Annotated in this window: 111 protein-coding genes, 1 pseudogene and 1 riboswitch (1 of these 113 running past the window's edge); of the genes and pseudogenes, 6 read left to right on the plus strand and 106 right to left on the minus strand. The window is 46.0% G+C overall.

Annotated features, from left to right (window positions below):
- Nucleotides 1-106: 106 nt before the first annotated feature.
- The 11 genes from RWS24_RS00005 to RWS24_RS00055 all read right to left on the minus strand — a co-directional run bounded on the left by RWS24_RS00005 (nucleotide 107) and on the right by RWS24_RS00055 (nucleotide 13884).
- On the minus strand, nucleotides 107-1027 hold the full coding sequence (locus RWS24_RS00005; RefSeq protein WP_314364378.1) for a DMT family transporter: 921 nt from the start codon (nucleotides 1025-1027) through the stop codon (nucleotides 107-109).
- A 97-nt stretch (nucleotides 1028-1124) separates the two neighbouring features.
- On the minus strand, nucleotides 1125-2171 hold the full coding sequence (locus tag RWS24_RS00010; RefSeq protein WP_295504167.1) for a 2,3-butanediol dehydrogenase: 1047 nt from the start codon (nucleotides 2169-2171) through the stop codon (nucleotides 1125-1127).
- 121 nt (nucleotides 2172-2292) lie between these two features.
- Entirely contained in the window at nucleotides 2293-2649 is a 357-nt protein-coding gene (locus tag RWS24_RS00015) for a hypothetical protein (protein ID WP_314364382.1), read from the minus strand.
- 93 nt (nucleotides 2650-2742) lie between these two features.
- A complete protein-coding gene (gene gatB, locus RWS24_RS00020) occupies nucleotides 2743-4176 on the minus strand; it encodes an Asp-tRNA(Asn)/Glu-tRNA(Gln) amidotransferase subunit GatB (RefSeq protein WP_125445293.1) in 1434 nt (477 codons plus the stop codon).
- Nucleotides 4176-5642, minus strand: a complete 1467-nt coding sequence (gene gatA / locus RWS24_RS00025) for an Asp-tRNA(Asn)/Glu-tRNA(Gln) amidotransferase subunit GatA (protein WP_125336476.1) — start codon at nucleotides 5640-5642, stop codon at nucleotides 4176-4178. The genes gatB and gatA overlap by 1 nt, the downstream gene beginning before the upstream one ends.
- A complete protein-coding gene (gene gatC, locus RWS24_RS00030; protein WP_002896305.1) occupies nucleotides 5642-5944 on the minus strand; it encodes an Asp-tRNA(Asn)/Glu-tRNA(Gln) amidotransferase subunit GatC in 303 nt (100 codons plus the stop codon). Before gatC ends, gatA begins: the two co-directional genes overlap by 1 nt.
- Nucleotides 5945-6147: 203 nt before the next feature.
- A complete protein-coding gene (gene aspS / locus RWS24_RS00035; protein WP_002907118.1) occupies nucleotides 6148-7884 on the minus strand; it encodes an aspartate--tRNA ligase in 1737 nt (578 codons plus the stop codon).
- A gap of 316 nt (nucleotides 7885-8200) precedes the next feature.
- A complete protein-coding gene (locus RWS24_RS00040; RefSeq protein ID WP_314364391.1) occupies nucleotides 8201-8758 on the minus strand; it encodes an isochorismatase family cysteine hydrolase in 558 nt (185 codons plus the stop codon).
- A complete protein-coding gene (gene codY, locus RWS24_RS00045; RefSeq protein WP_295344988.1) occupies nucleotides 8758-9546 on the minus strand; it encodes a GTP-sensing pleiotropic transcriptional regulator CodY in 789 nt (262 codons plus the stop codon). Before codY ends, RWS24_RS00040 begins: the two co-directional genes overlap by 1 nt.
- Nucleotides 9547-9747: 201 nt before the next feature.
- The gene (locus RWS24_RS00050) at nucleotides 9748-12348 is read right to left on the minus strand and encodes an SEC10/PgrA surface exclusion domain-containing protein (protein ID WP_399553762.1); all 2601 of its coding nucleotides are present in this window, start codon (nucleotides 12346-12348) and stop codon (nucleotides 9748-9750) included.
- 321 nt (nucleotides 12349-12669) lie between these two features.
- Entirely contained in the window at nucleotides 12670-13884 is a 1215-nt protein-coding gene (locus RWS24_RS00055) for a pyridoxal phosphate-dependent aminotransferase (protein ID WP_072073522.1), read from the minus strand.
- A 344-nt stretch (nucleotides 13885-14228) separates the two neighbouring features.
- Here RWS24_RS00055 and RWS24_RS00060 point away from each other — a divergent pair, with 344 nt between their 5' ends.
- Nucleotides 14229-14681 carry a universal stress protein gene (locus RWS24_RS00060; RefSeq protein ID WP_125340481.1) on the plus strand — a complete coding sequence of 151 codons (453 nt, stop codon included), beginning with the start codon at nucleotides 14229-14231 and terminating at the stop codon, nucleotides 14679-14681.
- Between the two features lie 25 nt (nucleotides 14682-14706).
- On the opposite strand, the gene RWS24_RS00065 is transcribed toward RWS24_RS00060, so the two are convergent.
- On the minus strand, nucleotides 14707-16098 hold the full coding sequence (locus RWS24_RS00065; protein WP_314364622.1) for a Cof-type HAD-IIB family hydrolase: 1392 nt from the start codon (nucleotides 16096-16098) through the stop codon (nucleotides 14707-14709).
- 180 nt (nucleotides 16099-16278) lie between these two features.
- On the opposite strand from RWS24_RS00065, the gene RWS24_RS00070 reads away from it, so the two are divergent.
- Complete coding sequence (locus RWS24_RS00070; protein ID WP_314364400.1) at nucleotides 16279-17241, plus strand: asparaginase; 963 nt, start codon at nucleotides 16279-16281, stop codon at nucleotides 17239-17241.
- A gap of 714 nt (nucleotides 17242-17955) precedes the next feature.
- Here RWS24_RS00070 and recG read toward each other — a convergent pair.
- From recG to RWS24_RS00275, 41 genes and pseudogenes are all read right to left on the minus strand, one after another.
- Entirely contained in the window at nucleotides 17956-19971 is a 2016-nt protein-coding gene (gene recG, locus RWS24_RS00075; RefSeq protein ID WP_314364401.1) for an ATP-dependent DNA helicase RecG, read from the minus strand.
- A gap of 105 nt (nucleotides 19972-20076) precedes the next feature.
- Nucleotides 20077-21183, minus strand: coding sequence for an alanine racemase (alr, locus tag RWS24_RS00080; RefSeq protein ID WP_314364625.1), 1107 nt, complete (start codon nucleotides 21181-21183; stop codon nucleotides 20077-20079).
- Nucleotides 21173-21535 carry a holo-ACP synthase gene (gene acpS / locus RWS24_RS00085; RefSeq protein ID WP_314364403.1) on the minus strand — a complete coding sequence of 121 codons (363 nt, stop codon included), beginning with the start codon at nucleotides 21533-21535 and terminating at the stop codon, nucleotides 21173-21175. Before acpS ends, alr begins: the two co-directional genes overlap by 11 nt.
- A gap of 107 nt (nucleotides 21536-21642) precedes the next feature.
- On the minus strand, nucleotides 21643-22674 hold the full coding sequence (locus RWS24_RS00090) for a 3-deoxy-7-phosphoheptulonate synthase (protein ID WP_125330369.1): 1032 nt from the start codon (nucleotides 22672-22674) through the stop codon (nucleotides 21643-21645).
- Nucleotide 22675: 1 nt separating this feature from the next.
- Nucleotides 22676-23707 (minus strand): 3-deoxy-7-phosphoheptulonate synthase, encoded by a 1032-nt coding sequence (locus RWS24_RS00095; protein WP_314364406.1) that lies wholly within the window; start codon nucleotides 23705-23707, stop codon nucleotides 22676-22678.
- A 20-nt stretch (nucleotides 23708-23727) separates the two neighbouring features.
- Nucleotides 23728-26247: a preprotein translocase subunit SecA gene (gene secA / locus RWS24_RS00100; protein ID WP_314364409.1), complete on the minus strand. Its 2520-nt coding sequence runs from the start codon at nucleotides 26245-26247 to the stop codon at nucleotides 23728-23730.
- 275 nt (nucleotides 26248-26522) lie between these two features.
- On the minus strand, nucleotides 26523-27722 hold the full coding sequence (locus RWS24_RS00105) for an acetate kinase (RefSeq protein WP_314364411.1): 1200 nt from the start codon (nucleotides 27720-27722) through the stop codon (nucleotides 26523-26525).
- Between the two features lie 134 nt (nucleotides 27723-27856).
- Nucleotides 27857-28570 carry an MIP/aquaporin family protein gene (locus RWS24_RS00110; RefSeq protein WP_002898181.1) on the minus strand — a complete coding sequence of 238 codons (714 nt, stop codon included), beginning with the start codon at nucleotides 28568-28570 and terminating at the stop codon, nucleotides 27857-27859.
- A gap of 184 nt (nucleotides 28571-28754) precedes the next feature.
- Nucleotides 28755-29288 carry a heme-binding protein gene (locus RWS24_RS00115; RefSeq protein ID WP_314364412.1) on the minus strand — a complete coding sequence of 178 codons (534 nt, stop codon included), beginning with the start codon at nucleotides 29286-29288 and terminating at the stop codon, nucleotides 28755-28757.
- 58 nt (nucleotides 29289-29346) lie between these two features.
- Nucleotides 29347-29727, minus strand: a complete 381-nt coding sequence (locus RWS24_RS00120; RefSeq protein ID WP_314364415.1) for a glycerol dehydratase reactivase beta/small subunit family protein — start codon at nucleotides 29725-29727, stop codon at nucleotides 29347-29349.
- Nucleotides 29708-31564, minus strand: a complete 1857-nt coding sequence (locus tag RWS24_RS00125; RefSeq protein WP_314364416.1) for a diol dehydratase reactivase subunit alpha — start codon at nucleotides 31562-31564, stop codon at nucleotides 29708-29710. Before RWS24_RS00125 ends, RWS24_RS00120 begins: the two co-directional genes overlap by 20 nt.
- A 98-nt stretch (nucleotides 31565-31662) precedes the next feature.
- The gene (locus tag RWS24_RS00130; RefSeq protein ID WP_314364418.1) at nucleotides 31663-32178 is read right to left on the minus strand and encodes a diol dehydratase small subunit; all 516 of its coding nucleotides are present in this window, start codon (nucleotides 32176-32178) and stop codon (nucleotides 31663-31665) included.
- A 30-nt stretch (nucleotides 32179-32208) separates the two neighbouring features.
- On the minus strand, nucleotides 32209-32877 hold the full coding sequence (locus RWS24_RS00135) for a propanediol/glycerol family dehydratase medium subunit (protein WP_004188079.1): 669 nt from the start codon (nucleotides 32875-32877) through the stop codon (nucleotides 32209-32211).
- 11 nt (nucleotides 32878-32888) lie between these two features.
- Nucleotides 32889-34550: a propanediol/glycerol family dehydratase large subunit gene (locus tag RWS24_RS00140; RefSeq protein ID WP_125352178.1), complete on the minus strand. Its 1662-nt coding sequence runs from the start codon at nucleotides 34548-34550 to the stop codon at nucleotides 32889-32891.
- Between the two features lie 21 nt (nucleotides 34551-34571).
- Nucleotides 34572-35303 carry a propanediol utilization microcompartment protein PduB gene (gene pduB, locus RWS24_RS00145; protein WP_260425614.1) on the minus strand — a complete coding sequence of 244 codons (732 nt, stop codon included), beginning with the start codon at nucleotides 35301-35303 and terminating at the stop codon, nucleotides 34572-34574.
- Nucleotides 35304-35717: 414 nt separating this feature from the next.
- The gene (locus RWS24_RS00150) at nucleotides 35718-36167 is read right to left on the minus strand and encodes a cupin domain-containing protein (RefSeq protein WP_002896350.1); all 450 of its coding nucleotides are present in this window, start codon (nucleotides 36165-36167) and stop codon (nucleotides 35718-35720) included.
- A gap of 17 nt (nucleotides 36168-36184) precedes the next feature.
- Complete coding sequence (locus RWS24_RS00155; protein WP_002896353.1) at nucleotides 36185-37279, minus strand: ethanolamine utilization protein EutH; 1095 nt, start codon at nucleotides 37277-37279, stop codon at nucleotides 36185-36187.
- Nucleotides 37280-37295: 16 nt separating this feature from the next.
- On the minus strand, nucleotides 37296-37577 hold the full coding sequence (locus tag RWS24_RS00160; RefSeq protein WP_002896356.1) for a EutN/CcmL family microcompartment protein: 282 nt from the start codon (nucleotides 37575-37577) through the stop codon (nucleotides 37296-37298).
- 14 nt (nucleotides 37578-37591) lie between these two features.
- Nucleotides 37592-38239 (minus strand): hypothetical protein, encoded by a 648-nt coding sequence (locus RWS24_RS00165; protein WP_002919539.1) that lies wholly within the window; start codon nucleotides 38237-38239, stop codon nucleotides 37592-37594.
- A gap of 31 nt (nucleotides 38240-38270) precedes the next feature.
- Nucleotides 38271-38897, minus strand: coding sequence for an ethanolamine utilization phosphate acetyltransferase EutD (gene eutD / locus RWS24_RS00170; protein WP_002896361.1), 627 nt, complete (start codon nucleotides 38895-38897; stop codon nucleotides 38271-38273).
- A gap of 23 nt (nucleotides 38898-38920) precedes the next feature.
- Nucleotides 38921-39562, minus strand: a complete 642-nt coding sequence (locus tag RWS24_RS00175) for a hypothetical protein (RefSeq protein ID WP_314364425.1) — start codon at nucleotides 39560-39562, stop codon at nucleotides 38921-38923.
- 196 nt (nucleotides 39563-39758) lie between these two features.
- Entirely contained in the window at nucleotides 39759-40034 is a 276-nt protein-coding gene (gene pduA / locus RWS24_RS00180) for a propanediol utilization microcompartment protein PduA (protein WP_002896373.1), read from the minus strand.
- Between the two features lie 55 nt (nucleotides 40035-40089).
- Nucleotides 40090-40371 carry a propanediol utilization microcompartment protein PduA gene (gene pduA / locus RWS24_RS00185; protein WP_002898203.1) on the minus strand — a complete coding sequence of 94 codons (282 nt, stop codon included), beginning with the start codon at nucleotides 40369-40371 and terminating at the stop codon, nucleotides 40090-40092.
- A 34-nt stretch (nucleotides 40372-40405) separates the two neighbouring features.
- On the minus strand, nucleotides 40406-41884 hold the full coding sequence (locus tag RWS24_RS00190) for an acetaldehyde dehydrogenase (acetylating) (protein WP_002901059.1): 1479 nt from the start codon (nucleotides 41882-41884) through the stop codon (nucleotides 40406-40408).
- 6 nt (nucleotides 41885-41890) lie between these two features.
- Nucleotides 41891-42454, minus strand: a complete 564-nt coding sequence (locus tag RWS24_RS00195; RefSeq protein ID WP_002901060.1) for a BMC domain-containing protein — start codon at nucleotides 42452-42454, stop codon at nucleotides 41891-41893.
- A gap of 15 nt (nucleotides 42455-42469) precedes the next feature.
- Nucleotides 42470-43123 carry an ethanolamine utilization microcompartment protein EutL gene (eutL, locus tag RWS24_RS00200; protein WP_009659835.1) on the minus strand — a complete coding sequence of 218 codons (654 nt, stop codon included), beginning with the start codon at nucleotides 43121-43123 and terminating at the stop codon, nucleotides 42470-42472.
- Nucleotides 43124-43138: 15 nt separating this feature from the next.
- Entirely contained in the window at nucleotides 43139-44059 is a 921-nt protein-coding gene (gene eutC / locus RWS24_RS00205; protein WP_124764564.1) for an ethanolamine ammonia-lyase subunit EutC, read from the minus strand.
- Between the two features lie 16 nt (nucleotides 44060-44075).
- Nucleotides 44076-45446 carry an ethanolamine ammonia-lyase subunit EutB gene (locus tag RWS24_RS00210; RefSeq protein ID WP_002903902.1) on the minus strand — a complete coding sequence of 457 codons (1371 nt, stop codon included), beginning with the start codon at nucleotides 45444-45446 and terminating at the stop codon, nucleotides 44076-44078.
- Between the two features lie 31 nt (nucleotides 45447-45477).
- Nucleotides 45478-46911 carry an ethanolamine ammonia-lyase reactivating factor EutA gene (eutA, locus tag RWS24_RS00215; RefSeq protein ID WP_002896385.1) on the minus strand — a complete coding sequence of 478 codons (1434 nt, stop codon included), beginning with the start codon at nucleotides 46909-46911 and terminating at the stop codon, nucleotides 45478-45480.
- A 113-nt stretch (nucleotides 46912-47024) separates the two neighbouring features.
- The gene (locus RWS24_RS00220; protein ID WP_314364437.1) at nucleotides 47025-48461 is read right to left on the minus strand and encodes a histidine kinase N-terminal domain-containing protein; all 1437 of its coding nucleotides are present in this window, start codon (nucleotides 48459-48461) and stop codon (nucleotides 47025-47027) included.
- The gene (locus RWS24_RS00225; RefSeq protein WP_004188108.1) at nucleotides 48461-49036 is read right to left on the minus strand and encodes an ANTAR domain-containing response regulator; all 576 of its coding nucleotides are present in this window, start codon (nucleotides 49034-49036) and stop codon (nucleotides 48461-48463) included. The genes RWS24_RS00220 and RWS24_RS00225 overlap by 1 nt, the downstream gene beginning before the upstream one ends.
- 24 nt (nucleotides 49037-49060) lie before the next feature.
- Complete coding sequence (locus tag RWS24_RS00230; protein ID WP_002898216.1) at nucleotides 49061-49405, minus strand: BMC domain-containing protein; 345 nt, start codon at nucleotides 49403-49405, stop codon at nucleotides 49061-49063.
- Nucleotides 49406-49501: 96 nt separating this feature from the next.
- The gene (locus tag RWS24_RS00235; protein ID WP_314364440.1) at nucleotides 49502-50644 is read right to left on the minus strand and encodes a 1-propanol dehydrogenase PduQ; all 1143 of its coding nucleotides are present in this window, start codon (nucleotides 50642-50644) and stop codon (nucleotides 49502-49504) included.
- Nucleotides 50645-50954: 310 nt separating this feature from the next.
- Nucleotides 50955-51103, plus strand: a riboswitch (adenosylcobalamin (AdoCbl) riboswitch).
- Between the two features lie 261 nt (nucleotides 51104-51364).
- Entirely contained in the window at nucleotides 51365-51964 is a 600-nt protein-coding gene (locus tag RWS24_RS00240) for a cob(I)yrinic acid a,c-diamide adenosyltransferase (RefSeq protein WP_314364441.1), read from the minus strand.
- A 12-nt stretch (nucleotides 51965-51976) separates the two neighbouring features.
- Nucleotides 51977-53044, minus strand: coding sequence for a nicotinate-nucleotide--dimethylbenzimidazole phosphoribosyltransferase (gene cobT / locus RWS24_RS00245; protein WP_314364443.1), 1068 nt, complete (start codon nucleotides 53042-53044; stop codon nucleotides 51977-51979).
- A gap of 1 nt (nucleotide 53045) precedes the next feature.
- Nucleotides 53046-53912, minus strand: coding sequence for a kinase (locus RWS24_RS00250; protein WP_314364445.1), 867 nt, complete (start codon nucleotides 53910-53912; stop codon nucleotides 53046-53048).
- A complete protein-coding gene (cobD, locus tag RWS24_RS00255; RefSeq protein WP_314364447.1) occupies nucleotides 53905-54999 on the minus strand; it encodes a threonine-phosphate decarboxylase CobD in 1095 nt (364 codons plus the stop codon). Before cobD ends, RWS24_RS00250 begins: the two co-directional genes overlap by 8 nt.
- Nucleotides 55000-55063: 64 nt before the next feature.
- On the minus strand, nucleotides 55064-55498 hold the full coding sequence (locus RWS24_RS00260; RefSeq protein ID WP_080555648.1) for a EutP/PduV family microcompartment system protein: 435 nt from the start codon (nucleotides 55496-55498) through the stop codon (nucleotides 55064-55066).
- A 39-nt stretch (nucleotides 55499-55537) separates the two neighbouring features.
- Nucleotides 55538-56854: a haloacid dehalogenase-like hydrolase gene (locus RWS24_RS00265; protein WP_314364449.1), complete on the minus strand. Its 1317-nt coding sequence runs from the start codon at nucleotides 56852-56854 to the stop codon at nucleotides 55538-55540.
- A gap of 306 nt (nucleotides 56855-57160) precedes the next feature.
- Nucleotides 57161-57884 (minus strand): annotated as a pseudogene (locus tag RWS24_RS00270) (hypothetical protein).
- 303 nt (nucleotides 57885-58187) lie between these two features.
- Nucleotides 58188-58844 (minus strand): lantibiotic ABC transporter permease, encoded by a 657-nt coding sequence (locus RWS24_RS00275; RefSeq protein WP_314364450.1) that lies wholly within the window; start codon nucleotides 58842-58844, stop codon nucleotides 58188-58190.
- 183 nt (nucleotides 58845-59027) lie between these two features.
- Between RWS24_RS00275 and queG the strand changes: the two genes are divergently transcribed.
- Nucleotides 59028-60170, plus strand: coding sequence for a tRNA epoxyqueuosine(34) reductase QueG (queG, locus tag RWS24_RS00280; RefSeq protein ID WP_314364452.1), 1143 nt, complete (start codon nucleotides 59028-59030; stop codon nucleotides 60168-60170).
- Between the two features lie 33 nt (nucleotides 60171-60203).
- On the opposite strand, the gene RWS24_RS00285 is transcribed toward queG, so the two are convergent.
- The 48 genes from RWS24_RS00285 to RWS24_RS00520 all read right to left on the minus strand — a co-directional run bounded on the left by RWS24_RS00285 (nucleotide 60204) and on the right by RWS24_RS00520 (nucleotide 105583).
- Nucleotides 60204-60779, minus strand: a complete 576-nt coding sequence (locus RWS24_RS00285; RefSeq protein ID WP_002915845.1) for a flavin reductase family protein — start codon at nucleotides 60777-60779, stop codon at nucleotides 60204-60206.
- A 52-nt stretch (nucleotides 60780-60831) separates the two neighbouring features.
- Complete coding sequence (locus tag RWS24_RS00290) at nucleotides 60832-61542, minus strand: ATP-binding cassette domain-containing protein (protein ID WP_314364454.1); 711 nt, start codon at nucleotides 61540-61542, stop codon at nucleotides 60832-60834.
- Nucleotides 61529-62320 (minus strand): ABC transporter ATP-binding protein, encoded by a 792-nt coding sequence (locus RWS24_RS00295; protein ID WP_314364456.1) that lies wholly within the window; start codon nucleotides 62318-62320, stop codon nucleotides 61529-61531. The genes RWS24_RS00290 and RWS24_RS00295 overlap by 14 nt, the downstream gene beginning before the upstream one ends.
- Complete coding sequence (locus tag RWS24_RS00300; RefSeq protein WP_314364458.1) at nucleotides 62308-63114, minus strand: ABC transporter permease; 807 nt, start codon at nucleotides 63112-63114, stop codon at nucleotides 62308-62310. The genes RWS24_RS00295 and RWS24_RS00300 overlap by 13 nt, the downstream gene beginning before the upstream one ends.
- On the minus strand, nucleotides 63107-64048 hold the full coding sequence (locus tag RWS24_RS00305; RefSeq protein WP_032908233.1) for an ABC transporter permease: 942 nt from the start codon (nucleotides 64046-64048) through the stop codon (nucleotides 63107-63109). Before RWS24_RS00305 ends, RWS24_RS00300 begins: the two co-directional genes overlap by 8 nt.
- Before the next feature lie 91 nt (nucleotides 64049-64139).
- Nucleotides 64140-65747 carry a nickel ABC transporter substrate-binding protein gene (gene nikA, locus RWS24_RS00310; RefSeq protein ID WP_314364464.1) on the minus strand — a complete coding sequence of 536 codons (1608 nt, stop codon included), beginning with the start codon at nucleotides 65745-65747 and terminating at the stop codon, nucleotides 64140-64142.
- 85 nt (nucleotides 65748-65832) lie between these two features.
- On the minus strand, nucleotides 65833-66642 hold the full coding sequence (locus RWS24_RS00315) for an ABC transporter permease (protein WP_314364466.1): 810 nt from the start codon (nucleotides 66640-66642) through the stop codon (nucleotides 65833-65835).
- A complete protein-coding gene (locus RWS24_RS00320) occupies nucleotides 66635-67630 on the minus strand; it encodes an ABC transporter permease (RefSeq protein WP_314364468.1) in 996 nt (331 codons plus the stop codon). Before RWS24_RS00320 ends, RWS24_RS00315 begins: the two co-directional genes overlap by 8 nt.
- Nucleotides 67623-68606 (minus strand): M14 family metallopeptidase, encoded by a 984-nt coding sequence (locus tag RWS24_RS00325; RefSeq protein ID WP_314364471.1) that lies wholly within the window; start codon nucleotides 68604-68606, stop codon nucleotides 67623-67625. Before RWS24_RS00325 ends, RWS24_RS00320 begins: the two co-directional genes overlap by 8 nt.
- Nucleotides 68596-69366 (minus strand): dipeptide/oligopeptide/nickel ABC transporter ATP-binding protein, encoded by a 771-nt coding sequence (locus RWS24_RS00330; protein ID WP_314364472.1) that lies wholly within the window; start codon nucleotides 69364-69366, stop codon nucleotides 68596-68598. Before RWS24_RS00330 ends, RWS24_RS00325 begins: the two co-directional genes overlap by 11 nt.
- Nucleotides 69363-70145: an ABC transporter ATP-binding protein gene (locus RWS24_RS00335; protein WP_314364475.1), complete on the minus strand. Its 783-nt coding sequence runs from the start codon at nucleotides 70143-70145 to the stop codon at nucleotides 69363-69365. Before RWS24_RS00335 ends, RWS24_RS00330 begins: the two co-directional genes overlap by 4 nt.
- A 3-nt stretch (nucleotides 70146-70148) precedes the next feature.
- Nucleotides 70149-71744, minus strand: a complete 1596-nt coding sequence (locus RWS24_RS00340; RefSeq protein WP_314364477.1) for an ABC transporter substrate-binding protein — start codon at nucleotides 71742-71744, stop codon at nucleotides 70149-70151.
- Between the two features lie 116 nt (nucleotides 71745-71860).
- On the minus strand, nucleotides 71861-72964 hold the full coding sequence (locus tag RWS24_RS00345; protein WP_314364479.1) for an NADH-dependent flavin oxidoreductase: 1104 nt from the start codon (nucleotides 72962-72964) through the stop codon (nucleotides 71861-71863).
- A 55-nt stretch (nucleotides 72965-73019) separates the two neighbouring features.
- Nucleotides 73020-73592 carry a histidine phosphatase family protein gene (locus RWS24_RS00350; RefSeq protein WP_314364480.1) on the minus strand — a complete coding sequence of 191 codons (573 nt, stop codon included), beginning with the start codon at nucleotides 73590-73592 and terminating at the stop codon, nucleotides 73020-73022.
- Entirely contained in the window at nucleotides 73589-74317 is a 729-nt protein-coding gene (gene cobS, locus RWS24_RS00355) for an adenosylcobinamide-GDP ribazoletransferase (RefSeq protein WP_314364482.1), read from the minus strand. Before cobS ends, RWS24_RS00350 begins: the two co-directional genes overlap by 4 nt.
- Nucleotides 74314-74898, minus strand: coding sequence for a bifunctional adenosylcobinamide kinase/adenosylcobinamide-phosphate guanylyltransferase (gene cobU / locus RWS24_RS00360; RefSeq protein ID WP_314364484.1), 585 nt, complete (start codon nucleotides 74896-74898; stop codon nucleotides 74314-74316). Before cobU ends, cobS begins: the two co-directional genes overlap by 4 nt.
- Nucleotides 74891-76189 (minus strand): glutamate-1-semialdehyde 2,1-aminomutase, encoded by a 1299-nt coding sequence (hemL, locus tag RWS24_RS00365; RefSeq protein WP_314364486.1) that lies wholly within the window; start codon nucleotides 76187-76189, stop codon nucleotides 74891-74893. Before hemL ends, cobU begins: the two co-directional genes overlap by 8 nt.
- A 43-nt stretch (nucleotides 76190-76232) precedes the next feature.
- A complete protein-coding gene (gene hemB / locus RWS24_RS00370) occupies nucleotides 76233-77204 on the minus strand; it encodes a porphobilinogen synthase (RefSeq protein WP_314364488.1) in 972 nt (323 codons plus the stop codon).
- Nucleotides 77191-77916 (minus strand): uroporphyrinogen-III synthase, encoded by a 726-nt coding sequence (locus RWS24_RS00375; protein WP_314364491.1) that lies wholly within the window; start codon nucleotides 77914-77916, stop codon nucleotides 77191-77193. The genes hemB and RWS24_RS00375 overlap by 14 nt, the downstream gene beginning before the upstream one ends.
- On the minus strand, nucleotides 77901-78821 hold the full coding sequence (gene hemC, locus RWS24_RS00380; RefSeq protein ID WP_314364493.1) for a hydroxymethylbilane synthase: 921 nt from the start codon (nucleotides 78819-78821) through the stop codon (nucleotides 77901-77903). Before hemC ends, RWS24_RS00375 begins: the two co-directional genes overlap by 16 nt.
- On the minus strand, nucleotides 78808-80061 hold the full coding sequence (gene hemA / locus RWS24_RS00385; RefSeq protein ID WP_314364494.1) for a glutamyl-tRNA reductase: 1254 nt from the start codon (nucleotides 80059-80061) through the stop codon (nucleotides 78808-78810). Before hemA ends, hemC begins: the two co-directional genes overlap by 14 nt.
- Nucleotides 80062-80076: 15 nt before the next feature.
- Nucleotides 80077-80508 carry a bifunctional precorrin-2 dehydrogenase/sirohydrochlorin ferrochelatase gene (locus RWS24_RS00390; protein WP_002896443.1) on the minus strand — a complete coding sequence of 144 codons (432 nt, stop codon included), beginning with the start codon at nucleotides 80506-80508 and terminating at the stop codon, nucleotides 80077-80079.
- 11 nt (nucleotides 80509-80519) lie between these two features.
- A complete protein-coding gene (locus RWS24_RS00395) occupies nucleotides 80520-81095 on the minus strand; it encodes a cob(I)yrinic acid a,c-diamide adenosyltransferase (RefSeq protein ID WP_314364496.1) in 576 nt (191 codons plus the stop codon).
- On the minus strand, nucleotides 81092-82591 hold the full coding sequence (locus tag RWS24_RS00400; RefSeq protein ID WP_314364497.1) for a cobyric acid synthase: 1500 nt from the start codon (nucleotides 82589-82591) through the stop codon (nucleotides 81092-81094). The genes RWS24_RS00395 and RWS24_RS00400 overlap by 4 nt, the downstream gene beginning before the upstream one ends.
- Nucleotides 82576-83391 carry an ATP-binding cassette domain-containing protein gene (locus RWS24_RS00405; RefSeq protein WP_314364499.1) on the minus strand — a complete coding sequence of 272 codons (816 nt, stop codon included), beginning with the start codon at nucleotides 83389-83391 and terminating at the stop codon, nucleotides 82576-82578. Before RWS24_RS00405 ends, RWS24_RS00400 begins: the two co-directional genes overlap by 16 nt.
- A 62-nt stretch (nucleotides 83392-83453) precedes the next feature.
- Nucleotides 83454-84128, minus strand: coding sequence for a CbiQ family ECF transporter T component (locus RWS24_RS00410; protein WP_125377371.1), 675 nt, complete (start codon nucleotides 84126-84128; stop codon nucleotides 83454-83456).
- Nucleotides 84129-84243: 115 nt separating this feature from the next.
- Nucleotides 84244-84549, minus strand: coding sequence for an energy-coupling factor ABC transporter substrate-binding protein (locus tag RWS24_RS00415; RefSeq protein ID WP_002901129.1), 306 nt, complete (start codon nucleotides 84547-84549; stop codon nucleotides 84244-84246).
- Complete coding sequence (locus RWS24_RS00420; RefSeq protein WP_185760026.1) at nucleotides 84546-85280, minus strand: energy-coupling factor ABC transporter permease; 735 nt, start codon at nucleotides 85278-85280, stop codon at nucleotides 84546-84548. Before RWS24_RS00420 ends, RWS24_RS00415 begins: the two co-directional genes overlap by 4 nt.
- A 69-nt stretch (nucleotides 85281-85349) precedes the next feature.
- A complete protein-coding gene (locus RWS24_RS00425) occupies nucleotides 85350-86051 on the minus strand; it encodes a cobalt-factor II C(20)-methyltransferase (RefSeq protein ID WP_002929341.1) in 702 nt (233 codons plus the stop codon).
- 9 nt (nucleotides 86052-86060) lie between these two features.
- Nucleotides 86061-86828 (minus strand): sirohydrochlorin cobaltochelatase, encoded by a 768-nt coding sequence (locus RWS24_RS00430; RefSeq protein ID WP_314364504.1) that lies wholly within the window; start codon nucleotides 86826-86828, stop codon nucleotides 86061-86063.
- A gap of 13 nt (nucleotides 86829-86841) precedes the next feature.
- Nucleotides 86842-88281: a uroporphyrinogen-III C-methyltransferase gene (gene cobA, locus RWS24_RS00435; RefSeq protein ID WP_314364506.1), complete on the minus strand. Its 1440-nt coding sequence runs from the start codon at nucleotides 88279-88281 to the stop codon at nucleotides 86842-86844.
- An 18-nt stretch (nucleotides 88282-88299) separates the two neighbouring features.
- Nucleotides 88300-89049 carry a precorrin-6A reductase gene (gene cobK / locus RWS24_RS00440; protein ID WP_314364508.1) on the minus strand — a complete coding sequence of 250 codons (750 nt, stop codon included), beginning with the start codon at nucleotides 89047-89049 and terminating at the stop codon, nucleotides 88300-88302.
- The gene (gene cobJ / locus RWS24_RS00445) at nucleotides 89046-89771 is read right to left on the minus strand and encodes a precorrin-3B C(17)-methyltransferase (protein ID WP_314364510.1); all 726 of its coding nucleotides are present in this window, start codon (nucleotides 89769-89771) and stop codon (nucleotides 89046-89048) included. The genes cobK and cobJ overlap by 4 nt, the downstream gene beginning before the upstream one ends.
- A 76-nt stretch (nucleotides 89772-89847) precedes the next feature.
- The gene (gene cbiG / locus RWS24_RS00450) at nucleotides 89848-90909 is read right to left on the minus strand and encodes a cobalt-precorrin 5A hydrolase (protein WP_176693529.1); all 1062 of its coding nucleotides are present in this window, start codon (nucleotides 90907-90909) and stop codon (nucleotides 89848-89850) included.
- Nucleotides 90899-91672 (minus strand): cobalt-precorrin-4 methyltransferase, encoded by a 774-nt coding sequence (locus RWS24_RS00455; RefSeq protein ID WP_002919595.1) that lies wholly within the window; start codon nucleotides 91670-91672, stop codon nucleotides 90899-90901. The genes cbiG and RWS24_RS00455 overlap by 11 nt, the downstream gene beginning before the upstream one ends.
- On the minus strand, nucleotides 91672-92241 hold the full coding sequence (locus RWS24_RS00460) for a decarboxylating cobalt-precorrin-6B (C(15))-methyltransferase (protein WP_072073459.1): 570 nt from the start codon (nucleotides 92239-92241) through the stop codon (nucleotides 91672-91674). The genes RWS24_RS00455 and RWS24_RS00460 overlap by 1 nt, the downstream gene beginning before the upstream one ends.
- Entirely contained in the window at nucleotides 92213-92845 is a 633-nt protein-coding gene (locus RWS24_RS00465; RefSeq protein WP_002919597.1) for a cobalt-precorrin-7 (C(5))-methyltransferase, read from the minus strand. Before RWS24_RS00465 ends, RWS24_RS00460 begins: the two co-directional genes overlap by 29 nt.
- The gene (gene cbiD, locus RWS24_RS00470) at nucleotides 92836-93963 is read right to left on the minus strand and encodes a cobalt-precorrin-5B (C(1))-methyltransferase CbiD (RefSeq protein WP_072073458.1); all 1128 of its coding nucleotides are present in this window, start codon (nucleotides 93961-93963) and stop codon (nucleotides 92836-92838) included. The genes RWS24_RS00465 and cbiD overlap by 10 nt, the downstream gene beginning before the upstream one ends.
- Nucleotides 93963-94667: a cobalt-precorrin-8 methylmutase gene (locus RWS24_RS00475; protein WP_314364515.1), complete on the minus strand. Its 705-nt coding sequence runs from the start codon at nucleotides 94665-94667 to the stop codon at nucleotides 93963-93965. Before RWS24_RS00475 ends, cbiD begins: the two co-directional genes overlap by 1 nt.
- Complete coding sequence (locus RWS24_RS00480) at nucleotides 94668-95366, minus strand: cobalt-precorrin-8 methylmutase (protein WP_314364516.1); 699 nt, start codon at nucleotides 95364-95366, stop codon at nucleotides 94668-94670.
- 9 nt (nucleotides 95367-95375) lie between these two features.
- On the minus strand, nucleotides 95376-96326 hold the full coding sequence (cbiB, locus tag RWS24_RS00485) for an adenosylcobinamide-phosphate synthase CbiB (RefSeq protein ID WP_314364517.1): 951 nt from the start codon (nucleotides 96324-96326) through the stop codon (nucleotides 95376-95378).
- 1 nt (nucleotide 96327) lies between these two features.
- On the minus strand, nucleotides 96328-97686 hold the full coding sequence (locus RWS24_RS00490; protein ID WP_314364518.1) for a cobyrinate a,c-diamide synthase: 1359 nt from the start codon (nucleotides 97684-97686) through the stop codon (nucleotides 96328-96330).
- A gap of 298 nt (nucleotides 97687-97984) precedes the next feature.
- Nucleotides 97985-99742 (minus strand): ABC transporter ATP-binding protein, encoded by a 1758-nt coding sequence (locus RWS24_RS00495; RefSeq protein ID WP_314364520.1) that lies wholly within the window; start codon nucleotides 99740-99742, stop codon nucleotides 97985-97987.
- A complete protein-coding gene (locus tag RWS24_RS00500) occupies nucleotides 99732-101498 on the minus strand; it encodes an ABC transporter ATP-binding protein (RefSeq protein WP_032908920.1) in 1767 nt (588 codons plus the stop codon). The genes RWS24_RS00495 and RWS24_RS00500 overlap by 11 nt, the downstream gene beginning before the upstream one ends.
- Nucleotides 101491-101949, minus strand: coding sequence for a MarR family winged helix-turn-helix transcriptional regulator (locus RWS24_RS00505; protein WP_314364523.1), 459 nt, complete (start codon nucleotides 101947-101949; stop codon nucleotides 101491-101493). Before RWS24_RS00505 ends, RWS24_RS00500 begins: the two co-directional genes overlap by 8 nt.
- Before the next feature lie 153 nt (nucleotides 101950-102102).
- A complete protein-coding gene (locus RWS24_RS00510; protein ID WP_314364524.1) occupies nucleotides 102103-102513 on the minus strand; it encodes a peptide deformylase in 411 nt (136 codons plus the stop codon).
- Nucleotides 102514-102559: 46 nt separating this feature from the next.
- Nucleotides 102560-103459 carry a fructokinase ScrK gene (scrK, locus tag RWS24_RS00515; protein ID WP_002925822.1) on the minus strand — a complete coding sequence of 300 codons (900 nt, stop codon included), beginning with the start codon at nucleotides 103457-103459 and terminating at the stop codon, nucleotides 102560-102562.
- A 159-nt stretch (nucleotides 103460-103618) separates the two neighbouring features.
- Nucleotides 103619-105583, minus strand: coding sequence for a sucrose-specific PTS transporter subunit IIBC (locus RWS24_RS00520; RefSeq protein ID WP_111676414.1), 1965 nt, complete (start codon nucleotides 105581-105583; stop codon nucleotides 103619-103621).
- Between the two features lie 195 nt (nucleotides 105584-105778).
- Here RWS24_RS00520 and RWS24_RS00525 point away from each other — a divergent pair, with 195 nt between their 5' ends.
- Together RWS24_RS00525 and RWS24_RS00530 are read left to right on the plus strand one after the other, a co-directional pair.
- Nucleotides 105779-107233, plus strand: a complete 1455-nt coding sequence (locus tag RWS24_RS00525) for a sucrose-6-phosphate hydrolase (protein WP_314364527.1) — start codon at nucleotides 105779-105781, stop codon at nucleotides 107231-107233.
- On the plus strand, nucleotides 107214-108179 hold the full coding sequence (locus RWS24_RS00530) for a LacI family DNA-binding transcriptional regulator (protein ID WP_004188223.1): 966 nt from the start codon (nucleotides 107214-107216) through the stop codon (nucleotides 108177-108179). The genes RWS24_RS00525 and RWS24_RS00530 overlap by 20 nt, the downstream gene beginning before the upstream one ends.
- Before the next feature lie 174 nt (nucleotides 108180-108353).
- Here RWS24_RS00530 and RWS24_RS00535 read toward each other — a convergent pair whose 3' ends face one another.
- From RWS24_RS00535 to RWS24_RS00555, 5 genes are read right to left on the minus strand one after another with little or no spacing between them, the layout of a single operon-like run.
- Nucleotides 108354-109745 carry an ABC transporter ATP-binding protein gene (locus tag RWS24_RS00535; RefSeq protein ID WP_314364530.1) on the minus strand — a complete coding sequence of 464 codons (1392 nt, stop codon included), beginning with the start codon at nucleotides 109743-109745 and terminating at the stop codon, nucleotides 108354-108356.
- Nucleotides 109738-110436 carry an energy-coupling factor transporter transmembrane component T gene (locus RWS24_RS00540; RefSeq protein WP_314364532.1) on the minus strand — a complete coding sequence of 233 codons (699 nt, stop codon included), beginning with the start codon at nucleotides 110434-110436 and terminating at the stop codon, nucleotides 109738-109740. The genes RWS24_RS00535 and RWS24_RS00540 overlap by 8 nt, the downstream gene beginning before the upstream one ends.
- A gap of 9 nt (nucleotides 110437-110445) precedes the next feature.
- Nucleotides 110446-111033, minus strand: a complete 588-nt coding sequence (locus tag RWS24_RS00545) for an MptD family putative ECF transporter S component (protein ID WP_072073443.1) — start codon at nucleotides 111031-111033, stop codon at nucleotides 110446-110448.
- A gap of 21 nt (nucleotides 111034-111054) precedes the next feature.
- The gene (locus tag RWS24_RS00550) at nucleotides 111055-112788 is read right to left on the minus strand and encodes an ABC transporter ATP-binding protein (RefSeq protein ID WP_399553763.1); all 1734 of its coding nucleotides are present in this window, start codon (nucleotides 112786-112788) and stop codon (nucleotides 111055-111057) included.
- A complete protein-coding gene (locus RWS24_RS00555; protein WP_314364535.1) occupies nucleotides 112785-114527 on the minus strand; it encodes an ABC transporter ATP-binding protein in 1743 nt (580 codons plus the stop codon). The genes RWS24_RS00550 and RWS24_RS00555 overlap by 4 nt, the downstream gene beginning before the upstream one ends.
- A 154-nt stretch (nucleotides 114528-114681) precedes the next feature.
- Between RWS24_RS00555 and RWS24_RS00560 the strand changes: the two genes are divergently transcribed.
- On the plus strand, nucleotides 114682-115343 hold the 5' portion of the coding sequence (locus RWS24_RS00560; RefSeq protein WP_314364536.1) for an AraC family transcriptional regulator. Its footprint extends 349 nt past the window's final position; the window shows 662 of its 1011 coding nt (coding positions 1-662); the start codon lies at nucleotides 114682-114684; the stop codon falls past the right edge of the window.

Consider the following 115343-nt stretch of genomic DNA (forward strand, 5'->3'; position numbering starts at 1 on the left):
TACAGAACTAAATCCTTTCAATAATTAATTGTCTAACTTTTTGGGGTCAGTACAACTCAACTCCTTTTTTATTTATCCTTTTTGTCTCCCATATATAATGCTTCAACTAAGAGAGGTTGCAAGACTTTTTCTTCTTTTGCAGCCATAAGTCTTTAAGAGAAATGAGCGAAACAGCTATTAAAATCATAGCAATCCCTACCAGATCAAGGACATAAAAACGCTCATTCATCAGAAAAAAGGCAAAGAAGACCGCTGAAATAGGCTCAATGGAAGCTAGAAGACTGGATTTGACAGGACCTATCAGGGAAGTCCCCTTTAAAAAGACCGTGTAGGAAAAGACGGTCCCAACTACTACGATTCCCACCAAGGCTAACAGAATATTAGGACTGAGATCCCACTGGTGCTGAGCTAGACCGCTAATGGGAAGCAAGAAAAGCCCAGCCATGGTCATCCCGATGCCAATGACCAATATACTGCCCCATTTCTTAATCAAGTCAATAGAGAGCAAGATGTAAAGCCCATGTGTAAAAGCTGAAAAGAGACCGACCAGCAAGCCTTTGGGAGTAATGGCTAACTGATTCAGCTGACCGTGGGTCGCTATCAAAAAGGTCCCTCCAATCGCTAACAGCATAGAACAAAGCTCCGATACTGTCGGCGCAACCCGATCCTTGATACAGGCATAGGCCAAAATCCCTATCGGACAGAGGTATTGCAAGACCGTCGCTGTACCTGCATTGGTTTCTCGAATGGCCTCCAAGTAGGCAAATTGGTTGAGAAACATAGCAAAGAGGGCAAAAATAAAAATAGAAAACAAGGAAGACTTGTCTTTTAAGAGCTTCAGAAAATGGTCCCGATTTGCCAGATAGGCGACACCCATCAAGGCAAGGCCTGAAAGCAGCAAGCGGAGATTGGTCAGCGCTAACGCAGAAAAACCATGCCCCAGCAGATATTGGCCGCTAGTACCAGAAAGCCCCCAAGCAATTCCAGCCGCTAACGTATAAATAGTCCCTTTCAAAACTTTTGACATCCTAAACCTCTTTCTATATCTTTGCTTATTATAGCACAAACCACAAAGAAAAATCAGCCAGTTTTGACTGATTTTCATCTCATGATTAAGCAAGGATTTATTCCGGCGATACCAAAATCTTGATCTGCGCCTTGTCCTGAGTCAGCTCGATAAAGCCTTCTTGCACAATATCCTCCAGCTTAATCTTCTTGGTCACAAGCTTGTCTGCAGAGAAATAACCCTGCTCCATCAGTTCCAGCACCTTAGGGAAAATATGCCGATAGGCGATAATACCCTTGAGCGTTTTTTCTTGAATGGCAAATTCATTAGGGTTGACGCTGGCTTCTCGCTCCCAGATAGAAACCACCATACATTCTCCGGCCTTGTGAACAGCAGCCAAAGCCTGTCCCAGCACAACCGGCACTCCAGTTACTTCATAAGATACATCTGCCCCGCCACCAGTTAAACGATGGATAGCAGCTACCACATCTTCGCCTTCTTCTGGCCGGACAATAATGGCCCCAAGCTCCTCTGCCTTGGCTTGGCGTTCTGGAGATAACTCGACACCATAAATCTTAGAGGCCCCGGCTGCCCGCAAAGCCTCAACAATCAAGAGCCCGATTGGACCCAAACCGAAGACCACCGCGGTATCCCCCGTCTTAAGAGCTGACTGACGAACTGCATAAACAGCCACAGCAGCTGGTTCTGTCAAGGCTGCCTGCTCATAGCTAAGACTATCTGGAACTTTGTGAACAATGTCTCCGTCCAAAACACAGTATTTGGCAAAACCACCGTCTGCCGCCAAACCAACAAAGTTTAGATTAGGGTCCAGATTGTAATCACCGACAAGATTATGCTTAGCCAAAATGGGCTCAACTGTCACCCGGTCGCCAACTTTGACCCGTGTCACGGCACTGCCGACCTCAACAATTTCCCCAGCAAACTCATGTCCTAAAGTTACAGGCGCTTTCTGGCCAGAATAGACATGCTCTGTTTCTGTCGGAATAAAAATCGGTCCGTCCAAGTATTCATGCAAGTCAGTTCCACAGATTCCTGTGAACTTGACAGCAATTTTAACCTGATGCGGTTTGACTTCCGGTACATCCACTTCTTCAATACGAACATCTTTAGCGCCATACCAACGCGCAGCATTCATTTTTGCCATAAACATACCTCGCTTTATAATTTGTTAGTTTTATTGTAAACCCTTTCAAAAATCTTGTCAAAAGATTAGTTACATTTTCAAAAAATAACATACAAAAAACCAGCATCAGCTGGTCTCAAATTTATTCTGCAATTCTAGCTGAGTAGAAAGGAAGAAGGAACATTAAAACAATATAAAGAATCAAGAGAATCGCACGAAGCAATCCACCAAATAGAAGAGCAACTACTAAAGTTCCCAAACAAATAGAAAAATTAGTAAAATTTGTTTCAATCAGCAAGGTCTGCCCTGATTTAACTGTCACTGGCTTGGTTTTCATAGGAGCAGATCCAGCACGGACTTCTGCTTCATTAGCTGCGATTGGAAAAACAGCCTCTTCTCCGTTTTTGATTGCGCCAACTTTCTGACCATTGATAAAGACTGGAAACTTTCCAATAATCCCTACAAAACCTGTCTCGCGTTTGATCTTAATTTCTGACATAAAGACTCCTTTGTTTTTTCTATTATTTTAACACAACTGATGGCTAAAGAAAAGATAAAAAAACCAGCCTCTTGACTGGTTTTCTACTGATTTCTAAAGTTTTTCCAACTCTTCATTCAACAGTTTTTGTGCTACTTGCGGGTTGGCTTGACCCTTAGTGGCCTTCATAAGCTGACCGATCAGGGATTTAGCAGCATTCTTATTGCCGCCTTTATAGTCATTGATGGCTTTTTCATTGTTGGCAAATACTTCTTGGATGATTGGAAGAAGCTGGGCAGGGTCTGAAATTTGAATCAGGCCTGCTTTTTGCACATACTCTTTAGCAGAGCCACCATTTTTAGCTAGATGAACAAAGACCTTCTTAGCAATCTTAGAGGAAATCGTTCCGTCTGCAATCAGAGCAATCATCTCAGTCAGGTTCTCAGGTGTCAGCTCAATCTCAGAGATGGTCTTTCCTTCGGCATTGAGATATTGAGCCACTTCTCCTTGGAGCCAGTTAGAGACAGCCTTAGCGTCACCGCCTGCTGCAAGAGCTGCTTCAAAGAAGTCTGACACAGCCTTCGTCGCTGTCAGCTGCTTGGCATCGTAGTCAGACAGACCGTAGTCGCCCACATACTTGGCACGGCGTTCTTTTGGAAAGGCTGGCAAGCTGCTGCGAACTTGCTCAATCCAAGTATCTTCAATCTCAAAGATTGGCAGATCAGGCTCTGGGAAGTAACGGTAGTCCGCTGAACCTTCCTTAACCCGCATGAGCAGGGTTTCGCCAGTCGCTTCATCATAACGACGGGTTTCCTGACGGATTTGACCACCGCTACGTAGGATTTCTGCTTGGCGTTTTTCCTCAAATGCCAGACCCTTACGGACAAAGTTGAAGGAATTAAGGTTTTTCAGCTCAGTCTTGGTACCAAATTCTTCCTGACCGTAAGGACGAATGGAAATATTGGCGTCAACACGCATGGAGCCCTCTTCCATCTTGACATCAGAAATGCCCGTGTACTGGATGATTTCCTTGAGGGCTGTCAAGTAGGCATAAGCTTCTTCTGGACTGCGCATATCTGCTTCCGATACAATCTCAATCAGTGGCACACCTTGACGGTTGAGGTCCACATAAGAGTAGCCATCGCTGCCGTGGGTATTCTTTCCGGCATCTTCTTCCAAGTGAGCCCGCTCGATACGGATTTTCTTGGTCGTGCCATCTTCTAACTCAATCTCAATCCAGCCATTGTAGCCAATCGGCTCATCAAACTGAGAAATTTGATAGGCTTTGGGATTATCTGGATAAAAGTAATTCTTGCGGTCAAAGTGCATCTTCTGGTGAATATCCATGTTCAAAGCCAGAGCAGCCTTGATACCATAGTCAATAACACCCTTGTTCATAACAGGCAAAACACCTGGGAAGGACCAGTCAATGATATTGGTGTTGGCATTTGGATCTTCACCGAAGTGAGCTGGAGCCGGAGAGAAAATTTTTGAATTGGTCTTCAATTCAACATGGACTTCCAGTCCGATAACTGTTTCAAAGTTCATTATTTTTCACCTCCAAAGATAACTGGCTGCTGTTTGTGGTAGTCAGTCGTTGCTTCAAATGCTGCGGCTGCCTGATAGATGGTCTCTTCATCAAAGTGGTTACCAATCAGTTGCAAGCCGACAGGAAGACCATCTGCAAAGCCAGCTGGGATTGAAATGCCCGGCAGGCCAGCCAGATTGACTGGAATGGTCAAGAGGTCAGCCAGATACATAGCCACTGGATCTTGGTTTTGACTGCCCAAGTCATAAGCTACAGTTGGTGCAGTTGGGCCTAAGATCAAGTCGTATTTTTCAAAAACCTTAGCAAAATCTTGCATAATCAAGGTCCGAACCTGACCAGCTTTCTTGAAATAAGCATCGTAGTAACCAGATGACAAACTGAAAGTTCCCAGCATGATGCGGCGTTTCACCTCTTCACCAAAGCCTTCGCTGCGAGACTTGACATAGACATCTTCTAGATTTTCAATGCCTTCTGCGCGGTAACCATAGCGAATACCGTCAAAACGTTGCAGGTTAGAGCTGGCTTCAGAGGAAGCAATGATATAGTAAACAGCCACGCCGTACTTGCTGTGAGGCAGGCTGACTTCTTCAACGATGGCTCCTAGACTTTCCAAGTGCTTCGCCGCTGCCAGAATCGTTTCCTTGACCTTGCTGTCAATTCCCTCACCCATGTATTCCTTAGGCAGGGCAATCTTCATTCCCTTGATGTCTTGGCCAATCTTGCTGGTAAAGTCTGGCACTGCTTCTTGTGATGATGTAGAATCCTTAGGATCATTACCAGAAATAACATTCAAAAGCTGAGCATTTTCCTTCACTGTCTGAGAGAAAGGTCCAATCTGGTCTAAAGAAGAACCAAAAGCAATGAGACCAAAACGGGAAACCCGGCCGTAGGTTGGCTTGAGACCAACTACACCATTAAAGGAAGCGGGTTGGCGAATAGAACCACCCGTATCTGAACCCAGTGATAGACGAACCTGACCAGAAGCAACAGCTGTCGCTGAACCACCAGATGACCCACCAGGAACCTTGCTGCTGTCCCAAGCATTCTTAGTCGTCTTAAAGTAAGAATTTTCGCTGGATCCACCCATGGCAAACTCATCCATGTTGGTCTTCCCAACGATAATCATATCCTTGCCGTAAAGCTTCTCCACGCTAGTCGCATCGAAAATCGGCTTGTAATTGTAGAGTATCTTGGAAGCAGCCGTCGTCAACATTCCCTTGGTTGAGATATTATCCTTGACTGCCAGCGGAATGCCGCTCATAAGATTGTCCGCATCAATGCCCTTGGCGTCTAGAGCCGCAGCCTGAGCTAAAGCCTCCTCTTCGCTGACAGTAATGAAGCTATCCACAGCTGCTTCGCGTTCTTTGATGTCCGCCAGAGTTGCCTGAGTTAGCTCTACCGCAGAAATTTCTTTCTTGACCAGCAAATCATGCAGCTCTTCAATGGTCTTGTGATTAAAAGTCATTAGGCATCTCCTCCGTCATCTAGGATGGCAGGCACTTTGATGTAGCCCCGCTCTTTTTCAGGTACATTTTGGAAAAGCTCTTCCCGGTTCCAGCCTGGCTGAGCCACATCTTCTCGCATATAGTTGATATTGGCAGCTACATTAGAAGTGAAAGGCACCCCTTCCGTGTCCACTTCATTGAGCAATTCGACCATGTCAACAATCTTGGTTAAGGTCGTCGCAAATTCAGCTGTTTCTTCTGGTGAGAAAGCCAATTTTGACAGCTTAGCAACATGACTTACTTCTTCTTGAGTAATCTTCATCTCTGATTCCTTTCATAAGATATGTGAGCTTTAGCGACTGAAAATAAGAATTTCTAGATGATATCTTTATTTCCATGCTTCAGCTCACCTTTACTTTGACAAGCTAGGGACGCTCATTTATTTGCCATCCGCTAGCTCTTTTCTTCAGCTTCTTCCTGCCATTCTTCAGGAATTCGCATCATTTCATTTTACCATATTTCAGGCTAATTCTTCAATTCCAAATGCAGTTCTTTGAGCTGTCTTTGGTCAACCAAACTCGGACTTTCCAGCATAGGATCAAAGCCAGTACCATTTTTCGGAAAAGCGATGACTTGGCGGATATTTTCTTCCCCAGCCAAAATCATAACTAAACGATCTAAGCCCAGAGCCAAACCGCCGTGTGGTGGAAAGCCGTATTCTAAGGCTTCTAGGAAGAAACCAAAGTCCCGCTCATAGTCTTCCTTACTCATGCCCAGCAGCTCAAACATAGCTTCCTGAGCCTTCCGGTCATGAATCCGGAGGCTCCCTCCGCCAATCTCATAGCCGTTTAAGACGATGTCGTAAGCGTGGCTTCGGAATTGACCAGGCTCCTGTCCCTCTTCAAAGATTCCCTGTGTGAAAGGATGGTGCATGGCTTGATAGCGGTTTTGGTCTTCATTCCACTCCAGCAGCGGCCAATCCACAACCCAAAGAAAATGAAGCAAACTCGGATCAATCAAATCCAAAGCATTTGCGACTTCTATGCGCAAATGTCCCAAAGCTTCCTGAGCCCGACGCTTCTTGGCCATGACTAGCAGGATGAGGTCTCCATCCTTGGCCTCAAAACGTGCTAGTAAATCCTGACTCTCAGCCTCAAAGGTGCTAGCCAAATCTCCAACCAACTGACCATTTTCAACCTTTAGACTAGCAAAACGACTGCAGCAAAATTCCTTCATTTCCTGATAGTAATGACTCAGTTGTTTCTTGCTAAAAGCACTAGCCGCATCTGGCACACAGATTCCCATCACTTCCTCTTGGTTATCCAGGGCTTTCTTGATGAGAAGCGATTCATTTGCTTGGCACAAATCCGTCAAACTCTTTAGCTCTAAATCAAAGCGTGTATCTGGCTTATCAGAACCAAAGCGGCTCATAGCCTCTTCATAGCTGATAGTCGGAAAATCTTCTGTTAGCTCTAAACCATGAGTTTTCTTGACAACAGACTTGAGCATAGCTTCAACCAGAGCTCGGATTTCTTCTTCGTTAGCAAAACTCAGCTCTAAGTCCACCTGAGTAAACTCTGGCTGACGATCGCCTCGCAGGTCTTCGTCACGGAAGCATCGAACAATCTGATAATAGCGCTCAAGGCCAGCTCCCATCAGCAACTGCTTGAGTATCTGTGGGCTCTGCGGCAAGGCATAGAATTGATTTTTATAGACCCGACTAGGAACTAAAAAGTCTCTAGCCCCTTCAGGAGTTGACTTGGTCAGATAAGGCGTCTCCACTTCCAAAAAGTCCAAACCGTTCAAATATTCCCGAATGGTTGAGGTGACCTGATGACGAAGTTTGAGGTTCTGTGTCATCTTCTCACGGCGCAAGTCCAGGTAGCGGTATTTCTGACGCAGGTCTTCCCCTGTATGGGCATGCTGGTCAAGCTCAAAAGGCAGGGCCTTGCTGCTAGCAATAACCTCAATCTTCTCTGCCCTCAGCTCAATCTGACCAGACTTGATGGACTTATTGACAAAACGCTCTTCCCGCTGAACCACTTGCCCCGTCACTGCAATGATATCCTCTTTGCCAATGTCTTCCAGCTTAGCAAAATCTTCAATCTCACCGCCAACGAAGACCTGAAGCAAGCCCTCGCGGTCCCGCAACTCAATAAAGGCTAGTTTGCCGTGATTGCGGATATTGGCCACCCAGCCAGTCGCGGTCATGGTCTGTCCGACTTGCTCTAAACCATAGTTTCCGATAAAAAATTTTTTCATGTTCTTTCCCTCTCAAATCAATTTGTAGCTCCGCCCTGTTGTTCAGGATATTAACAGCTCTTTCCCATTACATCAGCTTCACTTGTCCTACTGCAAAATAAAAAGCTTCCGTCTCTAAAACAGACGAAAGCCGTGGTACCACTGTTATTCGCCGCCCTAAAAAGCAGCCTCTGAGCTCGTAACGTGAGCAACGTTTGTGCTTGATCACACAAAAGATTACGAAACATGTTCTTCGGTTTTTGCTTTCTTGGTACTGCTCTCAGCTATCAGCACTCTCTGTGCAAGTCAGCAAGCCTACTCTGCTTCTCTTTTACTTTTAAATTGTATCTATTATAGTCGAACCCAGAACATTTTGCAAGTGGTTTAAGGCAAATTTGTGATTTTCCTCTGACAGAGAAGCCACAGCTGGCTCTACCACCTGAATCTGATAACCAAGATTATAGGCATCAATCGCTGTATGCAAGACGCAAATATCCGTCAAGACTCCTGTCAAAATGACCGTATCTACCTTTCTTTCTCGCAATCGAATATCTAAATCCGTGCCGGAAAAGGCAGAATAATGGCGCTTATCCATCCAAAAGACCCGAGAGTCCGCTTGATGCTTCTCATAAAAATCAGCCAAAGGACCATAAAGATTGCGACCGCTAGTCCCTTTTATGTTATGAGGCGGGAACAGCTTGCTCTCAGGGTGAAAGGCATCATTCTCATCATGGGCATCAATAGCAAAGAAGATATAATCTCCTCGCTCAAAAGCCGACTTTGTTACTTGAGCAATGGCTTCAGAAATCGCCTGAGCTGGCGCTCCTGCTGTCAACTTGCCCTCATCTGCGACAAAATCAACTGTATAATCAATAGAAATCAGTGCTTTAGCCATTAGTAGTCCCTCTTTTTAATTTCATCAAAGACATCCGGAATCAGGACTTTCAGATAAGTTCCCTTCATTCCCAGTGAGCGGCTTTCAATAATCCCAGCACTTTCCAGCTTGCGCAAGGCATTAACAATAACTGAGCGGGTAATCCCAATACGGTCAGCAATGACAGATGCTGTCAGCTGGCCTTCATTGCCATTGAGCTCGCCCAGAATAGCTGAAACAGCTCTCAGTTCTGAGTAAGACAGGGTATTGACTGCCATGGTCACTGCTGTCCGGCGGCGGATATTTTTCTCATCCTCTTCCCGCTGGAAGTTAAGCAGCTGGATACCAACCACTGTGCTGGCAATCTCAATCAAAATCAGATCATCGTCCGCAAATTCCTTGTCATTGCGCCAGATAATCAATGAACCCAGACGAATCCCTGACACATGAATAGGAGCAATGGTGGTCAGCCCATCTGGAAACTCATCCTTGGTCTCCACTGGGAAAATCGTCAGATCATGCTCAACAGGCAGATTAGCCTCCGTTTCATAGACCAGATTAGCTTCGTGAACGTATTCCTCTGGGAAATTCTTATCCTGAAAAAAAGCTTCCACTCGGTCATTATTGGTCTTGTAGCGCATGAAATAGCCTAAAAGACGGCCCTTGCTGTTGACAATGCAGGCATTGCAGTGGATAATATCAGCCAACTGACGCGTAATAGCATTGTAGGGTAGCTCTTCCTGCATCTGCTCCTCCGAGCGCTTCAAAATAGACGTAATTTTTCGTGTTTTTTCTAGTAAATTGGCCATATTTTTACCTCATATTTATTAGCTTCATTGTAACATAAAAGCAGTGAAATTTCAATAATTATCTGAAAATTTTTTATTGAAAAACAATTACATACAATTCTATAAAATAAAGAACTTTTCAAGTATATGACTTGATATATCAAGCCATATTAAACAAAAAACAGTCAAATTCTTGACTGTTTTTGATTGCTTTTGTTCTTTCTAATCAATAGAACGTTTCTTGTAGAACAATTTCATAGCCATGAGCAGAAGCATTTGGCCTGCTAGAAGAAGCCAAGAAGAGTTTTCCCCTGTCTTAGGTAAGACATGACCTGAGGTAGCCGCCTGTTTATGGCTGATAGGACTAGTATTTCCAGCAGTTCCAGTTCCAACAGTTCCAGTAGTTGAAACAGTCGTATGCTGAGTAGCTCCTGCTTGTCCAGTAAGCGGAGAGCGAGCGAAGCGCTCCTCTGTATGAGCCAAAACAGACTGGTAATAGCGAATATCTTCTTCCTTATTTTGTTCTGCATAAGTTTGAGCTAGCAAGTCGTATGTCGCCTTAGCTTGTGCTTGAACTGCAGTTAAAACTGCTACTTTTGCTTCTTGATCTGTTTGAGCTGTAAGAGCCGCTTGGTAAGCTGCCTGAGCTACAGCTAACTTGCTTTTAGCTTGTTCCAAGTTTTCTTTTGCATTTTCAAGATTTGACAATGACTCTTTAGCTGTTTGCAAGGCTACTTCAGCTGCTGTAAGAGCATTTTCAAGGTTAGTCTTTCTTTCTTTTGCTGCATTCAAAGCTGCTTCTAGCTGAGCCAACTTATCTGATTCAGTTTTTAGAGCTGCTTGAGCTGCGGCAACTGTTGCTTGAACAGCAGTCAGAGCTTCTTGAGCCTGAGTTAATTTGTCCGCTTTAGTCTTGTCATCCAAGTTTGAGTTTTGCAGAGCCGCTTGTGCTGCTGCCAAAGCTGCTTGATCAGCTGCCAACCTCTCTTGGGCTGCGGCAAGAGCTGCTTGAGCCTGAGCAGTTGCTGACTCACCTGCTTGAGCTTGCGCCTGAGCCAGTTGCTGGTTGGCTTGCTCTAAAGCTGCAACTCTCCGATTATAAGTAGACTGGGCAACTCCCTTAGATGCCAGAGCCAGTTGATTGGCCTTGAAGGAAGCGTCATAGGCAGTTTGAGCCTTAGCTACTTCCTGCGGATCTACTTTTGCTGTTGGAGCTTTGCCCGTAATAGGGCTGGCATTGAAGTTCTTTTTGCTAGCATACTTGACTTGATCTTCTGACACCATGGTGAAATGAGCCATAGTGATGTCGCCTTCCATTGAGAAATCAACTCCCAGATAGTTTTTCTGGAGACCAGTATTGAGACCAGAGATAGATGTAGCATGCAGCCATTCGTAGCCATTGAACATGAATTCAACAACGGAATCATAAACCCGTCTCTTCATTTCAGCCACACTCATCTGATTAGCATTTTCTCTCCAGATGTAGGCGTTTTCATAGTACTGGAGACCTTTGCTCTCTTGCTCAGCACTTGTGGTCATTAAACCATACTCACGCGCTACGCGGTTAATTCCTCGAGCGTCGTGATGGTATTTCTCCATCAAATCCCAGTTCCAGTTGTCTTTACGGTATTCTGTTGCTACTTTATCAGCGAAATCAATTGAAGACGGTGTCACAACTACTTCACCTGTTCCCATCTGAACACGCAGCTGGTTGATGAGTTCTGAAGCAAACTGTGAAAGTTCCTGACGAACATTCTGTGGAATATTGTTGGTATCAATCAAAGCTTTGCTATCTGTAGGATCTGCTACGTATCGATTGAGAGCCTTAGCACTGGCATTCAGTGCAGCCAGTCTATTTTGAATCTCTTTAGTTTTTTGCTCTGATAAATTCGGTGCAATTAGCTCTCTCAAGGCTGCAATGTATTCCGGAGTCATTGACACACGGTTTTTATTGCTTGAAGCTTCAGTAGTAATTTTTCCAGCTTGAGCCTTTTGCAAAGCCTGTTGAGCTTGGTTCAAGTCTGATTGTGTCTTCTCAGCTGCAGCAGTTTTGTCCTGCAAGTTCTTTTGAGAAGCATCACGAGCCGTCTTAGCCTGAGTCTGGTTGGTCTGAGCTTTTGCAACCTCAGCCTGCTTCTGACTATCAGTCTGACGGGCTGTAGCTACTTTCGCTTGCGCTTTTTCAACAGCAGACTGGTCAGCTGCCACCTTGTCTTGGGCTGCTTTCACATTCTTTTCTGCCTTAGATGTAGCTTCACTGCTTAGGTTAGCCTGAGCTTCCTTCACGTCATTTTGAGCTTTAGCAAGGCGTCCTTCTTGAGTTTTCGCTTGCTCTTGAGCTTCTTTAGTCTTGGCTGCCTGGGCATCGCGCTCAGCTTCAGCCGTCTTAGTTGCTTGGTCAGCTTTAGCCAGTTCTGACTTGTTGCTGTCCACTTGAGCTTTTTGATTGCTCTCTTCTTGCTTAGCTGTTTCAATAGCTTCCGGACCAGCTTTATCAGCTGCCTCCTGTGCCCGGTTAGCTTCAGCTTGTGCTTGCTCGACCTGACTTTGAGCCGCAGCAGTATTTGCTTGAGCTTGAGCCAAATCAGCTTTCCCTTGTGCAACATTGCTGTCGGCTTCTTGTACAAGAGCCTGAGCAGCATCTACCTGTTCTTTCGAAACAGATTCATCCTTTTGTGTGTTTTCTGCCTGTGGTTGGCTTTGACTAACGGGCGCATCAGAATAAGACTGATTATCAACTAATTGATCAGCCTGAACTCCTTCTGCGAGCACCAAAGACAATGCCGCTGCACTGACAGAAAAAGCACTAAGTGTCTTTTTCATTGTCAATATAATCTCCTCCACTTTTTCATCATTGTTAAAAACATTGACAAACACATTCTATCATGTTTGTCTTCTAGAAGGAAGACGCTAACACATTTTTTTAAGCATTTTTGGACAGATACATAAAAAATGTTGGACAAATTCCTAAAAAATGTCGGTAAAACCGCCTATAATTTTTACCAATCGACCTCAAATTCAATTTCCAGAGCATCTTAATTTTTTTATTTTTGCAATTCAAAGACAGCCATTGAACTAAAAAATATGTAAAATAGATAAGAAAAAGGCCGGAACTTTGTCCAGCCTTTTTGTAGCATCCGCTTATTAACGGCGATATTGGCGCAAGAAGCGCGTCATTTTCTCTTGGATTTGAGCTAGCTCATCTACTCGAGGCAGATAAACGATGCGGAAATGATCCGGATCCTTCCAGTTAAAGCCTCGTCCATGGACGAGAAGGACTTTTTCCTGCTTGAGGAAATTGAGCACAAACTGCTCATCATCGTCGATGCGATACATGTTACGGTCAATTTTCGGGAAAATATAGAGGCCAGCTTTAGGCTTAACAGCTGACAGCCCCGGGATGTCCTGAATAGCCTGATAGATGAAATTACGCTGTTCATAGATACGGCCACCTGGCAAAAGCAGTTCATCCACAGATTGATGACCACCAAGTGAGGTTTGAACGACTTGCTGAGCCAAGACATTGGAGCACAAGCGCATGTTGGAGAGCATGTTCAACCCTTCAATATAACCCTTAACATGATGCTTAGGCCCAGATAGCACCATCCAGCCAACCCGGAAGCCTGCAATGCGATGCGACTTAGAAAGACCATTCATGCTGACACAGAAGATATCCGGAGCTAGACTAGCCACAGGGGTGTGGACATTGCCATCCATCACCATGCGGTCATAGATTTCATCCGCAAAGATAATGAGATTGTTCTGGCGAGCAATTTCTACAATTTCCAGAAGAAGTTCCTTAGGGTAAAGTGCCCCCGTTGGATTGTTAGGGTTGATGATAATGATAGCCTTGGTATTAGATGTGATTTTTGACTTGATATCGTCAATATCTGGATACCATTCTGCCTGCTCATCACAGACATAGTGAACAGCATTCCCACCAGCCAGACTGACTGCAGCCGTCCAGAGTGGGTAGTCTGGCATCGGCACCAGCACCTCGTCCCCGTCATCAAGTAAGCCCTGCATGGACATGACAATCAGCTCGCTGACACCATTTCCCAGATAAATGTCATCAATATCTACATTAGGAAAATTCTTAAGCTGGCAATACTGCATGATAGCCTTGCGGGCTGAAAAAATTCCCTTGGAATCAGAGTAGCCCTCACTGTCACGCGCATTCATAATCAAATCATGAATGACCTCATCTGGAGCGGTAAAACCAAATTCAGCCGGATTCCCTGTATTGAGGCGGAGAATCTTTTCACCATTGGCCCGCATGCGCATAGCTTCATCCAAAACCGGACCGCGAATATCATAGGCAACATGTTCCAGCTTGCTGGACTTGTCAAATTCTTTCATTCTTATTTTTCCTCTATTCATCAGAATGTTATCATTATACCACCAGAAAAAGCGATTGACAACAAAAAAATAAGCTCACTTTTCATGTAATTAAAAAGAGAATGATAGGATACAAAACGCTATTCTTCTTCTAATTCCTCAAAGTAAAGGACTTTTTCTCAGCTTGCAATTTCCTGACAGCATTTCCATTTTATCTTTACTTTTTTTCTGAAAAGGGTTACAATAGAAACAAGAAAATAGTTGCAAATCACTCGGACGTTATGGACTGATTGATTTTTGGTCAGCCCAATCATTCTGTGAATGATGCGACGTCCTTTGCCGACCATTTTAAAGGAGGTAGCTCTATGACTCAGAAATATGAAAATATTATGGTTGCTGTGGACGGTTCTCACGAATCCGAACTAGCCTTTGAAAAGGGCGTTAACGTGGCTCTCCGAAACGGCTCTCGTCTCACCATCGCCCACGTCATTGATACCCGAGCTTTGCAAAGTGTCTCAACCTTTGATGCAGATGTCTATGAGGACTTGCAGGAAGATGCCAAAAAGCTGACAGCAGAGCTGAAAGAAAGGGCTCAAAAATCCGGTATCAAGTATGTTGACATTGTCATTGAGATGGGCAATCCCAAGACTCTATTGGCTACAGATATCCCAGAAGAGCACAAGGTAGATCTAATTATGGTCGGTGCTACCGGTCTCAATGCCTTTGAACGGCTTCTAGTCGGTTCTTCATCTGAATATATCCTGCGCCACGCCAAGGTTGACTTGCTAGTGGTCAGAGACCCAGAAAAGACTTTATAAAAACTAGAGCAGTTCAGTGACTGCTCTAGTTTTCTTCTTTCTGCTCTATGCTACGCTGGTAAGCCTGAATTTGCCGTTCCAGTTCTTCTTTGATAGCTCCTTCGGGAGCGTATTTTTCTTCCCAGTCATCTGGTTTGAGGATTTTATGGGTGACGGGGTCGAAGTGAGCCTTCCCGTCTGGGAAAATTTTGCCCATATTAGCCCGATGGACAATATCGAAAAGTTGCTCTGGATCTACTCCCATCAGGACAAAACTGCCATAAGTAAAATAAAGAGTATCAATTAAGGCATCTACCTGACCGACTAGAGAAACCTCAGCCTGACTCTTAGAGCGAACCTTGTCAGCAGCCTTGTCAAGCGCTTGATGGAGATAGGATACAGAACTGTCAAAGTCTTCCTCAGACTTACTAGCTGCTCGCAGAAACTCGACCAGCTCTTCCAGTTTGAAGCCTGCCCGATAGCGAGCGTCCTCAGGCGTCCAGGCAATCGGTTCTTCCTGAGTGCTTTCATCCATGACACTATGGAACTCTTTAACCTTATTAAAGTGATGGTCGCTGCTGGTAAAGACCTTTTCCCTAGCTAGGATACCAAAATGCTCCAGAGCCTTGTGGATCCCATCCTGACTATTGCTGGTGGTCGTGTGCTTGGCCACTTCCTTGACCGAGCTGGTTCCATTTCCCATAGCAATGGACAGACCAACTCCCGATAGCATTTCCAAGTCATTGTCAGAGTCACCGAAGGCCATGACCTGATGAATGTCAAAACCATATTCCTTGCCGACTCGGCGAATCCCCTCTAGCTTAGACGTGTCTTTATTTATAATATCGACCGCATAGGGACTGCTGCGGGTAAATTTCAAATCAGGAAAGTCCGCTTCAATCTTGCGGCTTTCTTCTGGACTGGCCAAAATCAAAGCTTGGTAAATCGGCTCCTGTATCAACTGCAGGAGATCCTTTTCATGCTGGGGCAGGGCCTTGCTGATGACTTTATTAAATCCATGACTGACCGTTCGCGCCATTCTCTTAGGGATGAAGCGGCTAGTCCACTGGGAGAACGGGCTCATGCCAAAGGACATAATCTTTGAGCCCAGCATAGCTTCAGCCGTTCCCAAGGAAATTTCTTTTCGGTGTTTCTTAGCATAGGCGATTAAATCCCGCAAACTCTGCTTGTCAATAGGACTGGCAGAAATTACCCTGCCTCTTGAAAAAATATACTGGCCATTGTAGGTCACAGCAAAGTCTAAGTCCAATTGCTCCATAAAAGGTTTAACAAAGAAAGGACCACGGCCTGTTGCCAAACCGACCAATATTCCTTGCTCCTTTAAACTCTGAATAGCCTTTTCTGTAGATTTCAAAACCGTTCGACTGTCATTGACCAGTGTCCCATCAATATCAAAAAAGACGGCCTTTACTTCCATTGATTTTCTCATTCTTTCCTTTTATGATACAATAAATTATAACACAAAAATGACATACAATCACATGAATTGCAGAAAAGAAAAGCTGGAGTAATACCTATGCAACAGGATTGAAAACTCCATGAAAACAGAATGTAAGTTTTCGGATCCGCATCATGACTACAAGGAGAAAAAGGATTTATGACAAAGAAAATCTTGGTCCTGCATACAGGAGGAACCATTTCCATGCAGGCTGACGGCTCTGGAGCTGTCGTTACCAATGCTGATAACCCTATGAACCATGTGACAGTTCCGCTTGAAGGGATTGAGACGGAAGTCATTGACTTTTTTAATATTCCCAGTCCTCATATCACGCCCCAGCACATGCTCAAACTTTACCAAAAAATCAAAGCCAGTGCTGACCAATTTGACGGAGTAGTTATTACTCATGGGACGGACACTTTAGAAGAGACGGCTTACTTTCTGGATACTATGCAGCTGCCGAAGATTCCAGTCGTTCTGACCGGAGCTATGCGCAGTTCCAATGAGCTGGGGAGCGACGGAGTCTATAACTACCTGACAGCCCTGCGGGTGGCTAGTGATGAAAAAGCCAATGATAAAGGCGTGCTTGTCGTTATGAATGACGAGGCACATGCTGCCAAGTATGTAACCAAGACCCACACGACCAATGTCAGCACCTTCCAGACACCGACTCACGGACCACTTGGCTTGATTATGAAGCAGGAAATTCTCTATTTTAAGATATCGGAGCCTCGAGTCCGCTTTGACTTAAACAGCATCTCTGGTCTGGTGCCCATCATTCCAGCTTATGCAGGTATGAAGACAGAACTTCTGGACATGCTGGATTTAGACAAGATAGACGGCCTCATCATAGAAGCATTCGGTGCTGGCAACCTCCCCAAGGAAGTGGCTGACAAACTGGCTGATATGATAGCAGACGGCCTACCAATCGCTCTGGTCTCTCGCTGCTTCAACGGAATTGCTGAGCCAGTCTATGCTTATGAAGGAGGCGGCGTTCAGCTGCACCAGGCTGGTATCTTCTTCGTCAAGGAGCTCAATGCCCAAAAAGCCAGAATCAAACTGCTCATCGCCCTGAATGCTGGACTCAAAGACCAAGAACTCCAAGATTATATGGAAGGATGAGAATAAAATCCCTATTTATTTTCTTTAAATCAAAAAGTGCTAAGTTTGCTTAGCACTTTTTTGACTCTTTCATATTCTAACACTGGGAAAACTTCATTGAATCGCCGGACTTAAAAGATAACCTCAAACAGAGACGCTAGAATTTCAAAAATATAATCACTTACCATAGGTCACCTCCATTTTCTGAGCTTGCTTAAATGTCTTCGGATAGTGGACTTTGATTGTAACTTTCATAACTTTTACCTCGCTTATCATTCATTCTTTAAGAGCAAAAACGAAACTCTTGGAGTGTTTAGCTTCAAGTTTGGTCTCTAATCTTTTTGTTCTTACTTGGATATAAGGATACAGCCCTAAACTTAAGAATCTCTTATAGATTTCTTAGGGAAAGCTTATAGTCAAAGAAATCCGGCAGCAATCCCTATCTACTATTTGAAACGAACAAGTCTTTTCAATTAAATACAAAAAAACTTCACCGATTGGGTGAAGCTTGTGATTTGTTAGGAGATTTATGATGAAAAAATTCTAAATTATTCTTATTCTTTGAGTGGCTCATACCTCACAAGTCTTCTAGTCTTCAAGCTTTGGTTACAGGATTTTAAGGGATGTTTACATTGTCATTGATCCTACCTCTTTCTTTGATTTGACAATAGTATAATCCCTCAAACTTAAAGCCTACTTATAAATATCTTGCAGGAAACTTAATTCAAAGAACCTTTAATCTAGGTAATCTCGCTTGTCCAAATGAAGAGCAATCAAGTGCCAACTAGGATCTGTCCGCCAGTTCGGATCAGCTGTAATCTGGCTGGCAACCTTTCTGGCTTCTTCTAAAATCGGATAATCTTCCACGATGTTTGCCACTTGAAACTCAGGAATACCAGACTGCCGAGTGCCAAAGATTTCTCCAGAGCCTCGCATTTTCAGATCCTCCTCAGCCAGCAGGAAACCATCAGTCGTCTCAGTCATGATTTTCATGCGGCGCTTGCCCGACTCCGTCTTAGGATTGGCAACCAAGACCGCATAAGACTGCTTGCTGCCTCGGCCGACGCGGCCTCTTAGCTGATGAAGCTGGCTGAGTCCAAAGCGGTCCGCATCCATGATGACCATCACCGTAGCATTGGGGACGTTGACTCCGACCTCAATGACCGTGGTAGAGACCAGAATATCAGTCCGTCCTTCCTTGAAGTCCTGCATAATCGCCTCTTTTTCCTCGCTCTTCATCTTGCCATGAAGCAGAGCCACTTGGGCCTGCTGACCAAAATAGGCTGTCAGTTCTTCTTCTAGGGCAATGGCATTCTTAAGATCCAGCGCCTCAGATTCCTCAATCAAGGGAGAGATAAAGTAGACCTGAGCGCCCTTGTGGAGCTCTTTTTTCAGCCAGTCGAGGACGACTCCCAGTTGCTCATGCTTGACCCAGCGAGTGATGATAGGCTTGCGTCCTGCCGGCATCTGGTCAATAATGGACACATCCATATCACCAAATGCTGTAATGGCAAGGGTTCTGGGAATAGGCGTCGCCGTCATCATGAGGACATCAGGATTGTCTCCCTTTTCCCGTAAAATCCGGCGTTGTTCCACACCAAAGCGATGCTGCTCGTCAATAATGACCAAGCCCAATGCATGGTAACGGACTCCTTCCTGAATCAGGGCATGGGTTCCGACAATCATGTCCACCTGACCGTTTTCAATCGCTGCCAAGGTTTCCCGGCGTTCTGCTGCTTTCATTCCCCCAGTAAGTAGGGCCAGCTTCAATTCTGGAAATAGCTGAGCTAGGCTGTCAAAATGCTGCTCAGCCAAAATTTCTGTTGGAACCATCAGAGCTGACTGAAAGCCAGCTGTATAAACAGCATACATAGCTAGACCAGCGACTACTGTCTTTCCGCTTCCCACATCGCCCTGCAGCAGGCGATTCATGTGGCCAGGCGATCGCAAATCCTGCAAAATCTCTGTCAGACTGCGCTCCTGAGCTGAAGTCAGCTCAAAAGGTAAGCTCTGCTTTTTCTCGGCTACAGCATCCGACCGCCAATCAATCTTCAATCCATTGCTGACAGCCTTGGTTTCTCTCTTTAAGACCTGCAGCTGCATTTGGAAATAAAAGAGTTCTTCAAATTTAACCCGCCGAAGAGCCTGCTTGTAATCAGTCAAATCCTTTGGAAAATGCATAGCCCGCACAGCCTCAACTCTGCTCACTAGCTGGTAGCGTTCCAACAGGGGCTGGGGCAGATTTTCCTCTAAGAGCAAGTCCAATCCTTGGTCAAAGGCAGTCTTAATCAGCTTGACCAGACTGGCCTGACTAATTCCCTGAGCCAGCCGATAGACAGGCTGCAAGTCGTCCTCTACCTGAGCCAGCAGTTTCATACCAGTCAGACTGGCTTTGGCTTTGTCCCACTTTCCAAAGACCGCTAAATTAGCTCCAACTTCAATCTTGTCTGCCAGATAAGGCTGGTTAAAGAAGTTAACTGCCAGAGCGACTTCCCCTTGCTTGATGGTAAAGCGCAGGCGATTGCGTTTGTAGCCATAATACTGGACATTAGCCGGAGTTACGACCTGACCAGAAACAACCGCTTTTTCTCCATCCTCCAAGTCTAGGACATTTTTACTCTTAAAATCCTCATAACGAAAAGGAAAATAAAGCAGCAAATCCTGCAAGGTCTCTAGACCCAGCTTGGCAAATTTTTCTGCTGATTTCGGTCCCACACCAGGCAGAACCGTCAAAGGTTTGTGTAAATTCATAATTCCTCTTTCAGTTCTGATACTGCTGCGGATCTAAAATCACAGACAGGGGGACCAAGCTAGAACATTATCAAATACCCCAAGCGGTTCCCTGCATTAATCTTCTTAGTCTTTATAAACCCTCGGTACACGGTCGCTAATCAGGCAAACCACCTCATAGTTAATGGTGCCACGCTTTTCTGCCACATCTGTCGCCGTAATGGTCTCCGCTCCGCTATTTCCAATCAACACAACCGGCGTGCCAAGGGGATAAGCCTGAGGCAGGCGCACTGTAATCTGGTCCATAGAAACTCGGCCGACAATAGGGCAGCGCTGACCATCAATCAAGACATCAAAGCCCTGCATATCGCGTGTCCAGCCATCCGCATAACCCAAAGGAATAGTGCCAATCCACTCTTGAGACTCGCTAGTGTAGGTGGCTCCATAGCCAACATCTGCTCCAGCCTCTACTTCCTTGACATGTACCAATTCTGAGACCAGCGACAAAGCCAGCTTGAATTCATAAGGAAGTTCTAAGACTCTTCCGCTGGGGTTGAGGCCATAAATGATGTCACCCAGCCGGACGGCATTTAGAACAGTCTCACTATGCCAGAGAGAGGTGGCAGAATTACTAGCGTGAACGAGAGGAGGAACACTGTCCAGCTCAGATAAGATCTGATGAAAACGAGCTAGCTGGGCTTCAAACTTTTGGTGCTCCGCTTCATCTGCCGTTGCAAAGTGGGTAAAAATTCCCTCCGCGACAGCCCCAGCAGCCTGCAAGCGATGGATTGCCTCCTGAGCTTCCTGACTATCTCGAAAACCAATCCGCCCCATACCAGAGTCAATCTTGATATGAAAATTCAATCCTGTTAAGTCTTTTTCCGCAGCTAAAGCTAAATCCAACCACTCCAGACTGGCTACAGTCAGAGAGATCTTTCCCTTTCTAGCCAGCGGAAGCGCAGCCAGATCTGATACTCCTAGCACCAGAATTTTTTTGCCAATGCCCGCTGAGCGCAGCTCCAAGGCTTCATCGATATTAGACACACAAAATCCATCTACGAGGGGCTCAATATGCCTAGAAACCTCAATAGCTCCATGACCATAAGCATTGGCCTTGACGACAGCCCACTTCTCTGTCGTCTGAGGCAGATGGGCACTCAGTTGTCTAATATTAAAAGCAATGGCAGCTAAATCAATCACTGCCTTGCTAGGTCTATGCAGACTAGCTTTCATCATTTTCCTCCAAAATAACGCTGGCTGTAACTAGGCCAGCAGCATGGCTGAGCGAAATCCAAACCTTGCCAGTATAGGGTGACCGGCTGAAATAAGGCGCTCCCTGACGGTCGTTTAAAATCTCCAAGTCTTGAAACCTGAGCTTACCAATGCCGGTTCCCCAAGCTTTAGAAAAAGCCTCCTTGGCAGCCCAACGACCAGCCAGAAATTCAATTTTCCGCTTACCGGATAACTCCTCAAAACGAGTAAGCTCCGCCTCCGTCAAGACTTTTTTTGCAAAGCGGGCATTTTTCAGATAGACTCGCTCAATGGCAGGCAGTTCTTCTATGTCAATTCCGTGTCCTTTTATCATATCATTCTCTGGAAAGGCGACAAAACTCAGCTGGGCCGCCAGCTGAGTTCGTCTTCACCCGACAGTTAGTCCTCTTTACAGGTCAAGACTGTCCCTTTCAATTTTCCTTATTTATCTAAAGTGTTGTAAATTTCTTCAATAAGCTGAACTGTATTGTCCCAGCCTAGGCAAGGATCGGTGATGGATTTACCAAAGACTTCCGGTTCATTTTGCCGGCCATCTTCCAGATAAGACTCAATCATAAAACCACGAACCGCTCTCTTAATCTTTTCGTTCCAATCCCGATTCAGCAAGGTCTGACGCACAATCCTAATCTGATCCAGATATTGCTTGCCAGAGTTATCGTGATTGGTATCAATGACGATGAAAGGATTCTCCAAGCCCATTTTTTCATAGTAGGAAATGGCATCCAGCATATTTTCATAGTAGAAATTTGGAATATTTTTACCATATTCATTGGTCGCCCCACGCAGAATAACGTGAGCCAAAGGATTTCCAGAGGTTTCTACTTCCTGGCCATGAAAAAGGAAAGTCTGCTTATTTTGTGCCGCATAGACAGCGTTAAACATAACCCCCAGATTGCCAGAAGTTGGATTTTTCATGCCTACCGGGGCATCAATACCTGACGCCACAAAACGGTGCTCCTGGTCTTCAACTGAGCGTGCACCCACAGCATGATAGCTGACCAAGTCGTCTACCAACACAAGATTGGACGGATAGAGCATCTCATCAGCCGTCGTCAGACCAGTCTCTGTAATGACGCGGTAGTGCAACTGACGAACTGCCTGCAAACCATTGATAAGACTAGGAGCTTTAGAAGTATCTGGCTGGTGAACCAAGCCCTTATAGCCATCCCCATTGGTCCGCGGCTTAGCAGTATAGACGCGCATGACGATAAAAATCTTATCTGCGACCTTCTTCTGCAGCTCTGACAAACGGCGGGCATACTCCAGCACAGCCTCTTCATTGTCCGATGAGCAAGGACCAATCACCAAGAGAATACGCTCGTCTTCCCCACTGAGAATCTCAGCTAGTTCTTGATCTCGCTTATTTTTATGAGCCAAGGCTTGACCAGTCAGTCTGGTTCTGGATTTAATCTGCTCAATGTCAATCTTCTGACCTTTTTCAATAAATGCCATACTATTTTCCTAATGTATCATAAATTTCACGAACCAGCTGTTCTGTATTTGCCCAACCCAGACAAGGGTCAGTAATGGACTTGCCAAAGACTTCTGGCTCGTCCTGACGACCGTCTTCCAGATAAGACTCAATCATAAAGCCACGTACTGTAGCCTTAATCTTTTCATTCCAGTCACGGTTAATCAGAGTCTGGCGAACGATACGGACCTGCTCCAGATACTGCTTACCAGAGTTATCATGATTGGTGTCAATGATGATAAAGGGATTTTCTAAGCCCATTTTTTCATACTGGGCAATGGTATCCAGCAGATTATCATAATAGTAGTTGGGAATGTTCTTGCCGTATTCATTCAGAGCACCGCGCAAGATGGCATGCGCTAAAGGATTGCCGGACGTTTCGACTTCCTTACCAGCGAATAGGAAACTCTGCTTGTTCTGGGCTGCATAGATACCGTTAAACATGACATTGAGATTGCCAGAAGTCGGATTTTTCAATCCAGTCGGAAGATCCGCTCCACTAGCTACAAATCGGTGCTGCTGGTCTTCGACCGAGCGAGCTCCTACAGCCATGTAAGAAATCAAATCATCTACCAGAGGCAGATTTTCTGGATAGAGCATCTCATCAGCTGTGGTCATGCCTGTCTCAGAAATAACCCGATAGTGCAGATTGCGGACTGCCTTGATGCCGTTAATCAGACTAGGAGCGGCAGTCGCATTGGGCTGATGAATAAGCCCTTTGTAACCATCTCCGTTCGTCCGAGGCTTGGCAGTATAAACCCGCATGACCATGAAAATGCGGTCTTTTACTTCTTCTTGGAGAGCAGATAGACGCTTGGCATACTCTAGCACCGCTTCTTCGTTATCTGAAGAGCAGGGACCGATAACCAAGAGAATGCGGTCATCTTGACCACGCAGAATTACTTCTAACTCTCGGTCACGCTTTTCCTTGCGAGCGAGCATGTCGCCTTCTAGCTTAGCAAGTTGGCGAACTTCTGCCACATCAATGGGTTGACTAGTTGCTTTAAAGGTCATCTATTCTCCTTCTTTTATGCTTACTTTTTACGGCCGTGACAGTTCTTGAACTTCTTGCCAGAACCACATGGACAAGGGTCATTTCTCTTTACATTGGACAGGTCTACATTCTCGGGCATATTTGGCGCCTTAGCAGAGATATTGCGGGTAGCTGTTGTACTGATAGCCCGCTCTGTCCGAGGACGCTCTTGCTCATGAATCTGTGCTTTCATCATCAGACGAGTCACATCAAACTCAATAGAACCAATCATGTCGTTGAACATACGGAAGCTTTCTGCTTGATATTCGACAACTGGGTTATTTTGTGCATAACCGCGCAATCCAACAGCATTGCGCAGCTGGTCAAGGGCGTCGATATGGTCAGTCCACTTGCTGTCCACCACGCGCAGAATCAAGACCTTCTGGAATTCACGTACAGCTTCTTCGTCTCGCAGCTTAGCAATCTGACTGTCGTAGACTTCCAATGCACGTTCAAACAGATAATCTTTGATTTCTTGATCAGACTTGCCTTCCAAATCACTGTCAGAAATGGAATCTTCTGAAACCAAGTTATACTTAGCAAAGTTTAAAATTGCTTCAATCTTATCATCCTGATCAGAGTGGCTGCTACCATCAACGATACGGTTGATAGTCCGTTTAATCATAGCATGGATTTCAGGACTGAGGTCACGGTCCGCAGTAATGACATCGTGGCGCTCAGCATAGATAATTTCCCGCTGCTCACGCATCACATCATCATATTGCAAGACTTGTTTCCGCGTATCGTAGTTATTTCCTTCGACACGCTTCTGAGCTGCCTCTACCTGACGGGTCAGCATGCCAGACTTAATAACAGAATCTTCGTCACTAAGGTTCATCCGATCCAAGAGGGCTTTAATGCGCTCTGAGCCAAAGCGACGCATCAGCTCATCTTCCAGTGACAGGTAGAACTGTGACTCACCCGGATCACCCTGACGACCTGAACGTCCGCGTAGCTGATTATCAATCCGGCGGCTTTCATGGCGCTCTGTACCGATAACACAGAGACCGCCCAGTTCGCGAACACCTTCACCCAACTTGATGTCGGTTCCCCGTCCGGCCATATTGGTCGCAATGGTAACCGCACCACGTTGACCGGCGTTCATGATGATTTGCGCTTCTTTATAGTGGTTTTTCGCATTGAGGACTTCGTGAGGAACCCCAGCTTCTACCAATTTCTTAGAAATATAATCACTGGTTTCAACCGCAACGGTACCAACCAGAACAGGCTGGCCTTTTTCATGACGCTCTTTAACATCCTGAACAACTGCCTTAAACTTAGAATCAATACTTGGGTAGAGCAGGTCAGAATGGTCAATACGTGCTACCGGACGGTTGGTTGGAATTGGAATAACACGAATGTTGTATGTTTCGCGGAACTCTTCTTCCTCTGTCTTGGCTGTACCTGTCATACCGGACAGCTTCTTATACATACGGAAGAGGTTCTGATAAGTAATGGAAGCAGAAGTTTTTGTTTCTTCCTGAATCGGCACACCTTCTTTGGCTTCAATCGCTTGGTGGAGACCGTCAGAGTAACGGCGGCCTTCCATTGTCCGACCAGTAAACTGATCGACAATCAGAATTTCCTGATCTTCACTAACCACATAGTCAATGTCAAGCAGCATAATGTAGTTAGCTCGCAGAGCATTGTCGATAAAGTGAGTCAGAGCAACATTTTCAATATCGTAGAGATTGTCCAGCTTGAAGTAGTTTTCTGCCTTGTCAATACCTGAGTCAGACAAACCAATCGTCTTAGACTGAACATCGATGATGTAGTCGTCCTTATCCAGAGATTTGACATAGTGGTCAGCCATATGATAGAGCTGGTTGGTATCTGAAGAAACCGGTCCGGATACAATCAATGGTGTCCGAGCTTCGTCAATCAGGATTGAGTCCACCTCATCGACCAAGGCATAATTGAGCGGGCGCTGTACCATGTTTTCAGCTCGAACTACCATGTTATCACGCAGGTAGTCAAAGCCGATTTCAGCATTGGTTGAATAGGTAATGTCGCAAGCATATGCTTCTTTTTTCTCAGATGGAGACTTAGCGGCCAGATTGATACCGACAGAAAGGCCTAGCCAAGAGTAGAGCTCACCCATTTCGGTTGCGTCACGCTCAGTCAGGTATTCGTTGACTGTGACAACGTGCACTCCTTTACCTGCAAGGGCATTTAAGTAAACTGGCATCGTCGCAGTCAAGGTTTTTCCTTCACCGGTACGCATCTCTGGAACGTCACCATGATGGAGAACGATTCCTCCCATAACCTGTACCTTATAAGGGAAAAGACCCAACACTCGCTTAGCTCCTTCACGGACAACTGCAAATGCTTCAAATAAGAGCTGATCTAAAGTTTCACCATCAGCATAGCGTTTCTTAAATTCTTCTGTTTTTGCCTGAAGTTCTTCATCAGACAAAGCTGCCATTTCGTCTTCATAAGCCAAGACCTTATCAGCCATTTTTTCTAATTTTCTTAATTCACCTTTATCATTTTCAATGATAGTCTTTAAAATATTCGCCATTTTTTTCCTTACTATATAATAATCTTTCTGATTTTTAGAATGTTCTTTTCATTATAGCATGTTTTCCTATATCTTTCAAGAATGAAAAAAGCAAAATAGCTCCATCAGACTGTGCTTGCAGAACTGGGAGATGGCAGGATATCTAAGCTAAAAAAGAAAAAACAGAGGCCTTACTCTGTCTTTTCGAGTCTAAACAACACAAGGATAAACCGGTTTTTTCTTATTAATATAGAAAGTTATCCCTGCACTCCTTGGACATTCTACCGCTCTTTTGGCTACTTAAAATCCAACAAACGCATGGTATCTTGGGCAATCATCAATTCTTCGTTGGTTGGAAGGATGAGAATTTTAGCCTGCGACTGGGAATTTTGAATAAAGAGCTGTCCTTGCTCGTTAGCTGCCTGATTTAAAGAAAGTCCTAAGCAATTGAGTTTTTGAACGACCAAGCTGCGGATCAAGGCTGAATTCTCTCCGATTCCAGCGGTAAAGACCAAGGCATCCAGACCATCTAAATCTGTGATGTAGCTTGCAATGGTCTGAGCGATACGGTTGACAAACATATTGACTGCTAGACTAGCTTTTTCATCGCCTCTGTCACAAGCTTCCAGAACATCTCTTAAATCATTGCTGAGTTGGGAGATAGCCAGCAGACCGGATTCTTTATTGAGGACATCGCTTAATTGCTGGGCTGATAATTTTTCTTGTTCTAGCAAAAAAGGAAGAATCATGGGATCTATGTCACCTGAGCGGGAGCCCATCATCAGGCCAGCTAAGGGGGTAAAGCCCATTGAAGTATTGACAGACTGACCATTTTTAATGGCGCAAATACTAGCACCATTGCCCAAATGACAGTTGATAATCTTCAAATGCTCTGCAGCTTCTCCTTGGCCTTCCCAAATCTCCTTTACCTTTTGAGCAATATACTTGTGACTTGTTCCGTGGAAACCATACTTTCTCAGACCGTATTCATGATAGTAATCCCAGGAAAGAGGATAGAGATAATAGGCTTCTGAAAGACTTTGATGGAAGGCTGTATCAAACACAGCCACTTGTCCTGTCTCCGGCAGCGCCTTTTGGAAAGCTCGAATCCCTACCAAGTTGACAGGGTTATGGCTAGGAGCCAAGAAGGACAGCTTCTCAATGATGGATAGCACTCGCTCATCTATCAAAGCAGAATCATCAAAGGACTCGCCGCCATGTGCTACCCGATGACCGACTCCATCTATCTCGTCCAGAGAAGCAATCAACTTCCGCTCCAAAAGAAAGTTCAGCAGATAATCCACAGCAAATTGATGCGAAGGAATAGCCAACAGCTCCTTCTCTTTTTGACCTTCAAATTCAATCTTAAAAATGCCTTCCTTTAAGCCAATCTTTTCAAAAATTCCTTTCACCAAAAGGCTTTCATCAGGCATACTGAGCAGTTGAAATTTTAATGACGAACTGCCCGCATTAATCGCAAAAATTTTTTTAGACATATTTTTCTCCTGAGCAATGAAAACAGTGATTTTTCTAAATAACGTTTTTTTGAAAACTAAAACTTTCCATTGCTACTTGTTAGATAAATAAGCTAGCTTCAAATGGTTGGCTAGCTTATTTACTATTTTATATATTACATTGCATTGACTGCCAAGACAGCCAAGACAGCGCCGATAGTCGGTCCTACAATTGGCACCCAAGCATAAGCCCAGTTTGCATCTCCTTTATTCGGAACTGGTAAGAGGGCATAAGCAAGGCGCGGACCGAAGTCCCGGGCTGGGTTGAGGGCAAAACCTGTCGTCGAACCCAAAGACAAGCCGACAGCCATAATGAGGAAGCCAACTAAGAGTGGAGTGAGTCCAGGCGTGATTTCGCCGTGTGTTATCATCAAAAGTGCAAAGATGAAGAAGAAAGTCGCAACGATTTCGCTGAGCAGATTAAATGCTGGATTCTGGATGGCTGGTCCAGTAGCAAATACGCCAACTGAGTTGCCTTCTTCCGCCTTGGTTTCTTTGAAATGGGGATAATAGAAGAGCACTACAATAGACGCTCCGACAAAAGCCCCTAGAATCTGAGCGATGATATAGCCCACCACTTGCTCCCAAGGGAAGATGCCACCCACCGCAAAGGCAATAGTGACAGCTGGGTTAAGGTGACCGCCTGTATTGTAAAATCCTGCCGTATAGACACCCAAGGTCACTGCCAAGCCCCAGCCAAATACAACGGTAAACCAGTTGGGAGAGAAACCTTTTGCGAGACTCTTATTAAGACTGATAGACGCTCCGATTCCATTCCCAAAAACCATCAGAACCATGGTGCCTAAAAATTCACCTAGATATTTTTCCATACTCCATACTCCTTCATTTCGAAATATTTTATACTCTCTCCTCTCTATTGCTTCTACAGCGCAATAGAGAGTCTAAGAAAGTATAAGAGAAATATGCTCGTAAAATAGGAGAAAATCCCTAGCTCCAAAGCATGGATTGCAAGCGGTATTCTCTCCTCTGATATTATTTAATTAGCTTGCTTCTCTACAGACCTACAGCATACTCAGCAATGGACTGGTCTTCTTCAGAACTTCCTCCGCTGACGCCGATACCGCCAATCATTTCTGACTGGCAATAAATAGGAATGCCACCTGCTAAACTAACGACCTTATTGTCAGTCATCGTTTCCAGCTGGTAGAGCCATTGGCCAGGCTGAGTTAAAGGTGCTAAATCCTTGGACTGCATTCTCATTCCGACAGCTGTGTAAGCTTTCTTATAAGCCATATCGTTACTCACTAACAAGGCATTTTCCATACGATAGGTCATCACAACTTGTGCTGCTGGATCAACCACCGTTATCACGACGGCTAGTCCCAGCTCTTCAGCCTTGCGTCTGGCCCTTGTTACCAATTCCCAGGCATCCTGATAGATATTTGTGAAAAGAACAGGCTCTTTATCCAGTAAGGTTTGGCATCTGGCAAGGACTTTTTGAATAATGCTGTCCTGCAATTCTGAGTCTCCTCCCCAGCTTGATAGTTCTTGACTGCTGAGCTCGTCTTTCTCTCTATCTCTAGCCATCCATTTCACCTCTTTTCAGTAGTTGATACAGACATCTTTTTGAATCGATCGGAACAAGTCAAAAAGATGCTTCTAACAGATCAGATTTTTTAAACGGGACTCCCTTGACCAAACGCGCTGCATTTGAGCCAAATAGGCGCAAGACGTGGTCTGGTATAGCGGAATAATCTTTGATACGATAGATAAATTTTTCAAGTGGCAAGTTACGATAATGGAGGACTGCGTCTCGCCCGTCACAGGCAATCCCTACTAAAAGCTGGGATTGAGTTGCAGCCACATGCGCTAGTGATACAGAATCGCTAACTTCATCTGGGCTGACCAAGCTAAAAGGAATACCTTCCTCTTCGATACCGTAGCCGATTTGTGCCACCTTATCCGCAGGAGCATTGTCCGTAGCTATAAGCCTAATGGTGGGCTTTCTAGTATAAGCTAATTCCATAGCCGGCCCCCCATTTCTCTCTGACATAGGTCAAAATCAGTCCGGTCGCTACTGCATTTCGAGGTCCCACCAAGCCACGTACATTGCCTCGACCAGCTACAATGGCATGCTGAGAGAGGGCTTCGGTCACTAGCTGAGGTATTTCAAAGTCCAAAGCTGAGCCGCCTACGATGACAACGAAAGGAATGTCTCGAATATTCTGAGTAGGACTGACACGCTTGAGAGCCCGAACTGCATTGGTAACAAAGACTCTTTCCTTGGCAGACTGCCGAACAAGTTTGATTTTCTCGATAGAATAGTCTCCGTCATCAATAGGAACAAATTCATCATTTTCCTTAACGATGACAACTCTGGCAAATAACTCTCCAGACAGCGGCTTATCAAAAAATTGAACAGTGCCGTCTTCATGCCGGATATGGAAAAGACTTTCTACCTTAGCCAGAGGATATCGTTTGATGTCCTCTGCCAGATGATGATTTTCCAGTCCCAACTCCGAATTGATCAGCATGGTTACCATATCACCGGCACCAGCTAGATGGACGGCCAAGATTTGACCCCTGCTATCAATAATGGAAGCATCTGTCGAGCCTGCTCCCAAGTCCAAAATAGCTAAGGGGCGATCCGTCCCTGGTGTAGTCAGGGCTCCGAGGATAGCTGATTCAGCTTCTGCTCCGCCGATTTCTACAGTGATACCCAGCTCACGTTCGACTTCTTGGGCAATGATGGACATTTGTAGCTTGTCAGAATTTACCATAGAGGCGATGCCGACAGCCTGCTCCATAGAAAATTCTCCAGCCACACCACCGCGCACAGAAATCGGAGCAAAAGTATTGACGGCTAGTAAGTCACGGATATAAATGTCGGAAGGCTCTTTCTCGGTCAGGTCAGCCATGGTTTGGCGCACTTTCTCCAGCATACCACCAACATTGGTGCCCGCTTCTCCGACAACATTGCTAATCTCGCCGGCGTAGACAATTTTCTCCATAATTTCATCAGCGCCCTTGGAAATATCCACCTTTAAGGTATGCTCCTTACCGATAATTTGGATACTGCCTGCTGGAATCGTCCGAGCCTGAACGTCACCTGCCGGTGTCTTAATCACGACAGCCGAGCGGTTGCCAATGAGGGCACGGGCAATGGGAACGATACTTTTCGTCTCTTCTGCACTCAAGCCAAAGACCGTCGCAATGCCATAGGGATTGGATAATTGAGAAATTACCTTCCCCTGCTCTACCACTTCAACAGCAGCTTGCATGCCCAAAGGAACCTTGTCAATAAAGAGAATCTCATCCACGATTGGAATCTTCTGGCTAATGCGGTTGTTGACCAAAACCCCATCATCCGCCTGCAGAATGGCAGCCGTAATCTGATAGCCCTTGGCTAGATAGGCATTGATCAGCTGGGCAACCAAGTCAAAATCAATGACTTTCGGTACTACCACGATGTATTTCCCATCAATCGGATGATGAACCAAATCGAGAATATCCACTGTCAGTCCAATCCCCAGACCCAGACCGCCTGGAGTACGCGGATTATGACCAATCATGGTAGACTCTGTAATGACTGTCTCTGTGATGGTTTCCATGGCAACATCACCGATAACAGGCGTCGCTTCATTGATCCGAATCAAATCAACTTGTCCCAGTTCAAAGGATGTTTGCTCCATCAATTTTCTCAAAGATTGATAAATCCCGTGGACATTTTCCTTGGTCCCCTTGATGCCTGTTGTATCCGCAATGGCTGAGGCCAGAAAGTGAATGCTTCCATCATCTTGCACTTCAGCTAAGGCAGACTCGGTCGAAGAATTTCCTATGTCTACTCCAATGATTCGTTTCACATTTTCACCTCCACCAAGATTAGGCTATTTTGAGCAGCAGTTATAAAAGCAGTGATAATAATCTTTTTTTAACCCAAAATAGCCTTGGTAAAACCGAATTAGTTGTCGCCTTTCAACTTCTTGCGGCGTTCATAATTTTCAGCTGCTTCTCTGACAAAGCCCGCACAGATAACAGCTCCATATTGGTTTTCCAATTCATTGGCAATGTCCAATAATTCCTGTTTGGAAGACCGGTAAGGGCGCAGGGCATTGTAAATTTCCAGCACACGCGCATCCGGAACTTTGGTCAGTTCCGCAGCTCGTGAGAAGTTATATTGGATTGCTTCGCGGCCGGCATTCTTAGCAATTTCACCTTGCTTGATTAAAATCTCCGGCTTAATCCGCAAATCCTCTGCAGTCACATAGCCAGACAAGATATTTTCCAGTGTAATATCTTCGAATTTCTTATCCTGACCAACCTTTATCCAGTCTGGGTGTTTTTTAGAAATAGGATAATCAGCCGCTGTCGCTTCATCAGAACTGACCGGACGACTGGCTGCTCCTTGACTAGCTGAGCCGCTATCGCTTAGCTCGGCTAATATTTGTTTTACTAATGTTTCTACTGATTCACTCATTCTGATTTCTCCTTGTAGACATCATATGCATTAAATCACCTGACATTCATCAGCTGGTTTTCCTCTTTTAACCAGTTTCGTTTCCTTGATATGCAGCAAAGCTGAGTAGGCCTGATACTTAGGACGAGCCATTTGGTCGTTAAGGGTTGGTACCGGATTTGGTGTTTCACCCTTGGCATACTTAGCAGCATTTTTACCAATCAAACGATAGGTTTCAGGAGTTAACAAAGGTGCCTGCGGGAAGAGTTCCAGATTACTGAGCGGTGGCAAATCACGTTGGTGAATAACCGTTGTTCCCTTAGACTGAACACCGATAGAAATGCCAGAACCAGACAAGTGGTCTCCTTCTACTGCTACAAAGGCAACGTCAGAAGAACGATAGACCTTGACAATGCGAGCCTTAAGCCCTTCTTCTTCGATACCAGCCACCAGCTGACGCAGTACTTCCGTATGAGGAATGTCCACCATCGTCTTCACCTGCTGTTCTCCAAAGGCAGGTCCAACTGCAATAACGACTTCATCCGTTGACTGGCTAGGTTTAGCCACACCAACTGTACGGATGACAGCTTTTTCATTGGACACAGGCTTTGTAACAGGCTTTTCGCTTGTTTCAGCAACTGTTTCGTTGGTATTGGCGCTCATCTCTTTCATCACTTCTGCAATAATGGAGCGCAGTAAAGTTTCATTTATCTCTGTCATCTTAGCTCCTCCTATACATCACGCGGGTCAATCGCTTTAGGAATGTCTTTGACTTTTTCCCATTCTTCGCCGACCAGACGATGGCCTGTACCGACACCAACATAGTCATTCGGTGAATTCACCGCTGAAATAACATTCCAATCCCGATCAAAGATAGCAGATGTTTGCAGGAAATCCCCTGCTACACGTTGCTTGAACAAATTGAGCAGCTCATTGGCAACTTCAGGGAAGCCATTATTAGCCAAGGCTTTGATCAAATCAGCCCCTTGAACTCCGCGTTCCAGAATACCTTGAGCAGCCTTGATATCTTCAACCTTATCCCGCTCTGGCATATCTTTAGAGCCATGAGCATAGGTCGCTGCTTCGACTTCTTCGTCGGTAATCGGCGGCAGGCCTAAACCTTTGAAAAGAGCTTGCATAACGCGTGCTGCCTTGTTCCGAACCTTTACAACTTCCTCTTCACGTACAGGACGAAGACCACCGTCTACCCGCAGGTCACGTTGCAAGACATTGTAGTCGTCAAAGTCTTCCGCATCCCAGTTAGAGCCGGCAAACATATTGTCATAATTTGGCGTAGCAGAGTAGCCAGAGTTGATAAAGTCTGTACCTGGCGCAAACTGCATCAAAGTCCGAACAGAGCGACGTAAGTCCGAGTGAGTAAAGGTTTGGTCATTTGATGAAGCACATTCCAAGTCCAGCATGCTGGCAATCAAGTTTTCAGCAACGACTGCCCGAATACCACTCGGAACAGCTGCTGGAATACCGATACAGCTTACTGATCCATTCTGTGTTCCTTGCACCCCAGCTGCTTTCGTGACATAGAGACAGCGAGCTTCCAGATAGAGCATTGACTTGCCTTCGGCTTGTCCCATCTGCACTTCAGACCCTGTACCGGAAGTGAAGCGCATCTTGAGTCCACGAGAGGCATAGGCGGAAGCCAGAAAGGCCTTGGACCAAGGTGTATCATCTCCATCGGTGAAGACATCTTCTGTACCATAAACAGAGATGGTCTCAGCATAGGCTGTAAAGCCACGCATACCAAATTCTAGTTCTGTCGCTTCTTCCAAAGAGCACTGAGTCAGTACCCCAGGACGGCCCACTTGTGAGCCAATCATCAGAGACAGGGCATTGAAAGGAGCGTAACGCACTACGGCAACCGTTGTTTCCTGCTCTGCAAAACCGCGCAGAGCTCCTTCAGCCGCATCTGCTGCAATCTGCACTGGATTATCATTGACATTGGTAACGTGGGCTTGTGTAGCTGTTTGCTTACGGGTCCGCATCTTTTGCAGACACATCATGATTTCCACGACATTCATCTGATTGACTACTTCAATGATTTTAGCCGGAGTCATGGCCTTGGTCAGCTTGATGATTTCTGTACGAGGTACACTCGGTGTCAATATTTTATTGGCAATCTCTCGTGAGTCCATCTGAATAACTTCTTCAGCCCGGCTCAAGTCAATCCCGTAGTTGGCAATGAACTGGTCAATCAGGTCAAATTCTTCTTTTGGTTTGCCGTCTAACTCAACCACTTTCCCATTTTGAATTTTGATACTGGGCTTAGGATCATTGGGGCTTTCCATAGCCACTAAACCTTCTTCGACCCATTCTTTTACAAATCCATCTTGGTTGATAGGGCGTTCGCTTAATACTTCAAAACGTTTGGATCTCATACCGTTTCCTCCCTCTCACTCTTAAATGTAAGATGGCTGTGAGTTGGTTGGCTCGTCACCCATACTGCCTAAAAGTGCCAGTCCAACTTCACGCGCTGAGATAACTGATTGTCTAACTGCTCCAGAATCCCCACTGATAAAGAGGATAGCTTCGTTTGAGTGGCTGGTGCCACCATTTCCTGGAGAAGCATAGCCGACAACAGTAACGTTTGCAGCCTTAACAGCTGTATCCGCCATAACAACACCAATGGCTGCAGGTGCTCCGACAATCAAGCCAAAGGCACGACCGTATTCAGCACCAAAGGCAGTCTGACAAGCATAGCTAGCACGCGCAGTATATTGGAGTTCAATGTGCCCCGCATCATTAGCATAAACATCACCAAAGGTTCGATCCACTTCCTTCAAGGTTACTTCTACAGCTCGTCTGACATCTGATACATCTTCACCACCGAAGATAATCAAACTTCCGTGTCCAGCACCACCCTTGGTATCACGAGGCAGTTCGATTTTAACAATTTCAGTATTGGTTGCTTTGACCGCTTCATCTGCGGCCATGATATGAGGACCCGCACCGGTACGAGCACCGACTACACCAATTGAGCGATAGCTCTTTTCTAGCTTCATAGCATCCAGCACCTGCTGGTCCACATTGGCAATGACAAGTCCAATTGTATCGCCTATCGGATTAACACCGACAAATTCTGTAATATTGCATTTGTTTTCCATAAGACAGCTCCTTTCGCTGACATATATTTTGAAGCGCTTACAATTTTAGGGAATAAGGAAAATCAGATAAGAGAAACACCATAGCTATTCGCCTCTTTCTGATTCCTTTTTTTAACTTTTTTTGGGTCAAAAGAATAGATTATTCTAAGGTTTTCTGTTAAAATGAGTATGGTTGTTTTTTAAAAAGGAAGATTTTTCCGCGTTCTCCAAAAAAGCCTAACCAACTTTTTTAGGAATGCCAAGCTAAGCCTACAGGAAATATACTTGACAGGCCTTTCCCTTCACAAATAACAATCGCAGAGGCAGATAACAGATGATAAACTTTTCGCAGGGTTGCTCATCTTCTATCTGTTTTTTTATTTTCCATCATTATAGAATGGCAGGACAGCAGGCCGCTGTCCTGCCATTCTAGTAAATCTGATAGTTCAATTCTCCAACAAACTAGCCTTGCCAGTCAGCCGGATAAGTCACATAGATAAAGCGGGCCTTATCTCTGACAGAGAACTGAATGTCGCTGCCTTTAGGGATAAAGAGTACTTCGCCAGGGCCAGCTGTCATGACTTCGTCACCAACGATAATATCAAGACGCCCTTCAATAACATAGTCCACTTCATCATAGTCCAGATGCCAAGGGAAAGTTGTCTTTTCCATGGTCATCAGACCCAAGCCCAATCTTGGGCTTTCATCTAAGGTCAGCAAGTCTCGCGTATAAACTTGATGGCTCGCATCACCTGTATCCAAGCGATCTTCTGGACGAACATCCAGACCTGGCAGGGCGATAGAAGCTACGCCTGCCTTGCTGACCTTCTTCCCACCATCTTTAGTGGCTAATTCTTCCAATAAAATCTTACGAACCAATGTTTCTAGGTCAGAACGATTAATATCTGCCATACTTCATACCTCCAAGTCTAAGCTTCCTTCTTCGTTAAGAAGAAAGCCAGTAATACCGCTGTGATACCGCCGACAAATTTACCAATCATCATCGGCACAATCATTTCCGGTTTTTGACCGGCTGTAAAGCCTAGGTGATCTCCGATAACAAAGGAAGCTGATACGGCAAAGGCTACGTTAATAATCTTACCGCGTTTGTCCATATCCTTCATCATCTGGAACATGGCAATGTTATTAGCCAGAGAAGCTACCAAACCAGCTGCACCAACTTCGTTCATTCCTAGGGATTTTCCGATAGCAGAAAGCGGTTTGTTGGCTACCTTGGTAAAGACAGCTACCAGACCAAAGGCTCCAGCCAAGGTTACGGCAATCGTTCCGACAACTTCAAAGGCTTCCTTCAGTGTCTCAGCACCTTTTGGATAGAGGCTGATGAGCCATTCATTTCCAGTCAGAAGCTGCGCTGCACCAAAAGCCAAACCGAGCGTTGCCAAGATAACAATAATCTGACCAAACACTTCAAAACCTTTAATCATGGCATTAGGTGCCAAAAGCAATCCTATGAAAATCAGAGCAGATACAATGATAATCGGGATAAGATTGACAACCAAGGTTCCAAAAGGCAGACCTGGCACGAAAATTCCTCCGAGGAGACAGCCAATCGGAACAGTTACCAAACCGTATAGGATTCCGCGAGCCAAAAGAGGACGGTCATCTTTTTCGATAATACCCAAGGCAACTGGAATCGTAAAGACGATGGTTGGCCCCATCATAGAGCCCAGTACAAAGGCAGCAAAATTTCCTACCGCGGGATCCTGAGCCAGACTGAGAGCCAGAGGAGCCCCTCCCATATCATTGGCAATGAAGGTTGTCGCAAAGATAGACGGGTCAGCGCCCACCAAGCCATACAAAGGCACGACAATCGGTTTCAAGACATCCGCCAAGAGGGGAGCGATTACCATAATCCCAGCCATAGAAAGAGCCAAAGCTCCCATAGCCATTATACCTTCTTCAAATTTTTCACTTAGTCCTAGTTTGCCACCGATACATTTATCCACTGCACCGATCAGCATGAATAGCACCATGATATAAATGATAATTTCATTGATACTCATAACATTACCTTAGTTTCTAATATTCTTCATCACTGTGATAGTCAACCTTGTCAATGATAGCCACAACAACCATATCTACAGGGATATTCGTCTTATTTAGGCTCATCCGAGCAGAACTGCCAGTGGTTACCATTACTTGGTCTCCTTCGCCTGCACCGATGCAGTCGGCCACAATAAGCAGAGCTGGGTCACTTTGATGTTCATTTAGCTGCCGTTCGACCACTAAAAATTTCAAACCATTTAAATTTTCGTCTTTTCTAGTCGCCCAAAGGCTTCCTTTTACTTTACCAACAAACATCTCTACCCACTCCTTTATTCTATGATTTCTATTTTTTGACGTTTTAGATAATCTCTCGCCAAGGCTGTCACAATCATTCCTTTTTCTATTTTAAAGCTTCCGCTTTCAGGTAAGCCCATCTCTCTCAGCCTCTTCTCTGTCAGCAAAACCGGCTTTCCTGGCGCCTTAGTCTTCGGGCTGACTTCTTCTGCCACCACCCGTTTCACTTCCGGACGAGGCTCTTCAGCTTGATTGCTTTCTAGGAGTGCTAAGAGTTGGCCTTCTTTATAAAATTGCAGACCGTAGCGAATCAGCTTTTCTCGCTGTCCCTGCAGTTCCTGATACAAGTGCACTTTAGAAGATTGCTTGTACTGTTGAATAGCAAAGGCGTTGTCTGATACGAGGACTTTTTTGCCTTTCAAAAGACTCTTTAAAATGACTGCTTCCTCCACCGCTAAAGGGCAAAGGGATGAGAGTCTCAGAAAAGCATCAAAACCAAGTGACTCAACAACAACAATCTCTGCTGTGCAAGAATCTTTTACGACTTGAAAGCCTTCCCCTTCTAATAAGTCAGGAATCTTATCGCCTCCAATGACGTATACTGAGGGTTTCTGAGGCTTTTTCTTCAACTTTTCCATCAGGCGGTCTGTAATCAAATCTACCAAATGATCTAGATTTTCCATTCTTTACCTACCTTTTATTTGCTCATAGGACTTATTTTTTAATAATCCGTCCGCGTGTTCCTTTTTTGAAACCACAAGCATTGGCTTCATCGTAGTCAATATGCATATAGGTCGCAAACTTGGGACTAACACGGATGACCACATCATCAAAAATCAGCGGACGAGCACCTTCTACTCTGACTTGTACAATCTCGTGATTTTTTACATTCAGACGTTCGGCATCTTCCGGTGTCATATGAACATGACGCTTAGCTACAATCAGGCCCTTATCCAGACAAACTGCCTTGTCCCCATGAGCCAAGATGACACCCGGTGTTCCTTCGATATCACCACTTTCGCGAATGGGAGCCTTGGTGCCCAGCTGCAAACAATCGGTCAGGGAAACTTCTACCTGAGAATGTTTGCGAACAGGTCCCAGAATAACCACATTGTGAAAAGCGCCTTTTGGACCGACAACTGTCAGTCTTTCTTGACTAGCGAACTGGCCTGGCTGTGATAGGTCTTTTGCTTTTGTTAATTGATAGTTGGGACCAAACAAGGCTTCCAAATCTTCCTGACTCAAATGGACATGACGTCCGCTCGCTTCTACCTCAAATGACCCCTGCAATTCTTCCTGAACTTTATCAATTACTTTATTTACCAAATTTTCTAAAGTCATTGCTGTTCTTCTTTCTCTTGTTATTAGCTTGCTATCAACCAGAGCAAGACTTCAATTGATTTTAATAATTGAGAAACCTTACAAGCAAATTGATCTCTGTCACCATCAGCAGCCTGCTCCAATTCTTTGCGCAGGCGGGTCGTTTCGATATATGTTTCATAGCAATTCAGCTGCCAAGTCGGCTCTTGATAACTCATCATAACCGTTTCTTGATCGAGCTGTCGACTGACCCGAATGGCCTGCAATTCTGCATTGCTAGGCAGGTCTGTCTGGTAATCAGAAATATCATCCAGAATATGCTGACCAACGATTTGTTCTACTATGTTCAATAGTTGGCCAACTTGCTCACACTTTTCATCCTGAAAAGCCTGATGCAATTCTCTCTGGTTCTTCAAAAAGCAAGTATAAAGTTTAGTCAGTCTAAATAGTCGTGGATACACAGCAGAGTCCTCAAGGTTTGTAATCGGCACCCTGATAGCATCAGCAGCTGAGGCTGTTTTCCCTTTGGTCTGACCTGAAGAAATAATTCGAATATGGTGATCATTGAGAAAACCTCTGGCTGCTGGCGTCAGTTTTTCATCTTTGTTTAATTCAAAGACACCGTTATCAGCGAGAACGGATTCTCTATAAAGCTTTCTGATCTTAGCTTCTGTAAAAACTGACATGTATTCACATCCTTCTACTCCGTTGATACTCTGTGAAAATCAATCTGATACTCTCCGAAAATCAACATTTCTGTCTAGTATCGAGCTGCTGCCCATAAGCTTCATTTTCACTGAGTATTCTATTTGCATCAGAGGCCTGTATCAAGCCTGAACACTACAATACAGGCCCTTTCAGCAAATATTTATCTGTCCCAGATTATTTGGGCAGAATGACTTCCACTTCAGCATGTGGACGTGGAATTACGTGAACCGAAATCAATTCACCAACATTTTCAGCTGCAGCTGCTCCAGCATCTGTCGCTGCTTTGACTGCGCCGACATCACCACGAACCATTACAGTTACCAAACCAGCACCGACTTGTTCTTTACCAATCAAAGTTACGTTAGCGGCTTTGACCATTGCATCAGCTGCTTCAATTGCGCCGACGAGTCCTTTTGTTTCTACCATTCCTAATGCATTTGCGTTTGCCATGTTTATTTCCTCCAATTATTTTCTTGTTTTTAATTTTATCCGAAAGTCTGTAATCTTATTCTTGATGAGGCAAGATTACTTCTACTTCTGCGTGTGGACGTGGGATTACGTGAACTGAAATCAATTCACCAACGTTTTCAGCTGCAGCTGCTCCAGCATCTGTCGCTGCTTTGACTGCACCGACATCACCACGAACCAAGACTGTTACCAATCCAGCGCCGACTTGTTCTTTACCAACCAAAGTTACGTTAGCGGCTTTGACCATTGCATCAGCTGCTTCGATTGCGCCGACAAGTCCTCTTGTTTCTACCATTCCTAATGCATTTGCGTTTGCCATGATTGTATCCTCCAATTATAATGTTTAATATTGACTATTTTAGTTTTTCCAATACGCGTTGAACCAACAAGGTTACCAGTTCTTCTTCGTTTGATCCGTCAACTGCTACTGCTTTTGGTTCTTCCACTGCCATATTTTCTGCTTGTCGCAGGTCTGACAGTTCTGATGTACCGTAAGCTACACGACGGATATTGAAGAGATTGAGCGGGCTGACATTATCAGATGTCGCGCTGCCACCCACAGCTCCACAACCCAAAGTAAAGGCTGGGAAGAGACCAGTCGTTGCACCGACACCACCTAGAGCTGCTGGCGTATTAATCAGCAGACGAGATACTGGTTTTTTCAGTGCAAATTCACGAATAATTTCTTCATTTTGACTGTGAATAGCAAGAGTGTGGCCTGCACCTTCGTGATGCAAGATCTTAATGCTCAGCTCACAAGCTTCCAACCAGTCCTTGACAGTGTAGAAGCCCAAGACTGGAGCCAGTTTTTCCATAGAATATGGATACTGCTTACCTACGCCAGTTTCTTCTGCAATCAAGACCCGAGCATCAGCTGGAACTGAAATACCAGCTAACTCAGCAATCACTTGCGGTGTTTTACCAACCATCTTCGGATTCATCGCACCACTCGGCTGGATAATGAAGGAGCCTAGTTTCTTAGCATCTTCTGCTGGAACAAAGTAAGCACCTTGTTTCTTGAACTCTGCTACAACCTTTTCCTTCATATCTTCTTCGACGATGATAGACTGCTCAGATGCACAAATCACACCATTGTCAAAGGTTTTAGAATCCAAAATCTGACGAACAGCTTTTGGCACATCTGCTGTTCTTTCGATGAAGGCTGGACCATTACCAGGACCTACACCGATTGCTGGTGTACCAGATGAGTAAGCTGCTTTGACCATGGCATTTCCACCAGTCGCCAAAATCAGATTTGTATCCTTGTGTCGCATCAACTCATTTGTAGCTGCGATGGATACCCGATGAATCGCACTGATGGCTCCATCCGGACATCCAGCTGACTTAGCAGCTTTCTTGATGATTTCCACTGTTTCCTCAATACACTTAAGAGCGTTTGGGTGAGGAGAGAAGACGATACTGTTTCCTGCCTTCAAAGCAATCAATGCTTTATACATGACCGTTGAGGTCGGGTTGGTTGATGGAATCAAGCCAGCAATGACACCAACTGGAACTCCAACTTCCAAGACTTTCTTTTCCTTGTCTTCGCTGAGAACCCCAACCGTTTTCATATCCTTGATTTCTTCAAGAATACCTTTGGAAGCAAGAGCATTTTTCAATACCTTGTCTTCCCAGCGGCCAAAGCCAGTTTCCTGAGCCGCCATCTTCGCTAGGCGTTCACGCTCATCATAACAAGCTTTCGCTACTACTTTTACAATGGTATCAATTTGCTCTTGGCTCATTTTAGCAAGTTCTGCTTGGGCTTTCTTTGCATCCCGAATCAAATTCCTTACTTCCTGAATCGATACCAAATCTTTATCTTCTAAAAACATCCGCAATTACTCCTCTCCTATTGTTTCCATCAAAGTCTCAACGAGAAGTTTCTTGTTGGCAAATTTGATTTCTTTCTTGCTGAGACGGATACCTTCTTGATGATAGGCAAGGCTGCGTAGTTCGACGACTTTTAGTTTTTCCAGTTCTTCTCTGGTGTAGGTCCTTGTCTCTCCTTCAAGCTTCTCTGCTGGTTCAGCCTTAGTTTCCTTTACAGGCTGAGGCTTTTCTTCGATTTTTTCTGAAGGGATTGTTTCCGCCGTAGAAGCAATCTCTTTTTTAACTGTTTTACTGTTTCTCTTTGGTACAAAGAGAAGGTCTGTCTGATTATCCAGCCTAGAAATTACATGGCTGGCCAGATAGTAAGGTTTATCCTGTACCAACTCAACTGCTGCATCAACCGCTGAGCGGACTGCACTGACATCGCCTATTAATTGAACTGTGTTCAAACCAGCTTTGACCGTTTCAATATTAAGCAATGATACATTGGCAGCCTTCAAAGCCGCATCTGCCGCAACTACAGCACCTAGATAACCTTTTACTTCAATTAAACCTAGTGCTCTATCTGCCATTTAATCAACTCCTAATCAATAACTTTTAGGATCATTTGCTACTGCGATAACTGCATTCGCAAATGCGTCGCAGGCAGCTCGGCATGCTGACTGTGATCCGACCAGAAGTCCGCCGGCAAAGTTGGTTTCACTTGGTGGTCCGTAGAAGGCTCCAACCTGCACATCTGCCGCTTTCAAAGCCGCATCCAGTGCCACCATAGCTTCACCCGGTGGAGCAATCAAGTAAGCAATCGCTGTTCCTTCTTCTGCATTAGCCCCCTCTGACAGGTAAGAACCTGCACGAGAGATACAATGAGCAAAATAAGGAATACTGTCATCATCATTGGCACTGTAAAAGCTAGCCCCATTTTCGATTTCATAGACTGCTACATCCAGACCGCTGCGAACTTCTTCTGGGTTTGGACCAGCCAAGATACCGATGACTTCACCAGCCAGCTTAGTTGAAGCGTTGCCTGCACCAGCATACATACTGCGAGCATAGACCACTTCGACATCTGCTGCCTTGGTTGCTTCATCCAAGGCTACATAAGTGACATCATCACAGTCAGAAGTGATAATTCCCAGGCTTCTGTGATGTGGTTTCAGCTCCAAAGAAGCTGCCAAACCTGCATCCACGTTTGAAATCAGAAGGGCACTTAATACATTTGCACCTAATCGATCATTTTTCAAAGCCACTACCTCCTATTATTTCAAATCAATTCCTGATTTCTTATTATCAAGAATCTTCTTAATGATTTCTGCTACATAGGCTCCAGCTTCAACGGCTGGTGTTCCGCCTTTATGAATATTGGAAACAACGGTCCGTTTCGCTTCTGGCATACCAACTGTTGGCTTGTAAGCCAGATAAGCACTCATAGACTCAGCTGTTACCAGACCTGGACGCTCACCGACCAGCATACAGATAACTTCTGCTCCAGTCAGTTCTGCGATTTGGTCCATAGCTGCAACCCGAGCATGCTTGATAAAGAGTACTTCACCAAAGTCCAGTCCGAACATTTTCAGACCTTGCTTCAGAGCTGGCAGGAAGTCTTTGACGTTAGCCTCGATAGCTGATGAGCTAAGACCATCACCAACGACAATCTGAACTTTGGCATTAGGTTTGCATTTTTCCTTGATAATCGCCTGCTGATCTTCAGGGAAGACCCGGCCAAAATCTGGACGTGTCAAGTACTCATCCTTAGTTGCTGCCTTGGTCTGTACAGGAATGAAGCCCATTTCCTTGATAAAGTCATCTGAGACATAGGAAAAGACTGCATCCTGAGCTGCCGCATGGTCTGCACGGAAACGCAAAACACTTTGTGTCTTGTAGCGATCACCTGCCCGCCATAAGCCCAGACGTGCCGGAGTAAATTTCTTAATCTTCCGGTAAGCTTCTTCATTGATGGCATTCGGAACCAAGAACTGCTCCTGAATATCTACTTCCGTTATATCCGGAATGATGCCATCTTCAATCACTGAAGTGTCTTGTTTGACTTCTTCCTGCAGAGAAACCGCAGGTTTTTCAGCTTTGTTCTGGTCAGTCGCTGCTGTTTCTTTAACAGCTGAGTCGCCGCCCATCTCATTTAACAATGAGCGAATCATTTCTTTTAATTGCAATTCATCCACAATGATTTCCTCCTTGCTAATTTGATTTCATAAAGATGGAGCCGTCTCCGCCGATTTCTGTCAGGTGACCATCTTCCATCAAGCCCATTTTTTCCATCCACTCTTCAAATTCCTTGATCGGACGTTTATTGAGAAGTGAACGCATGGTTGCTGTTTCATGGTAACCAGTTGTTTGATAGTTAAGCATGATATCGTCACCATGAGGAATCGCCATGATGTAGTTAACATTAGCTGCTCCAAGAAGAACCAAGAGATTTTCAGCATCGTTTTGGTCAGCCTTCATGTGGTTAGTGTAGCAGATATCACAACCCATTGAGATACCAGTCAGTTTGCCCATGAAGTGGTCTTCCAAACCAGCGCGGATAACCTGCTTAGAATCGTAAAGATATTCAGGTCCGATGAATCCAACAACGGTATTTACTAAGAATGGATCGAAGCGTTTAGCGAAACCATAACAACGAGCTTCCATAGTCACTTGGTCTGCTCCATGGTGAGCATCAGATGAAAGTTCAGAACCTTGACCTGTTTCAAAGTACATGACATTCGGTCCAGCAGCTGTTCCCACTTTCAGAGCTGTATCCCAAGCTTCTTGAATGATTTTAGCATCAAAACCAAAGGCTTCATTTCCTTTTTCAGATCCAGCGATAGACTGGAAGACCAATCCTGTTGGAGCACCTTGATTCATGGCTTCAATCTGAGTAGTAACGTGAGCTAGCACACAGTGCTGAGTTGGAATCTTGTACTCTTCGATGAAGTCGTTAAACTTATGCAAGACGCGTTTGGTACTTTCTACTGAGTCATCTACTGGGTTCAATCCTAAGAGAGCATCCCCACATCCATAAGCAAAACCTTCCATAGTAGAAGCCATGATACCGTCTGGATCATCTGTGGTATGGTTTGGTTGAAGACGAGAAGAGAAGGTTCCCGGCATACCAATCGTTGTATTGGCATGTTTGGTAATGACAATCTTATTGGCAGCTACAATCAAGTCCAAGTTGGTCATCAACTTAGCAACCGCTGCTACCATTTCAGAAGTCAACCCACGAGACAGCCACTGAATGTCTACGTTCTTAGTCTTGTTATCCAAGATCCATTCACGCAGCTCTTCTACTGTCCAATTCTTAATCTTTTCGTAAGTACGAAGATTGACGTCGTCGATGATAATCCGTGTTACCTCATCTTCTTCATAAGGAACTACTGGATTATTGAACAAATCAGATAATTTCAGCTGAGCTAGTACAACCTTAGCAGCAACGCGCTCTTCGGCAGATTCTGCTGCTACTCCCGCTAGCTGATCCCCTGATTTGTACTCATTGGCTTTGGCCAGCACTTCTTTTACGGATTTAAATTCGTAAAGCCGACCAAACAATTTTGTTTTCAAAATCATGGATTACTTCCTCCTTATTGTAAATAAAAGTTTAATTAAACACCAATGTTTTCACGACAATTGGTAGGACCGATCCCTCAATGACTGGATTACCAATATCGATATAGTCGCCATTTTGAACATCCACTGAGTCAATGCAGACAAATGGATAATCCTTAGGCAACTGAGCAAAGAGACATTGACCTAGAACCTTGGCCATATCTTCTCTGACCACTACTAGCAGTGGAATTTTCTTTTCAATGCTTTCGCTCATTCCACTGACAATAGCCTCTGCGTATTCCAAAACCCGGGCGAAGCTTGGGCTTTTTTCTCCATTGATTGCCAAAGCCACCTGCTGGACTTCATTTTCCAGTGTGAACCAGGCTACCTTGTCCTTGATAATTTGCTGCAGCCCCTCCTTATCCTCATGCTCATCAGAAGCTGCCAGTTTGAGAACTGGAATGTTTTTAATAGGAAGGATATCAGAGATGTAGGTAATGGTACTGCCGCTGACATCGGTCGTATGGCTGCCGGCTCCAACAACGGTTGCCCGAATGGTCTCAGCTGACTGGATGACCTTCTTTTGTTCAAAAATCTTGGACTTTCTCAGCGCCCTGCCAAGCAGGATACCGATATCCCCATAGCGGAAATCATCCGCCGAGGTCGTTTCCAAGTATATTCCATCAGCTACACCACCAGAGAAAGATACGCAGTGGAGATCATAGTTCAACTTGAGACCGTGGTTGGTCTGTAGGAGCTCATAGTAAGGACTGTGATTGTCAATTCCTACAGACTGTTCTAATACGGAGACCATTTCTTGAATCAACCGATCCAAATCAGCCCGATGGACCGTTTCACCAACTGCCAGCTGAAGCCCCTGCTCTGCAATGATCGTTTGCAGTTTTGGAGCAATATAGCTAATCCGCTGGGTCTGCGGATCGATTTTTATCAGCCGACCTCCGATATCAAAACATCCTGTATCAATCACATCTCCTTCTCGGAAGGCTGCCAGATTGGAAGTCCCCCCACCAATATCAATATTGACAACTGATGTATGATGCTCTTGAGAATACTGATGACTGCAGGCCCCTTTACCCGCGATGATACTCTCAAGGTCTGGACCAGCCGTCGCAACGACAAAGTCACCAGCATAACCACTCAGTGCTTGGAGCACCTGGCTGGCATTTTCCTTGCGAGCCGTCTCACCAGTAATGATGACTGCTCCCATCTGAATGTCTTTTTTCTGAATGCCTGCTTTCGCATACTCATTCAGGACAAAGTTTTTGATCTTATCCACCTCGATCAAAAGTTGATCTGAAATTGGTGTGAAGATAATTTCACTTTTATAAAGAACTTTTTTATCTGTAATATAGACACGAGGAATAGTAAACACAGAAGCAATATTCTCGATGGTAAGCTCTGACAAGATCAGCTGTGTAGTGGCTGTCCCGATATCGAGCCCCACACTCAAAATTTTATCTGACATACTAAAAACCTCCAAAAAAAGACGCTCAAAGCAATGCAAACAAACAGAGTTCATTTACATTCTTCAAGCGTCATTGCTTTTTTCGACTGACATCATTGTTAGTCTGGTAATATTTATTTTTTAAAACGAATGGTCGTTGCCGTTCCCTCATGGTCTGAGTGGATAGACAAGGTTCCAAACAATTTTCCTTGGACAAAGCGCTCCACCAAGAGTAGACCCAGATGATTTTCAAAGGAATGCTCTTGATTGTAACCGCTACCATTATCCAGTACTTTTAAAGTTATTATATCATTTTTAAGTCCAACCTGCAAACGGATTTGCGGTTTTTCTGGATTTTTTTTGTTCTTAAAAGCATGTTCATAGCTGTTCTGCAGTAATTCATTGACGATTAGCGCCAGTGAAGTGGCCCGGCTGCTGTCGAGACAGAGTTCCGGTTCCAGGCTGTAGGTCAGGGTTATTTCCTTATGCCCGGAAAAACAACTCTGAACATTTTCGATAACTTTCTTCAGCAGATGCTCAATCTGAATGCTGTCATCCTGCTGAGAAGACAGGAGCTCGTGGGTCGCTGCTATGGAGAGCACACGATTCATACTGTCGTTAAGAGCTTTTTTGGTGTCCGCTCCTGGACTTTGCTGAGCCTGTAGTCGTAGCAAGGAAACAACGGTTTGCAAGTTATTCTTTACCCGATGGTTCATTTCACGAATGGTAGTTGTATGGGTTAAGAGCTGCGCTTCCTTTTCCTTGATGTCTGTAATATCCTTACAGATCATGACCACATTTTCACTCTCGGCCAGCAAATAGCGTTTGACCAAAAAGCAATACGTGCCATAATGTACCTCAACTTGATGAGGTTTTTCTTGAGGGGCTTGCGGTCCCAGTTGCTGGATTTCTTCAAAAGTCAGACTGTCTAAGACCAGATTGCTATAATGCATTCCCTCAATCGAGTCCATATAGCCCAGCTTATGGCGATAAGAATCGGCAGCTGCCTGATTGAAATACTTGAGATAGCCCTGCCGGTCAAAGACCAAACAAGCTTCGTCTATATGATCAAATAAAACAAACTGCTCTTGAGCTGAAATCTCAGGAGTGCTCCGCAACTCAAAACCGTCGTCCTCTTTATCTAAAGAAAAGTGGTCTGGTAAAGTCTGGGGAGCATTTCTTTCGATAATCAGCGTTCCAATGACGCGCTCTTCTCTCACTATCGGAAAGACCGTCTGATGGATGGCTAAGCCCTCCTGCGATCTGGCCGAAAGCCCTATCGAGGGAGCGCCCGTCTCCAAGGTCCGGATAACACCTGGCTCATTTTCCAGATAGGCCATAGCACCTACAACCGAGTTTTCGTACAAGCTGAGCTTGCTTTCCGGTTTTTTGTGAAAGATGACAATGGCATGTTCCGAAAAGATGTTCTTTACATCAATGAAGACATCTTCATTGGCATAAGCTGAGTTTTTCAATAATTCGTCAGCCTGTTGGACAAGATGCTCGATATCAGCCTCATCCAAATTTGTCTGTTCCTGACAAAGCTGCTTTATCTTATCTTTATACATCATTACACATCATCTTGGAGCACCAGCAATTTAGCAATCTCAATCATTGGCACTCTCTTTTGCATACTAATTGTCCGAATGCGCTTGAAAGCTTCTGGCTCTGACAAATGATCACGAGCCATCAGCAAGCCTTTGGCCTTTTCAATCACAATCCGATCGTCTATCTTTTTCGACAGCTTGACCATTTCATTGGACATCTGCTGAAGCTGGCGGCCTTTCTCAATGCAGACCTCTACCATAGGAATCAAGGACTTGGCATCCAAAGGTTTAACCAAGTAAGCACTAATCCCATTGGTTTTAGCTTTTTGAACATAGTGTTCATCACTGTAGGCTGACAGTAGAATCACACTGTAGGCTAAAGCATCTTCGAGTATCTTCTTACCTGCTGTCAGGCCATCCAAAAGCGGAAGCTTGATGTCCATCATGACCAAGTCACAACGATATTTCTGACACAAATCAATAGCCTCAAAGCCATCGGATGCCTCAGCCACCACTTCATAATCAGCTGCTTCTAATATATTTCGGATATCTAATCTTATAATTGGATCATCATCAACAATTAGTATTCTGCCCTTCATACTTCCCCTCGACAGTTTGATTTTTTATGTCCGCGTTACGACAGTGCTGGAGAAGCCTAAAATCTCTTCCAGACCTTGTAAAACGGCAATGAGAGCTGCCTCAACAGAAGAAACGTCACCTGTCATCACAACAGAGCCGCTGAAACGATCCACAAAACCAACTTGAACATCCGCAGCCTTGGTCGCAATATCAACTGCAATGATGGCCGCTTCACTCGGAGTGATCGTCAAGATTCCAATCGCATCCTTGATTTCTGCCTGCAATCCTAATTTTTCAAAAATGACTTCATCAGGATTGGCGATAAGGTGCGCCAAGGTCACTTGTTTCCCAGGAACGTATTCCTGTATCATTCTTTGTTTTTCTTCCAATTTAGTAAACCTTCTTCATGATTTTAAACCTTCAGAAGTGTACTGCATGCTCTTAATCATTATACAATAATTTTGGCATAACAGCAATTCAGAGGATTAAAACGCTTTCTCTAATACTTTAAGCAGTTCTTCTGCCGTAGGGACACGAGGGTTAGTCGGAGTACAGCCATCATGCAGGGCAGCTTCTGAAATTTCTACCTTGTACTGAGCAAAGACATCTGCTTTCACACCGTATTCTCTCAGAGAAGTTGGCATCTCCAGCTTTCTCTGCAGCTTCTTGATGGCTTCAACCAGCTGTCTTACTCCTGATACAGGGCTTGAAGCACTGCATCCCAGTAGTTTGGCAATATCCTGATAACGGCTGGCTACAGTCTTGTCCGCTGCCTGCCGGCCCCTATTATTGAGATCGATACCAGCATTATACTGAATGACATGGGGCATTAAAATACTGTTTAAACGACCATGAGGAACATGGAACTTGGCACCTGCCGCATGTGCCAGACTGTGATTGATACCCAAGTAAGCCGTATTGAAGGCCATCCCTGCCAGAGTGGATGCTGCGTGCATTTTTTCACGCGCTTCTACATCCTGACCATTTTTGTAGGCTTTAGGAAGATATTCAAAGACCAGCTTAATCGCCTTTTCAGCCAAGGCATCGGAGAAGTCGGTCGCCTCAGTGGATACATAGGCTTCAATAGCGTGAGTCAGCACATCCATTCCTGTATCTGCTGTGATGTTGCTAGGAAGAGACATAACCAAATCCGCATCCAAGATAGCAACATCTGGCAGAATTTCACTGGTCACCAACGGATACTTGGTGCCTTTGTCTGCATCTGTGATAACAGAAAAGTCGGTCACTTCAGATCCAGTTCCGCTTGTTGTAGGAATGGCGATGAGAATAGCCTCTGAGAAGGCACCCTGCTTCTTGGCAAAATAATACATAGCCTTGGAAGCATCAATGGCAGAGCCTCCGCCAATAGAAAGCACAATGCTGATTGGCTTGTCTCCTGCACTCTTGATACCAGCCACAACTGTTTCGATTGGCGGATCAGGCACAATATCTGTGAAAACAACAATATCATTGCTGTCATCAAAGTTGGCTAAAATAGCATCCAGCGTGCCAGATGTCTTCAAAAAAGGATCGGCAACGACTAAGATATGCTCGTTTTTATAATGGCTTAATTGCTGCAGAGCGCCCTTGCCCACATGCAATTCAGTCTTATAGGAAATCTTATACATCTTTTCTCCTTTCTGTTGTATCTATTTTTAAACAAAAAGAAACTATATGAAAATAAGACTGCTCCCCTACACACGTCACAGCATTTTCATATAGCTTCATTGCTTATTTATCTTCAGTACCCCTTTGTACTATATTGAATTATAACACAAAAGCGCTTTCATGGCAATGAAAAAGTCATTAATATAAGAAGTTTTTAGTGCCGCTTCTCTTTTCAAAAACAAGCTTGTTTGAAGGATTAAATTTTTATTAAAATTTGATTCGTTTTCCTTGTAATTACCTGTGAAAGGTGTTACAATCTAGTTACTAGGAAATTGATTTTAGTACTTTTAAGGATATGGAAGTCTGGTGTAAATCCAGCGCGGTCCCGCCACTGTGATAAGCTTTTCAGCTTTAAGTCAGGTCTTTATTCTTAAATTTTAGTAGATTTCATGCCTCGATGTAAGGTAGTGATGTCAGTTTGGAACAAACATTTTAGCTTAGTTTCCATTATTGACTCTACGTTTAAGTACGTTAATTTTCTAAAGATGAGGTTTCTCTTGTCTTTCTGCAAAGGAGCAGAGTCAATAATTGGAAAGCTAGTGCTAATCAACGAAGCTTAGCATGAAGATACAATGATGTATAGGCGGCTTTCTTTTTTTAGAACATCAAAATAAGTTCTGTCCTTCCAAGACTTGGTAAAAGTCAATTTGGAAAGACAGAACTTTTTCTGTTTCTTTTTATCACTGGCGTTTGCTTGCCCAACGCTCAACATCTGCCTTGGTGATATTGTGGAAGACCTTAGCACCTCTTTCATAGGCGATGTCTTCTTGATTTTTAGTAAAGTTGATTACTCGAGCCAAGGCAAAGAAGTAATCTGATAGACGGTTGACAAAAATCAGGACATTATTGTTAATTTCTGTAGTCCACATAGCCCCTACGATATGACGCTCTGCCCGTCTTGCAATGGTCCGAGCCACATGAATCATGGAAGCAATCTCGTCACCGCCCGGCAGGATAAACCTTTCCAAAGCTGGTGGAATTTCTGCGTAGGTATCAATCCTCTCCTCAATCCAGTCAATTAGCTGCTGATCAACCTTATAGGGATAAACTCCCTTTGGTGTAGAGAGGTCTGAACCACAGTCAAAGAGATAATGCTGCAGCTGAAATAGCTCATCTCTCAGCTTATCATCCTTGTCCAGCTTGGTAATAGTATAACCAATCCAAGAGTTCAGCTCATCAATGGTCCCGTAAGCATTAACCCGTTCTGCATCCTTGGCGACACTTTGACCGCCAACTAGCTTGGTCAAGCCCTTGTCACCTGTTTTTGTATAGAGTTGCATATTTTTTCTCCTTTAAGTCACATTTTTGCGAATATCAACATAATCTTCTTCTTTCAAGCTGCCTTCTGCAAAGGTTGGCATATGCTCCATGGTATAGACAGCATTTTCCAGCAGAAAGAAAGCCAAAGGACAGCCTGAGCCTTCACCCAGTCGCATGTCCAGCAAAAGCATGGGCTCCAGTCCTAGAAAGTCACTGACCAGTCTGTAAGCAGGCTCCGTCGAAGCATGGGAAGCAAAGCTATAGTCCAAGACATGAGGAGTCAGCTGATGGGCAATCAGAAGCCCCGTCAGAGAGATAAGACCGTCCACTACACATGGCAGCTGATAGCGGGCACAGGCGAGATGAGTGCCTGCCATAGCCAGCATATCTAGCCCACCAAGCTTAGCGGTCAGATCCAGAATATCTCCATAAGGAGCGTGACGATCCAGACACTGCTGAATAATGGCTGTTTTATGAGCCTTCATATCCTGAGTCAGACCAGCTCCATAGCCTGTGACGTCTTCTGCTTTAAGACCGAGAACTGCAGCAATAACAGCAGCTGAGGTGGTGGTGTTGCCAATCCCCATTTCTCCAGTTCCAAAGAGACAATAGCCGTCTTTAATCAAGGCCTCTGTCTTCTTGTAGCCGACTAGAATTGCCGCTATAGCCTGCTCGCGGGTCATGGCCGGCTCCTTGAGCATATTGCGCGTCCCATGACAAACCTTGTCCGTATTTTCCTCAAAGATATCCTTCTTGCAGCCAATGTCTACCAGGCAGATGTCTGAACCAGCATGCTTGGAAATAGCGCACAAGCCTGACTTCCCTGCTAGAATATTTCGAGCAACAGTATAGGTCGTTTCTTGAGGATTGGCAGAAACACCTTCAGCCACAATGCCATTATCTGCCACGTAGACGAGAACAATCTTTTTCTCTAAATCAATAGGACCAGAAAACATAGCATGCAAGCGAGCATAGATAGTCTCGAGCTTTCCCAAGGAGCCTGGCGGCTTTCCTAGCTGATCACAGTAGCGCTGGCCTTCTTGAAGCTTGTCTTTGTCTATCGGAAGAATCTGCTCAATAATTTTTTCTAAGTCTTTCAAACTAGTCTGTCTCCTCCCTGACCGGCTGCACCCCTTCAAAAATAATCCTGCTCAAGGTCCGAGTCTGATAATAAGCCCCACTGGCTGAGCGAGCTAGTTCAGCCTCTAACTGAGGCAAGACTGCTAGCTGTTCCCTGTTCAGCAACAAACCAACCAATGTACCACTATGGGCAACATTGAGCCCTAAGCATTGGTATTTTTTTACCAAATTCAGTAATTCTTCCAGATAGGGCTTGGGCAGCCGTTGGTTATTCAACAAAGCACTATAGGTCGCTAAATGGCCAAGTTTTTCCAAACTCTTCTCCTGACAAGCCGCCTGAAAGAGAGGAAGCAAGCGCTTGGACTCCTCAAGCGGATAGCTAGGACTGTCCTTCATCCGAACCAAGTCAAGAGTTGTCACCATCTCCACAGGCTCCAAGATATAAACATAGAGCTCCGGTCGCCAGTCTGTCTGCCAGACCACTCGACCAGTCAGGGGATTAATGACCGTCCAGTCCGCAAAAGCCACCGAGTCAGTAGGCTCAATCTTGGCACAGAGACGCGTCAAATCCGCTGCTTTTAGAAGCTGCTTCTGCCCCAGAGCAGCTGCCTGCAGGCAGCTAACCATATCTGCTGTGCTACTAGAATAGCCCTTGCTGATGGGCAGGTCTGACTCCTGAACAAAAGAGAAAACATTGGACTCAGGCAGGAGCTCCAAAGCTCGCCTTACCTTTTCACCTTGGACTTGCCTTGCGAGAGACGAAGCTCCGTCCAATCTCACTCGACTGCGCTTCTCAATCCCATAGGAGAGCAGGACTTCCTGCTCTCCTACTAAACCTTGAAATAACTCACCGCAGGAACCTGGACAAGACACGATTCCCTTAGTCATAAGGAGCCTCTTTCGCCAAGACTTCTGTCAGACAAGCCAGAAGCTGTTCATTTTCCTGATGGCTGCGGATGGCTATACGGTAATGCCGGTCTGTCAGATCATGATAATTTTGACAGGAACGGATAAAAATCTTTCTCTGCCGAAGCTCCTGACGCAGGTCCAGCCGACCTAGATACTCAAAGAAGATATAGTTGACACTAGGCTTGACCGGCCGAATCTGTGGAAATGCAGTCAGTCCTTGAAAAAGAAAATCTCTTTCTACTCGAAGCCACTGCTTGGTAGCTTGCTGATAGTCCTGATCCTCCAAAAGGACAGGCAGGGCCTGATCCGCCATGGCATTGACCGACCAAGGAGCGCGACTCCCCTCTATCTCATCAAAGCAAGTTGGATGGCAGCTAAGAGCATAGCCCAGCCTCAGACCAGGAATAGCATAAAACTTGGTCAGAGACCGCACCACTACTGCATTTGGATAGGTAGCCAGACATGATACGAAGCTATAGGACTCCTCATCGTCCAGAAAGTCCATAAAAGCCTCATCCAGTATCAAAAAGATTTGCCGCTCCTGCAGGTAGTCAGCTAACTTTTCTAATTCAGTACACCGAATCAGGGTACCTGTCGGATTATTGGGATTGCAGATGAGTACAGCGTCTCCTGCAGTCAGTGAATCCAAGGCCGGCAACATGTCAGCTAGATTCCACTCATAGGATGGAGAAGGAAGGCTAAAGCGCTCCACCTTGGCCTGCACTTGCGAAAAGGCTTTTTCATATTCCATGAAAGTAGGGCTCAGAGTCAGGACCGTTTTTGGACGCAGGAAGCGGGCCAGCTCATAAAAGACTTCTACCGCACCATTTGCCAGCAGGACATTGTCCTTTTCTAGGCCATGATGATGTGCCAAAAGCTCTCTGGAGTGGCTGTAGCTGATGTCTGGATAATGAACCAGCCAATCAATGGATTCGGTCAGACAAATCCTCAGCCGCGGAGAAATTCCCAAAGGGTTGATATTGGCACTGAAATCCAGACAGTCTTCTAGAGAAAAACCAAATTCCTCAGCCAAAGCTGCCGCATTTCCACCGTGCTCTACTTTCATAAATAGACATTCCTTCCTCGTTTCCTTGTTAGAATCTAGTATACCATATTCGGCTTTTTCGTCCTTAGTCTGCCTCCAGATAAGCCTGGAGACGGTCAATTCCTTCGTTTTCCGTCGCTGATATTTCAAAAATTTCCTTGGCTCCAGCCGCTTTCAGCTGTCGCCGTGCTTTTTCGATTTGCTCCGGCTGTTCAGCCATATCAATCTTGGTAACAATGCCAATCACTTCTTTATTGAAGAGGGAAGAAAAACCCTGAGGAAAGGTCTGCATCTGATTGGAAGCCGCCACCAAGAGACCAATCACATCAGCCTCCGTTGCTGTCACGTTCAGAGCATTATAATACTTACGATGCTGGAGAAATTCTCCAGGCGTGTCAATGATGGCATCATAGAACTCAATGGCCTGAGTCTTAAAGTAGCTTAGCTCCAAGCCTTTCAGTCGCTGGGTCAGAGTAGTCTTACCCACTCCGACTGGACCGACAAACATGATTTTTTTCATATTTTGCATCCATTCCTCTCTATGACAGGGAACTGCCTGCTATCTGCTTAGCTGGGCTTCCTTACTATCTAGTTTGATAGTTTCCCTGCCGTTGAGCAGTACACCTTTATTTTCATCGCGGCCTTGCAGGTAGTAAAGTGCATCTTCCTGACCGTAAGTTTCAATTGCCTTAGTTTGCAAAAGACCGATTCCCTTGCTAGGATCTCTCAAAAGATTGAAGATAATACCCATTTGCAGTTTAGGGAAGTCCTTGAGCATAGCATAGTCGCCATTACTGTCACCGGCAATCAGGATTGGTTCTTGATTGTCATGATTGACAGCAATCAGCTTTTTGATGGTCTCTGTCTTGCCCTCACCTTGAGTCTGAGCATAGTTGGTATCATATTCTGGCTGAATCACACCCTGATCATCCTTTTTCAGGCGCATAGCAGTGACATTTTCTTTAGGAATATTGTAGCCATACTTAGAATTACTAGCATAAGGGATAATCACATCGATATAAGACGCAGAGCAGATATAGACATCAATGCCGTTAGCCATCAGAGTCTTGTAGAGATTTTGCATTTCCTTGACCGAGCGAACACCGCGCTTGAAGGTCACAGTGATTTGGCCTGACTCACCTTTCAAGCCTTCTGGACTTTCCCAAGTTTCAGAAGTCAGCTTGTCTTGGAGAGCTTGGTCAATAGACTTTTCAGATAGAGCTTGAACTTCTTCAGAAGTCATACCTGCATAGAGGTAGGTCACCCATGGATAACTGATGTCAGAGCTGAAGGTATCACCAATCGCTTCGTAAAGATAGCGGAGTTTAGCAGCAAAGTCTTGGTATTCATCGGTCTTTTTGACTTCTTCCAGAGACTTGTCTCCTTGCATTCCCTTATAGCTATTGTAAATAACCGTGTAGTCAGAAAGCAGGTCAGCCGCAATCTTGTCAATGTTCACTGGTTCACCATCTTTATTATGGAAATCCTCAACAAAATCGTCGCTCGGTATATTGGTCCGCACTGCTTGGTCAAATTCTTCCGGCGTCATCTTAAAGGCCAGATTTTCAATTTGATAGGTAAAGGTTGCTTCGCCAATGTCATTAATGACGGTCGTATTGTCCCAGTCAAAGACGGCATAAGGTTTTTTATTTTTATCGTAGGTAGAGCTGGTGTTCCCATTCTCCTTGATGAGCTTGGTCAGACGGGCATAAAGCTTGTCTTCCCAGACGCCCTTATCCAAAGTCTTAGCCTTGTCCTTATCTGTTGTCTCCGTCTTAGCCGAGGATGACTCCGTCGTCGTCTTATTATTCCCCGCTTGACAAGCTCCCAGAAGCAAAGCCAAACTACAAAGCAGCACAATTCCTTTTGTCCGCATAGAAACAATCCTCCATAAAAAAATAATAGTGCGCAAAAAAATGGCATAGAAAACCCCTTTGATTCTGAAACACTCGCTTCATTGCGATCAAATCAGGCTTCCTTGCCATTTTCTATACTGTTATTATATTATAAACTATCTGATTAACTTTGTCAATGAAGCGCTTTCAAATTTGTAAAAAATAAAGGCAGAGAAAAATTATTTCTCTACCTTAGCAAACTTTTAGAATATAAACGCTATAACTGTTTAACTAAATAGGAGATATTCGGAACACCACTCAACTTTTTGTCAGTTACTAAAAACACCTCAAATCAGTTCATCACTTTTCGGATGATTCCTTATATTAAATAGCTGCATAAAACGCATCTACCATAACAGCTGGCAAAGTCAAGGTTAACAAAATTCCCAATAAAACACCAAAGGCATTCTGAATATAACCCGTTAGGAGAGAAGGAATGATTGTTGCCCCTGCAAAAGCTACAGCAAAATTATTCCACCATGTTTTCTTTCTATCTCCTTCTTTTACTTGATTAAAAGCCCAGACTTTTCCTTGATTCTTTGGGAGATAATACCAAGCATAGAGGCCACAAGCAAAGATAAAAAGGAACATCATCAATATTACATAAAATGGAGTGAGAGGGGATTGATATATCTCCTTGCCTCCTATAGGACTACCGTCTGAAATAACCATTAGTAAACCAATAAAATTTAGACCTATCACTAAGCTTAACACTGTGAGGGCTATTAAATAATATGTTAAAATCTTCCATGCACTTATTAAATAGGGAATAAAAGAAATGATAATACCCAATATATTCACAAGACCGCAAAGCAAAGAAAGTCCTTTAAAGATACCTAGATAATCTTCATAACTTCCAACCAAATACATAAAACCGCTTAATGCCAAACCAATCCATGGATATAATTTAATATAACCTAAACTGACACCATGTGTAATCAATGGACCATGGTATCTTTCTTTTTCTATATTAGTGATATTTACTTTATCTTTTCTATTTATCTTTACCATTAACGAGACCACCCTTCCACTAGTTTAAGCCATTAGTTCTATTAGAAAAGATTTGTAAAAATCTGAATTATTTATTGGTCTATAATCTATAATAATCATATTCAAAAAATCGTAATATTTTTTCTTCATTTCGCAGCTCCTGTATTGATATTTTTGTTTCTTCTAAGCTTCTCAGTATTAATTACTCTTATCCATTTTAAATCATTCTTGATAAACAATCCAGTTCTAGAGGATACGTTCATATTTCCAGCTTCCCTCTTAATAAAAAAAGGGAAATCGTTTCTTAGACAATCCCCTTTAATTCTACCATTTTTCAGGCACTTGATTTCTCCAGCCAGTGAAAACTTGTGCATAGCCCAATAGATACAAGGGCGTCAATGCGATGCTCAAACCTACCAAGGCAATAATCATATAGAGTCCTGACAGCATAAACAAGCGAGTGATGACTGCTACTGCAGCTGACAAGCAGCACAGGACGATGGCGTGAATCTGCAAAATATTGATCTTTTGTTTCTGTTCAAAATATCTCAATTTTGAAATGATCACCATCTGATAGAGCAAATTAATCAACTGATAAGACAAGCTGAGTATGATAAAAATCATAAAAAATGCTAAGTGGTTCTCACCAAAAAAGATGGAGCCCCAAAAAAGCAATTCAAAATGCAGAAATAGGTAAGAGCTGGTCGGAATGAGCTGCAAAGCTTTAATATCAAAAAACTTTTGGAAGAGTAAAAAGGCCAGGAACAAAATAAGCGCGTGAATGATAGTAAAATTCATGACCATCATGCTCCGCTCATGCATCTCACCTCGCAAGAAAATAGAAACGATAGATACCAGTGAGATAAAAAATACCTCAATTAAACCAGCCTTATAAAAATCTAAGTTTCTGATTGGATTACAATCCGTAACAAGAACATTCAAAAATTCATAATATCTCTTTTTCATTTTGTAAACTCCCATTGTTTAACTTTATAAAATTTCCCCTAAACTTTGCGAAATTTTCTATAAAAAAATTCCACATTTCATTATATCATACAGTATATAGGCTAAGGAAGTCTTATAAAACTATAGGTATATCTCTATAGGATAATTCCCTTTCTCAATCATTCGCCAAGTTGGCATTTTTCCGCTATAATAGTAAGGATGAACATCAAAGAAGAAATTATTAACTTAGCAAAAGAAATTGGGATTTCTAAGATTGGCTTTACGACAGCGGATGATTTCGACTATCTGGAGAAGTCGCTGCGCTTGGCTGTAGAAGAAGGGCGAAATTCAGGATTTGAACATAAAAACATCGAGGAGCGGATCAAGCCCAAGCTCAGTCTAGCCTCAGCCAAGACCATTATCTCTATCGCAATCGCTTACCCCCACAAGCTCAAGCAGCAGCCTCAGAAAACGGCCTACAAGCGGGGCAAATTCACCCCCAACAGCTGGGGGCTGGACTACCATTATGTCCTGCAGGACAAGCTGGACCGGCTTGCCAAGGGAATCGAAGAGCTGACCGCTGATTTTGAATACAAGGGCATGGTGGACACGGGCGCCTTGGTCGATACCGCCGTAGCCCAAAGAGCAGGAATCGGCTTTATCGGCAAGAACGGCTTGGTCATCTCCAAGGAATTTGGCTCCTATATGTTTTTAGGAGAGCTCATCACCAATCTGGACATCGAGCCTGATCAGCCTGTCGACTACGGCTGCGGAGACTGCAACCGCTGTGTGACAGCCTGTCCCACTTCCTGCCTGATTGGTGACGGCAGCATGAATGCCAAGCGCTGTCTATCCTTTCAGACTCAGGACAAGGGCGTCATGGATCTGGAATTTCGCAAGAAGATTAAAACGGTCATCTATGGCTGCGATATCTGCCAAATCTGCTGCCCTTACAATAAAGGCTTGGATAATCCGCTCGCAACAGAGATTGATCCCGACCTTTCTCATCCCGAGCTCCTGCCTTTCTTGGAGCTTTCCAACGGTCAGTTTAAGGAGAAATTCGGTCATGTAGCCGGCAGTTGGCGGGGAAAAAACATCCTTCAGCGCAATGCCATTATCGCTCTGGCAAATGCCAATGATCGCTCTGCCATTCCCAAAATGCTGGAAATTATCGACAAGGGGCAAAATCCGATTCATGTCACTACAGCTATCTGGGCTCTGAGTCAGCTGGTGCGTGAGGCCCATCCAGAAATGATAGAACTGGTCATGGGCATCAAAAATCCAACTCCGCAAATCCAAGAAGAGCAAGGCCGTTTCCTAAAGAAATTTGACCTAGAAGAAAAAATTGTGATAGAAAACTAAACCGCTGAGATTCTTCAAATCTCAGCGGTTTCTTTATTTTTCTTCTTGTTTTCGGATTTCTTTGATAATGGAGCCCATCTTGACTGACTCGTCGCTGAAATAGCGGTAAAGCCGTCCATCACCATCTCCCATGTAGCTGATAGGGGAAAAGCGGTCGCTGCGGAAAGCATCATTCTCATCAATCAACTCCTCATCTACCACGCGCCGAGTGACACGGGCGATGACATTGGTCAAGGCACCGCATTCGACCATATCCAGCACCTGACACTCAATGGATACAGGGCATTGGTCTACCAGCGGAGCATCCACAGTCTCGCCGATTGTGTAGCTAAGACCTGTCAGGGCAAACTTGTCCTTGCGGCTGTTGAAGCCAGCAATTTCAGACTCTTTGGTCAAATCCTTCTCTGGGACATTGACTGTGAATTGCTGGTGCTTGGTAATCTCTGTAATGGCATTTCCCTTAGTACGCATGGCAATAACCATCATGCTGCCCAAGGAATAAACCGAGCTTGAAGTCGAAATATTATAACCGTGGACATCGTCCTTATAGCCTAAAAAGAAGACCGGAAAGCCGAAGTAAAGTTTTCTCGTTTCAAATGTACGTTTCATATATGTTCCTTTATTTTTAATTCTAAAATAGATTAGCTGGCTGGGGCATGCATCAACTGAAATGTCCCTTGTCGCCTATCAACTTTTTTGTCACGGGGCGATGAGCCTGGATAGGAAGCTCAAAGTCCTTTATCTCGTCAACGATTTCCCCGTCTGCCATGACCAAAATCCGGTGACAGAGAGCGTAGCTTAGCTTGAAGTCATGCGAGATGAAAAGATAGGTCAGCTGGTATTTCTCCCACAAATCATATAGGAGGCGTAACAACCTGCCTTGAACAATGGGATCCAGACCACTCAAAGCCTCATCAAAGATGAGAATATCTGGCTTCAAGAGCAGACCGCGGGCGATGCAAATCCGTTGGAGCTGGCCTCCACTGAGCTGGCGCGCTGGCTGACTCAGAAAGCTTTTGTCCATGCCGACGTCTTCTAGAATGGCTTCTATCTCTTCTCTAGCCACATCTTTTGGCAGCGCCTCTGTCAAGACCTGCTCGACTGTAAAGTTCGGATTGACTGAGTGAAGCGAGTCCTGAAAAACCAGCAAGATTCTTACCCCTGACTTTTTGACTGAGTAGGGCTGGCCATCCAGCAGGATCTCACCCTGGCTAGGTTTTTCTAGACCAAGCAGCAATTTCGCCAGTGTGCTCTTACCGCTGCCGCTCTCGCCCATCAGGCCGATAATTTCACCTTTCTGGACGGTGAAATCGCAGTCTTTGACAACTATTTTGCCATCGAATTTTTTAAATACATGTCTACATTCCAGCATCGTCTCTCACCAACCGTTCGTATGGATTTCTTAAGATAAGGTCTTGGCTATAGGATTGCGAAGGACTTTCAAGGAGCTTGGCCACTGACCCTTCCTCCATGATAGCCCCCTGATACATGACAAGCATCTCGCCTCCCAGCTCTCGCGCCAAATGATAATCATGGGTCACTGTGATGAGGGTCTTGCCCTTAGCTAGCTGCTCCTTTAAGATAAGGATAATCTGCTCTCGGTTATGGATATCCAGCGCTGAAGTAGGCTCATCCAATATAATGGTCTCTGGCTCTAGGCAAAGCAAGATAGCGAGCATGACCCGCTGCAACATACCGCCGCTGAGCTCAAAAGGATATTTCTTCAAGAGCTCTTCCGGCTCTCCCAGTCGCACCCCTTTCATGGAAGCTACTGCCTTAGCCAGACAAGCGTCTTTTGAAATCTTGCTATGGCTGCGCATGGTTTCCCAAAAGTGACTTTGAATAGTCTGAAAAGGATTAAACATAGCCATCGGATTTTGCGACATGTAGGCCACTTGACTGCCTCGCAGCTGCTGCCAAGCTTTGAGAGAATTTCGCTCCAAAGCCATGGAACCATAGTGGACTTTTCCTTCCATACTCAAGGATCGAGGCAGCTGCCCAATCAATATCTTGGTCAAGAGGGTTTTGCCAGACCCACTTTCCCCGATAATGACCAGAGACTGCCCTGCCTCCACTTCAAAGCTGATGTCCTGCAGAATGGTCTTTTGCTCGATTTGGACTGTCAGTTTCTTTACTGCTATTTTTTCCATATCTGTTTCCAGCCTTTCTCTTCAAAGCATTCGGCAAAAAGATTAAAGGCGACCACAGTCAGAAAGATAGCCAGGCCGGGCGCCAGCATCATCCAAGTTGCTGTTTGAAAATGGCTTCTAGCATCATGCAGCATCATACCCCACTCGGTAATGTTGGGCTGGACACCGATTCCCAGAAAGGAAAAGCCAGAAATCATGAGAATGATATTCCCGATATTCATGAGCACTATAATCAAAATAGGCTTGTAGATAAAGGGCAGGATATGGGTTTTGAGGATATGGAACTGGGAGAGTCCCATAGTCTGGGCAGAAATGACATAGGCTTCCTCCTTGGCACTCTTGACCAGATTGGCCGTCACCCGAGCATAGTAAACCCACTCTATGATGACAATGGCTAAAATCATATTGGTCATTCCCTGTCCCAATATCCCAACGGTAGCTAAAGAGAGCAGGAAGCTTGGAAAGGCAGAAATAACATTTGCAAACCATAAGAAGGTCGCTTCAGCCTTTCCCTGATACCATCCAATCAGCAAGCCGACTGTCACACCGATGACCACTTCCAGCAGACTGATGGTCAGGGATAAGAAAAGGGAGTAGCGGGCTCCGTGAAGCAGACGAGACAAGACGTCTCTGCCCAGCTGATCCGTTCCCAACGGATGAGCAGCATCAGGTGGCATCAGTTTATTTGAAATCTCTACATGCTGGGGATCAAAAGAAGATAGATAGGGTGCAAAGAGAGCGCAAATGAAGAGAGCCAGCAAAATGACACTTGAAAACATAAATCGTTTAGACATTGCTCCTCCTTTTTCTGACTCTAGGGTCGATCCAGAGCGGCAGCTGCTGGGTTAGAATATTATTTCCCAAGAATAATAGGCCAAATAAAAGCATACAGCACTGAATAATCGGCAGATCCACAGACTGCAGCGCATCTACAAAGAGGGAACCGACACCATTCCAAGAGAAGACTTCTTCGACAATTAAGGATCCTGTCAGAAGATAGACCAAGGTCAGGCTCAGGCCTGTCGCAATAGCTGGCAGTGAATTTCTCAAGAGATGATTCTTGACCAGGAAGAACTTACTGACTCCGCGCAGGAGGGCATTTTCGACATGAACACTGTTCATCTGCTCCAGCACGGCCTTGCGGATCAAAGCAGTATATTGGCCAATCAATGACATACTGAGGGTCAGACTAGGAAGAATCAAGCTGCTAAGGTCCTGCTTGCCCGAAACTGGCAGCCATCTGAGCTGAACAGCAAAAACTACAATCAGCATGTAACCTAGCCAAAAGCTGGGCATGGAAACACTGGAAAAGGATAGAAAGCGAGTGACCTTATCAAAGAGAGAACCCTTGTAGACTGCACTAAAAATCCCCAAAGGAATGGACGTAAGCAAAATGAGAGCAAAGGATGTCAAGCCCAGAGAAAGGGTCGACTGGAAACGCTCCAGCACCAAGGGCAGGACAGGAACCTTTAAGAGATAAGATGTTCCAAAATCCCCACGAAGGGCCTTAGTCAGCCAACCTAGATACTGCTGGGGCCAAGGCTGATTGAGTCCCAGATAATCTCTGGCTTTTTCCAAGGATTGAGGAGTCACTTGAATCTTAGATACCCTTAGATAATTTTCTGCTTGATCCGCCGAGGATAGCTTGGCCAAGAGAAAGGTCAATACTGATATCATCAATAGAGCAGCTAAGAAAGAAACTATTTTTTTAAATAAATCTTTTTTCATAGTCCTTAAAAGAAAAGGGGCGGCTGATAAGCTTTTCAACTTAGCAGCACTACTCCCTTTATATTAAAATTTGCAGTTATGAAGTCAGCTTTTATTTTTTCTCAATATAGCGCAGTGGGAAAGCATTTTCTTCTGGGGCAAAGCGCATGCCTTCGAGTTCTCCCTTGCGGTAGACGGAAACAACGGACTGGTAAGTGATTGGAATATAGATAGCTTCATCGTGGAGCATGGTGAGGACTTTCTTATAACCTTCATCGACTTTTGCCTCGTCTGGTTCGACCAGAGTTGCCTTGATAATTTTATCAATTTCTGGCTTAGATGGCAGAGCTTCTAGGGAAACATTTTCTGGGTGGCCATGGTCAGCTGGTGAAGTCAGGGCAGTCATCCAAGCATGTGGATCCCAAGGTGCTCCCCAAGAGAAGGTTAGCATCAAATCAAAGTCGCCAGTCTTAATATTTTCCCAATAGTCATCTTCTTCCATCGCTTTAAGCTGAACGTCAATTCCGATTTTCTTCCATTCGCCTTGGAAGTACTCAACCAAGTCCTTGTCTGTCGCCTTAGACGAGATATAAGGAACATTTAGGCTCAATTTCTTGCCGTCTTTTTCACGAATACCGTCAGAACCTTTCTTCCAGCCTGCTTGATCCAGCATCTTTTCAGCCAGCTCGATATCGTATTCATAGGGAGTCAGAGTGGCGTCAGAGTGAGGGGTAGATTTAGAGAAGATGGTATCAGCTGGTGTTTCTGTTCCGCGGAAAATGTCTTTCGCGATAGACTTCTTATCAACCGCATGGTTCATCGCCTGACGGACAGTCTTGTCTTTGAAGATTTCCTGCTTGGCATTTAAGAGCATGAGGCGGCTGGACATTGGCTGAGATACGTCTGTCGTGTACTTATCATCCTTGGCATACTTAGCAAAGTTATCCAAACCGATAACGCCATTTCCATAGATCAAGTCAACATTGCCAGACTCAAACTCAAGAGCACGGGTTTGTGGGTCTGGGATAATCTTGACAGTTACTTCTTTCAGTTTAGGCTTTTCACCCCAGTACTTTTCGTTACGGGTAAAGGTGATGTACTCGTTTGGCTTCTTGTCTTTGACAACCCATTGACCGGTTCCGATTGGCTTCTTGAGGTTGTCCTTGGTCGTATCATCTCCATCAGGGAAGGCAGCATCAGCTATGAAGCGGATTGGACGAATCATTGATAAATCATAGAGAGTCGCACTGTAGGCTTGTTTGAGCTTAATTTCAAAGGTATGCTCATCTACAACTCGATAGCTTTCCAGCTGGTTGGTAAAGTCAAACCAAGTGTGGTTTTTCTTATTTTCCTCTGAAAAGACGGTATCGAAATTCCGTTTGACATTCTCAGCATTAAAGTCAGAGTCGTCTGAGAATTTTGCCTTTCTCAACTTGAAGGTATAGGTTTTACCATCTTCGCTGATATCCCAGCTTTCAGCCAAGGCTGGCTCGATCTTACCATTGTCACCGTAGCGGACTAGGCCTTCATAGACCATATCTTGAATGACAAATTGGTCTGGATTGTAGCGGTGAGGATTGACATCCCCAAAGTCCTCTCCCCAGACCATGGTGAGTTTGTCTTTCTCACCGACCTGTTTGGATGAGTTTGAGTTTTGCTGGCAGGCTACCAAGAATAAGGGCAGCAAGAGGACAACTAATAAAAATAGTTTTTTTCTCATTTTTATTGAATCACTTTCTTGTATTCATATTTTTATGATCGCAGTCCCAAGAGATAGGGGGCTATAGTTTATGTTTTTTTTATGATCAATTCATGCGGTTGTACTTGCTGTTGAGAGCATCTCCGAACTTGGTAAAGAGGAGAATGGTCAGAATCAGTAAGATACAAGGGAAGACCACAATCCAGGGAGCTTCCTGGATGTAAATCCGGCCGTCATTGATCATGGCTCCCCACTCAGGCGACGGTGCCTGAGCTCCCAATCCGACAAAGCTGAGACCAGCGATTTCCATGATAATGGTGCTGATGTCAAAGCTCATGGTCGTCAGAATCTGAGGAAAAAGACTGGGGAAATAATAGTTTTTCAGAGTCGTCCAAAAACTATTGCCATACATTTTCGAGGACTGGATATAGGGTTCATTTTTCAGCTGTAGGGTCATGGAGCGCATCAGGTAGGCATACTTGGTCCAGGCCGTCAGGCAGATAGCGATGAGGGTCTGCTGGAGACCGATGCCCAAGATACTGACGATGGCAATGACCAAAATGATAGATGGAAAAGACTGAAAAGCCGTGATTACCAGCAAGATGAGCTGGTCGAATTTCCCGCCGATGAAGGCACTGGTCACCCCGATAAAGGAGCCCACCGCCGCAATCAGCATTAGAATCATCAGGGCCGGCAGAACCGTTTCCGCACCTCCGCTTACTGCACGCGCAAAGACAGACCGACCCAGAGCGTCCGTTCCGAACCACTCACTGCTGCTCGGTCCTTGCAGGGCTTGTCCCAGATTGACCTTGGTCAAACTGTCACCCAAGAGACGAGGAGCCAAGGAGGAGAGGGCCAAGGCCAGGACGATGAGGCCGCCTAAAATCAGGAGTTTTCGATTGATTTTCTTATCCATACGAACCCTCCTTGCTTGCTTTTAGTCTCTTCATGCGCGGCAGCAGTTTGGGATTTTCCTGAGCCAGTCGGGCGCGAGGATTGAGCCAAACCATGAGCAGCTGAAAGACTAGATTTACAGTCAAGACCCCAGCTGTGATAAAGAGGACTGCCCCCTGAACAAGAGGATAATCCCGATTGGCGACGACGCCAATCAGCATCTTACCGATGCCTGGCCAGGAAAAGAGGTGCTCAATAATAGCCACGCCACCCAAGAGCGAACCCAGAGAGAGGCTGACTAGGGTCAGGAGAAAGGGCAGGACATTGTAAATCACATCGTGCAATAGGATATGTCCTTCTCGAATCCCCCGACCTCGCGCACCTTCGACTTCTGGCGAATGCAGTATTTCTATCAAAGCGGTCCGCAGCTGCGGGATATAGCGAGTAGACATGATCATGGCCAGTGTCATGACTGGCAAGACTAGACCCAGCTCATTAGCCGTTGCCTGAATGGGAAACCAGTGAAGCTGAACAGAAAAAATCAGAATCAGGATAATCCCCATAACAAAGCTAGGAATGGCATTCAGGAAGGCCAGACCTGCCATCAGGAAGCGATCAACCGGCTTTCCAGCATGGTAGGATGTGTAGAGAGCCGTCGGCAGGGAAATTCCCAGAGTTGCTAGCAGGGTATAAAAAGCTAGGTAGACTGTATTGGGAAAATAGAAAACCAGCTGCTCCCAGACCGAAGCTCCAGAATTATAGGTCACACCAAAGTCGCCATGGACAATCCTGCCCAGCCAGGCCAGATATTGCTCTATAAAGCTGCCATTCAGACCCATCTCTGCCCTCTTGATTTCCAGCAATTCCTTGGTAAAAGGAATGCCCTGAGCATTGAGAATGCTCTCAGCCGGATCACCCGGTGCTAGGTAGACCAACAAAAAGGAGATAAAGCTGACGCAGAGCAGGATGAGGACGAATTGCAGAATAGTTTTGATAATAAATTTAATCATGCGGCTCCCTTTCAGATGTCTGGTAGCTTTCAGTCTTTTTACTGGCTACGGCCAGCAGCACTTCTCCCTGGTGGACAACCAGGGCCGCTTTCTGATAGAGGACCAGTCCATCTTCCATGGCAGTCACCTTTTCCAAAATATTGCCATAAATATCACAGATTTCGCCGATGACCTGACCAGCCTGTACTGTTTGATTGGGCCGGACAAAGCACATCCAGCAGCCCGACCTCTGACAGGTCAGATAATAACTATCATCTAGAATCAAGGGTGCCTGCTGGTAATAGGGCATAGTCCCTTCAAAAAGATAGCGGGCAACTTGCTTGACCGACTGCTTCATGGCCAGCACATCCTCTGGCAGACAGGTGCCGTTTTCTCCCTGCTCCAGTAGGATGCTAGGCAGTCCATAGTCTACTGAGGCGGCGTGGTAGAGATTGCCGCGGTCCTGAGATTGATAGATAATCGGTGTCCCAGAAGCCTGCAGCATCTGATAGGACTTTTCAACTACCTCTGGATTCGCCCGCAGAGAGTAGTATCCATGCGGTGTCAGCAGTTCTTCCCGATTACCGCTATGGAGATCAATCAGGAAATCACCAGCGCTAAAGACCTGGCTCTCAATCACAGACCGAATCTGATAGCTGAGGCTGGAAACTGGCTCTTGATTCTGAAAAATCCTGTTCAGATTGAGGCCGTCCTCAGGTACAAGCGTCGTCTCCCGAGCCCAGAAGCCGCTGACATTGACTGCATGCAGGAGGAGGACAGAGCCCTGAAAGTTAAAGTCCCACTCATGCGCCAAGTCCATCAGCGCCTTGACTCCAACATACTCACAGCCGTGAACTGCCGCACTAATAGTCAGCAAGGGCTGGGAGGCCTGTCCTTTGAGCAGGGTGTACTGGATAGCCAGCTCATCTGTGATGGGCAGACTGCCTTGATAGCTGCTGCAAGGAGCCATAGAGTCTAGTTGTTGCTTAATCCTCATCTTTATCCTCCCTATACTGACTGAGCAAGAGCTTGGTATAATCACTCTTGGGAGCAGAGACGACCTCTCGCATGCTGCCCTTTTCTTGCACGATTCCGTCCTTGAGGACGATCAAATCCTCTGCAAAATTGCTGACCAGAGCGATGTCATGTGAAATGAAGAGAAAGGAGGTCTGCGAGCGCTCCTTAATATCTGCCAGCAGCTGCATGACTTCATACTGAACAGTCACATCCAAGGCACTGGTGATTTCATCGCAGATAAGCACATCAGGATTAATCAGCAGGGCACGGGCAATGGCTGCCCGCTGGCATTCTCCTCCGCTCAGCTGATACGGCAGCCGCTGAGCAAGCTCAGCTGTCAGACCGACCGAGGTCAGCAAGTCATGGATGGCCTGCTTTCTATCTGACGGTTGCTGATAGAGAGAGAAGTTTCGACAGACCTCTTCTAGGCTCTGCTGAATGCTGCGCTTGGGATGAAAGGTCGATTGGGGCTGCTGGGCGATGTACTGGACCCGAGCATAGTAGTCCCTGTCCTTGTAGGCAGAGACTGGCTTGCCCAGTAGAGTCAGCTCCCCTTGGTCCGGCTTTAAAAAGCGGCAGATGAGCTTGGCAATAGTACTCTTACCTGAACCTGATTCACCGACCAGACCCAAAGCCTGTCCCTTTCCCAAGCTAATATCAATATCAAAGACACCGATTCTCCTATCACCAATCTGACCATACTCGTAGGTCAGCTGGCGACCGACCAATACTTGACTCATAGCTGCTCCCCTTCTCTAAACTCTGCCAGCTTGGGCACAGCCTTCAGCAATTTCTGGGTATAGGCCTGCTTAGGATAGCAGAGAACTTGATGGGCTGGACCGCTCTCGACAATCTGTCCTTCTTTCATGACGACTACTTTTTGCGCCAGATGCTCAGCTACGCTGATATCATGTGTGACAAAGAGAATGGCCATCTTTTCTTCCTGATGAAGCTTGCTCAAGAGATCAAGCAACTTCATTTTCGACAGGACATCCAGAGCGCTGGTTGGCTCATCAGCCAGCAGCAGTTTGGGTCTGCTTGCTAGAGCCAGCGCTACACCGACTAGCTGCATCATACCACCGCTGAGCTCGAAAGGATACTTATTGACGACTTTTTCAGGCAGCAGCCCCACCATCTCTAGGCATTCTTCCAAGGGACGGAGATTTACTGCTTGCTGACCTTGATTTTTCACCAGGTCCTGATAATGCTTTTTGATCTTACGGCGGTTATTGAAGCTGAGACTGGCATGCTGACTAATCCAGGCTACTTCTCGGCCAACAAAAGGCAGATAAATACGGTGGTCTTGGGGCTTGATTTCCTGCCCCTCAAAGGTAATACTGCCCTCTGTTACTGTCAGCCCCCTGAGAGGGAGACCCAGCAGCATCTTGAGCAGGGTGGACTTGCCACTGCCACTCTCGCCCACAATCGAAAGGGACTCCCCCTCAGCAAGAGAGAGGGAGACCCGATTGAGAATGACTTTATCTGCTGACTGAACCAGAAGATCTTTTATTTCCAGCATGTTTTATTCCTTTGATAGTTTGTTGCTGACGTGATAGTAGTCTGTCGGATGGGATTCCAGACCAGAGACGGACTTGTCCATTACCAGAGCGACCTTGAAGAAGCCGATAATGGTAAAGCCGTAGTCCTTGTCCATGATTTCTTGGATTTCCTTGCTGAGCTGATTGCGCTTAGCTGGATCCGTTTCAGTCGCCAACTCTTCGATTTTCTTGTCAGCTTCTGGGTTGCTGTAGTGACCGATATTAGCTGCTCCGTTTGTCTTAACAGCACTGTTAAAGAAAGCGTATGGATCTCCGATGGGAGCTGCTACCACCGCGTAAGGTGTGAAGGCATAGTCCTTTTCACTGGCAACGGCACTAACTTCAACCTTCTTGATAGTCGCTTCGATTCCGACTTCCTTGAGCTGTTGTTGGCTTGCTTCTACAGCCAGCGGCATTTCAGGCAGACGGGTAAAGGACAGCAGCTCAATGCTGACTTTTTGACCGTCTTTTTCACGGTAGCCATCACCGTCAGTATCCTTGTAACCAGCCTCATCCAAGAGTTTTTTAGCTTTTTCTACGTTAAATTCATGGACGCTCTTTTGCAGGGCAAAGGCGAAACCTGTAGGGAAAGGTCCAACGGCTGGCACAGCTGATCCTTTAAAGAGGGATTCTGAGTAGGTTTTCTTGTCTACCAAGGTATCCAAAGCCTGACGGAACTTATCATCTGCTACATAAGGATTTTCAAAGTTATAGTAATAAGCTAGGTAGCGGGAACCTTCTACCTCAGAGATTTTGTAGTTCTTATCGGAAGCATAGGTACTTAGATTTGCGTAAGGCAGACCATAGACGGCATCCACTTCCTTAGACTTGAGGGCTGCAGAAATAGCTGTCGGATCAGAGAAGTACTTGATCTTCAGATTAGCAACTTTTGGCTTGCCATCCCAGTAGTCATCATAAGCCTTGAGCTCTGCTCCGCTCTCAGGAGTGTACTTGGTCACCATGTAAGGGCCAGTTCCGACAGGAGCCTTGTCAGATGCACTCTTGCCAGTCGTATCGACAATGGCGGAGTATGGCTCTGCCAAGAGATTAGCCATGATCGGTTGCACAGCCTTTGTCTTGATGGTCACGGTTTGACCCTCCGCAGAGATACTGTCAATGCCCATATCTGATGCTGCCCGTTCGCTTGTCTTAATCAAGCGTTCCAGAGAGGCTTTAACCTTTTCACCGGTCATTTTTTCACCATTTTGGAAAGTCACCTTATCCTTGAGGGTAATTTTCCACTCTAGGTCTGAGACTGCTTCTATTTTCTCAGCCAGCCAAGGTTTTACCTCAAGTTTGTCGTCCATCTTAAAGAGGGTTTCTCCCACTCCGTAACGGACCGTGAACCAGCCATTGTATTCCGCTGCTGGATCTACATTTGCTGGAAATTGCGTATAACCGATAGTTACAGTCTTACTGCCACTATCGCCAGTAGGCTCACTGGTTTTGCTTGGGTTTACACAGGAGGCTAGGGCTAGGCCTGCCAAGGCTAGAGCCATTATTTTTTTAAAATGTTTCATAAAATATTCAACTTCCTTTTCTATTTTGTAAACTACTTTAAGACGGTCTGTCCTAGTCAAATCTAGATACTATTGGCTCTCTGTCTAAGGTGGTTCTATGTCCTGAAGATGAGAGAGCAAACGAGTGAAAAACAAATGATTGCTCATTCTCTTTCCTCCTTAGTGATTTGTTTGTCTTAGTCTTTTCCTTCCAGATAGCTTCGGGCATCTTCGACAAAGGCAGTTGGCAAAGCCAGGTCAGCCTGCATCTCATCGCGATAAGCTCGTATGACTTCTGCCTCTCGGCCAGAGACAACCTTTTCTGTCCAGTCTGGGTCTAGGAGCAGGGCCTTGCCGAGGGCAAAGAGCGGAATCCCCGCATCCAATACACGCTGGGCATCCTGCTTGGTCTCTATCTGACCGACACCAATTAGGGGCACTCGATTATTAATTTTTCTGATAATTTTCTCAATCACTGGCTCTGAGTCCTGGGAATCTCTGATGGACGAGCGCCAGACATCAGAGGTTGAAATATGCAGATAGTCCACCTGATGATAGATAAGCTGCTCTAGTAACTGCAGGGTATCATAAAGCTGGATTCCTGGCTCCTCAAGTTCTTCTGGAGAAAAGCGGTAGCCAATCAGGAATGGGCGGTTAGCCTCTTCTTTGACTAGTTGCTTGGCTCTTTTCAGCAAGGTCTTTGGAAAGCGCAGGCGGTTGTTAAGACTGCCGCCCCACTTGTCCTGACGGACATTGGAATGGGGAGAGACAAACTGCTGGATTAGGTAGGTATTGGCACCATGAAGCTCGACTCCGTCAAAGCCAGCCTGAATTGCCCGTCTAATAGCTGACAGAAAGTCCTCTATCACCTGCTCCACTTCAGCGTTCTTGAGCGCCCTCGGCTCTGCCAAATAATCGCGCGGAGCCTTGACAGCGCTGGGTGCTACTGGCTGACCGTCAATCAAATCAGGCAGAACCATACGACCACCATGATAGAGCTGAACAATAGCCAGAGCCCCTTGGTCCTTGATGGCCTTGGCCAGACGGCTAAGCCCCTCAATCTTATCGTCCTCGGCGCCGCTGAAGCTCTCCGCAAAGGACTTGCCCAGAGGATGGACATAGGTACTGCCAGTAATGACCATACCAACCGACCTAGACCGGCGGGCAAAAAAATCAATATCTGCCTGAGATACATAGCCACCCGGCTCACTAGCGCAGATGGTCATAGGAGCCAAGACAACGCGATTGCGCATAGTCTGACCATTTTTAAAAGTAAATTTATCCTGAATCTGTGTATTCATCTGATCACCTCTTTCCCAAGATAAATCATATTGTTTGTTTTTTTATAATAAATCCTTAGAGTAAGGTCGCCTGCCAAGTCTGGTCACGCTCTTCCAAGAGCAGCACTCGTCCTTGGGGGACATCAATGTTCCAAAAAACCGCCTTTGGGTCAACCAAATGTTGGTAAATCAAGCGCAACACTCCCAAATGAGCGACTAGAGCCACTGACTCGTCCCCGCTCTCCAGCAAGCAGTCCGTTGCACTCCAGACTCGGGTCTGAAAGTCGGCGAAAACTTCTGCCTTAGGAGGCGTGACCTCAAAGGGGGCTTCCAGCCAAGCTTGCCAGACTTCTGGAAAAGCCGCTTCAATCTGATCAGCTGTCAAACCTTCCCATTGTCCAAAGCCACGCTCGTCAAAATCAGCTATGGCCTGAACTTGCCTGTCTGGAAAAGCCAGCTGGGCTGTTTCCTGCGTCCGCTTGAGACAACTGGTGTAAATCACATCAACTGGGTGCTCCTGCATCAGCAGCGCCAGCTGCTTGGCATCTTTTTGACCTTGCTCGTTAATAGAGACATCATGGCTGCCGTAGAAACAGCGCCTGCGGTTGTAGTCTGTCTGACCATGCCGCATCAGATACCATCTTTTCATCCTAGCACCACCAATCCTAAGAGATAGAGGAGCTGGGCAATTTCGACATAGGCTCCCAGCGTATCGCCTGTGTGGCCGTCAATTTTATTATAAACGAACCGACGATAGCCGATTGCTCCCAGAACTACCAAGCTGTGGGCCAAGAGTCCTTTCCAGCGGAAGACCAGAATAGATAGTAGCAAGGGAAGTAACTGGGCTAGTAAGATATGACTGGTCTTGCTGCCACTGAAGAAATTTCCCGAGCCGCCGCCTTCTCTGGCGTAGGCCATCCGGTAGAGCTGTAAGCTCAGACCAGCCTTGCCAATCATGGTCAGACTGGCCACGATAAACCAGCGAGGCTCTGGCAGATAAGGGTAGAGAACCAGCATCAGAGCATAGTAGAGAATGAGTGCCAGTACGCCATTGCTGCCAATCCGGCTGTCCTTCATAATCTCCATCATCCGCTCCTTCTTACGAGAGGAGAAGAGACCGTCTGCCGTATCCGCCAGAGCGTCTAAGTGAAAACCACCTGTCAGCAGAACATCGAAAGCAAGGGTCAGAACCCAAGCAATCATTCCTGGCAGAACTAGGCTCGTCAGAAAATAAAATCCTCCTGAAATCAAACCCAGCAAGAGACCAAAGAGGGTCAGAAAAGGAAGCCCCCGTCGCAGATAGGAAATATCCACTGCCTTTGGAATCACAATCCGGCTAAAAAATTGAGTATAGATAATCAATGCCTTTATCATTTCAACTGCTGAGCGAGGCCGCAGATGACTAGATAAGCCTCACTCGCCTCCTTTGCAATCAGTTGGTTGATTTTGCCCTGCACATCACGAAAGAAGCGTCCTAGTCTAGTCTCTGGGACAATACCCAGTCCAACCTCGTCCGTTACAATCCAGCACTCAGCATCAGTCTGACGGATTGTAGACAAAAGCTCTTGCCATTCTTCTTCCAAGAGCTGCAGCAGGAAAGACTGCTCCTGCCGACTGAGAAAGTGTTCCTCGGTCAGCTCCAGCTTGTCTGGAAAATGCTGAGCAATCAAATCAAAGAGGCGATTGCTAGTCAGAAGGGTGGCACAATCCAGCAGGTAAACTGGATGCGACTGCTCTCGCAGCCAGTCCGCTAGCCCAGCATACTGCTCCTGAGTCGTCCAGGAAGCCGGCCGGCGTTCTTGGTGCAACCGAATCCGCTCCTGCCATTCTGGATCATCTCCTCGGGGCAGGCCAGTCGCAATATAGCAAACTTGCTCTCGGTCAGCTAACTGCTCCTCTGCAAATGCCGACTTGCCACTTCTGGCACCGCCCGTCACTAACACAATCTTAGCCATTTACTTCTTCTTTCATTGCTTGAAATGCCCGCTCAAAGGCCGCCAAGGTCTGGTCTAGGTCCGCTCTAGTATGGGCACTGGACATAAAATTGGTTTCATACTGAGATGGTGCCAGATAAATGCCCTCTCCCAGCAAGAGACCGTGCAGTCTTGCAAACTGAGCATGGTCAGCCGCCTTAGAATCCTCAAAGTTACGAACCGGCTTCTGACTGAAGAAGAAGCCAAACATGGTTCCCTTGGACACGACTTGCAGACTGATGCTGTACTTATCGGCTAGACTTCGTAAGCCATCACAGAGGTAGCTTGTTTTCTCTTCAATCTCAGCAAAGAGCTCAGGTGTCAGCTGTTTCAGCGTTTCGTAACCGGCCGTCATGGCGACTGGATTGCCCGACAAAGTGCCGGCCTGATAGATGCTGCCTAGGGGAGCTACCTGATCCATATAGACAGCCTTACCGCCAAAGGCTGCGACTGGGAAGCCGCCACCGATAACCTTGCCCAAGCAGACAAGGTCTGGCTCTGTCTGATAGAGGCCGACTGCCCCCTGATAATGAGCTCGGAAACCACTCATGACCTCATCCACGATAAAGAGAGAGCCGTATTCCTGAGTGAGGGAGCGAATAGTACTGATAAAATCCGCATCCGCTGGAATCAAGCCCATATTGCCCGCAACTGCTTCTAAAATGACACAGGCAATGTCGTCTCCGTACTTTTCGAAGCAAGTCTTGAGAGCATCTGTATCATTGTAAGGCAAAGCCAGAGTTTCCCAAGCTACCTGAGCAATGACTCCGGCAGAATCAGCAATCCCAAAGCTGGCCAAGCCTGAACCAGCCTGAACCAAAAAGGAATCGCTGTGGCCGTGATAGCAGCCGATAAATTTGACAATTTTAGAACGCTTGGTCACCCCACGCGCTACCCGAATGGCGCTCATGGTCGCTTCCGTTCCCGAATTGACCATCCTCATTCTTTCCATGAAAGGCAGGCGCTCCTGCACCAGCTGGCCGAGGGCAATCTCTCTGGGACTAGGAGCACCAAAGCTGGTCCCCTCCCAAATAGCTTCCTCAACTGCTGGCAACACATCCTTAGGAGCATGCCCCAAAATCATAGGCCCCCAAGACAGGACGTAGTCAATATAGCGGTTGCCATCGACATCATGCAGATAGGCTCCGCTGGCTTTTTCGATAAAAAGCGGATGGCCTCCAACGGCCTTAAAAGCCCGGACAGGACTGTTGACCCCGCCTGGAAAGAGCTTTTGAGCCTCTGTGAAATATTGGTTGGAATGTTCTCTCTTCAAGTTGGTCCTCCTTATCTAGAAAACTGCTGATTTTCCGCAGTCTCTATCCTTCTCTCAGATAGCCGGCCGCATCCTTGGCAAAATAGGTGATAATCAAGTCTGCACCAGCCCGCTTCATACTGGTCAAGATTTCCATAACAATGGCTTTTTCATTGATCCAGCCCTGCTGGGCTGCTGCCTTGACCATAGCGTATTCTCCACTGACATTATAGGTCACCAGAGGCAGTTTAGTCTCCTGTCGTAGCTCTCTGAGGATATCCAGAAAGGCCAGAGCCGGCTTAACCATGAGAAAGTCTGCTCCTTGCTCCTCATCGCTCTTGGCTTCTCTCAAAGCCTCCAAGCGATTGGCCGGATCCATCTGATAGGTCTTGCGGTCGCCAAAGGCCGGAGCACTCTCACCTGCATCTCGGAAAGGCCCATAAAAGCTAGAGGCAAACTTAATCGCATAGGACATGATGGGAATGTCTTCAAAGCCCGCCGCATCAAGCCCCTGACGGATAGCCGCCACAAAACCGTCCATGGCATTGGAAGGAGCAATGACATCTGCTCCAGCCCTGGCTTGGCTGACAGCAACTTCTGTCAGTCTAGTCAGAGACAGATCATTGTCCACTTCCTCCCCTCGCAAAATACCGCAATGGCCGTGACTGGTAAACTCACAGAGACAGGTGTCTGCAATGACGACCGTCTCAGGGAAATGCTTCTTGATTAGACGGATAGCTTCCTGCACAATGCCATTTTCAGCTGAAGCCTGACTGCCTCTTTCGTCCTTTTCTGACGGAATGCCAAAGACGATAAAAGCCCGAATGCCAAAGTCCACACATTCCTGAACTTCTGGCAGCAAATCCTCGAGGGAGAACTGATAAACTCCAGGCATGGAGGCAACTTCTTGCTTTTCAGTCAAGCCTTCCTTGACAAACAAGGGCTGGATAAAATCATCCACAGACAGCTTGGTTTCTCTAACCAGCTGCCGCAGACCGCTACTTCTTCTCAGTCTGCGATGTCTATAAAATTCCATGCTTTTTCTCTTCTTTCTTGATTATTTCCTTGACCATTTCCTCAACAGAAGGACTCTGGGGCTGGTAGTCTACCCCATAGCCAGACTCCTTGACTGCCTGAGCCGTTGTCTGGCCAATCACTGCAATTTGATGGCTAGATGCTAGATGGGGCTTAATAGCACAAAAACTCTGCCAAGCCGATGGACTGGCAAAGGTCCAAATCACATCCTCCTGGGACAGATAGGTCTCGAGCTGGTCCTGACCAGCAGGATTTGAGGTCGTTTCGTACATAGGCCAAGCCCAGACATCATGACCTGCTTCTTTTAATTTCTCAGCCAAACTGGGATTGGACAAGCTACTCTGGGGCAGCAAGATCTTCTGCGTCGGCAGAGCCAAATCCAGCCACTCCTGAATAAAGTCAAGACCATAGTGGCTGCTGGCCTGAAAATCACAGTCTCGGCCTAGCTTATCCAGCGCCTGACTGGTCTGAGGCCCAATGGTCGCAATCTGGTAGTCAGCTTGAAGATAGGGACTGAAAGCCTCCACCGCGACAGCACTGGTAAAGAAGACCCAGCCAGCTTCTGGCAGAATTGCTTGGACAGCTTCTGGTAAGGGCAGAGACTGACAGCGGATGAGAGGGACATGATGCGTCTCAAATCCAGCCTGTCTGATCTTTTCTAGCCAGGCAGAGTCCGGCGCCTGCTCTCTGGTAAAGATTATTTTTTTAACCATGGCATTCCTACTGCTCCCTTATCGGCTAACTGGCGCACAGCCTGCTCTGCCAATTGCTGGCCATCCTGCCCTTGAAGGCTGACAAAGACACATTGACCGTCCTCCTTGGCCAGCATGGCATCTAAGTGATAGTCCTGACCTTTTTTCTGGGCAAAAGCAGCGATAGGGAAGGTACAGTCTGCATTCATCTGAGCCAAAACTGCCCGCTCAACTGCCACTTCAGCAGCTGTCTTCTCATTCTGAACAGTTGCCAACAGTTGCCGCAGTTCCTCATCCTCTTCCCGGCATTCCACTGCCAAAGCGCCCTGAGAAATAGCTGGCAGACAAAGACTGGTCTCTAAAGGCTGAATGTGAAGATGGCTTTGGTCCAGCCAGCCCAAACGTTTAAGTCCAGCCATAGCCAAGACAATCGCATCGTATTCACCATCTTCCAGCTTCTTGATGCGTGTATCAATGTTGCCCCGAAGTGGCTTGAACGTCAGATCCGGCCTCTGAGCCTGCAGCTGAACCTGCCGGCGAATACTGCTGGTTCCTATAAGAGCGCCCTTAGGCAGGTCCACCAGCGTCTGGCCAGCTTGACGGAAAATCAAGCAGTCCCGAACATCTTCTCGCTGACTAATCGCACCGAGCGCACAGCCCTCAGCTAGCTTAGCTGGCATGTCCTTGAGACTGTGGACCGCCATATCAATCTCACCAGCCAAGAGGGCTCGTTCTATTTCCTTGACAAAGACTCCCTTGCCGCCAATTTCCTGGAGGCTGACATGGGTCAAGCGATCTCCTTTTGTCGTATAGGGAACGAGGACAAAATCCCGCTCTGGATGGAGCTCCTTGAGCTGATCTACTAACTGCTGGGTCTGGGTCATGGCCAGCTTACTCTTGCGGGTTCCTACCTTAATGACCTTCATCTTTTCCCCTTTCTCTGTGCAAGCCAAATATCTTGGCAATCAAGGCAATGTCATAGTCTGAATGCTCTCCGACTGACAGCTCTTTGAGCTGCAAGATTGGCTCCTTCAAGACTTGGTTGATAATACTCTTCATGTGCTTGGAAATCTGCTTCTGCTCCCGCTCGGTCAAATCCGGAAACTTACGATTAAGGCTTTCCATGGCCGAAGCTTGAGCTTCCAAAGCCTTATCCCTGATTTCCTGAATCAGAGGAATAATACCCAGCTGCTGACGCCAGTCAGCAAACTTGACCAACTCCTCATCAATCTCCAAAGCAATCTGACCGGCAATCTCCTGCCGCTCTGCCTTATATTGCTCCAGTTGATTGGTTAGATTTTCGATATTATAGAGCTTCAGAGACGAGCTCGGATGGCAGGAACGAGGCAGACAAAGGTCAAATACAATTGCACCCTCCTTAAGAATGGAGGGAAAGATAATGTATTCTTCCGTTTTAACCGCTGAAAAGACCACATCCGCATCCGCCAGTACTGCTTCCAATTCATCCCAGCCATGGGCAGACACTCTGCCTTCTGTCAGAAAAGGCTGAGCCTTGCTGACCGTCCGATTGAGCAGCATAACTGACTTGAAAGGCCGCTGTAGAGCATACTTAGTCACCAGCTGACCAATCTCTCCCAAACTGATAACAGCTACCTTTTTAGTGCTGTAATCCAGCCCCAGTCGGTCCAATTCTTGGATAGCCGTCAGGCCGATAGAAATAGGCCGGTCATTGATTCGATAAGTATCATGCATGCGCTTGGCAAAGGTCAGCGCCTGCTTGAAAGCCTGATTGAGGACAATTCCAGTCGTACCAGCATCTTGCGCTGTCAGGAAAGCCTGCTTGAGCTGGCCCAAGACCTGACTTTCACCGACAATCTTGGATTCCAATCCGATAGAGACCCGCAGCAGATGCCGCAAGGCCTCATCCCCCTCACGAAAGACTAAATACTCTTCCAGCTCCTTGACAGGAATCTGAAACCAGTCCGCCAAAAAATGCTTGGAATAGTAGCGGCCAGTATGCAGCTGGTCCACCACCAGATAGAGCTCGGTCCGATTGCAGGTGGACAGGATGATATTTTCCAAGATACTTTTTTCTCTTTTCAGGAGCTTTAGAGCTTTGAGCCCCTCTTGATCTGAAAAGTGCGCTTTTTCCAAAATTGTCAGCGGTGTTTCCCGATGGGTCAAACCCACATATAATAGGTGCATGCTTCTTTCCTTCTTTTAAAGTTGGTCTAAAATTGCTTCTATCTTCTTGCGAATCTCCTTGGAACGGCTGGGCGAGAGGCCATTGGTCGAGATCATGACAGACACATCCTTCTTTCGCGCAATGGCTACATTGTAGAAGTCGGAAAAGGTCTTGTCGCCCGTATTGTTTACTAGCTGGCTAGGTGCCGCATCCTCCATAATCTGACGGTTGACTTCCGCCTGATCTGTACAGGCAAAGACCAGTTTCGCGCCTTCCAAATCACCTGTCTGGTAGGGTCTAGCTAGCCATTGGATCTCCGCCTGCGGAATATCAGCATGCAGAGTCGGACTGACCACTGTCACAGCAGCCTGCTCAGCCAGCAGGGTCTTAATCTTCCGCGCTGCGACCTTGCCGCCTCCCACTACCACGACTTTCTTCTCTCTGATATTAATCATGACTGGATACATGCTAGCTTCTCCTATTTCTTTTCCCGAAAGATTTTCGCGCTGCGTTTGTAGACCGTATCTGGCTCCTCTAGGCGGTCATTGACCAATCGAGCCAGCACAAAAAAGTAATCTGACAGGCGGTTGATGTAGATCAATCCTATCTCATTGACCGCTTCATCTGCCTCTATAACAGCCACCATGCGCCGCTCCAGGCGTCTGGTCATGGTGCGGGCCACATGCAGGAGACTGGCAATCCGATGGCCACCCGGAATGATAAAGCGGTCGATTTTCGGAGGAATATGCATATACTCGTCCATCCGCTCCTCCAGCCAGCTGACATTGGCTGGCTCTTGCTTGTAGGGGCGTAACTCCCGCGGCGTAGCCAAGTCGCTGCCGCAGTCAAAGAGATGCTGCTGGATTTCCTCGCATTCCAGACGCAGGTCATCCAAGACAGGATAGTCGCGCATCTCAGATACGACATAGCCTAGATGAGAGCATAACTCATCCATCGTTCCATAAGCTTCGACCCGAATATGGGTCTTGGATACTCGGTCCCCACCGTAGAGCCGTGTAAAGCCCTTGTCTCCGTATTTCGTATAAATTCTCATTTTTCTTCTCTGTTGATGATTTGATAAATCTGCTCCATATCCAAAGACTGGCGCAGGACGTCTGCCAACTTATCATACTCTCTATCTTTAAAGTCTTTGATACTGACAAGCTGGTCCTCTAGCGGCTCTAAGCCCTTAGCCAGCCGAAGTTCATTCAGGTACTGACGAGTCCATTCTAGATTGTCAAAGACCCCATGAAGGTAGGTTCCTTGCACCTGACCGCCATAAGCCACTGCTCCATCTAGACGCTCGGTTGCTTCACCATTTTGTTCCTTGATGATGGAAAATGGCTCCAGGCTATCCGCCAGCTGGGTTTCCCCCATGTGAATCTCGTAGCCTTCTAGTTCTTGCCCCTCATGCAGGGCTCTGACCTGCGTCGTCCTCTTGACCGGCTGAAGCACCGTCTCTGTCTCTAAAATTCCCAGACCCCTAGTCTCTTCTAAATCGGACTCAAGGTGCAGCGGATCGCTAATCTTCTGCCCCAGCAGCTGATAGCCGCCGCAGATACCAAAGATTCGCACGCCCTGCTCCAGACACTCGAGAATTTCGGCTTCAAGACCAGACTCGCGTAGGTAGTTCATGTCTTCGATGGTATTTTTGCTGCCCGGCAGAATCAAGAGATCCGGCCGACCGATTGCATCACCAGGCTGGACATAGCGGACAGAAACATCCGGCTGGATTTCTAGACTATGAAAATCCGTAAAGTTAGACAGGCGCTTGAGGCTGACAACTGCGATATCCAGACTCTTTCTGCTATCAAAGCGCCGGCTTTTCTGTACCAGGGCCACACTGTCTTCACTGTCAATATCCAGTTGGGCATAAGGCACGACTCCGATAACCGGCACCCGAGTCAGCTCCTCAATCATGTCAATACCAGACTGCAGCAGGGCCACATCGCCTCGGAATTTATTGATAATAACACCCTTGATTCGCTTGCGGTCCTCAGGCGGCATGAGCTCAATCGTTCCGTAGATAGAGGCAAAGACGCCTCCCTTATCAATATCCGCCACTAAAATGACTGGCGCATCAACTAGCTTGGCCATGCCCATATTGACAATGTCTCGGTCATTGAGATTGATTTCAGCTGGACTACCAGCGCCCTCAATGACGATGATATCATTCTCAGCGCCCAGCTCCTCATAGACCTCCTTAATCTTAGGCAGGAGCTGCTGCTTGTATTCATGGTATTCGACGGCATCCATATCCCGCAGTACCCGGCCTAAAAAGACGACCTGGGACTTGCGGTCAGACGTGGGCTTGAGCAGGACTGGGTTCATGCGGACATCCGGCTCTTTGCCAGCTGCCTCAGCCTGAACGACCTGAGCCCGACCCATTTCATCTCCTTTTTTGGTGATAAAGGAATTAAGCGCCATATTCTGCGACTTAAAAGGCACCACTTCTAGGCCATCCTGCTTAAAAATCCGGCAGAGCCCAGCCGCTATAATGCTCTTCCCAGCATCTGAGGCAGTCCCCTGTACCATCAATGATTTGACCATGTTACATTTCCTCCTAGCTGCTCAAAGAAAGCAGCTTCATTTTCTGCCAGTGGCGTCTGGATGGTCTGATGAAGCTTGACAATCCAAGGTACAGCCAAGCCTGCCTCTACTAGCAGATCTCCCTGCTGGAAGAAATCAAACTTGCTGCCCTCCGCTATCAAATGCCCCTTCTGCAGTAGATAGGCATAGTCACAGCAGTCATACATCAGATCCATGTCATGGCTGGATACGATGATGTTTGTCCCAGCCTGGACCAGCTTTTTCATGGTTGCTGCCATCTGGTCCCGTCCTTTTGGATCCAGTCCAGCTGTCGGCTCATCAAGCAGCAGATACTTGGGCTGCAGGGCTAGCATACCAGCGATGGCCACCCGCTTTTTCTGGCCGTAGCTCAGATACTGCAGCGGTCTGTCCTGCAGATGGGAAATGTCCATCATCTCTAAAGCCGTCGCTACTCTGCTTGCAATCTCGTCTTCTTCATAGCCTAAGTTTTCCAAGGCCATGCCAATATCATCCTTCACAATGGTATAAAAGAGCTGCTGCTCTGGATTCTGAAAGACCATATTGACATGCTGCCGATACTGGAACAAAGCCTTCTTAGAGTCGCCCACAGGCTGACCATCATATAAAACGCTGCCCTTCTGCGGTTGGAGCAGGCGGGTGATGATTTTCATGATGGTAGACTTGCCTGAGCCATTAACTCCCAAAATGCCGGTAATCCGACCTTCTTCGAAGTCCATAGAAATATTGTGCAGTGTTGGATTTTCGTCATAGGCAAAGGAAATATTCTTTACTTGTAACATCTGAGTTTCCTATCTACTTTCCATTATAGTATAAAAGCAATCTTCTTGTAAATGCGCTTTCATTATTCACTGTGCTCTGCATCAAATCTTAGCGTCAACACTTCATTTAAATGCTGATTATCATCCAGCAGTTTGACAAAGAGAGTATTGGCTAATCTGCCCCAGGCCTGGTGTTGCTTCCTTTTATTGTAAAAGGAGAATTTCAAGTCCAGGGTATCCCGAATGGTCACAAACTCATAGAAGACCAGGAAAATAAAGCGATACATGAGGACAATCAAGTCTAGCAGTACCCGCGGGACGTGCATAGCTTTAAAAAGCCGCAGCATCTGAGCAAAAGGCACCGTTAGGACAAAGAAATAGGTCGAAACCAAGGATGAATAGATGCGCAAGAGGATAAAAATGGTCTGCTGAACAGAGGATTGGCTGATGCCCAGATAGCCCTGACCTACAGGCAAGGCCAGCAAGAGCTGCTCCTGACTATTCTGATAGGTCAAGACAAAGGTCAAGAGACTAATCAGGATAAAGATACTGGCATGCAGATACCACTTGAGATAGCGCAGCCACGGAAGCCGAGCCACAAAGCAAGTCAGAGGCGCCACCAAGATAATGAGCCCTAGCTGCAGACTCCTGACACCAGAAAAGCTGACAGCTAACAAGAGTACATAGATGACAAATTTATAAGCAACCGGCAGATTTTTCAGCCGATTTTGATAGGCATATTTATCAATCGCAAACATGAGGAAGCCCTCCTTTCTAGCTATGTTTTGCAATGCCACAGTAGAGAGCAACTCCGGTCCCAAATAGGCTTAATCTCTATCAGGAACCAGAGCTCGCTCTTACTGTTGAAGACTTTTATTTATGTTCAGAGTTTTCCTTTTGTTGGCCTTGTTTTTTCCCTTTGTGGTAACCAATGACATAGAAGATGATACCCGCTCCGATACTGCCTTGCAGGGTAAAGAGCAGACTTTCTACTTCTGGACCTGCTGGCTCAAAAATCGGTGAAAACCAAGGCTCGTAGTCTTTTTGGATAGAGCTAATGGTTTTTTCAGCAGCGTCATCTGTTCCACTGTATTCCACACCCTTAGGGGCAAAGATAAAGGCAGCTAGAGTGACTGCTACTGCAGCCAAGATTAAGATGAGATTCTTGTATTTTTTCATTTGAACAGACCTGCTCTTTCTTTGATATTTTCTGAGATCAAGTTATAGAGGACAACTGTCAGTAATCCTTCTACGATAGCGATTGGGATTTGAGTAGTCAAGAAGACACCCATGAATTTCAGTGCAGAACCAACAAAACCGCTGTTAGCATCTGGGAAGACCAAACCGAGCTGGATAGAAGTTGTCGCATAAGTAGCCAAGTCCGCAATCACAGCACAGATAAAGATAGATACCGGCGTAGACAGCTTGATGGATTTAGCAAACTTGTAGACGAAATAACCGACAAATGGACCAACCACTGCCATTGAGAATGCATTGGCACCCAAAGTTGTCAATCCGCCGTGAGCCAAGAGGAGGGCTTGGAAGAGCAAGCAGATGGTTCCCAAAACGCTGATAACGGATGGGCCAAACATAGCTGTCCCCAGACCAACCCCGGTCGGATGCGAGCTAGATCCTGTAACAGACGGAATCTTCAAAGAAGACAGGATAAAGATAAAGGCACCAGACAAGGCCAGCATGGTCTTGGAATTTGGATCCTCTGCAACGATTTTCTTGATGCGCATCAAGCCGACTACAAAGAAAGGCAGGAAAACAGCGAACCAGAAGATACACCAAAAGAGTGGAAGATAGCCTTCCATGATATGCATAGCTGACACAGACTGGGTACTCAGTACCGCCAAAATAGCCAGCAAGACAACAAAAGTTACTTTTTTATTTTTCAATAGTTTCATGTTTTTTTCCTTTACTAAGAACCTAAGCTCAAAAGGATAAATATCTATCCCTGAACATGGGCTCTGATATTAAAAAATCTTCTTTTTCACGAGGAGGGTAGTAAAATAAGGCAGCTTGGTTTCTGGTGTGATTCCTTCAAGGCCCAGCAGAGTCTGCTGCTTATCCGTCGAAGAATTGCTAACCATAAAAGTCTGCTGCAAGAGACCGAGCTTTTCGAGCAGGGGCAGGACAGTATCTAGGTGATTGGCCACCTTCATCAGCACAATCGAGTCATGCAGCTCAAGCGCCGCCTCGATCTTCTCAGCAGAAGCCGTAGCCGGCATGACCGCCAGCGACTCCTCATCCATGGTCAGGGGCTGACCTAGCTCAGAAGCCATGCTGCAGAAAGAGGTGATACCAGGGATGGTCTGACAGTCGATTTCCTTTTCCAGCAGGGCCAGCAGATAGCTATAAGTGCTGTAGACCATGGGATCTCCCAGTGTGATAAAGCCGACATTCTTGCCAGACTTGACATCCTCTGCGATTTCAGCAGAGATGGCCTGCCACTGGACTTCTTTGGTCGAATTGGAACGAACCATAGGGAAATGCCGCTGCTTGATTTCCAGATGCTCTTTCAGGTAGGGTTCTGCAATGCCTAATGCAAAGCTCTTGCTTCCCTTCTTAGCTTCCGGTGTATAGAGAATATCTAAGTCTTCCAAAAGCCGACTTGCCTTGATAGTCACTAGCTCGCTATCACCCGGTCCCACACCAATTCCGTAAAATTTTGCCATTCCTTCCTCCTATTCGATGATTTCTTCTAAATGCTGGATGTAGAGCTGCTGAACCTCAGGGTATTCGCCCAGACCAACCAGATGGGCCTTAACCTCATATCCCCGCTCCTTGAAGAAGTGATACCAAGACCCTTCCTCATCCGAGCTCATATCATTGGTCGCATGGTCGCCTGCTACCAGCATGAAGGGTGCTAAATGAACTTCTCGAACACCCTTTTCTTTTAGTTCCTGGGCAATCAGCTCAACCGGAGGATAGCTTTCTACACAACCGATATAGACTGAGCTTCCCTTCATCATATGATCTAAGGCTGCATAAGCTGTAAAGGCATAATGCTGACTGCCGTGCCCCATCAGAACGGTTGCTGCATCCTGACCTTCATGGCCATACCGTTCCAGCAGAATATCCTTGACAGCCTCATAGTCTTCCTGACTGTTGAGCAGAGGCTTGGCAACGACCAGCTTTTTAAAAACAGATTCAAACTCTTTGGCTTGGGCGATAATCTTTTCATACTCGCTGCCCAAAATGACATGGAGAGGCTGGATATAGACCTCTTCAGTCCCCTCTTCCAAGAGCTGCTCCAAAACCTCTTTGACCGTAGGAATATCTAGCCCTTCCTGCTTCTTAATCCGCCGTCTAACGACATTGGAAGTAAAAGCTCGGTGGACCGGATAGTCTGGAAAATGTTCCTGAATAGCCTGCTCACAAGCCTCGATTGTTTTGCGTCTGGTCTCGGGATAGGTTGTTCCGAAACTGACAACTACTATAGCTTTACTCATGATTTACCTCCTTTCAGAGAATTTCCCGACATTTATCAATGATGGAAGCAATCGTCGCTTCATCTGTCTCAACAATCTTGCTAAAGCCTGCTTCCTCTAAAACAGCTCGCGTACTAGCACCCATGACAACGATAGGGACATCTTTCCAGTCAAATCCAGCTTCCTGACTGGCTGCTACAAAGTTCATAGCCGCAGCAGAGTTCGGAAGACAGACCACTTCAATCTCGGACCAATTGTCACTGCTAATCTGACTGTCAAAGGCCAGCCTGTGACTAGCAATAATCGGCAGCGAATAGAGTTCTGCCAGACTGGCTTTCTTATGCTCAGCTGTCAGAATATACCAGTTGCCGCCTTCTTTTTCAAGAGCAGCTGCAAAATCCGCATCCGACTGCTGAGGCGTCATCCGATCCAGCACAATACCGCTCGCTTCGATAGACTTAGCCGTATGATGACCAATCGCTGCAAAGCGGATGTGCGGCAGACTGCGCAAGTCTCTGCCTGCCTTGCGGAGGGCTTTCAAGAAGAGCGGCCAGCTCTGCATGTCTGCAAAGAGGAGACCATCTACCTGCTCTAAATCCGGTAGTTGCAAGTCTAACTCTTCAACCAAATCTCGAGCTGGGAAAGTGGTCAGCGCAGCTCCAGCATCCTTGAGCAAGCGAGGAAGTCTGCCAGTCTCTGACTGCTGGATGAGGATTTTCCGGCCGAAAAGCGGCAGATTCTCATGGAAATTTAGCTGCTGTCTATAGGCCACGACATCACCTACTACGATGATACTCGGCGCCTTAAAGTCCTCAGCTTCTGCTAGTTCTACTATGTTACCCAAGGTTCCGTCCACTGAGCGCTGCTGAGGATGGGTTCCCCATTCAACAATGGCGGCTAGCTTGTCCTTGCCATAGCCTCTAGCTGTCAGCTCTTGAACGATGGTAGGCAGATTTTTCATGCCCATGAGGAAGACCAAGGTTCCTTTGAGCTCAGAAATTGCTTCCCAGTTGAGCATTTCTGTCTCATCCTTGAGATGGGCTGTAAAGACATGGAAGCTAGTCGCTACATCCCGATAAGTCATAGGAATCCCTGCATAGGTCAGACCAGCCACAGCAGAGGTGATACCTGGCACCACTTCAAAGTCCACGCCAGCTTCCACCAGCTTGACTCCTTCTTCTCCGCCTCGGCCAAAGATATAGGGATCACCGCTCTTGAGGCGGACTACCCGCTTACCCTGACGGGCCTTTTCGATGAGAATCTTTTCAATTTCTTCCTGTCGGATGCAGGGCTGACCTGGCTTTTTGCCGACATCTATCTTTTCGCAGTCAGACTTTAGATGCTGAAAGAGCTCCTGATTGACCAAGCGGTCAAAGACCAAGACATCTGCTTCTTGAAGCCGTCTCTTTCCTTTGAGGGTCAGCAACTCCGCATCGCCAGGGCCTGCTCCCAGTAATGTTACTAAACCGGACATTTTTTCTCCTTTTATTAGCTATTTTGTCAGATAAGCCTCTAACTCTTCTAAGCTAGAAACCATCTGCGGATAGGCCACAATTGGCCGAGAGATGATAATGCAGTCCATCCCCAGCTCTTGACAGCCATCAATCTTTTCACGAATACCACCGACGGTCCCGCTCTCCTTGGAAACAAAGACATCTGCTCCGGAACGCAGTAAGAGCTCTTTATTACACTCTTTGGAAAATGGAGCTTTGATCGCATCAATCTGATCTGCTACCAGTCCCAGACTTTCGCAGGCCAGAAGCACCTCTGAAGTCGGCAGAACGCGAACGACAATCCGCTGCTCTGGCAGTCCCTTGACAAAGAGCGGCAGGGTCTTACTGCCCGTTCCCAGATAGACTGTCTTGTAGCCGCGCTTGGCAATCTCATCAATGGCTTCTTGGGTCGAATGCACCACGATGGCTCCGCTCAAATCCAAGGTCGCCTGACGCTCAAAGCGCAGGTAAGATACACCGGCCATCTCTGCCGCCCGAATGGCTTCCTTGGACACAATGTCCGCAAAAGGATGGGTTGCATCAATGATTTCATCCACATCATTCTCTTTGATAAAGGCAACCATGTCCTCGGCTGTCAGCCGGCCCTGAATGACCGGCTGGCCGAATTTGGAAGCCAAGTGCCGGCCGTAGTCTGTGACAACAGAGCTGGTCACATTGATTTTCAAGCGGTCAAGCACTTCTAAAATAGCGGTGCTGTCGGATGTCCCTCCCAGCAGTAATTTCATCATAAAGTATATCCTCGAGGTGTGATCATGCGTCCGTTTTTAACATAAGTTTCTTTGTTACCTACGATAACGATTGTCGTCATATCTACCAAAGTTTCATCCAAGTCTTTGATGGTCGTCAAGATGATTCCCTCATCCTTACGGCCAATGTCCTTACCGATACCGACGATCGTATCCTCTGCCTTGTACTCAGACATGATAGAAAGTGCTTTTGCCAGATGGTCTGGACGTCCCTTACTCCGAGGGTTGTAAAGGCAGACAACAAAGTCACCTTGAGCTGCGGCATGCAGACGCTTCTCAATCATTTCCCAAGGAGTCATCAAGTCACTCAGACTGATGTGACAGAAGTCATTCATAAGAGGAGCTCCCATAGCTGCAGCGGCACCCAGACTAGCTGTAATACCTGGAACCACTTTAACTTCTACATCACTGGCATCTCCCAGCAATTCTAAAATCAAGCCAGCCATTCCATAGACTCCGGCATCTCCACTGGAAACAACTCCGACATTTTTGCCAGTCTCTCTAGCTAAATCAATAGCCTTTTGACAACGGTCGATTTCCTGGCGCATACCATTCGCTACGAGCTCCTTGTCCTTGACTAAATCAAGAATCAACCGCATATAAGTTGAGTAGCCGACGATAATTTCACAATCAGCTATAGCAGCCAATGCTTCTTGTGACATCAATTCTTCTTTACCTGGGCCTAATCCGATAACGTATAACATATATTTTTTCTCCTTTATGGGTATGATAAAATTTTATAAGGGCAGTTGGTTCATAAGACCGTCTGCTCTTTTTGATTTACTTTTTGGTTATTGCTTTTGCAAGCGCATAGGTACAGCCGTTCTTGGCAAAGCGCTCTGTCAGGACTTGACCCTGACTGGCCAAATCTGCGCTGGCCAAGGCGACACTGCCGACTCCGACTGTCTTTTTGACAAATTCTGACTGAGGATAGCGGTCTGCTACGACAGACAGCTCCTCCTTGCTAAAGGTCTCAAAGGGACAGCCCAATTCCTCAGCCAAGGCTAGAATAGCTGCTTCGTCCTTCTTGACATCAATGCTGACGATTTTGGAAATCTCACTGGCAGAAATGCCCTGCTGCTGACAAAATTCCTCAAAGCCTTCTCGGAAGACAGCAGGAGCAACATCCTTTCTCGCACCAACTCCTAAGATATAGGGTTGAGGATAGATGAGAGCCAGATTGTCTCTTTGAATGTCCTTTTTTTCTGTAGTCAGGAGAATCAGCGGTTCCGTTCCCTTGAGAACAGCCGCAAGTTCTTCCTCATCCACCAGAGTCAGACCGCGAAGGTCAGTGACCCAGTCCTTTTCCTGATAGAAATAGACTGTTCGGCCGCTGCCTAGATAGCTGTTGAAAGGTTTGATGAACTCCCTCAATTCCGGCCGCCAGCCATTGACTGATTGGGCCAGATTGTCCAGAGCTGTTACATTCTGCACATCTGTCGCTGTCGTGATAACAGGATTGGAACCGAGCAATTCTGCGATGTCTAGCGTCACTTGATTGGCTCCGCCTAGATGTCCGCTCAGCAGGCTGATGACATTGGTCGCTTTCTCATCCATGACTACCACAGCTGGGTCAGTCGCCTTGTCTTTCAAGACTGGTGCAATAGCTCGCACAACTGCCCCGATAGCCATGATACAAATGAGGACATCCACTTCCTGAAAGAGCTGACCAAGCGCCTCAATCACTCGTCCTTCGATGGCAATGACTCTATCATCTGCCAATCGAGGTGTCGTATAGATAGGGATTTCCTTGCCTAGCTTTTCTCGCAGAGTTAGTGCCAAGTCCTTGCCGACTGCTGTCACTGTCGCGATTGCGTAGCGGGCTTGAGAATTACTTGGCATGGCTGCTCTTCCCCCGTCTGAACTCATGCTGAAAATCCGCATGGTAGAGCTTAGAATAGTAGAATTCCTGACCTAAAAAGTCACCGACCAAAATCAAAGCTGTCTTTCTAATCTTAGCTTCCTTGACTTTCTCAGCAATGTTAGTCAAATCGCCAAAGACCTTCTTTTCATCCGGCCAAGTCGCCTTGTAAATGACAGCCACAGGCGTTTCTGGAGGATAGCCACCCTCGATCAGCTCGCTGACAACCTTTTCGATGCCTTGAACGGACAGGAAGATGGCCATAGAGGTCCGGTGCTGTGCATAGCTTTTCAGGGATTCCCGATCTGGCACAGGCGTCCGGCCAGCCATCCGAGTGATGATGAGGCTTTGAGAAACCTCTGGCACGGTATACTCTGCCCCGATACTGGAAGCAGCTCCCAGAAAAGAGCTGACGCCCGGCGTACAGTCAAACTCAATGCCCCGCTTCTTCATCTCTTCGATCTGCTCTCGAATGGAGCCATAAATGGAGAAATCTCCCGTCTGCAGGCGGACTACATCTTTACCAGCCTTGACTCCAGCTTCCATGACATCGATGATTTCCATCAAGTGCATGCTGGCGCTGTCGTGAATCTCAGCTCCTTCCTTACAGTAGTTGAGCAGGTCTGGATTGACCAAGGAGCCTGCATAAATGACCACATCAGCCTCAGACAGCTGCTTGTAACCTTTGAGCGTAATCAGCTCCACATCACCTGGGCCAGCTCCAACAAAATGTACTTTGGACATCAATTAGCCTCTCTTTCTTTTTTCTTGCAGGAAACGATAATAGTCGGATTCTGAGGCTTGAAGTAGTGCCCCTTGCCTATAGCTGTCCAGCGGCTAGCCTGAACCGAGACAATCTCTAGATCCTCCCAGTCCATCTGCTCCGCTATTTGAGCCGCTTCCAGAGCGTTTTCCAGCAGGATAAAGTTCAAGACCAGCCGACCTCCCGGCTCCATGAGTTCGGCACACCAGTCGAAAATCTCCTGCATATTGCCCCCAGTCCCTCCGACAAAAATGGCATCAAAGCTGCCTTCCAGCTCAATCGGAGCCAGTCCTTGATAGAGACGGACATTGTGGCAGCCAAAGTGCTGGATATTCTCCTGCGTCAAGGCCACCGCGTCTTCATTTCGCTCCACTGCCACCACTTCCAGTTCTGGATAGGTTCGGGCTGCCTGAATCGTGACACTGCCAGTGCCAGAGCCGACATCCAGCATGCGCTTGGCCCGATGCAGCTCCAACTTATCCAAACTGATGGCTCTGACTTCTTCCTTAGTCATAGGGACTTTAGCCCTGATAAATTCCGAATCCCTCATCTAATACCACCACCACATTCATTTCATATTCTCTGTCTTCTACCTCATTCGCAGGCAGAATAGTAATGCGCTCATCTTCATAACTCAGCTGCTCGCCGATAACTAATACTTTATCCAAGCCTCTTTTAACAGCCTCTTGAGCAATCTCGTAGGGGCCAACTTTCTGATCGGTCACCATAAAGACTTTTGACAGACTCATAATCAAGTCAAAGTTAGGCGCCTTAGCATGGCTGCTGGTCAGATAAGCATCATTCATAGGCAGAGCAATCCTGCTTGCCAAATACTGCATAGCGCTGATACCCGGTGAAATGACCACGCGCCCTTTGAACTTCTCTGACAGCCACTTACCCAAGCCGTAAATCAGCGGATCGCCTGAGGCCAGATATAGAATTTCTTCATCCTCACCAAAACTCTCCAGCAATTCTGCCAGCGCGGCTAATTTTTTAGGAGGAACCAAGCCCTTATCCTTATAAGCCGGCGGCAAAATTTCCAGATGGCGTTCACTGCCCAAAATACGGTCTGCCTTCTCAAAATAGGCTTCCTGTCCCAGAAGACCATAGCTCGGATCTCCCGGACCAATTCCGATAACATAAATCATATCCATTCCTCCTTTATCTGCTCTAAAGGCTGGGTTGATGCCAAATAGCCTTCCTCAGTCCCAAAGACGACCACTTCAATACTGACTTCTGGCTTACGATAGCGGAGCAGGCGCTCACTTCTAGCCTTGATCTTATCCGCCAAGACCTGATAGACACCCTCATAAGAAAATTCTTTAATGGCTGTACCAGCCGCCTCGGTCGTCAAGCACTTGTCAACCTTTTCCAGCAGCTCCATGGGCGCCCCCATCAAGGCTAGATTAGCCACCAGCGTTTCCATACGGGCATCCGAGTCCTTACTGTGGGTAGAGAAAATTCCAGCCGCCACTTTGACAAACTTGCCCATGTGGCCAATCATCAAAACCTTGGTAAAGCCGATGCGCTGGACTTCTTTGAGGACGTGACCGACAAAGTTACTCATATTAACGATGCGCCCGGCTGGAATACCGATGCTGTTAGTCGCAAAGTCTTCACCGTAATTCCCTGGCACCAAGACGACTGAACGATGTCCTTGATTGTAGAGCATGGTTAACTCAATCGTGATGGATGCCTTCCAGCTATCCTCGGACATAGGATTGACAATCCCTGTCGTTCCCAAGATTGAAATGCCGCCGACAATGCCTAATCTGGAATTGTAGGTCAGCTTGGCCGTTTCTTCACCGCCAGGAACGGAAATGATAACCCGTGCTCCACAGTTGGGACCGATAATCTCACGGACATGTTGCTCAATCATCCGTCTAGGAGTCGGATTGATGGCTGCCATGCCGACATCGCAGGCCAGTCCTTTCTCGGTTACACGCCCGACGCCCTGACCACCGTCAATCTCGATTTCCGTCTGATCTGGCAGAAGGGTCACGGTCGAATAAATCAAGAGGCCGTGCGTCGCATCCGCGTCATCACCACCATCTTTTTCAATGGCTGCTGTCGCTTCTTCTGGTCCAAAGGAAGGATTGTGAACATCCATGGTCACTTCCACACCTGAAGCCGTATGAACAGTAACCTTTTCTTCTCTTTCCTGATTTAAGATCATGCTCAAGGCTGCAACAGTCGCTGCTGTCGCGCAAGTACCAGTTGTAAAACCTTTTCTTAATTTCTTTCCATTGACATAAGCGTATTCATCCATCATCAGCCCTCTCCTTTCTCCGGAGCCTGCTTTTTATCTGAAACACTATAACGCTCATAGTCTGTAGTGCCGAGCTTGAGCTGGTAGAGAATGGCATTGATGACTGCTGCCGCAATGGTACTACCACCCTTTTGGCCAAGAGCTGCGATAGAAGGCACAGAACTTTCATGCAGTTTGAGCTTGGATTCTGCCGCTCCGACAAAGCCCACCGGAACTCCGACAACCGCATCCGGCTGCAAGCTTCCCTCTTCAACCATATCCAAAACCTTAAAGATAGAAGTTGGAGCATTCCCAAAGACAAAGAGCTTTGGACCGTCCACTTTAGCTGCATATTCTACAGCGGCCATGGAGCGAGTAATTCCTTTTTCCTTAGCTTCCTTAAAGATTGCTGGCTCATTGACCAGACAGCGATAGGCAACACCTAGGTCATCCAGCAGTTTTTTATTAAAGCCGCCCAAGACCATGGTCGTATCCGTAAAAATGGTGCCCTTGTTTCGGAGGACATAGAGAATTTTCTCAATCACCTGATTGGAAAACTTGATATTGTAGAGGTAGTCAAAGTCTGCACTGGTAAAGACCACCCGCTTGAGCACTGCCTCTTCAAAAGGATCTGAAAAATGAATATCCGGATGCTCTTGGTCAATAATTTCCTGAATCTTGCTGAAACTAGCTTCTTCAATCTTGTGCGCTGCTTTTAGATAGGACATCTAGTTCTTTCCTCCTTCTTTACTGGATGGTGTAGAGTAGCGGACATAGTCATCCGTCACCACTTCTCTCAGCTGGTAGATAATGGCATTGATAATGGCTACTACAATGGTGCTGCCGCCTTTTCTGCCGAGATTGACAATGGCCGGAAGACCTGACTGAAGCAGTTCTTCTTTTGACTCTTCGACATTGATAAAGCCGACTGGAACCCCAATCACTGCATCTGCTTCTACCAGTCCCTGCTCTGCCAGCTCAATCAAATAAGACAGAGCCGTAGGAGCACCCCCGAAAGCAAATACTTTAGGACCTTCAATCTTAGCTGCTATCTCAACAGCTGCCATAGCTCTGGTAATCTGCTTTTCCTTGGCCAGCGCAACCACTTCTTCATCGCTTATCAAACAGCGATAGCTCACATCCAGCTGGTCCAGTACGCGCTTGTTAATCCCATTGAGAGAGATATTGGAGTCCAGCAGGATAGTCCCCTTAGCTCTGATTACTTCTTCTATTTTTTTAAGGACATCATGCTCAAAGCGCATGGTGTAGAGATAATCGAAATCTCCCGTCGTATGGATAGCCCTCTTGATAATGGATTCTTCCATTTCCGAATGGAAGACATAATCAGGGTCTTTTTCAGTAATCATAGACTGAATAATTTGAAAACTCTTTTCCTCGATAGAGGAAGGATTTTGGATATATGTCATAGTATACTCCTAGAAATATGCTTGCTTTACTAAATAAAAAAGAGTGAACAAGATTAAACCTGTCATGGTACTTGTATAAAGGAGAGAGATAGCCGTCTGAATATCATCTGCCTCAACCGATCTGGAAGCCTCTCCAATAGTCGGCTTCTCAATCAGCTCTCCGTGATAGACATGCGGTCCGCCCAGCTGAATCCCCAAAGCCCCAGCCACAACTGCCTCTGAAAAAGCACTGTTGGGACTAGCATGCTGGTAGCGATCCCGCCAGCCAATCCGCAGGGCTCCTTTGACATCCAGCAGTAAAATCTGACTGCTGAGAATCAAGAAAAGCCAAGTCAAACGCGCAGGAATCAGATTGGCCAGATCATCCATCTTGGCAGATATGAGACCGATTTTGCGGTATTTCTCCGTTTTATAGCCTACCATAGAGTCCAAGGTGTTGACGGCCTTATACGTCATAGCTAGGATGGGACCGCCTAGAAAGAGGCAGAGCAGGGGTCCGACGACCCCGTCACTGGTATTTTCAGCCACCGTCTCAATCGTCGCCTTGCTGATTTCCTCTGGCGTCAGCTGAGAAGTTTCACGGCCGACAATCATGCCAACTTGCTTTCTAGCTTCTTCCAAAGTACCAAACTTGAGGGTTTGGTAAACCTTCTGGGCTTCAAAGGCTAGACTCTTAGTCGCCAGACTGGCATAGGCCAGATAGATCCAGACGATCCAGTAGAGGACAGGATGAACCAGACCGGCCAGCCAGAGCAGCCCGTAGGTCACTACCAGAGCCAAACCAACCGTTGTCAGCCAGAGGAAAAAGCCAAATAGATGGGGCGAAAAATGCCTTTTCTCCTGCAAGCGCATACATAGATAAATATAGAAACCCATCCACTTGACTGGATGAGGCCAACTATAGGGGTCGCCAATCAGCCAGTCCAGTAAGACGGCCAAAAAAATTGCAATGAGTGTCATATCAGTTCGCCTCTTTGATATAATTCAGCCAGTTGGCCAGCAGCTGCTCGTCCTGATAAAAATGAACATGCAGGTAGCTAGCAAAGGTCCGGCCCTTTTGATAACCGCCTGTCCAGGCAGCTACGACCTGACCGTCTCTGACCTTCTCTAGCTTGAGGACCGTATCTTCCTCCGTCTCAAAGACTGAATGGTGAAACTCATGTCCTCTGACTGCCGTACCTTTAGGACCAAAAAGACTGTCTACCTGCGTTTCTGCTTGGCAATAACCAAAGCTTTTCAGGCCAGGGGTCATCAGGCTCTTGCCCTTGAAAATACCGACCATTTCATAGACCTGCCCCTCTACTTCCAGCAGCTCTCCCAGATACATGAGGCCTCCGCATTCTGCGTAGATTGGCCGGCCCTGCTCGTGAGCTTTCTTAACCGAAGCCCGAAAGTCAGCATTTGCCATCAGCTCCTGAGCATAGACTTCTGGAAAACCGCCGCCAAAATAATAAGCATCTGCAGCTGGCAGTTCCTTATCTTTCAGAGGGCTGAAAGGCACTAGCTGGACATTGAGCTCTCTTAGAAAGTCTAGATTATCTTCGTAGTAAAAGTGAAAAGCATCATCCAAAGCATAAGCCAAAGTCAAGGGCTGATCGTTTCGAATATGAAAAGGATTGGCCATCTGCTTATCGGGAAGTTCTGCCTTTTCCAGCAATCTATCTAGATTTATATACTTGGCTGCTGCCGCTCCTAACTCCTCAAATCGACGATCCAAATCATCCAATTCTACGTCAGGGATTAGCCCTAGATGGCGAGATGGCAGCTCTGCTGTTGCATTCTTAGGCAGATAGCCCAACACTTCCACATCCGTGTAGCGCTCAATGGCGCCCTTGATAAGTTCAAAGTGAGTCTGTGAAGCCACCCGATTGATAATGACTCCAGCAATATCCAAATCCAGATCAAAAGTCGCAAAACCATGAACCATAGCAGCCGCTGAGGTGGATGTCGCCTTCCCATCAATAATCAAGACAACCGGAATGCTCAACTTCTTAGCAACAGAAGCAGAAGACGCACAGTCCTTGTCCGTTCCCAGGCCATCAAAGAGCCCCATGACCCCTTCGACTACTGCCACATCTGCGTCTCCATGCCATTTGTAGTAGGACCAAGCCAGACTCTGATCGTCCGGTATCATAAAGCTATCCACATTCCGTGAAGGCCGCTTGGTAATCCGACTATGATAAGCTGTATCAATATAATCAGGTCCTACCTTATAAGGCTGGACCTGATAACCTCTGTCTGCCAGAGCTTTCAAAATCCCTAGGGTAACTGTGGTCTTTCCGACACCGCTGGAAACACCAGCTAGCATAAATTGCTTCATCGCTTTACTCCAGATTCGCTGATAAAAAAAGTACTACAAAAAAATAAGGAATTTTTATTTTTTTGTAGCACCGTTGCTCACTTATATATAGAGCAAACACCCCGTTGTGTTCGCTTCCAGTTCTTATATTAAATTTATTTTAATATAAAGCGTAAAAGCTGTCAAGTTTTTAATAGAGCATCTGCGAAAAAAGTCAAGATTCTAGAGCGTCTCCACTGAAAATTGAGCATTTTTTACAATTCTGTTAAATTTAAAAAAACATCAGGAAAAGGAACATTCCTGATGTTTTATTTGAGCGTCAACCTGCATCTTCCTCTACAAACTGACTATTATAGAGGTCCGCATAGAAGCCATTCTGCTCCATGAGTTCATCATGGTTGCCCTGCTCGATGATATTTCCATCGCGCATGACCAAGATAAGATCCGCATTACGGATAGTGGACAGGCGGTGGGCAATGACAAAGGAAGTCCGGCCCTCCATGAGTTTGTCCATAGCCTTTTGAATCAGCTCCTCCGTCCGCGTATCGACTGACGAAGTTGCCTCATCCAAGATCAAGAGCGGCGCATCTTTCAGCAGAGCACGAGCGATTGTCAATAGCTGCTTCTGACCGACCGATAAGTTAACCGTATCATCCAACACTGTATCATAGCCCTGCGGCAGAGTCATGATAAAGTGATGAACACCGACCGCCTTCGCTGCAGCAACAACTGCTTCATCTGTCACATGCTCCTGATTATAAATCAAATTCTCCCGAATCGTCCCCTCAAAGAGCCAGGTCTCCTGCAAGACCATTGAAAAGGCATCGTGAACCTCAGAGCGCTTCATATCCTTAATATCTATACCATCAATGCTGATACGCCCCTTGTCAATTTCATAGAACTTCATAAGGAGATTAACGATGGTCGTCTTACCAGCACCCGTTGGGCCGACAATGGCAATCTTCTGTCCGGCTTTGGCCTGGGCTGAGAAATCATGAATAATCGTCTGGTCTGGCTTGTAGCCAAAGAAGACATCTTCAAAGGCAACATCTCCCTTGACAGCAGCAAGCTGCTGCTCTTTATGCTGGTCGTCTTCCATCTCAGGCTCAGCCAGAAATTCAAGGACACGAACCAGTGCTGCACCAGCCTGCTGCAAGACAGTGATACCTTGGGCAATCTGTGACAATGGCTGAGAGAAGGTCCGCACATAAACCATAAAGGCGACGATAATTCCGATGCTAATAGAGCCGTTAATCGCCAGAGCAGCACCGACCAAAATAACCAGCACATAAGCAAAATTCCCCGTAAAGAACATGAGCGGCATCATCATGCCAGAGATAAATTGAGACTTCCAAATACTGTTATAGAGATTGTGATTGAGAACTGCAAAGCGCTCCTTAGACTGCTCAATAGCATTATAGCTGGTAACGACATTATGACCGGAGTACATTTCCTCTACATAACCGTTGACAGCCGCCAGATCGTTTTGCTGGGCGGTGAAATAGCCCTGAGACTTGCCCATGATGAGGCCGACAAAGACAAAGCCGACTACAGTAGCCAAGATGGTTACCAAGGCCAAGATCCAGTTCATGAAGAACATGGTCAAGACCACAGCCACCAAGAGCAAGCTGGCAGAGATAACATTCCCCAGACTCTGGTTGAGGGATTGGCCGACCGTATCCACGTCATTGGTCACGCGCGACAGAGTATCCCCCTGAGAATGACCGTCAAAATAGCCCAACGGCAGCTTGTTTATCTTCTCTGCAATGGCCGTCCGCAGCCGCTTGGAGAAATACTGGATAACCGTACTGATGATAAAGGACTGACCATAGTTGAGCAGGGCTCCGACTGCATAGAGCACGGTCAGCAGAAGGGCAATCTGAGACACAGCTTTTAAATCAATGCTAGTAGCCAGACCATCAGAGATGAGGTTGGTAATTTCTTTTAATTTATTTGGCCCATAGACCGTAATAATGTTTGACAAGACAGCTCCCACAAATGCCAAAGCAAGAGGAAGCTGGAAGCCTTTGAGATAAGGCCTTATCTGGCTAAATAATGAAGGCTTCTTATTTTCCATTTTCTAATTCCTCCTTGGATAGTTGTGAGTAAGCAATTTCTTGATAGACTTCGTTGCTGGCCAAAAGTTCTCGGTGAGTACCTTGACCGACTACCTTACCAGCATCCAAGACCAAGATTTGATCCGCATCCATGATGGTAGAAATCCGCTGTGCTACGATCAGCTTGGTCATATCCTGCGTCCGCTCAGCCAGTTCCTTGCGCAAAATGCGGTCTGTCTTATAGTCTAGGGCTGAGAAGGAATCATCAAAGATGAGGATTTCTGGCTTACGAGCCAAGGCTCTGGCAATGGCCAAACGCTGACGCTGGCCACCAGAGAAGTTGGTTCCGCTTTGAGCCACTTCAGCTTTCAGCCCCTTTTCCTTCTCTTGGACAAAGGGCTTAGCCTGTGCTAGGTCAAGAGCCTCCCACATTTTCTGCTCATCCAGCGGGCTTTCTTTGCTTTGACCGAAGTCCAGATTGCTCTCAATATCACCAGAGAAAAGCACAGCCTTTTGCGGGATGTAGCCGACCTTATTATGCAAGTCTTCCAACTGGTAATCTTGAACATTGACACCATCTACCAGAATCTCTCCTTCAGTCACATCGTAGAAACGAGGGATGAGATTGACAAGAGTGGATTTCCCTGAACCGGTTGAACCGATAAAGGCCACGGTATCACCAGCCTGAGTTGTAAAGCTGACATGCTCAATGACTGCTTCTGAATTCTTGGAATAGCGGAAGGACACATCTCGAAAGACCACCTCGCCCTTACTATCTGCTGCTGCCTTAGGATGTTCTGGACTGGTGATAGAAGAATGCAGATCCAGTACTTCATTAATCCGGCCAGCCGATACAATGGTCCGAGGAAGGACGATGAAGAGTGCCCCCATGAGCAAGAATCCAATCACAATCTGCATAGCATAGGACATAAAGACGACCATATCACTGAAGAGTGGGAGACGCTCCTGCAGTCCAGCCTCCTGAATCAAATAAGCACCAATCCAGTAAATAGCCAGTGTCAAACCGCTGGAAATCCCCATCATAACTGGGTTCATCATGGCCATCAGACGACCGATAAAAAGATTGAGCCGAGTTACTTCATCATTAGCTGCCGCAAATTTCTCATCCTGATAATCCTCAGCATTATAAGCCCGGACCACGCGAATCCCAGTCAGACTCTCTCTAGTGACACTGTTTAGCTTATCGACCAAGCGCTGCGCCACTGACTGCTTGGGAAAGGCCAGTGTAACCAAAACTACTGTCAGCAGGATATTAACAAGAACGGCAATGAGAACAGCTGTCAGCCAGTTCTCAGACTTACCGATAATCTTAGTCATGGCCCAAATCGCCATAATCGGTCCCCTGGTCACTACCTGCAGTCCCATGGTAATTAAGGTCTGTACCTGGGTAATGTCATTCGTTGTCCGAGTTAGCAAACTAGGAATCGAAAATTTCTTAATCTCCGTCTGCGAATAGTCTAGCACACGGTTGAAAATATCGCTCCGCAAGCTCTGGGTAAAGCTGGCTGCTATACGAGCGGCAAAAAAGCCAACCACAATAGCTGACAGCAAGCTAGCAAAAGACAGGCCGATCATTTTCAGACCTGGCTCCCACAGATCCGCCAAACCAGTCCCCGGCGTTTGCAATAGCTCTGTAATCGTCGAAATATAGGTCGGAACTTCTAATTCCAAATATACCGTCAGGAAGGTGAAGAGCACACTGAGAACAATCATGCTCACTTCCCTTGCCGTCAGCCGTTTAAATAACTTAAACATCTTTTCCTCCATTTTCTAAACTTTCGATATTCTGATAAAACTTGGCCATGACTTGAGAAAAAATCAGCAGTTCCTGCTCAGAAACACCATTCAAAATAGAACGGTTCATTTCATCAAAAAAGTCACGGATTTTTTTCATTCTTTCCCGCGACTGCGGAGTGAGTCGGATATATTTAGCCCGCTTGTCTGTCTTGCTCGTTTCCAGCTGGATAAAGCCATTCTTCTCCATCCTTTTCATTAAGTTAGAAGCCACAGATTTGGAAATATCCAACTTCTGCTCAATATCCTTGATAAGAGTATCCTTCCCCTCTTCCGTACGACAGGCGACAATATGCAAGACTTGCCCCTGTGGCCCAGCCATGGACTCAATCCCGTGCTCCTTAGCAAGCTTTTCCACTATGAGGTGAATCTTTCGTCCAAAACGCTTCATTTCTAATAAAGGCTTTTCCATCAAAACTTCCTTCCTAGATTGGTTCTCGTGAGAACTAATTAGTTTTCATGAGAACCATTTTACCACATAGAAGAAAGATGTCAAGAAAAAAGTTTCTATGAGAACTATTTTTTCGATAAAAAAATTCAGCCTTTCCCAGGCTGAATTACTTCCTTAAATCAAGATTCCTTCCAAATGATCCAATTCATGCTGGCAGATTTGGGCAGGCAGGCCTTTCAAGGTCATGGTCTGCTGCTGCCAATGTTTATCCAGATAATCAATTGTGATTTCCTGATAACGTTGGGTAGGACGGCTTCCAACCAAGGACAGGCAGCTCTCTTCTGTCTGATAAGGGCCTGACTTAGAGCGCAGCACCGGATTAAACATGACTACCGGCACCAAACCATATAGAAAGATAATGACTCGCTTACGGACGCCAATCATATTGGCTGCGAGTCCTAGACAGTTTTCTCTATTGTCCTGCAGAGTATCCTGCAAATCTTGAGCCAGATAAAGGTCTTCTCTGCTAGCCTGCTCTGATGGCTGCTGTAGGAAGAAAATATCTTTGACAATTGCTTTTTCCATTACTTTTCCTCATAGAGAAGGGCCTGATAAATCAGACCCTATAAACTTATTTTGCGTGGCGCTCACTAACTTCTTTAGCCAGTACAAAGTTGCCCAGCGTTGCGGAGCCATTTCCAGCCACAGCTGGTGTCACGATATAGTCACGAACATCGGGAACTGGCAAATAGCCATTCAGGAGAACTGTGAATTTCTCACGAACCCGATCCAGCATGTGCTGCTGAGCCATAACACCGCCACCAAAGACGATGACATCTGGACGGAAAGTCACTGTCGCCTGAATAGCCGCCTGAGCGATATAGTAAGCTTGAATATCCCAGACAGAACTATTGAGTTTAATATTTTCCCCACGAACTCCGGTCCGCGCCTCTAAGCTTGGTCCAGCCGCCAATCCTTCCAAACAGCCATTGTGGAAAGGACAAACACCATTGAACTCTTTTTCCGCATCCATAGGGTGCTTAGCTACATAATAATGCCCCATTTCCGGATGACCTGTTCCGCCGACAAACTCACCTCGCTGGATAGCACCAGCACCGATTCCTGTCCCAATCGTATAATAAACCAGATTTTCAATACGACCGCCAGCATTGTTGCGGGCTACCACTTCACCGTAAGCTGAGCTATTGACATCCGTCGTAAAGTAAATAGGCACATTGAGAGCACGGCGCAGAGCGCCAACAATGTCCACATTAGCCCAGTGCGGCTTAGGAGTAGTCGTAATAAAGCCGTAAGTCTTTGAGTTGGGATCAATATCAATCGGCCCGAAAGATCCAACAGCTAGACCAGCTAGATTGTCAAAACGAGAAAAGAACTCAATCGTCTTGTCTAGCGTTTCAATAGGCGTGGTCGTTGGAAACTGTGTCTTTTCAACAACTTCAAACCGTTCATCGCCTACAGCACAGACAAACTTAGTGCCGCCCGCTTCCAAACTTCCATACAATTTTGTCATTATAAATCCTCTTTTAACATTTGATTTTTACTCTATTCATTATAGCATATCTCTTGCAGACTTCTTGCCAAAAATAGTCTTTTTAAATCTTTTTCAACAAGACTGTACTTATGACATAAAAAACGAACAAAAGCTGATTTGTTCGTTTTCTAAATTCCATTAGGCTTTCACTTCGATAACTGCGTCGCCTTTAGCAAGAGCTCCTTCTGCTACTGGAGTCACAGAAGCGTAGTCAGCTGTGTTTGTAACGATGACCATAGTCGTATCATCCAGACCAGCGGCTGCAATTTTCTCAGCTTCAAATGTTCCCAGAACATCGCCAGCTTTGACCTTGTCACCTTGAGCAACCTTTTGGTCAAAGCCTTCGCCGCCCATAGATACTGTGTCGATTCCGACGTGAATCAGAATTTCAGCACCATTGGCTGTCTTCAAACCATAAGCATGGCCAGTCGCGAATGCAATCGTAACTTCTGCATCAGCCGGAGCATAAACCACACCTTCGCTAGGTTTGATAGCAATTCCTCGTCCCATCGCTCCGCTAGAGAAAACAGGATCATCAACATCGCTCAAAGCTACTGCCTGACCAACAATTGGAGAAATAATTGTTTCGTCTTGGAGGGCAGCTGGCACATTACCAGTTGTTTCTTCTTCGACCTGTGTTTCAGTTTCAGCTTTTTCATCTTTTTTATCAAGAGCAACTCTCAAAGCAACGCTAGGGATTGAAGCTTTTGATAAAACATCTGTCATTTTATCTTGCCACTCATCTTTCTCATCTTCAAAACCAAACATATAAGTCAATGCAAATCCAAGAGCAAATGATACAGCTACCATGAAGAGATATTGGAAGAGTTGTCCATTACCGATATAAAGCATTGTACCTGGAATGATAGTGATACCATTACCAGTACCAGCAAGTCCAAGGAGAGATGCCAAGCCACCACCAATTGCACCAGCAATCAATGAAAGGAAGAAGGGTTTGCGGTAACGCAAGTTAACCCCGAAGATAGCTGGCTCTGTAATACCAAGGAAGGCAGAAAGAGCAGCTGGGAAAGCAAGGGCTTTTAACTTAGGATTTTTCGTTTTGAACGCAACAGCTACAGTCGCTGCACCTTGGGCTGTCATAGCAGCAGTGATAATCGCATTAAATGGATTCACCTTATCAGTAGCGAGTAACTGAATTTCAAGCAAGTTGAAGATATGGTGAACACCTGATACGACAATCAATTGGTGAACTCCACCAATCACCAAACCACCTAAACCAAACGGTAAAGCAAGGATTGCTTTTGTTCCAAACAAAATGTAGTTTTCAACAACGTGGAATACTGGTCCGATGACGAAAAGTCCAAGGATAGACATTACCAAAAGTGTAACGAATGGTGTCACCAATAGATCCAAGACATCTGGCACAACCTTGCGGAGAGCTTTTTCAAACTTAGCTCCAACAACCCCGATAATGAAGGCTGGAAGAACAGAACCTTGCAAACCAACAACTGGGATGAAGCCAAAGAATTTCATGGCAGTCACTTCGCCACCTGATGCTACTGCCCAAGCATTTGGAAGCGAGCCAGACACCAGCATCATACCAAGGACGATACCAACAGCTGGATTTCCACCAAATACACGGAAGGTTGACCAAACAACCAAACCTGGCAAGATAATGAAGGCTGTATCCGTAAGGATTTCTGTATAGGTCTTCACATCATCTGGAAGTGTCATCCCAAGAGCGTTCAAGAGTCCACGCACACCCATGAAGAGACCTGTTGCTACGATAACTGGAATGATTGGTACAAATACGTCACCAAATGTACGGATGGCGCGTTGGAACCAATTCCCTTGCTTAGCAGCTTCTGCTTTCATGTCATCTTTTGATGAAGTTGGCAATCCTAAGGCTACAACTTCGTCATAGATTTTATTAACCGTACCGGTACCAAAGATAATCTGGTACTGGCCGGAGTTAAAGAAGGCACCCTGCACTTTTTCCAGATTTTCGACAGTATTTTTGTCGATTTTACTTTCATCTTTAACCATCACGCGCAAGCGAGTCGCACAGTGAGCCACACTGTTGACATTCTCGCGTCCGCCAAGGGCTTCGATGACTTTTTTTGCAATTTCAGTATTATTCATTTGCAAAAATCTCCTTATAAATATTTTTAACTTTTGAAAGCGATTTTATCGCCTTTACGAATATTATTTTACCATGATTCAAAAATATGTCAAGCGTTTTGCAGAAAAAATATTTTTTTACTGTTAAATGTTGATTTTTCGTCGGAAAACGTTTACTATAGTAATAAGAAATAATATGATTCGGAGGACAAAAGATTGGCTTGGACTACTGAAAAACGCTACAAACGCTATGAAGACTGGACTCAGGAAGAGCTACAACAGATCAAAGAAAACATCGCTAAATCTCCTTGGCGGGCTAACTACCATGTGGAGCCTCAGACGGGTCTGCTCAATGATCCCAATGGCTTTTCTTATTTTGACGGCAAGTGGGTGGTTTTCTACCAAAACTTTCCTTTCGGAGCAGCTCACGGTCTCAAGTGCTGGGTCCAGATGGAAAGTGACGACCTAGTCCACTTCACGGAAACTGGTCTTCGGGTGCTGCCAGATACTCCTCTGGACAGCCACGGTGCCTACTCTGGCTCTGCCATGCAGTTTGACGACAAGCTCTTTCTCTTCTATACTGGTAATGTTCGTGATGAGAACTGGGTACGTCATCCTTATCAAATCGGTGCCTTGTTAGATAAATCAGGCAAGCTCGAAAAAATTGACAAGGTCTTGATTGAACAACCTGCTGAAGCGACTGACCACTTCCGCGATCCCCAGATTTTCAATTACAAAGGGCAGTTCTATGCCATTGTTGGTGGGCAAAATCTAGACAAACAAGGCTATGTCAAGCTTTACAAGGCTGTTGATAATGACTATACCAACTGGGAAGTCGTTGGCGATTTGGACTTCGCCAATGACAAGACAGCCTATATGATGGAGTGTCCTAATCTAGTCTTTATCAACGACCAGCCAATCCTGCTCTATTGCCCTCAAGGCTTGTCTAAGGATGTACTAGATTATGGCAACATTTATCCAAACATGTATAAAATAGGTCAATCGTTTGACACAAATAACGCTACTTTGATTAATCCTAGCCCTATCCAAAATCTGGACTATGGCTTCGACTGCTACGCGACCCAAGCTTTTAACGCGCCTGACGGTCGTGCACTCGCTGTCAGCTGGCTTGGTTTGCCCGATGTGGAATACCCATCTGACCGCTTCGACCATCAAGGTGCCTTCTCTCTCGTCAAGGAATTAAGTCTGAAAGACGGAAAACTCTATCAATACCCAGTGCCTGCTATCAAGGACTTGCGAACAGAGGAACAGCCTTTCACTGCTTTAGCAGAAAGCAAGAACAGCTACGAACTAGAGTTGAATCTCGCTGCGGATACCGAACACGAAATCATCCTCTTTGCGGACAAGGATGGCAAGGGACTTTGCATCAACTTCGACCTCAAGTCAGGTCAAGTGACCGTTGACCGCAGTCAAGCGGGTGAACCATTTGCTCTGGACTTTGGAACCAGCCGAAGCTGCAATATTGACAAAGAAGCCACAAGTGCTACTATCTTCATCGATAAATCGATTTTTGAAATTTTCATCAATAAAGGAGAGAAAGTATTTTCCGGTCGTGTCTTCCCGAGAGAAGACCAGACAGGCATTGCCATTACCAAAGGCAATCCAACCGGTACTTACTATGAATTAGATTATGGTCGCAAAGCTAACTGATGTAGCAAAACTAGCAGGAGTCAGCCCCACAACTGTTTCCCGCGTCATCAACAGAAAAGGCTACTTATCCGACAAAACGATTTCCAAGGTTGAGGCAGCCATGCGAGAGTTGGCTTACAAGCCTAACAATCTGGCGCGTAGCCTCCAAGGAAAATCAGCCAAGCTAATTGGACTCATTTTTCCTAATATCAGCAATGTCTTTTACGCAGAATTAATTGGTAAGCTGGAGCATGAGCTCTTTAAACAGGGCTATAAAACCATCATCTGCAATAGTGAGCATGATTCAGACAAGGAGCGTGAATACCTTGAGATGCTGGAAGCCAATCAGGTGGACGGCATCATTTCTGGCAGCCACAATCTAGGCATTGAGGACTACAATCGCGTAACTGCTCCAATCATTGCCTTTGACCGCAATCTTTCTCCGGATATCCCTGTCGTCTCCTCAGACAACTACGGAGGCGGAGTGCTGGCAGCTCAGACCTTAGTCAAGTCCGGAGCGCAAAACATCATCATGATTACTGGCAATGACAATTCCAACTCACCAACTGGCCTGCGCCACGCTGGCTTCGCTTCCGTCCTGCCGGACGCACCGATTATCAATGTTTCCAGTGATTTTTCTCCCGTCCGAAAGGAAATGGAAATCAAGCAAATCCTCAGTCAAACTAAGCCCGATGCTATTTTTGCTTCAGATGATTTGACAGCCATCTTAATTATGAAAGTCGCTCAGGAGCTAGACATCCAGATTCCTGAAGATTTGAAAATCATTGGCTACGACGGCACCTACTTTGTAGAGAACTACTACCCGCAGCTAGCAACTATCAAGCAGCCACTGAAAGATATCGCCCGTCTCTCTGTAGACCTGCTCCTCAAAAAAATTGCTGGCCAAGAAGTCCAAACAACTGGCTATTTCCTGCCAGTCAGTCTCTTACCTGGTAAGAGTGTTTAACACAGATATAAAAAAAGCCTGATCGGCTTTTTTTATTATATCAAACATCTATCCTTGATTATCACAGCTAATACTTCAATCATCTTCGTGAGGCTAGGACTATTTAAAAGCTATGGAAGACCTTTTAGATCTGAGCCTAGAAACAAGGATTACGAAGCTACAAATATTCAATGTTTAGTTCTGTCCCACCGTCCTGACAAATTCGACAATATGGCCGCCACAATTATGAATCAGCTCATAGTCGTGTGTCACCAAAATGACTAGTTTGCCTGCTTGGGCCATCTGATGTAGGTCCTTGATCATCTGATCCATCTGAGGGCGACAGAGGCCACTGGTTGGCTCATCTAAGATGACAATAGGCTTATCTGAAACCTTGGCCATCGCAAAGAGAAGCCGTTGCTTTTCACCACCCGACAAACTCTGAGGATGGCGGTCTTTCTTATCCAATACCCCGGCCTGAGCCAAGGCCGCTTGCTTAGCAGTAGCATCATCGCTGACTATAGAAATTTCCGACCAGACCGACTCAGTGAAGAGCTGGTAGTTGACATCTTGCATGACCATACCAATCCAATCATAGCTAGGCTTGACAACCTGCCCATGAAAGAAGGTCTGCCCCTTGAAAGACTTGATTAAACCACAAAGCGAGCGTAGAAAGGTACTCTTGCCCACCCCGTTTTGCCCGATGATAAAGTGAATCCCCTGATTTAGAGAAAGATTCATATCAAAAATCTGCTTTCGGCCATAACTGTAAAGATAGTCTTGAGCCACTAGTGCCTGATTCGAGTCAAAATTCTTATCTGTCATCTGTTTGACCTGATAGTCCAATGCTTGCAAGTCTGCTTTTTCAATCCTGCTCAGACTGCGCAGCCGATGCTGGTCAATAAAAGCAGCATCCAGCTCCTCTGGCAGGTAGCTTGTTGCCCGATTCCCCTCTAGCAAAACAAACTGATCCATTATCTCCCGCAGGTAATATAACCGATGCTCAGCGATAATAATAGTCTTGCCCAGAGACTTAAGCTTAAGCAGGACTTCCTTCAGTCTCTCAATAGCATCGCGATCCAGAGAGGAGGACGGCTCATCAAACATATAGATAGCATTGTCCATACAGGCTACGCTGGTAATGGCTAAGAGCTGTTTCTCTCCGCCTGACAGCGTGAAAATATCTCGATCCAGTAACTGTTTCATCCCTAACAGTTCCGTATAATAATCAATCCGCTCCAAGATTTCCTCGCGCGGCAGATTACGATTTTCCAAGGCAAAGGCCATCTCATCGGTCGAGTTGGTCGCATAAAACTGGGTCTTGGGATTCTGAAAAACGGTCGAAATGAAACGGCTGCGCTGAGCCAAATCCAACTCCTGCAACTCCTGTCCCTTGTAAATCAGACTGCCCATTAGCTCTGCTGGCTGAAAATGCGGAATAATGCCATTGATTGCCTTGAGCAAGCTGCTCTTACCACTGCCAGAAGCTCCGCTGATTACCGTTATCTGCCCTGGCTCAAACCGCAGATTGACCTCCTCCAAAATTGGTCCGTCATAAGAAATAGTAAACTCTTTAAACTCAAGCATAGCGACTCCAAATATCTAAGGCTAAAACTGCCAACATCAGACTCAGACATAGATAATCCTGTATGTGCAGCTTAGTCTGGGACAGGCTAGAACGCTGACCGCCAACAATCAAACCTCGCGTCATGGCTGAAATGGCCACATCATCTGCCGTCCGTGTCAGACACATAAGGAGGGGAACATAGCGGTATTCTATCATTCGGACTGGCTGGCTGAAAAAGGTTTTGCCGGTCAATCCATGTAGATACATGGCATCCTTGACCTGATGATAGTCTTCCTTGACAGTGTAGAAGAAACGAAACATAACCGAAATCGGAATAATCAGACTATCAGACAGCTGCATCCTTTGCAAGGACGCCACCAAATCACTCATAGAGGTAGTCAAAAGACTATAGCGCCCCATCATCACTCCCGGCGCCATCCGCAAGACCACCATGCTCATAAAGAGAAAAATAGCTTCTAAAACTGAAGAAGACAGCCGGTGCAACAGAAAGAGCTGCATCAGGATAGCAATCCCTAGCAAGACCAAACCTTTGAGAGCTTCCACATACTTTCTCTCCAGCAAGAGCAAGAGATAAGGCAAAGCAGATAGAAAGACAACTACTGGAAAGTAATGATGATGCAGATTTCCCAGCAGCAAGATATAGGAAATCACCACTGTCATGGCTATTTTGCTTCTAAAATCCAGATTCATCGGCGCACCCTATGCCATTCCAGATTGACTGAAATGCTTTTTCAGCATCTTGATGCCAATTGTGCAGCCCAGATAAGCACCCAAGGCACCTAAGAGCAAAACCGGAAAGAATGACCAATCTGGCAAGACACTGAACATCTGCTCTGCAAATTCCTTGCCATAGCCTTGATCGATAACCTTTTGCATGTAGGCATCTCGCGTTAAATAGATGGGTAGGAGATTAGCACAGGAAGAAAGACTATAGGCAACATAGGCCCAACGGGCATGCTTGATACTGCGATAGTTACCGCGCTTCAGGATGTACTCACCTAAGAGAGCAGCTAGGACCGTTCCCAGCACAATCAAAATCGTGTGCCCCGTTGCTACAAAGACTAGAGCCGACACCAACCCCATGACCAGTACCATGCCAAAACGACGAATCTTGGTACTGTAAAGCATGAAAAGCGGACCGGACATCAGGGCACCGAAAAAGGGAACAATCGGCATAGTAATTGGTAAAAAACCAATCATACCAGATACAAAGCTCACGATAACAATGAGCAAGGAAAAGAGACCAGCATTGACCAGATCCTTTACAGAAAAAGATGCTTGTTTCATTAGGAAAACCTCCGTGTTTCATTAAAAAGCGTGCTTGTACTTAAAGTTCTCAATCAACTGCGCCGTTTCTACCAGCTCTTGGTATACACTGGAGACCTGCAGCAGTTCATCATGACGGCCAATGCCATCCACCTGACCGTCTTTTAAAACGACAATCTTATCCGCATTCTCGACAGACTTGAGGCGATGGGAGATGATGATGACCGTCTTGTCTTTCAACAGAAGACTGAGACTTTCTTGAATTAATTTTTCGTTTTCAATATCGAGTGATGAGGTGATTTCATCCAAAATCACAATAGGCGCTTGCTTGAGCAAAGCACGCGCAATCGAAATCCGCTGGCGCTCTCCGCCTGATAGCTTGGCTCCATTTTCGCCAATCAGACTGTCATAACCTTGCGGCAGCTGCTTGATAAAGCCCTGACAGTTGGCCATGCAAGCGGCTTCTTTGACCTCCTCATCCGTAGCTGTTGGCCGACCAAGGCGGATATTCTCCAAGATAGAAGCATCGAAAAGAATAACATCCTGAAAGACAATTGAGATCGAATCAAAGAGCGATTGGGTGCTGATATCCTGTAGCTCCTGACCATCGATATAAATATGCCCTTCTTGGTAATCATAGAGTCGGGAGATGAGCCGTAGCAAACTGGTTTTTCCGCAGCCAGACGGCCCAACCAAGGCCGTGATTTCATTTTGCTTGGCAGTGAAGCTGACCTTTTGTAGAACAGGCTGATCCGGCTTGTAGGCAAAGCCAACATCTACTAGCTCGATATCAAAGTTCTTAAGTTCCTGCTCTCTTCCTGCCTGCTTGGATGCTGTATGCAGCTCCTTGATCCGCTTAACAGCGGAGTCAATATAGAGAATCTCTGCCACATTCATATAGAGACCTTCCATACCATCAATAATCTTAATAGTAGCCAGAAGGTAGCCCAGAAAATAAAGTAATGGAATCCAGCCTTGCGCTAAAAGATAAGAACCAACCAAGACGACCAACCCCAAGGTCAGGCGCAACCCTACTCCAGCTGCTAAGATTGGCAGACCTTGCAGAATCTCTGTCTTTAGGTGGATACGCTCACTCTCTTCCATCTGCCTGTAAAGTTTTTGGCTCAGCGATGGACCAAGATTGTAAGCCTTAATCTCCTCCTGTAGCTCAATCGCCTCCTGAAAACTCTCTGAATTGTCCCGCAGCTGCTGCCAGTAACGGCCCGAAGCCCGCTTGGGCAGCTCCTTAGATAACCAAATCATAGCCGCAATCAAGAGCAGTGGAAGAATGATGCAAAGCCCCATTATTGGATTGCCTAGAAGCATCATCAAGCTAGCTAGGACAAAGAAGAAGACAAAACCAATTGTTTTGGAAATCGCATGACTCAGGGCGTGTTCCAGTCGCTCTACATCACTCATGATAGTCTGAGACAGATCGGACAGATCATGACTGGAAAAGTAGGATAAGGGCAGACTTTGCAGACTTTCCGCAATATCTGTCCGAATATTGGCGCTTTCCTTGTAGGTCGTGGTATAGGTGGCATTGTAATCCAGATAGATAATACTATAAAGGACCAAGACAATCACTAAACCTCCCTGCAAGAAGATCCATGGTGAGGCCAGCCGCCCAGTCAAAACTCCCTGCAAGTAAAACATAAAGAAGAACATTGGCAGCATTTGAGCACAAAAGCCAAAAAAGGAAACCAGACAAGCCCTGAAAAGGTGCTTGGCACCGGTCGGTGTTAGGGAAAATAAATTTTGCAATTTTTCCATCAAGAGACCCTCCATTCGTCAGCGCTGGCGTAGAGTTCTTTCAGATGCTGATAGAGACTGCCCTTGACAGAGAGTTCCTCATCCTTACCCCGCTCGATAATCTTGCCCTTCTCAATGACTAAAATTTCGTCCACTCCCTTGATAGAGCTCAGACGATGAGCAATGATGATGACCGTCTTATGCTCTATTAGATGCGCAAAGGCCTGCTGAATCTGGTATTCATTATTGACATCTGTAGAGGCCGATGCCTCATCCAAAATAATCAGCTGAGCATCCTTGAGAATGGCTCGAGCAATAGCCAGCCGCTGCATTTCGCCACCCGATAAATGGACGCCTTTGGAGCCGATAACGGTCTGCTCCCGCTCAGAAAATTTATCCAGAATATCTTGGCAGCAGGCCAATTCCAGAGCCCGCATGACTTCCTGATTGCTGGCTGCAGGATTACCTAGCTTGACATTATCAAAAATAGACTTCTTAAAAAGCTTAGACTGCTGAAACACAAAGGCAATCTGCTGCATGGCCGCTTCCTGACTGTAGGACTCTAGAGGCTTGTGCCCCAGCAGAATCTGGCCGTTAGAAGGCTTATAAAAACCGGCAATGAGCTTAGCAATCGTTGACTTACCGCTACCGCTGGCTCCCACCAAAGCATAGACCTTATTTGACTCCAAATGAAAAGATAGTTTCTCCAAAATTAACTGGTCTTCCTCATAGCCAAAGGATACCTCTTTGAACTCCACACTGGAATCCAGCAATTGGCTCTCCTGTCCCTGATAAACCTTGCTATCGGTCATCTCAGTATAAAGATGCTCGATTTTATCAATCACCTGGATGGCCTTGTACTGGTACATGCCCAGATACATGACTCGCATAAAGCAAGTAAACAGCAGACCAATGACTGAAAAGAGAAATAGAAAAGCAGGTAGCAGACTGAGATGCTGACTAGCAGGCAGAAAAAAGACAAAACCCGTAATAAGAAATAAAATATAAGAAGCAAAGAGCACCTGAAAGCTGACGTATGCCTGACGGCAGGTAAAAGAATAATCTAACGCCGTGTCTGAATACTCTCGGATAGCTTGGGACAAAGCTTTAAAAGAGTCAACTGAAGTCTTGAAAATCTTAATCACCTGCATACCACGAACGTATTCGACAGTGGCGCTGTTCAGATTCTCCAGCTTCTCCGAATAAAGCTGCATGAGCTCCTCCTCCCCAATCATGCCCTTGACCAGCCAAGCTCCAATAGCAATCAAAACAAGTAGCAGCAAACCCAGCAGCTGATGTACCGCAAAACTCAGACCGATAATCATCAAAGGCGTCACCACCACTCCGACATTATCAGGTATGAGATGAGCAACAATCGTATGCGTCTCCGCTGCATTATCATCAATAATCTTACGAGTTTTTCCCGAGCTGGATTGGTCAAAAAAGGAAAAGTTAGAATCCATGAGGCCATCAATGCCCCGCTTGCGCAGATTGGTCTCTAAACGAAAAGCCACCACGTGAGCAAGAAGGCCTGATCCTGTATATAGGAACGAAGCGACCAACATCATAGACACTATCGTAACGGCTGTCGGAAGGCTAGCTTCGATCTCTTGAAAACGAATAACCTTCTCCAAAAACTGATAAAGTACATAAAGCGATCCCACCATCAGCACAGAAGACAAGGTCGAACAAATGATAGCAAGATAAGCCAGACCTTTCCGCTCTGGAATGTAAAAAAATAGTTTCTTATACACTGAAAACATCGAAATCACCTTCTCCTACTTGTCAAAACAAAGTCAATCATATATACTGAAATTACTACTAATATTTTACCATTCTTAAAAATGAACAACAATCAATATTAAATTTTATGACGAATTGTAGTATTTGGCTAATCGTGGCAAGGAAGGACATTTGATGAGCAAAGATTTTGAGAGCGTTTTATCGTATAGCAACTACACTCTACTAGAAAACTGCCAGCGTTTCTCCTCCCACGGCAAGACCTACTTTGTTGATAAGGAAGAGATGGAAGGATTTTACTGGAATTACGAAACAGACTATTTCCGCATCAACATTCATGATTCCTTTATCAAAAGAGACACTTTTTTCACCATGGATTTGAAGGAATTCCCAGATTTCTTAGCCTTTTCCTCCTATATGAAAGCTGCCCATGGAGAGTGCTTGTCTCCCTACAAAGCTCTGCGCAGCAAATCTAGCTTTATCATTCTCAATCAAAAGCAGTCTGTCCGCTTCTTGCTAAATGGCCAAACTCCTTTTCAAACGGTGGAAATTGACTTTAAACGTCAGATGATTGAAGACTACCTGATGACCCAGTACCAGCTAGACCTAAGGGAAATCAGTGATATTTTCACAGAATCTCACAAGTTCAATGCTGGAAAGCTGGAAAAAATCGCAGACGAGCTCTTGCATTACCATGTCAACTCTATCGGAAGTGAACTTTTCTATGAGATTAAGGCCAAGGAATGGCTCAGTGTCATTATCAATGAGTACTACAACCATCAGACATCAAGCCCTCTGAATGCTGCAGACGATTTGGCTCTCGGTAATGTCAGCAGCTA

Source organism: uncultured Streptococcus sp. (assembly GCF_963528215.1).
Taxonomy (GTDB): domain Bacteria; phylum Bacillota; class Bacilli; order Lactobacillales; family Streptococcaceae; genus Streptococcus.

Coding starts and splice junctions, on each gene's coding strand:
- RWS24_RS00195 (WP_002901060.1), bottom strand. CDS start 42,454: ATGGCAGATAGAGCACTAGGTTTAATTGAAGTAAAAGGTTATCTAGGT.
- RWS24_RS00290 (WP_314364454.1), bottom strand. CDS start 61,542: ATGCTGGAATGTAGACATGTATTTAAAAAATTCGATGGCAAAATAGTT.
- RWS24_RS00545 (WP_072073443.1), bottom strand. CDS start 111,033: ATGAAACAAGCATCTTTTTCTGTAAAGGATCTGGTCAATGCTGGTCTC.
- RWS24_RS00305 (WP_032908233.1), bottom strand. CDS start 64,048: ATGAAAAAAGATTTATTTAAAAAAATAGTTTCTTTCTTAGCTGCTCTA.
- RWS24_RS00490 (WP_314364518.1), bottom strand. CDS start 97,686: ATGAAGCAATTTATGCTAGCTGGTGTTTCCAGCGGTGTCGGAAAGACC.
- RWS24_RS00465 (WP_002919597.1), bottom strand. CDS start 92,845: ATGGATATGATTTATGTTATCGGAATTGGTCCGGGAGATCCGAGCTAT.
- RWS24_RS00350 (WP_314364480.1), bottom strand. CDS start 73,592: ATGAAAAGATGGTATCTGATGCGGCATGGTCAGACAGACTACAACCGC.
- cbiG (WP_176693529.1), bottom strand. CDS start 90,909: ATGCCAAGTAATTCTCAAGCCCGCTACGCAATCGCGACAGTGACAGCA.
- RWS24_RS00005 (WP_314364378.1), bottom strand. CDS start 1,027: ATGTCAAAAGTTTTGAAAGGGACTATTTATACGTTAGCGGCTGGAATT.
- RWS24_RS00060 (WP_125340481.1), top strand. CDS start 14,229: ATGACTCAGAAATATGAAAATATTATGGTTGCTGTGGACGGTTCTCAC.
- RWS24_RS00400 (WP_314364497.1), bottom strand. CDS start 82,591: ATGGTCAAATCATTGATGGTACAGGGGACTGCCTCAGATGCTGGGAAG.
- hemC (WP_314364493.1), bottom strand. CDS start 78,821: ATGAAGGTCATTAAGGTAGGAACCCGCAAGAGTAAGCTGGCCATGACC.
- RWS24_RS00155 (WP_002896353.1), bottom strand. CDS start 37,279: ATGAGTATCAATGAAATTATCATTTATATCATGGTGCTATTCATGCTG.
- gatC (WP_002896305.1), bottom strand. CDS start 5,944: ATGAAGATTACTCAAGAAGAAGTAAGTCATGTTGCTAAGCTGTCAAAA.
- RWS24_RS00405 (WP_314364499.1), bottom strand. CDS start 83,391: ATGTTACAAGTAAAGAATATTTCCTTTGCCTATGACGAAAATCCAACA.
- RWS24_RS00190 (WP_002901059.1), bottom strand. CDS start 41,884: ATGTTTTTAGAAGATAAAGATTTGGTATCGATTCAGGAAGTAAGGAAT.
- cobK (WP_314364508.1), bottom strand. CDS start 89,049: ATGATGAAATTACTGCTGGGAGGGACATCCGACAGCACCGCTATTTTA.
- RWS24_RS00480 (WP_314364516.1), bottom strand. CDS start 95,366: ATGACATATATCCAAAATCCTTCCTCTATCGAGGAAAAGAGTTTTCAA.
- RWS24_RS00285 (WP_002915845.1), bottom strand. CDS start 60,779: ATGAAACGTACATTTGAAACGAGAAAACTTTACTTCGGCTTTCCGGTC.
- RWS24_RS00130 (WP_314364418.1), bottom strand. CDS start 32,178: ATGAGTGAATCAGTAGAAACATTAGTAAAACAAATATTAGCCGAGCTA.
- RWS24_RS00535 (WP_314364530.1), bottom strand. CDS start 109,745: ATGCTTGAGTTTAAAGAGTTTACTATTTCTTATGACGGACCAATTTTG.
- RWS24_RS00210 (WP_002903902.1), bottom strand. CDS start 45,446: ATGATTTTGAAAACAAAATTGTTTGGTCGGCTTTACGAATTTAAATCC.
- hemA (WP_314364494.1), bottom strand. CDS start 80,061: ATGCACCTATTATATGTGGGTTTGACCCATCGGGAAACACCGCTGACA.
- nikA (WP_314364464.1), bottom strand. CDS start 65,747: ATGAGAAAAAAACTATTTTTATTAGTTGTCCTCTTGCTGCCCTTATTC.
- RWS24_RS00015 (WP_314364382.1), bottom strand. CDS start 2,649: ATGTCAGAAATTAAGATCAAACGCGAGACAGGTTTTGTAGGGATTATT.
- RWS24_RS00325 (WP_314364471.1), bottom strand. CDS start 68,606: ATGAGGATTAAGCAACAACTAGACTCTATGGCTCCTTGCAGCAGCTAT.
- RWS24_RS00055 (WP_072073522.1), bottom strand. CDS start 13,884: ATGAAAGAATTTGACAAGTCCAGCAAGCTGGAACATGTTGCCTATGAT.
- cobU (WP_314364484.1), bottom strand. CDS start 74,898: ATGGCTAAGATTGTGTTAGTGACGGGCGGTGCCAGAAGTGGCAAGTCG.
- RWS24_RS00140 (WP_125352178.1), bottom strand. CDS start 34,550: ATGAGATCCAAACGTTTTGAAGTATTAAGCGAACGCCCTATCAACCAA.
- RWS24_RS00425 (WP_002929341.1), bottom strand. CDS start 86,051: ATGGCAAAATTTTACGGAATTGGTGTGGGACCGGGTGATAGCGAGCTA.
- acpS (WP_314364403.1), bottom strand. CDS start 21,535: ATGATAAAAGGACACGGAATTGACATAGAAGAACTGCCTGCCATTGAG.
- RWS24_RS00375 (WP_314364491.1), bottom strand. CDS start 77,916: ATGGTTAAAAAAATAATCTTTACCAGAGAGCAGGCGCCGGACTCTGCC.
- RWS24_RS00120 (WP_314364415.1), bottom strand. CDS start 29,727: ATGGAATTAGCTTATACTAGAAAGCCCACCATTAGGCTTATAGCTACG.
- RWS24_RS00220 (WP_314364437.1), bottom strand. CDS start 48,461: ATGATGTATAAAGATAAGATAAAGCAGCTTTGTCAGGAACAGACAAAT.
- RWS24_RS00345 (WP_314364479.1), bottom strand. CDS start 72,964: ATGAATACACAGATTCAGGATAAATTTACTTTTAAAAATGGTCAGACT.
- pduA (WP_002898203.1), bottom strand. CDS start 40,371: ATGGCAAACGCAAATGCATTAGGAATGGTAGAAACAAGAGGACTTGTC.
- RWS24_RS00410 (WP_125377371.1), bottom strand. CDS start 84,128: ATGTTTGCGATTGATAAATATGCCTATCAAAATCGGCTGAAAAATCTG.
- cobJ (WP_314364510.1), bottom strand. CDS start 89,771: ATGTTATACGTTATCGGATTAGGCCCAGGTAAAGAAGAATTGATGTCA.
- gatA (WP_125336476.1), bottom strand. CDS start 5,642: ATGACTTTTAATCACAAGACCATTGAAGAGCTGCATGATTTGCTGGTC.
- RWS24_RS00460 (WP_072073459.1), bottom strand. CDS start 92,241: ATGAGGGATTCGGAATTTATCAGGGCTAAAGTCCCTATGACTAAGGAA.
- RWS24_RS00505 (WP_314364523.1), bottom strand. CDS start 101,949: ATGGAAAAGCCTTTATTAGAAATGAAGCGTTTTGGACGAAAGATTCAC.
- RWS24_RS00065 (WP_314364622.1), bottom strand. CDS start 16,098: ATGGAAGTAAAGGCCGTCTTTTTTGATATTGATGGGACACTGGTCAAT.
- RWS24_RS00330 (WP_314364472.1), bottom strand. CDS start 69,366: ATGAGTCAAGTATTGGTCGGTCGCCAGCTGACCTACGAGTATGGTCAG.
- RWS24_RS00040 (WP_314364391.1), bottom strand. CDS start 8,758: ATGGCTAAAGCACTGATTTCTATTGATTATACAGTTGATTTTGTCGCA.
- recG (WP_314364401.1), bottom strand. CDS start 19,971: ATGAATTTACACAAACCTTTGACGGTTCTGCCTGGTGTGGGACCGAAA.
- RWS24_RS00315 (WP_314364466.1), bottom strand. CDS start 66,642: ATGGATAAGAAAATCAATCGAAAACTCCTGATTTTAGGCGGCCTCATC.
- RWS24_RS00265 (WP_314364449.1), bottom strand. CDS start 56,854: ATGCGGACAAAAGGAATTGTGCTGCTTTGTAGTTTGGCTTTGCTTCTG.
- aspS (WP_002907118.1), bottom strand. CDS start 7,884: ATGAAAAAATTTTTTATCGGAAACTATGGTTTAGAGCAAGTCGGACAG.
- cobS (WP_314364482.1), bottom strand. CDS start 74,317: ATGATAAAGGCATTGATTATCTATACTCAATTTTTTAGCCGGATTGTG.
- RWS24_RS00475 (WP_314364515.1), bottom strand. CDS start 94,667: ATGTCCTATCTAAAAGCAGCGCACAAGATTGAAGAAGCTAGTTTCAGC.
- queG (WP_314364452.1), top strand. CDS start 59,028: ATGAACATCAAAGAAGAAATTATTAACTTAGCAAAAGAAATTGGGATT.
- RWS24_RS00275 (WP_314364450.1), bottom strand. CDS start 58,844: ATGGGAGTTTACAAAATGAAAAAGAGATATTATGAATTTTTGAATGTT.
- eutD (WP_002896361.1), bottom strand. CDS start 38,897: ATGACTTTAGAAAATTTGGTAAATAAAGTAATTGATAAAGTTCAGGAA.
- RWS24_RS00240 (WP_314364441.1), bottom strand. CDS start 51,964: ATGCAACTCTATACAAAAACAGGTGACAAGGGCTTGACCAAGCTAGTT.
- gatB (WP_125445293.1), bottom strand. CDS start 4,176: ATGAACTTTGAAACAGTTATCGGACTGGAAGTCCATGTTGAATTGAAG.
- RWS24_RS00050 (WP_399553762.1), bottom strand. CDS start 12,348: ATGAAAAAGACACTTAGTGCTTTTTCTGTCAGTGCAGCGGCATTGTCT.
- RWS24_RS00555 (WP_314364535.1), bottom strand. CDS start 114,527: ATGTTTTCAGTGTATAAGAAACTATTTTTTTACATTCCAGAGCGGAAA.
- RWS24_RS00105 (WP_314364411.1), bottom strand. CDS start 27,722: ATGTCTAAAAAAATTTTTGCGATTAATGCGGGCAGTTCGTCATTAAAA.
- RWS24_RS00260 (WP_080555648.1), bottom strand. CDS start 55,498: ATGAAAAAAATCATGTTTGTCGGTCCAGTCGGAGTGGGTAAGACTACT.
- RWS24_RS00090 (WP_125330369.1), bottom strand. CDS start 22,674: ATGGCATTTATTGAAAAAGGTCAGAAGATTGACATTGAGCAGATTAAA.
- RWS24_RS00395 (WP_314364496.1), bottom strand. CDS start 81,095: ATGAGAATTTATACGAAATACGGAGACAAGGGCTTTACACGGCTCTAC.
- RWS24_RS00295 (WP_314364456.1), bottom strand. CDS start 62,320: ATGGAAAAAATAGCAGTAAAGAAACTGACAGTCCAAATCGAGCAAAAG.
- pduA (WP_002896373.1), bottom strand. CDS start 40,034: ATGGCAAACGCAAATGCATTAGGAATGGTAGAAACAAAAGGACTCGTC.
- RWS24_RS00335 (WP_314364475.1), bottom strand. CDS start 70,145: ATGCTGGAAATAAAAGATCTTCTGGTTCAGTCAGCAGATAAAGTCATT.
- RWS24_RS00500 (WP_032908920.1), bottom strand. CDS start 101,498: ATGTTTAAGTTATTTAAACGGCTGACGGCAAGGGAAGTGAGCATGATT.
- RWS24_RS00070 (WP_314364400.1), top strand. CDS start 16,279: ATGACAAAGAAAATCTTGGTCCTGCATACAGGAGGAACCATTTCCATG.
- cbiD (WP_072073458.1), bottom strand. CDS start 93,963: ATGATGGATGAATACGCTTATGTCAATGGAAAGAAATTAAGAAAAGGT.
- RWS24_RS00150 (WP_002896350.1), bottom strand. CDS start 36,167: ATGGCAGATATTAATCGTTCTGACCTAGAAACATTGGTTCGTAAGATT.
- RWS24_RS00110 (WP_002898181.1), bottom strand. CDS start 28,570: ATGGAAAAATATCTAGGTGAATTTTTAGGCACCATGGTTCTGATGGTT.
- RWS24_RS00160 (WP_002896356.1), bottom strand. CDS start 37,577: ATGTTTGTTGGTAAAGTAAAAGGAAGCCTTTGGGCGACTAGAAAAGAC.
- cbiB (WP_314364517.1), bottom strand. CDS start 96,326: ATGACACTCATTGCAATTTTTTTGGCCGTCTTACTGGACTGGCTGATT.
- RWS24_RS00135 (WP_004188079.1), bottom strand. CDS start 32,877: ATGACAGAGATAAATGAAACTTTACTGCGCTCCATTATTGCAGAAGTG.
- RWS24_RS00165 (WP_002919539.1), bottom strand. CDS start 38,239: ATGGAAAATCTAGATCATTTGGTAGATTTGATTACAGACCGCCTGATG.
- RWS24_RS00495 (WP_314364520.1), bottom strand. CDS start 99,742: ATGGAAAATAAGAAGCCTTCATTATTTAGCCAGATAAGGCCTTATCTC.
- cobD (WP_314364447.1), bottom strand. CDS start 54,999: ATGAAAGTAGAGCACGGTGGAAATGCGGCAGCTTTGGCTGAGGAATTT.
- RWS24_RS00250 (WP_314364445.1), bottom strand. CDS start 53,912: ATGACTAAGGGAATCGTGTCTTGTCCAGGTTCCTGCGGTGAGTTATTT.
- RWS24_RS00225 (WP_004188108.1), bottom strand. CDS start 49,036: ATGAAGGGCAGAATACTAATTGTTGATGATGATCCAATTATAAGATTA.
- RWS24_RS00510 (WP_314364524.1), bottom strand. CDS start 102,513: ATGGAAAAAGCAATTGTCAAAGATATTTTCTTCCTACAGCAGCCATCA.
- RWS24_RS00115 (WP_314364412.1), bottom strand. CDS start 29,288: ATGGCTAGAGATAGAGAGAAAGACGAGCTCAGCAGTCAAGAACTATCA.
- RWS24_RS00430 (WP_314364504.1), bottom strand. CDS start 86,828: ATGAGTAAAGCTATAGTAGTTGTCAGTTTCGGAACAACCTATCCCGAG.
- secA (WP_314364409.1), bottom strand. CDS start 26,247: ATGGCGAATATTTTAAAGACTATCATTGAAAATGATAAAGGTGAATTA.
- RWS24_RS00455 (WP_002919595.1), bottom strand. CDS start 91,672: ATGTCCAAAGTACATTTTGTTGGAGCTGGCCCAGGTGATGTGGAGCTG.
- eutA (WP_002896385.1), bottom strand. CDS start 46,911: ATGTCAGATAAAATTTTGAGTGTGGGGCTCGATATCGGGACAGCCACT.
- alr (WP_314364625.1), bottom strand. CDS start 21,183: ATGAAAGCTAGTCTGCATAGACCTAGCAAGGCAGTGATTGATTTAGCT.
- RWS24_RS00010 (WP_295504167.1), bottom strand. CDS start 2,171: ATGGCAAAAATGAATGCTGCGCGTTGGTATGGCGCTAAAGATGTTCGT.
- RWS24_RS00390 (WP_002896443.1), bottom strand. CDS start 80,508: ATGTATCCAGTCATGATTAATATCAGAGAGAAGAAAGTCGTGGTAGTG.
- cobA (WP_314364506.1), bottom strand. CDS start 88,281: ATGTCCGGTTTAGTAACATTACTGGGAGCAGGCCCTGGCGATGCGGAG.
- RWS24_RS00300 (WP_314364458.1), bottom strand. CDS start 63,114: ATGTCTAAACGATTTATGTTTTCAAGTGTCATTTTGCTGGCTCTCTTC.
- RWS24_RS00320 (WP_314364468.1), bottom strand. CDS start 67,630: ATGATTAAATTTATTATCAAAACTATTCTGCAATTCGTCCTCATCCTG.
- RWS24_RS00420 (WP_185760026.1), bottom strand. CDS start 85,280: ATGAAACTATTGAAAAATAAAAAAGTAACTTTTGTTGTCTTGCTGGCT.
- RWS24_RS00415 (WP_002901129.1), bottom strand. CDS start 84,549: ATGAAAAAATACAAGAATCTCATCTTAATCTTGGCTGCAGTAGCAGTC.
- RWS24_RS00540 (WP_314364532.1), bottom strand. CDS start 110,436: ATGAATCTGGATTTTAGAAGCAAAATAGCCATGACAGTGGTGATTTCC.
- hemB (WP_314364488.1), bottom strand. CDS start 77,204: ATGGAATTTTATAGACATCGCAGACTGAGAAGAAGTAGCGGTCTGCGG.
- RWS24_RS00175 (WP_314364425.1), bottom strand. CDS start 39,562: ATGTCAGTTTTTACAGAAGCTAAGATCAGAAAGCTTTATAGAGAATCC.
- RWS24_RS00530 (WP_004188223.1), top strand. CDS start 107,214: ATGGTCGCAAAGCTAACTGATGTAGCAAAACTAGCAGGAGTCAGCCCC.
- RWS24_RS00095 (WP_314364406.1), bottom strand. CDS start 23,707: ATGACCTTTAAAGCAACTAGTCAACCCATTGATGTGGCAGAAGTTCGC.
- codY (WP_295344988.1), bottom strand. CDS start 9,546: ATGGCCAATTTACTAGAAAAAACACGAAAAATTACGTCTATTTTGAAG.
- RWS24_RS00235 (WP_314364440.1), bottom strand. CDS start 50,644: ATGTATAAGATTTCCTATAAGACTGAATTGCATGTGGGCAAGGGCGCT.
- RWS24_RS00520 (WP_111676414.1), bottom strand. CDS start 105,583: ATGAATAATACTGAAATTGCAAAAAAAGTCATCGAAGCCCTTGGCGGA.
- scrK (WP_002925822.1), bottom strand. CDS start 103,459: ATGACAAAATTGTATGGAAGTTTGGAAGCGGGCGGCACTAAGTTTGTC.